Source organism: Exiguobacterium sp. UBA5002 (genome assembly GCF_002396765.1).
GTDB lineage: Bacteria > Bacillota > Bacilli > Exiguobacteriales > Exiguobacteriaceae > Exiguobacterium_A.
Map to the genome: position 1 here is coordinate 1 of NZ_DGYQ01000048.1, position 99,165 is coordinate 99,165.

A 99,165-nucleotide genomic window follows, 5' to 3' on the forward strand; every position below is an offset into this window, starting at 1 on the left:
TCTGAAACAAGAAGTCAACAATTTTTTTGAAATTGTTTTTCTCGTTTGTTTCAAGCGCTTGTCGTTGTTAAGGACATGTAATAATATATCATGCGTTTTATTATTGTGCAACACTTATTTTAAAATTGTTTTTAAAATCATGAACAAGCCTCTTGAACCTTGCGATTCCGGCTCAAGAGGCTGTTTATTCCCTATTAATCCATCAACTGAATAATACTATGTTGTCGTTCTTCCATTAAATCAATGATTGTCATCCGTCCTTGTTCTTCATAGGAAATGACAGGCCGATCAAAGACTGGATTCTTTCGCGTGATGGTTGCAATCTTTCCGTTACTCATCAGCACGCGATCACCAACCTCTATTGGTAGAAGTAATTGTCCGAGCAACAATACATACTTTGAGCAATATTGCATCGGTCTTGCTTTCAAATGACGATAGGCATCAAACGGCGTATAAGCTTCCCGATACGGACGCCAACTCGTCATTGCAGCAAAGACGTCCGCTACGATGAACAATCGTGTGTGATCTGCGATCTTATCTCCTTTTACCTTTAAAGGGTAACCTGTTCCGTCTAACCGTTCATGATGTTGAACAATTAAACGATTTACTGTATCAGAGATGATCGTCTCCTTTTGCAAGGCTTGATACGCCATAGCCGGGTGACGTTGAAAAATTTCTTGTTGCATCGCTTCATATCGTTTCGTGTGACGCCATTCCATGATTCGCGCTAGTCCATAGTCTGCAAAATAGGATGCGGTCCACAACTCATGAATCATTTTCCGTTCTTTTCCGACTGCTTCCGCCAGCATTTGCGCAATCGCCCCTCGATAAATGGCATGTCGCACTGTATAAGCTTCCGTTCCCCGCTCTAGGAAGAATGGTAAGACATCTTGTCTCGTAATCCGTTCTGGAACGGACTGTTTGACCCAACTCAATGCTTCGTATACATTCGGCTTCATTCCTTGTTCCCATGACGTGAAGACTTTATTGTAAAAGCGAATAAATTCTTCAAATGGATGTTCCACATGGGCTTCAACTGTTTCAGTCTGCACTTGTTCATCTTTACTGAAATCAGGTCGATCTTCAATGACGACTTCCTTAATTAAAAAACGCTGGATTCGTCGTAACTCATCGCTTCCTATTTTTTTCCCTGCTTCTACGATCGGATGATCCGTATGTAAATAGATGGATTCAGTCAAACGATCCCCGATGCGTAATTGGTCACTTGCCACTCGCATATCGCTTCGTTCCTTTCTCTTTTTTCTATATATGTAGATAAAAGCAGCAGAGTAGTATATCACTCTGCTGCTTTCTTGCTGACGTCTTGCTTATTCTTCCGCTTCTTCTAAAGCATCCGATTCGACTACATTCTCTTCAGACACGATATCAGTGTCTTCTTCCATTTCATCAGTCTCTTCGCGTTTCAGTTTCGCAACCGTTGCAACACGGTCACCTTCTTCAATTCGAATGACCTTCACCCCTTGGGTATTCCGGCCGACACGTGAAATGTATTGCGAGTCTGTCCGAATGACGATCCCGCTCTCTGTCATGATCATGATGTCATCGTCGACATCAACGATTCGCATGGCAACGATTTGACCGACGCGATCCGTCACCTTACTCGCGATCAATCCTTTACCACCACGAGACTGGCTACGGAACTCGGTCATCGGTGTTCGTTTACCGAATCCTTTTTCCGTAATGACAAGAACATCTTGTGCATCACGTGCAAGTTCCATCCCGACGACAAAATCGTCTGGGCGTAACGTCATCGCTTTGACCCCACGAGCACCACGTCCCATCGAGCGGACATTCGTGATTGGGAAACGAATCGCTTTCCCGCTTGTTGAAACAGCAAAGACTTCATCGTCCGTCGATGCGAGACGAACCGATGTCAACTCATCGTCTTCAAACAATCGAATCGCGATCAAACCGTTTTTGTTGATCCGTGCGTACGCAGACAACGGTGAACGTTTGACGCGTCCTTTACGTGTCATGAAGATCAATGATTTTTGCTCATCTTGAACGACTTCTTCCGTTTCGAGCGTTTCTTCCGTCTCTTCAATCTCTCCTTCAATCACCTCGACAGGTGCTTCAGTTGCTTGTTGCTCCTCGAGATAACGTTTGAAGTTGACTGGAATCATCGTCTCGACCTTTTCGTCGCGTTCGATTTGGATGAGGTTGATGATCGGCACACCTTTTGATGTCCGGCTCATCTCTGGTACTTCATATCCACGAATCCGGTAGACTTTCCCGCGATTCGTAAAGAATAGGATCGTATCGTGCGTCGAACAAGACAAGAGACGCGTGACGTAATCCTCGTCGTTCGTTCCGATTCCTTGAACCCCACGTCCGCCGCGGCGTTGTGTCCGGTACGAATCCGTCGTCATCCGTTTGATGTAGCCACTGCTTGTCAACGTGATGATGATATCCTGTTCCGGAATCAAATCTTCGTCTTCGAATTCGATGTGGTCCATGCGGATTTCCGTCCGACGTTCGTCGTTGAAACGTTCTTTCAACTCCTCAAGTTCTGTTCGGATCAAATCAAGCAAGACTTCCTCACTCGCAAGGATGCGGTTCAGTTCCGCGATCAATTGCATGATTTCGTCATACTCTGCTTCAATTTTCTCCCGCTCAAGACCTGTCAGGCGTTGCAAGCGCATATCAAGAATCGCTTGTGATTGTTTCTCGGATAACGCAAAACGCTCCATCAACTGTTCACGTGCTGCGTCCGCTGTCCGGTTCCCGCGGATGATTTGAATGACTTCATCCAAATGATCGAGTGCAATCCGTAGACCAGCGAGTAAGTGTTCACGTGCTTCTGCTTTTTCGAGATCGAACTGTGTCCGACGACGCACGATTTCTTTTTGATGCTCGAGGTAATGATAAAGCATTTCCTTGAGCGTCAATGTTTTCGGACGTCCGCCGACGATCGCTAGCATATTGACACCAAACGTCGTTTGCATCGACGTCTGTTTATACAAGTTATTTAAGATGACGCTCGCATTGGCGTCACGACGGACTTCCATGACGATGCGCATACCGCGGCGATCTGATTCATCTCGTAAATCGGTGATGCCTTCGATCTTTTTCTCGCGAACGAGATCGGCAATCTTTTCAACGAGGCGGGCTTTGTTGACCTGATAAGGAAGCTCCGTCACGATGATCCGTTCCCGGTCTTTTTTCGTCTGTTCGATTTCTGCTTTCGCACGGACGATGATTGAGCCACGTCCTGTCTCATAAGCGCGACGAATCCCGCTACGACCAAGAATTTCACCAGCTGTCGGGAAATCAGGTCCCGGAATGTGCTGCATCAGTTCTTGGATCGTGATTTCTGGATCGTGAGATAATGCTAAGACGCCGTCGATGACTTCGCCAAGCTGATGTGGTGGAATGTTGGTTGCCATCCCGACCGCGATCCCGCTCGAACCGTTGACGAGTAAGTTCGGGAAGCGTGACGGTAAGACTTCCGGTTCGCGTTCCGAACCATCGTAGTTATCTTTGAAATCGACTGTGTTTTTGTTGATATCGCGAACGATCTCCATCGCGATTTTTGACATACGAGCTTCCGTATATCGCATCGCTGCCGCCGAGTCTCCATCGACAGACCCGAAGTTTCCGTGTCCATCGACGAGTTCGTAACGGTAGCTGAAGTCTTGCGCCATGCGGACCATCGTGTCATAGACGGCAGAATCCCCGTGCGGGTGATACTTACCGATGACTTCCCCGACGATACGGGCAGACTTTTTATGTGGTTTATCGGCACGAATACCGAGGTCGTTCATCGCATAGAGAATCCGGCGGTGTCCGGGTTTTAAGCCGTCCCGTACGTCCGGAAGAGCACGTGCGACGATGACGCTCATCGCGTAGTCCATGAAGGACGTACGCATCTCTTGACTGATATTAATATCCTTGATGATTCCGTGATTTTGTTCGGACATGCTTCTGGCCACCCTCTCTGTTCAGCGTTAAATATCCAGGTTCTTGACGTAATGTGCGTGTGATTGAATGAAGTCGCGTCGTGGTTCGACTTGATCTCCCATCAAGATATCGAAGACTTCATCCGCTTCGATCGCATCTTGAAGCTCGACACGTAACATTTGACGACCACTTGGATCCATCGTCGTTTCCCAAAGTTGCTCTGGATCCATCTCCCCAAGACCTTTGTAGCGCTGAATGTCGTACCGTGCGTTTTCAGGAAGCGCTGCAAGCGCCTCTGTCAATTCACGTTCGTTATGCACGTACGTGATGTTCTTCCCTTGTTTGATCCCGTATAGCGGTGGCTGAGCGATATAGACATACCCATGCTCGACAAGCGGACGCATGTAACGGTAGAAGAACGTCAACAAGAGTGTCCGGATGTGGGCACCATCGACATCGGCATCGGTCATGATGATGACTTTGTGATAGCGTGCTTTTTCAATATTGAACTCAGAACCAATACTTGTTCCGAGTGCTGTGATGATCGTCCGAATCTCATTGCTTCCGAGAATCTTATCGAGACGTGCTTTCTCCACGTTCAAGATTTTACCGCGAATCGGTAAGATGGCTTGGAAATGACGATCACGTCCAGATTTCGCAGAACCACCCGCCGAATCACCCTCAACGATGTACAATTCGGAAATCGAGGCATCACGTGACGAACAGTCGGCCAGTTTACCTGGAAGCGAGCTCACTTCGAGAACACCTTTACGGCGTGTCAGTTCACGGGCGCGTTTCGCTGCCATCCGGGCGCGTGACGCCATCATCCCTTTTTCGACGATTGCGCGTGCATTCGTCGGGTTTTCGAGCATGAACTGCTCAAATGCACCAGAGAAGAGTGAATCCGTAACCGTACGCGCGTCGGAGTTCCCGAGTTTCGTTTTCGTCTGACCTTCGAACTGTGGGTTCGGGTGTTTGACGGAAACAATCGCTGTCATTCCTTCACGTACGTCCTCACCGGATAACGTACCGTCTGCATCCTTCATCAAACCGAACTTCTTCGCGTAGTCATTGATGACCCGTGTCAAAGCCGTCTTGAAGCCGGTCTCGTGCGTACCACCTTCATGCGTCGGGATGTTGTTCGTGAACGAGTAGATGTTTGACGCAAATCCATCGTTGTATTGAAGCGCGACTTCAACTTCGATGCCGTCTTTTGTTCCGTGTACATAGACGGGTTCCGCATGAACGACTTCTTTTGAACGATTCAAGTGTTCGACGTAGGATTTGATCCCACCTTCGTAGTGGAAGCTACGTGTCATCGGCTCATCCGCACGATCGTCCGTGATGATGATCTTCAAGCCTTTGTTCAAGAAAGCAAGTTCCCGCAGGCGTGTTGCTAACAAATCATAGTCGTACTCGAGCGTCTCTTGGAAAATCTCACCGTCTGGGAAGAAACGAATCGTCGTTCCTGTCTCTTCTGATGTTCCGATTACTTCTAGATCTTGCGCTGGTACACCGCGATGGTACGCTTGGTAATACAGCTTCTCGTTCCGTTTGACGAATACTTCAAGTTTCGTCGACAGGGCGTTAACGACCGAAGCCCCAACACCGTGTAGTCCACCCGATACTTTATATCCGCCGCCGCCGAACTTACCACCGGCGTGGAGGACTGTCAGGATGACCTCAACGGCAGGACGACCCATCTTCTCTTGAATGTCGACTGGAATACCGCGTCCATTATCCTCGACTAAGATCGAGTTCCCTGGTTCGATCGTCACCTTGATCGTGTCACAGTATCCTGCGAGCGCCTCATCAATCGAGTTATCGACGATCTCCCATACGAGGTGATGGAGACCCTTTGATGCCGTCGAGCCGATATACATCCCTGGACGTTTACGAACTGCTTCTAATCCTTCAAGTACTTGAATCTGATCGGCACCGTACCCTTGTTCCAATTCCATATCTTCATGATTACTCATCGGTTTTCTCACCTACTGTTTCTTTATATGATGTCTCTTCCAAATCGACCGTCCCTTGTTTCACGTGGAACAACTTCGCTTGGTTGATCGTTTCATGCGCAATCCCGTCGACGCTTGTCGTCGTCAGGATCGTCTGGACCTTTTGTTGCATCGTATCGAGCAAATGTGTTTGACGATGATCATCAAGTTCGGATAAGACATCGTCGAGCAGAAGAAGTGGATATTCCCCTACTTCCTCATGAATCAATTCGATCTCCGCAAGCTTTAACGAGAGGGCTGCTGTCCGTTGTTGTCCTTGTGAACCATACGTTTGGACGTTTCGTCCATTGACTTCCATCTCGAAGTCATCGCGATGTGGTCCAAACAACGTAACTCCTCTTCGGATTTCATTTTCTTTTATTTTACCAAACTTCCGCGTGTAGGACGCAGTCATTCCTTCGACATCGAGTAATTCGTCGCCGAATGTGTCCGAACGATAGATGAGCGCGAGTTCTTCCTGTCCACGACTGATTCCGTCATGAATCGGTCGTGCCCATTTTTCGAGCTGGGCCATGAAATGATGCCGGCGCTGAACGATTTTAACGGCTAGCGTAATCATTTGCTCCGTCAAGATATCAAGGAAGGTCTCGTCTCCTCCCTTCATGGACAGTTGTTTCAGCAATGCGTTCCGCTGCTTCAACACTTTCAGGTACTGGCTCAATTCATGCAGATAGACCGGACTGACTTGACCGATCTCCATATCGAGAAATCGCCGGCGGACTTGTGGACTGCCTTTGACGATATGCAAATCTTCCGGGGCGAATAAAACGATGTTCAGTGCCCCGACATAATCACTCAAGCGTCGTTGCTCTAGATGATTCAGCTTTGCTTTTTTCCCGCGACCCGAGATGACGATCTCTTGGACATGGGGGCCGGTCCGCTTGACGACACGTCCTTCGACGCGCGCTGTTTCTTGGTCCCAACCGATCAGTTCCTTGTCATGCGTCGTCCGGTGCGACTTCGCGAGAGCAAGAACATAGATCGCTTCCAGTAAGTTCGTCTTCCCTTGTGCATTTTCACCAATCAGGACATTCGTTTTTTCGGAGAATGACAGTTCGAGTGCGTCATAGTTGCGATAATGACTGAGTCGGACTGAATCCAGCCGCACGTTAGTTGCCCTCGTTCTTGATGATGAACTGACCGTAGTCTTCTACATCAATGATGTCTCCATCCCGTAATTTACGACCACGTCGCTGATCGACCTCGCCGTTGACTAGAATCGGTACCTCTGCTAAAAACGGTTTGGCTTGTCCTCCGCTTGAGATGATATCCGATAGCTTCAGGAACTGCCCTAATGTAACGTATTCCGTTGTAATTCTGATTTCTTGCATGGATTGACTCCTCCTACCTACATATTATAAATGACGTACTCTTTATTGTACTAAACATTGAGCGATTTAGCAAAATCCCCGAACGTATATACGGTATACGAAAAAGACGGGTCCGATGTCGAAACGATCGAACCCGTCTTATCACGTATTTTGTGTTTATGCTTACGCCGTCCGGACTGGAAGAATCAGTTGCAGGACGTTATCTTGATCGACTGGGTGCAAGATAAATGGACGAATCGAACCCGTGAACTGGATTTCGATATCTGTCGCGTCAAGTGCCTTCAAGGCGTCCATCATGTACTTCGAGTTGAACGAGATTTTCAGCTCTTCTCCTTCAAGCGAAAGAATGCTGACTTGCTCCGAGACTTTCCCGACTTCTGGTGAATGTGAAGAGATCTCGACCGCTGTCGTTCCTTCAGCTGCGAACTTGATGACGTTATTACGGTCCTCACGTGCAAGCAGTGACGCGCGATCGATCGCTTGGAGCAATTCTTTCGCGTTCATGCGGACAGCTGTCCGGTACTCTTCCGGAATCAAACGTGATGTATCCGGATAGTTTCCGTCGAGTAGACGCGAGAAGAAGAGGACGTGCTTCATCTTGAATAAGATTTGTTGGTTTGTGATCGTGATATCCACATGACCATCCCCAAGCAACTTCGATAATTCATTTAAGCTCTTCCCTGGAACGATGACGTTCTGGAACGAGATATCTGTATCTGTCTCGAACTGTGCACGACGAAGGGCTAGACGGTGACTATCCGTTGAGACACACGTCAAGATACCTTTGTCGGCTGAGAAGTTCACACCTGTCAGAACAGGACGTGTTTCTTGAACGGCGACAGCAAAGCTTGTTTGGCGAATCATCGAACGTAAGAGATCAGCCGGTAAACGGAAACGTTGTCCCCCATCGACTTGCGGAAGGCGTGGGAACTCATCTGGATCAAGACCGTTCAAATGGAATTCCGCTGTTCCTGACTGGATCCGTGTCATGAAGTTCGGTGAGACTTCAAGTGTGACTTCGTCTTTTGGCATCTTTTTGACGATATCGCCGAAGAAGCGGGCATTCAAGACGACACTACCAGCACGGTGAACCGTGACATAAGATGTTCCATTCTCTTCTGCATAGATCGTCCGTTCAATCGAGATTTCTGTATCGCTTCCTGTCAGCGTCATGCCATCTCCATGAGCTTCGAGTTTGATCCCTGTCAGAATCGGAATCGTCGTGCGGGATGAGACCGCTTTGGCTACATCTTGTACTGCTTGAATTAAAGCTTCGCGTTGAATGGTGATATGCATATCGTCGTTAGACTCCTCTCGAAAATAATGGGCATGCGCCCATCATAACATAATAATATATTATTTTTAATAATAGTCTTAGGGGCTGTGGATAGTGTGGATAAGTCGGTGGATAACTTGATATAAAGCCAAAAACGGTGTGGATAAGTTGTGGATAACTACCCTACTTTATCCACATGTTTATCCACAGTTTTATGAATGCTTCAATTCATGTTTGATTTGTTCGATGACTTTTCCCGTTTCCCCGTCCGATTTGATCAACATACTGATCTTTTCATGGGCATGGATGACGGTCGTATGGTCGCGTCCCCCGAATTCTTCTCCGATTTTCGGTAACGAACTCTCTGTCATCTCACGTGAGAGATACATCGCGATTTGACGTGGGAAGGCAATCGATTTCGTCCGTTTCTTCGCCTTCAGATCATCAAATGGCAAATTGAAGTGCTTACTGACCGACTCCTGGATGTCACGAATCGTGACTTTACGCGGTTCAGCGACCGGCATGATGTTATGCAAGGCTTCCGCAGCGACATTTGGATCGATTGGTCGTCCGACGAGATTCGCATAAGCGATAACGCGGGTTAACGCTCCTTCGAGCTCCCGAATATTCGTATCAATTTGACTTGCGATGTAGAGCATGACTTCGTTTGAGACATCAAGTTGCTCCGCATTCGCCTTTTTCCGTAAGATCGCAATCCGTGTCTCGAGATCCGGTGGCGTGATGTCGGTGATTAATCCCCATTCGAAACGAGAACGAAGCCGATCTTCAAGCGTTGGAATCTCTTTTGGTGGTCGGTCACTTGAGATGATGATTTGTTTTTGGTCGTTATGCAGGGCATTGAATGTGTGGAAAAACTCTTCTTGCGTCTGTTCTTTGCCCGCAAGGAACTGGATGTCATCAATTAAGAGGACATCGATGTTACGGTATTTATTTCTAAACTCAACCGTTTTATTATCGCGGATGGAGTTAATGAAGTCATTCGTAAAGCGTTCAGAAGAGACATAGGCAATCCGTGTCCCGAGATTTTGATCTTGAACGTACTGTCCGATGGCATGCATCAGATGGGTTTTGCCAAGACCAACGCCACCATAGATGAAAAGCGGATTGTATGCTTTAGCAGGCGCTTCCGCAACAGCGAGTGAAGCGGCATGCGCAAAACGGTTCCCCGATCCGATGACGAATGTATCGAACGTATACTTCTCATTCAATTGTCCGAGTTCACTCATCGTCAGTTCCTCTGTTGGTCTCCGCATGTTCGATGGACGCGATTTTGGAGTCGGTGTTGCCTCAACACGTTCCTCTTCTTGTCGATCGAGCATTTTCTTCGCTTGTCCCTCTTCAATGAACTGAATATCGAGTCGGCTTCCTGTTACTTCCTCAACTGTGTCTTCGAGTAAAGATAAGTACTGGCGCTCGAGCCATGTCACCGTAAATGCAGCTGGTGCTGAAACGAGTAGTGTCGTTCCATTTAGCGTGACGCCTTCTGTGGATTTCAACCACATATCATAACTAGCTTTCGGTGTTCGTTCCTCTTCCTCGATCACAGATAAGACATTATGCCAAAGTTCGGCAGCGTTTTTCATAAATACCCCCCTTTTTTTATCAAGATAGAAAATTTTTGTACACAGGCTTATACACAGACAAAGTTAATGAAGAAACTCGACTTATCCCCATAACGTAAAAACTGTGGATAACGTTATCCACAGGCAGTTGAATCTGTGTATAAAGTTATCCACAGGGTGTGTATAACTTGTTTTGTCCTGAACAATCAGGATCATGTTATGCACAATTAGTGTATCAAAAGAAATGAGCCCTGGCAATGGTTGGAATGATTTATCCACAAGTAAATTAAACCGTCCACAGGTAGTTACCCACAAGCTGTGGATAGTGTGGATAAATTGTGGATAAGAGGTGGATAACTTTTTAAAAGAGGAAGCGTTGAAAAAGAGTTATTCACAAAATACATAAGGAAGTGGAAAAAGGAAATCCAAAATCGAGGATTGACGTCGATTTTAAAAAATACTATTGTAGACAAAGTGAAGAGTTATCCACGGAAAGTGTGGATAATGTGGATAAGTCTGTGGATAGGTGGATAAGTCTACAAACATCCCCTCCATGATCGATATGTATTCTATCGCGTAATAGAGTTTGCGCAGTCGAATCCTATCGTCTGTTTTCGAACCAGAAATCCCTTAAGCAGGACAAGAAATCTTCTGAACTTTCATTGACAATGCCACAATCAGTTTATATAATGTACAAGACTGCCTTAAAGTAGAAAATAACAATTGGTTATAAAATCTTTTAAAGGAGGTGCAGACGAATGAAACCAACTTTCAACCCAAACAACCGTAAGCGTAAAAAAGTTCACGGATTCCGTGCGCGTATGGCTACGAAGAGTGGCCGCCGTATCTTGGCTGCTCGCCGTCTTAAGGGCCGCAAAGCCTTGACTGTCTAATGCATTGATGCATCCATCACTTCGGGCATGATCCGAGGTGATTTTTTTTTATGTTTTTTCGTGTGTTCGTGCTTTTGTCACATGCGCCCTATCGCGTCGCATGTTTATTCTATGATATGATGAGAGACGACGAATTTTCGTAGTGTCAGGATGGAGTGTGAATAAGGTGAAGAAGGAATACCGCGTCAAGAAAGACAAGGAGTTCCAAGCGGTGTTTACTAAAGGAGCCTCTGTCGCAAATCGGCAATTTGTCGTGTATGCCTTGAAAAAGGAGCAACAGACTCACTTTCGGGTTGGTTTATCCGTCAGTAAGAAAATCGGGAATGCCGTCGTCCGGAATCAGGTAAAACGGTATCTTCGGGAAGCATGCCAGCAGCATGAAGCCTCGATTGCCCCGAATTATGATTTGGTGATCATCGCGCGCAATCCGGCCGCGAAGATGACCGCGCAAGAAGTGGCTGACAGTCTCCGTCACGTGCTCAAACGTTCCGGTGTCTGGATGCGATCAAAAAAATGAATCGTAGCAATGCATCCTGTTGATTTGTACGGCGCTCCCTTTCCTTGCCTTACTATAGAAGAAGATGGCGTTCGACAAAGCGTAAACAATTTCTAGGAGGAATTATGAACAAGAGAACTAAGATTTGGTTAACTCTCGGACTCATGTCCGTGCTCGCGATCGTATTATCCGGCTGTACACCTAGTTCGTATGGTACTGGTGAACCGATCACAGCAGACACAGAAGGTTTTTGGAAACATTACTTCGTTTGGCCGATGGCGTGGTTGATTCGTGAGATTTCACAGTTCTTTAGCGGTGATTACGGTATCGGAATCATCATTACGACACTTCTCGTTCGTCTTGTCATCCTTCCATTGATGATTAAACAAACGAAGAGTATGGGTGGAATGCAAGTCATTCAACCAGAAATGATGAAGCTTCGTGAGAAATACAGCTCAAAAGACCAAGAGACACAACAGAAATTGCAACAGGAAATGATGAAGCTCTATCAAGAGCACAACGTCAATCCACTTGCAGGCTGTTTACCGATCTTGATCCAAATGCCGATTTTGATCGCGTTCTACAATGCCATCATTTATACACCAGCTATTTTCCAACACACGTTCCTCTGGTTCGACCTTGGGAAACCGGATCCATTCTTTATCTTGCCGATCATGTCTGCGGTACTAACATATCTGCAACAAAAGATCTCGATGGCAGGTCAAGAAGACAACCCACAAATGAAAATCATGCTTTACGTCTTCCCAATCATGATCTTCATCATGGGTGTTACACTCCCATCAGCCCTTTCGCTTTACTGGGTCGTCGGTTACATCTTCTCGATCATCGTCACGATCGTCATCATGAAGCCAATGCGTGAAAAGATTAAGTTGCAGACGGAAGCGACAATGGCTGCTAAACGTGAAAAAGAAGCGGCACAAGCAGCACCGGCTCCTAAAAAATCGAAAAAGAAACGCTAATACGTGAAGAGCGACGCTTTGTTTTGACAGAGTGTCGCTCTTTTTCTTTTGCGTCATTTCGTGTATAGTTGTTTCGTTATACCCATTGCAACGATTAAGGATTAAATACTCATAAAAAGACGGAAGAAAAACGAGGTGGAAGAACGGATGATGGAATTTGATACGATTGCCGCGATTTCGACGCCGATGGGAGAAGGGGCGATTGCGATCGTGCGCTTATCAGGTCCTGATGCAGTCGCTGTAGCCGACCGTGTTTACAAAGGGAGCAACCGCTTGACGGAAGTACCAACCCATACGATTCATTACGGGAAATTGGTCGACCATGAGGCGGACCGTGTCGTCGATGAAGTGATGGTGAGTGTCATGCGCGCACCAAAGACGTTTACACGTGAAGATGTCATCGAATTGAATTGTCATGGAGGAGTCGTCGCGGTCAATCGTGTCCTCGAACTCATCCTCGCCCAACCGGAAGTCCGGTTGGCGGAACCTGGTGAATTTACGAAACGCGCGTTCTTGAACGGACGCATCGATTTGTCACAGGCGGAAGCCGTCATGGATTTGATCCGGGCGAAGACGGACCGAGCGATGCATGTCGCCGTCAGTCAGATTGAAGGGCGTCTCTCGAAACTCGTCCAAGACTTACGTCAACAATTGTTGCAGACGATTGCTGCAATCGAAGTTAACATCGACTACCCAGAGTACGATGCAGAAGAGATGACGCAACAGATCGTCGAACGTGATGCTGGTGCTGTCCGCGCGATTTTAGCAGAGTTATTAACAACGGCACGCCAAGGAAAAATCCTTCGTGAAGGGTTATCCACAGCGATCATCGGTCGACCAAACGTCGGAAAGTCGTCTTTGCTCAACACATTGGTGCAAGAAGCAAAGGCCATCGTCACGGATATCGCGGGAACGACGCGCGATACGATCGAGGAATACGTCAATGTTCGCGGTGTACCGTTGAAGTTGATTGATACGGCAGGGATTCGCGAGACGGAAGATATCGTCGAACGGATGGGTGTTGAAAAGTCGCGTCAGGCTTTGAAGACGGCCGATTTAATCTTACTCGTCCTAAACGGGAATGATGTTCTGACGGATGAGGACGTCTTGCTGTTTGAAGCAATCAAAGGGATGAACGCAATCATCATCGTCAACAAGAGTGACTTGGCGCAACAGATTGACTTAGCGCGTGTCACGGAGCTTGCTGATGGTCGACCAATCGTCACGACATCCTTGCTCGAAGAAGCAGGCGTCAACGATCTCGAAGCAGCGATTGCGAGTCTGTTCTTTGAACAGGGTGTCGAAAGTCAGGATATGACGTACGTCTCAAATGCGCGTCACATCCAGCTCATCAAACGAGCGAGTCAAATGATTGAAGATGCTCTCGGTGCAGCAGAAGCAGCGATGCCGATCGACATGGTACAGATCGATTTACGACGAGCGTGGGATACGCTTGGCGAAATCAATGGTGATACAGCACAGGATAGTTTATTGGATCAGTTGTTTTCGCAGTTCTGTCTCGGGAAATAATTCGAGACGACTGCGTGTGGAATAAGAAGGAGGAACCAGTACTATGGCTTATCAAGCAGGTGAATTCGACGTCATCGTCGTCGGAGCCGGACATGCCGGCATCGAAGCCTCTCTTGCTGCGGCACGAATGGGCTCGAAAACGGTCATGTTGACAATGAATCCCGATATGGTCGGATTCATGTATTGCAACCCGTCGATCGGTGGTCCTGCAAAAGGGATCGTCGTTCGGGAAATCGATGCGCTCGGTGGCGAAATGGCACGCGCGATCGATGCAACGTATATTCAAATGAAAATGTTAAACACATCAAAAGGTCCTGCCGTGCGAGCACTACGGGCACAGGCGGATAAATTCGAATACCAAAACCGAATGAAAAAAGCGCTCGAGGATGAGCCGAATCTGCTCTTACGTCAAGCGCTCGTCGAACGGTTATTGATTAACGACGAAGGACGTTGCGTCGGTGTCGTCACGAATACAGGGGCGGAGTACCGGGCGAAAGCGGTCATCATCACGACAGGAACGTTCATGCGCGGAAAAATCATCATCGGTGAATTGTCGTACGAGAGTGGTCCGAACAATCAGATGCCATCGATCAATCTATCGAAACATCTTGAAGAACTCGGATTTGAGCTCGCACGTTTCAAGACAGGTACACCACCGCGAATCGACGGGAAAACGATCGATTACTCGAAGACGGAGATTCAACCAGGTGACGAAGTAGCACTTCCATTTAGTCATGAAACGACTCAGATGATCACGGAACAGATCCCATGCTGGTTGACGTATACGACGGAGTATACGCATCAGTTGATCGATGCGAACCTGCACCGCTCACCAATGTTCTCTGGGATGATCAAAGGAACAGGTCCACGTTATTGCCCATCGATCGAAGATAAGGTCGTCCGGTTCAACGATAAACCGCGTCACCAAATCTTCCTTGAGCCAGAAGGTCGCGATACGGAAGAAGTCTACGTGCAAGGATTATCGACAAGTTTACCGGAAGACGTTCAACACGATATTCTCCGTTCGATTCCTGGGCTTGAGAATTCAGAAATGATGCGTCCTGGTTATGCGATTGAGTACGATGCCGTTGTTCCGACACAACTATGGCCAACGCTCGAGACAAAACGTGTTCCTGGTTTATTCACAGCGGGTCAAATCAACGGAACAAGTGGTTATGAGGAAGCGGCAGGACAAGGGATCATGGCAGGGATCAATGCCGGACTACAAGTCCAAGGAAAAGAACCACTTATCTTGTCACGTTCACAAGGCTATATCGGTGTCATGATCGATGATCTCGTTACGAAAGGTACGAACGAACCGTACCGCCTCTTGACGTCACGTGCCGAGTATCGGTTGTTGCTCCGTCATGATAATGCGGACCTTCGTCTATCGGAAATCGGACATGAACTCGGATTGATTTCGGAAGAGCGCCAAGCGAAGTTGCTCGATAAACAAGAACAAATCCGTCTTGAGATGAAACGTCTTGAGAAGGTCGTCATCAAAGCGACAGCGGACGTGAATGCACAGCTAGAAGCAATTGGTGCATCACCACTCAAGGAAGCTCTGCATGCGATCACGTTGCTGAAACGCCCGGAAATCACGTATGCGATGATTGCGCAGATGACACCACCAGAAACACCACTGTCTGCAGAAGCAGCAGAACAAGTCGAAATCCAAGTCAAATATGCCGGCTACATCGATAAGCAACTTGATCAAGTCGAAAAAATGATGCGGATGGAGCAAAAACGGATTCCGGATCGTCTCGATTACGATGCGATCAGTGGATTAGCGATTGAAGCGAAACAAAAACTAAACCAAGTGCGTCCGCTCTCGATCGGACAAGCATCCCGGATCTCAGGGGTAAACCCGTCTGATATCTCGATTTTGCTTGTCTATATCGAACAAGGCCAATACGCATTGACTGCGGAGTGAACGAGATGAACCAACAGCAATTCGTAACAGCATTGGCAGCACAGGGACTTGAGGTCTCAGAACATCAGTTGCATCAATTCAAACGGTATTATGAACTGCTCGTCGAGTGGAATGAAAAGATGAACCTGACAGCGATCACGGACGAAGAAGATGTCTACCTCAAGCACTTCTATGATTCGATCACAGCAGCGTTCTATTTCGATTTCACGACAGTCACGACGGTTTGTGATGTCGGAGCGGGCGCTGGTTTCCCGAGTCTGCCGATCAAGATCATGTTCCCACATCTCCAAGTGACGATCGTCGATTCACTGAACAAACGAATCGGCTTCCTCAATCATTTGGCGACGGAACTCGGACTCGAAGATGTCGCGTTCCATCATGGACGCGCCGAAGAGTTCGGCAAAAATAAACAATTCCGCGAACGGTTCGACGTCGTGACAGCACGTGCGGTCGCCCGGATGTCCGTTCTCGCGGAATATTGCCTACCGCTTGCGAAAGTCGGGGGACAATTCGTTGCCTTGAAGGCAGCGAAAGTCAGTGAAGAGCTCGAGGATGGTGCGATTGCCTTAAAAGTACTCGGTGGGAATTTACGGGAAAGTTTCCAGTTCCAATTGCCAGGCGAGGAAAGTGAGCGTAATATCGTTATTGTAGATAAAAAACGAACAACACCCGGGAAATATCCGCGTAAAGCGGGTACGCCTGCGAAAGATCCATTAAGCTAAACACCGTTTCACGTGAAACGATGACTGATAAAGGTGAGGTGCGCCAACGTGAGAAATGCAATTGCCAAGCTGCTCGGTAAGGGAGGGCAACCTGCTACGATCGAGCTTGACCCACAAGAGACGGTTCAGGAATTACCATTGACAGAACTTGTCGCGAACCAGTTCCAACCACGGACAGTGTTTGATGGGGACCGAATTGAAGAGCTAGCCGTTACGATCGAAGAGCATGGATTACTCCAGCCGATCGTCGTTCGAAAACAAGGAACAGGATACGAAATCATTGCGGGAGAACGACGATACCGGGCAGTGCGCTCGCTTGGCTGGGAAACGATTCCTGCCATCGTCAAAGAGATGACGGACGAGACGACTGCTTCACTGGCATTGATTGAAAATCTGCAACGCGAAGATTTGACACCAATCGAAGAAGCAGAAGCCTATGAGCGCTTGCTTGCGTTACAAGACATCACGCAAGAAGTGTTAGCTCGTAAGCTCGGACGTAGTCAATCGACGATTGCTAACAAATTGCGTTTGCTTCGATTGCCAACGGATGTCCGGGAAGCGTTGAAGCAACGGACGATCACGGAGCGTCATGCCCGTGCGTTATTGCCGCTCAAGGATGAAGCGCTACAAGTAACGGTACTCGCTGAAATTCTGGAACGGGAATGGAACGTCAAGGAGACGGAGCGCCGGGTGGAACGATTGATGACACCACAGCCACCGAAGAAAAAACGTCATAAGAGCTTTGCTCGGGATACACGGATTGCGTTAAATACCCTTCGCGATTCCGTCGATATGATCGAGCAAACCGGATTGACGATTGAAAAAGAAGAAGTCGATTGTGAAGAATATGTAGAGGTGCGGATTCGCATCGTGAAGGCACGTCCGGAATAAGCGGTCGTGCCTTCCGCTACGTTTAGGAGAGAAGGCAAGTGAACGAATTACCTGTTCGGGCGATTCGCCCGAATCCGACTCAACCCCGGAAACGATTCAATGAAAAAGCATTAGAAGAACTCGCCCAATCACTCGTTCGGCACGGGATGATCCAACCGATCGTCGTCCGACCATGTGATGGCTATTATGAAATCATCGCCGGCGAACGACGGTATCAAGCAGCGAGTCGCGCAGGATTCGAACGTGTACCGGTCCTCGTGATCGAAGCAGACGAGACACGCGTGATGGAGCTCGCTTTGATCGAAAACATCCAACGGGCGGATTTATCCGCGATTGAAGAGGCGATGGCGTATGCGGAGATGATCGAGGAATTCGGTATCACGCAAGCAGAGCTTGCGCAGCGTGTCGGCAAAAGTCGTTCGCACATCACGAACAGTCTTCGGTTACTACAATTGCCGTTACTCGTTCAACAAGCGGTCATGGATGAGCGTCTATCGATGGGACATGCCCGCGCGCTCCTGTCGCTGAAACATCCAAAGAAGATCGAACAGATGGCAGAACGGGTCATGGCGGAGAACTGGAACGTCCGTCGGTTAGAGCAGGCGCTTCGGGAACGTAAGGAAGCCGCCCGTCCGCAACAAGCGACCGCTGTTCAATTCGTCGAGGAATCACTTCGCGAAAAATACGGGGCGACCGTTCGGATTAAACAAGGAAAACAAGCAGGGAAACTCGAGATCGATTTTATAGACGAAGACGACCTCAATCGGTTGCTCGACTTGTTATTACCTGAATCGGATCACTAAAAAGAAGCGATCCGGGCGACGGTTCGCTTCTTTTTGCTTACATCGAGCGTGGCGTGAAAGAAATCGTCGTCCGTGTGGATTCAGCGGAGAGTTTCGCATCAAGTAAGTGGAAGCTGTTCGCGACGAGTTCCGCTAGTTCATAAACAAGGTGTAACCGTGTGTTCTGGAGAATCATCATCTCCATGAATCCACTGACGTTGACGACAGCCTTAATGTTGAAGTCACCGACCGCAGGTAACTCTTTTTGGACGCCGGCGCCGGGTGCGAGTGGACCTTCCGAGAAAAAGGCATGTCCGACACTTGAAAGGCGACCGAGACACGCATCGATCGCGATGACGAGTGGACGGTAATGGGTCGTTTGGATCGAGTGAATGGTTTCTGCGAGATTCAGTGCATGGACGGGTTTAGCGAGTGTACCGTAGACGTGAAGATGAGCAGGCGCTTGTTTCTCGAGGAATGTCCCAACGAGTGGACCGAGTGAGTCACCTGTCGAACGATCAGAACCAATGCAGACGAGTACGATCGGACGTTTTTCTTGGACGGCAGAGACTTGTTCGAATAATTGTTCAGCTAAGCGTTCTTTCGCGAACGGTTCCGTATATTCTAAAAAGAAAGAATAGGGCTTGGGCTCGTGCGAATGAAAGCGGAAGTTCATCGAAATCATCCTTTCTTCTCTTGATGTCGGTGTCGTGGTGGATTGGCAAGAGTGAAGGGTTCTTAGATGATTTTCCTTTCCCGGTTTTTCCAGAAATCTAACGTCAAAATCGGCTCTTTGGTTGAAACTCGATTAAAATCACGTATACTGTCGTAATAGAGAGAATAAGAAAGGATGAGAGAATGGCTACCAATCAAGATGTACAAGAATCCGTCGCCCAAGTCGATAAATTGATCAACCAAGTAATGGATGCGGATATGTGGATTCGTTTTGGGATGAAACTACTGATTGCGCTCATCATCATCGCGGCGTTCTATGTGTTGACGCGCGTTTTGACTGGGGCAGTCTCACGTCTCTTTACGATCAGGAAAATCAATGAACAGGACTACTTGGCGCAACGACAGAACGAGACGCTGTTGAAGTTGCTCCAAAATGCGATTCGTTACGTACTTGGAATCATCATGTTGTTGACAGTGCTTAGTCAGTTCGGAATCAACATCACCGGTCTCGTTGCCAGTGCCGGAATCGCTGGTCTCGCGATTTCGTTTGGTGCGAAGAACTTGGTGCAAGATATCATTACAGGAGCGTTCATCATCTTCGAACGTCAGTTTAAAGTCGGAGATTATGTACGCGTCGGTGTAATCGAAGGCGTCGTGACGGAACTTGGTATCCGGACGACAAAACTCAAAGGACTCAACGGAGAAATCCACATCATCCCGAACGGTCAGATTTTACAAGTGACGAACTATTCGGTCGACAACAGTTTCGCACTCGTCGATGTCCAAGTCTCTTATGATGAGGATCTTGAACGTGTCGAACAAGTTTTGCGTGAGATTGCAGACCGGACGACGAAGAAGTATGTCGATATGTTCGTCGAGCCGATTCAGATGCTCGGTGTTCAGACACTTGGTCCTTCAGAAGTCGTCTATCGTTTGATGGCAGAAGTACCACCGATGCAACATTTCCAAGCTGGTCGTCTGATCCGGAAGGAATTGAAGCAAGGACTCGAAGAAGAAAACATCAAGATCCCGTATCCACGGATGGTCATGATGAATCCAGAACAAAAGAATGGTGGACAGACGGATGATTCCAAAAACGTATCAACTCCATGATTATGTTGAGATGAAGAAGCAGCATCCATGTGGAACGAACCGATGGCAGATCATTCGGGTCGGCATGGATATCCGAATCAAATGTCAAGGTTGCGGGGCGAGCATTTTAATGCCACGTCGTGATTTTGATAAACGATTGAAAAAAGTCTTACCAGAGTGACGAAAAAGCGGATGTGATTCTCGTAATCACATCCGCTTTTTCGTTGTCTTTCATAAGCGAAGTGATTGTGTTCGATTAGAGCGTGATTAAAAAAGACAGTCGAGCTCCTTGCTTAAAAAAAATGAACTATCTATAATTGTGAAAGATGTGCTGACGTGGTGTAATCATTCTACCCACTGCGGCCGCTAGCACGGATTTCCTAGGAAATACCGAAAAGGAGGAATTCCAAGTGGGATTAACAGCAGGAATCGTTGGCTTACCAAACGTAGGAAAATCAACACTTTTTAACGCCATCACACAAGCAGGTGTAGAGGCAGCGAACTATCCGTTCGCAACGATCGACCCGAACGTCGGTGTCGTTGAAGTACCAGATGCACGTCTTCGGAAATTGACAGAACTCGTCAACCCGAAAAAGACGATCCCGACAGCATTCGAATTCACGGATATCGCCGGTATCGTAAAAGGTGCGTCTAAAGGGGAAGGGCTCGGAAATAAATTCCTCGCGAACATTCGTGAAGTAGATGCGATCTGTCAGGTCGTACGTTGTTTCGTAGATGAAAACATCACACACGTGGCCGGAAAAGTCTCACCGATCGATGATATCGAGACGATCAACCTCGAATTGATCCTCGCAGATCTTGAGCAGGTCGAAAAACGGATTCAGCGTGTTCAAAAACAAGTCAAGTCGCGCGATAAAAACGCAGCGGCTGAGCTTGAAGCACTTGAAATCGTGCAAGCGTTGCTCGAAGATGAGAAACCAGCACGTCTCGCTGAATTGAATGAAGATCAAGCAGCCATCGTCAAACACTTCCAATTGTTGACGATGAAACCGATGCTCTACGTCGCAAACGTCGGCGAAGATGAAGTCGCAGATGCAGACAGCAATGAGAACGTTCGTCTCGTCCGTGAGTTCGCAGCAAAAGAAGGCGCAGAAGTCATCGTCATCTGTGCTCGCATCGAAGAAGAGATTGCGGAGCTTGAGCCAGAAGAACGTCAAGAGTTCCTCGTCGATCTCGGAATCGAAGAGTCGGGTCTTGATCAATTGATCCATGCGGCGTACAGCACACTTGGTCTTGCGACATACTTCACAGCAGGTGAAAAAGAAGTACGCGCTTGGACGTTTAAAAAAGGCATGAAAGCCCCACAATGTGCGGGTGTCATCCACTCGGACTTCGAACGCGGGTTCATCCGTGCAGAAGTCGTTGCGTATGAAGATTTAGCAGCTGCAGGTAACATGGCGACAGTTAAGGAACAAGGTCGTTACCGTTCTGAAGGTAAGGAATATGTCTTCCAAGACGGCGATGTCGTCACATTCCGCTTCAACGTCTAATCGAAAACGAATCGTTATTGCATAAAGCAAAATACTTTGGTAGTATTAACGAATGTGAGTAATGAATTATTGCTCCTTGCTCGAACATTCGAGCCGCCAGTCCAAGAGGAGGTGACAGATATGCGTAAATACGAAGTACTTTACATCATCCGTCCGGAACTTGATGAGGAAGCACGCAAAGCAACAGTGGAGCGTTTCAACAAAGTCCTCACTGATAACGGTGGTACAGTTGATAAAACAACTGAAATGGGTAAACGTCGTTTCGCTTACGAAATCAATGATATGCGTGAAGGGTTCTACGTTCTTCTTAACGTTTCTGCTGAACCAGCAGCTACAAAAGAACTTGACCGTCTCATGAAGATCAGTGACGATATCGTTCGCTTAATGATCACAAAAGACGAGAAATAAGCTGAAACAGGAGAGTGATTCTGATGATTAACCGCGTCGTTTTAGTCGGTCGGTTAACTCGTGACCCGGAAATGCGTTATACGCAGAGCGGGATTGCGGTAACGCGATTCACACTCGCATGTGACCGTCCTTTCACAGGGCAAGATGGGAAGCGAGAAGCTGATTTCATCGATTGCGTCGTTTGGCGCAAGCAAGCAGAGAACGTTGCTCAGTATTTGAAGAAGGGTAGTCTTGCTGGTGTAGAGGGTCGCCTCCAGATTAGCAGCTACGACGATAAAGAAGGGCAACGCCGTTATCGTGCGGAAGTCGTCGCTGATAGCGTCCGCTTCCTCGAGTCACGTAACGCGAGCCGTTCTTCGGATGGTAGCGAAGGCTACGCTTCATCTACTGGTGGAAACGGGAATGCTGCAGGATGGGGTTCACAGCAACAGCAGAACAACTCTTCCTCGCCAGCACCCGCTTCATCGAATTCGGGCTTCGGCGCTGATCCGTTCAGCGGCGGTAGTTCGATCGACCTTTCAGACGACGATCTCCCGTTCTAAGGAAATCGTCCTGAAAAATCCAAGTTAAAAAGGAGGTTAATCACATGGCACGTCGTCCAGGTGGAAAACGTCGTCGTAAAGTATGTTACTTCACGTCGAACCACATCACTCATATCGATTATAAAGACGTAGAACTTCTCAAACGTTTCATTTCGGAACGCGGTAAGATTCTTCCACGTCGTGTGACTGGTACTTCAGCGAAATACCAACGTCCACTTACAATCGCAATCAAACGCGCACGTCAAATGGCTTTAATCCCATACGTGGCTGACTGATTTCGTAGCACCATCCTCATACGTGAGGATGGTGCTTTTTTTCGCTTCCCTTTCATCCCCTCCTGCTTTTCGGTTATAATAAACAAGTTACTAAAAATTTAAATGAACCCTATAGAGCATATAAGGAGGACACGATGGAGTCAGGTCAACAAGTATCACCGGAACGAGAACGACGCATCGTTCGCTTCATTCCGTATCTATTAATCGTCGGTCTGCTTCTCGTCGTCGCTGTACGTGAACCGATCATCTCTGCTATCGGAGCCGTCGTGACTGCCCTCCTCTTCGGATTGCACCTATTCGAAGAACGTCGTGCACGCAGGGCATGGGAGGCGTACGTCGCCGGAATCTCGATGCAAGTCGAGGAGACGGGACAAGATGCGTTGACGAACATGCCAATCGGGATTTTGTTATACGATGAGGATACCCTCGTCACCTGGTTCAATGATCCGATGCGGGACATATTTGATGATGTAGCGATGGGACAGACGCTCAATGAGCTCGATCCCTTATTCATCGAGATGGTCGCGACGAATGAGGACCAAGCGACGCTTGAAATCGGTGATGCCGTATATCGCGTCTTTTCAAATCATGAGAACCGGACGTTCTATCTGTTCGATATGACAGAAGAGGCACAAGTCGAACAACAACTCGTCGACAATCAGACGGTCATCGGCGTCATCTATCTCGATAACTACGATGAGATGACACAAGGTATCGAAGATCAGTTGCGCAGTGAGTTGAACAGTCGTGTCACTCAACTATTGAATCACTGGGCAGCCGAACACGGAACGTATATCAAGCGGACCGCGTCCGATCGATATTTCATCGTCACGACAGAAGAGAATCTCCGGATTCTCGAACGATCGAAGTTCACGATTCTCGATACCGTTCGCGAAGAGACGAGTCAGCGTGGTGTCCAGTTGACGTTATCGATCGGAATTGGTTGCGGAAGTGACCCGATTCCGACGCTTGGTCTGATGGCTCAGTCGAGTCTCGATCTCGCATTAGGACGGGGAGGCGATCAAGTCGTCATCAAACGCGACGGGAAAGTCCGCTTTTATGGCGGCAAGACGAACCCGACAGAAAAACGGACACGTGTCCGGGCACGGGTCATTGCCAACTCGCTTCGTGATTTAATGCAGGAATCAAGCCGTGTCCTGATCATGGGGCATAAGAATCCGGATATGGATGCACTCGGATCAGCGATCGGCATTTTGAAGCTTGCGGAAATGAACGATAAGGAAGCGCATATCGTTTTACCGCCAGAAGAAATCGGACGCGGGATTCGCCGGATGATGGACGAGATCGCTGAAGTACCACAACTCGAGACACGGTTCGTCAATGCGTTTCAAGCCGATCAGTTGATTGACGATCAGACGTTACTCGTCGTCGTCGATACCCACAAACCGTCGCTCGTCGTCGTACCGACGTTACTCGATCGATTCGAGCATATGGTCGTGATTGATCATCACCGGCGTGGGGAGGATTTCATCGAAGATGCGGTCCTCGTTTATCTCGAGCCTTACGCATCGTCGACGTCAGAGCTCGTCACCGAGTTAATCGAGTACCAGCCGACGAATCAAAAGCTATCGATGCTTGAAGCGACGGCGTTACTTGCCGGAATCATCGTCGATACGAAAGGCTTTGCCCTTCGGACCGGATCGCGGACGTTCGATGCTGCCTCTTACTTGCGTTCACAAGGTGCTGACACGGTGCTCGTGCAAGAGTTCCTCAGTCAGGATCTTGAGACGTACGTCGAGCAGTCACATATCCTCGAGCGGTCCGAGGTCTATACGAAAGGGATGGCGATTGCGACAGCGGAACCTGGCGTCATTTACGATCAAGTCTTGATCGCACAAGCGGCCGATCAATTGTTGTCGCTTCAAGGCATTCGTGCTGCCTTCGTCATCGCGGAACTTCAAGACGGACGGACAGCGATCAGTGCCCGTTCCCTTGGAGAAGTCAACGTCCAATTGATCATGGAGACGCTCGGAGGCGGCGGTCACTTGACGAACGCGGCGACACAGATGTCAGAATCGGTCATCACGGTCGCGGATGCGTTGCGTAAAGCGATCGATCAATATCTAGAAGATGAGACAAAAGGAGAGGAATCAGAATGAAGGTTATTTTCTTACAAGATGTAAAAGGACAAGGTAAAGCAGGAGACGTCAAAGACGTGGCCGATGCTTATGCAAATAACGTACTCTTCAAGAAAAAGTTGGCGCGTCCTGCGACGACTGGCAACTTGAAGCAACATGAAGCACATGAACGTAAAGCAGCAGAAGAAGCGAAACAGAACTTGCTTGACGCGCAAGCGTTAAAAGAGAAAATCGAAAAAGAGACGATCATCGTCTCGACGAAAGCCGGTGAAGGCGGTCGTGTCTTCGGTTCTGTCACAAGCAAACAGATCGCGGAAGCACTCAAGAGCATGGGTTACAAAATCGACAAACGTAAAATCGAGCTCGAGCACCCAATCAAGGCACTCGGCTTTACGAAGGTACCATTGAAGCTACACAACGAAGTGACAGCGACGCTGAACGTTCAGGTCAAAGAGGCGTGAGTAGAAAAGGGGATCGGTGATGAGTGAAGTCATGCAAAATATGCCTCCCCAAAGCATCGAGGCAGAACAAGCCGTCCTAGGGGCGATCATGATTGATGCGGATCGTTTGATCAGTGCATCGGAACGTCTGTTACCGCAGGACTTTTACCGTGCCTCTCACCAACGGATCTTCGAAGCGATGCTCGTGCTGTCCGACCGAGGCGAAGCGATCGACCTCGTCACGGTCACAGCCGAGCTGAGTACGCTTGGCATCCTAGATGAGATCGGTGGTCTACCGTATCTAGCGGAACTAGCGGAAGGTGTACCAACCGCAGCCAACATCAATTACTACGTCAACGTCGTTGACCAGAAGTCGACGCTTCGGCGTCTCATTCGGACGGCGGGTGAAATCGTCACTGACGGATACGAGCGGCAAAACGAGGTCGATGTCCTGCTGAATGAGGCAGAACGGAAGATTCTCGAAGTATCACAAGGAAAAGGGAGCGCGAGCTTCATCCCGATCTCGGACGTCTTGACTAGTGCCTATGCAACGATTGATAAATTGCATAAGCAAAGCGGCGAGACGACGGGGATTCCGACGGGTTTCCAGGATCTCGATAAGATGACGGCCGGCTTCCAGCGTAACGATCTAATCATCGTCGCAGCACGTCCATCGGTCGGGAAGACGGCGTTCGCCTTGAACATCTCGCAAAACGTCGCGACACGCGCTGACGAGAACGTCGCCATCTTTAGTCTTGAGATGGGTGCCGAACAGCTCGTCATGCGGATGCTCTGTGCCGAAGGAAACGTCGATGCGCAGCGTCTGCGGACTGGTCAACTCGAGGAAGAGGACTGGGGCAAGTTATCGCTTGCGATGAGTAACCTGTCTCAAGCCGGCATCTACATCGACGATACACCAGGGATTCGGGTTAACGATATCCGGGCGAAGTGCCGTCGTTTGAAGCAGGAGCACGGTCTTGGGATGATCATGATCGATTACTTGCAGCTGATTCAAGGGAATGGTCGCTCCAGCGACAACCGTCAACAAGAGGTTTCGGAAATTTCCCGTTCCTTGAAATCACTCGCGCGTGAACTCGAAGTCCCCGTCATCGCCTTATCGCAGCTCTCCCGTGGGGTTGAGAGCCGTCAAGATAAGCGACCGATGATGTCGGATATCCGGGAATCGGGAGCAATCGAGCAAGATGCCGATATCGTCGCCTTCTTGTATCGTGACGATTACTACAATAAAGAAACGGAAGATGCGAATACGATTGAGATCATCATCGCAAAACAGCGGAATGGTCCAACCGGTACCGTCAAGCTCGCCTTCCGAAAAGAATTCAACAAGTTCGTGGATCTCGAGCCAAGCAACTCGTACGCGCCACCAGCTTAATCCAAGCTACGTTTTGTCTTCGATCAATCGGAGATAAAACGTAGCTTTTTTTATTTTCACCTAAAGATTCTCAGTTTGTTCACCAAAAACGATAATTAAACGAACGAAAGAGAATTGTAACAATTAATTGTTCGGTATTTGGTTGACTTCTCTTTTTTATCGCGTTACACTTAGTCGTGGTTTTGAATCGTACGTGGAGGTGGATGATAAGATGTCATCAGTAGTAGTAGTCGGAACACAGTGGGGCGACGAAGGAAAAGGGAAAATCACCGATTTTCTTTCGAAACAAGCCGACGTCGTAGCACGTTATCAAGGTGGAGACAATGCAGGACATACGATCGTATTCAATAACGAGACGTACAAATTGCACTTGATCCCATCAGGTATTTTTTACTCGGATAAGAAATGTGTCATCGGGAACGGTCTCGTCGTCAACCCGAAATCACTCGTCAAGGAATTGAAGTATCTGCACGATCGTGGTGTCTCAACGGATAACTTGTTAATTTCGAATCGGGCGCATGTCATCTTGCCGTATCATCAGTTGCAGGATCAGTTAGAAGAAGAAGCGAAGGGCGACGCAAAAGTCGGAACGACGCTAAAAGGAATCGGACCGTGCTACATGGATAAAGCCGCACGAATCGGAATCCGGATGGCAGACTTACTCGACAAAGAAACGTTCGCTGAGAAGTTGAAGATCGTTCTCGACCAAAAGAACCGGATGTTCACGAAGATGTATGACGCTGAACCAATCGCGTTCGACGATATCTTCGAAGAGTACTATGCGTATGGACAAGAGTTCGCGAAATACGTCTGCGATACATCCGTCGTCGTCAACGATAGCCTCGATCACGGCGAAAAAGTGTTGTTCGAAGGCGCACAAGGTGTCTTACTCGACCTTGACCACGGAACGTACCCGTTCGTTACATCATCGAACGCATCTGCCGGTGGTGTCGCATCGGGTGTCGGTGTCGGTCCAGCTCGGATTGATCACGTCGTCGGTGTCTGTAAAGCGTACACGTCACGTGTCGGTGACGGTCCGTTCCCAACGGAATTGTTCGATGACATCGGTCACCAAATCCGTGAAGTCGGTCGTGAATACGGGACGACGACAGGACGTCCGCGTCGTGTTGGTTGGTTCGACTCTGTCGTCGTTCGCCACTCGCGCCGTACAAGTGGGTTGACGGATCTTGCGCTCAACTCAATCGACGTTTTGACAGGACTCGACACGTTGAAGATCTGTACATCGTACGAATTCAACGGAAAACAGATCGATGAGTACCCAGCAAGCTTCCGTGATCTCGAAGCATGTGTTCCAGTTTACGAAGAACTTCCAGGCTGGAAAGAGGACATCACAGGTGTCCGTCGCTTTGAGGATCTACCGTTGAACGCACAGAACTACGTTAAGCGGATTGCGGATCTCACAGGTATCTCGCTCGTCACGTTCTCGGTCGGACCGGGTCGTGAACAGACAGTCGTCTTGCGTGATCTCTACGAAGAAGCATAAGTCTCAAAAGCCTCTTGCATCCTGCAAGAGGCTGTTTTTTGTGCGAAATGGTTCACAAACGGAAGCAAAAACAGGTATACTAAATACAGTGTTTCACGTGGAACCTCTCTCGTGAGACGACGAACAGCAGAGAGAGTGGCGCCGGGAGTTTCCGTCGCCACCTTTCTATATGCCGAAAAAACAGGTAAAATAGATTGAATAGAAATTTTTAAGGGGGCACACCCAGTGACGGAACGCAAAATTCTAGTCGTCGATGACGAGTTGCCGATTGCAGATATACTCAAGTTTAAATTAGAAAAAGAAGGCTACCAGGTCGCGATCGCAAATGACGGCGTGGAGGCATTAGAGAAATTCGAGGAGTTCAAACCGGATTTGATGTTACTCGACATCATGCTCCCGTTAATGGACGGGATGGAGGTCTGCCGGGAAGTCCGGAAGACGTCGAAGATTCCGATCATCATGTTGACAGCGAAGGATTCCGAGATCGATACGGTACTTGGTCTTGAGCTTGGCGCGAACGATTACGTGACGAAGCCATTCAGCTCGCGCGAGTTACTTGCCCGCGTGAAAGTCCACTTACGCAACACGAGTCCGGAAGCTACACCACAACCGGTTGGACCAGGTCCACTCAAAGTCGGAGAACTGTATATCGATACGAATTCGCATACGGTGACACGTAAGGATCAAAAGATCGAGCTGACGCAGCGTGAGTTCGAATTGTTGCACTACCTCGCGAAAAACATCGGTCAAGTCATGACACGTGAGCATTTGTTACAGACGGTCTGGGGCTATGACTACTTCGGTGACGTCCGGACAGTCGACGTAACGGTGCGTCGTCTCCGTGAGAAAGTCGAAGATAACCCAAGTACGCCAGTTTACATCATGACGCGTCGTGGTGTCGGCTATTATCTCCAAGACGGGGAGAATGAATAACGATGTTAAAAGGAACGAACTTCTTTAAATCCATCCAATGGAAACTCGTCGTCATCTATGCCTTATTGATCTTAGTGGCGATGCAGGTCATTGGCGTCTATTTCGTTCGTTCCCTTGAAAAGCAGTACATTACGAACTTCTCGAAGTCGGTCGAGGACCGGGCAGGTCTTGTCGCCTATAACGTCGGGAAGGAATTCGATAAAACAGGCGATGATGAAGCCTCCAAACGGCAGTTGTCCCAATCACTAGGGCAACTGCTGTCTGAGTTTAGTAATGGCTCCACCTCAAGGAACGACATCCTCGAAGTCCAGATCATCGACCAGGACTCAATCATCCAGGCAACGTCGGATAACGAGAACCAATCAGCAGTCGGACAACGGGCGACGAATTCATTGATTAAAAAAGCACAGGCAACGAGCTCGACCCGGACGGACACCGTGCTTGATCCGGAATCAGAGGATAAGATCCGAATCTTTGCCGTACCGGTCACTTCGGAACGAGATGGTGTCACGACCGGTATGATTTATGTCCGCGCCTCGATGGAGTCGATCTATTCGCAGATGCAACAGGTCACGCGGATTCTTGCGACCGGAACGGTCATCGCTCTCGTCATCACGTCGATTCTTGGTGTCTTGCTGTCGCGGACGATCACGCGCCCGATTTCCGATATGCGGCGTCAAGCGATCGAGATGCGACGCGGGAACTTCTCGCGGAAGGTTAAGGTCTATTCGGACGATGAGATCGGTCAGCTCGCTCGTTCGTTCAACGAATTGACGGATGAGCTACTCGAAGCGAACGCGACGACGGAAGCTGAACGGCGGAAGTTGACGAGTGTCCTAGAGAATATGACCGATGGCGTCATCGCGACGGACCGGACGCTGCGCGTCATCTTGATGAACGATCAAGCGAAGGATATCGTCGGTGCGGATGATGCGAGCGTCGTCGGCACGAACTTGAAGGACTTACTGGCACTTGGTGATGATTTCATGATTCCGGAAGACGGTACGATGCCACCGCGTCTACTTGATTTCAGTAGTGAGGATGAACTGTTCCTCGTCCGGGCATTCTTCTCGCCCGTCAAGAAACACAGTGGTCCAATAACCGGGATGATCGTCGTCCTGCATGACGTCACGGAACAGGAGCAAGTCGAACAGGATCGTCGCGAATTCGTCGCGAACGTCAGTCACGAGCTCCGGACACCGCTGACGACGATGCGCAGCTATCTTGAAGCCTTGGCAGAAGGCGCGTATCAGGACGAGGAACTCGCACCGCGTTTCCTTGAGACGACACAAAATGAGACGGAGCGGATGATCCGCCTCGTCACCGATCTCTTACAACTGTCGAAGATGGACAGTAAGGAATACAAAATGAACAAGGTCCGCTTCGATTACATTCAGTTCCTGAATGAGATTCTCGATCGACATGACATGACGAAGCCGGAACGGATTCGTTTCCGTCGTAAGATCATGAAGCGGAAAGTCTATATCCGTGGTGATCAGGATAAATTGATTCAGGTCGCAGATAACATCCTGACGAATGCAATCAAGTACTCACCGGAAGGCGGAACGATCACCGTCCGGACGATGCTCCGGGCAAAACGGATCGTCATCAGCATCAAGGATGAAGGTGTCGGAATCCCGAAAGCGAATCTCCAAAAAATCTTCGAACGCTTCTATCGTGTCGATAAAGCCCGCGCCCGTAAAATCGGCGGCACCGGTCTTGGTCTGTCGATCGCAAAAGACGTCGTTTCGGCACATGGTGGCGACATCTGGGCAGAAAGTGAATGGGGACGCGGCACGACGATTTACTTCACGCTTCCGTATGAGGTGATCGAAGAGGTGGATGCCGGATGAAGAAACAACACTGGAGTTCGCTGTTACTCGTCCTGCTCGTCGCCGGTTCGATCGCTCAGACAGCGATGCTCTGGACCTATCATCCAAGCAGTGAATCAATCGAGCGGGAACAGGTCTCGTTCAACGAGATCGATGCCTCAAAGACGATTGAAAGCAACCAACTGATCAACCCGGAACTACTCGTCTATTCGGATCAGGAAGGGATCTATCAGACACAAATCATCGGTCGGACCTTCCTTAACCGAATCGGTGCGTCGTTTAACATCGGTGTCCTCGTCTTGACGGATAAAGCGAACAACATCCCGGTCGGTGACCGGAGTGTCGAGATGATCTTCCCGACACCGATCAGTGCGACGATTCTTGAAGAGTTACTCGGAGAAAAACAGATCGCCTTCTCGGAACCGATCAAACGACTCTATTTACTCGATTATGATGGACCAATCCTCCGTCTCGAGTCGGCGACCGGTCGCCTGAAGGACTTCAAGCTCGTCGGCGATGAGACGGTTCTGAAGCGACTGTTCGCGCATGATAAGAAAAAACCGATGACACGCGTCGAACTCAAAGGTGGCGATTATACGTATGTCGCGAGCGGTACGACGCGACTAGAGCAAGTCTTCGTCTATGACGAGGTCGGGCAATCGCCGAAACCACTCGACCGCATTCGGAGTGCCTTTTTTGCCGAGAACTCGAACGTCCAGCAAATCAAGAGTCGGGATGATCTCGACGTCTTAACGGACGGCGTCAGCGTTTCGACGTATGACCGAAACTATAATGTGTATCGTTTCAATACATTATCGCCGAATACGCAAAGCTCGACGGTCGATTACAGCACGCTCGTCAGCTATGTCAACATTCATGGGGGCTGGCTCGATCAAGATACCCAACGCAGTGGTTTCCGGTATTACTTTGATCAGATGAGTAAAAAGAGTGAGGAACAGACGGCGACGTTCCGGTTGTACTTGAACCGGTATCCGGTATTTGGGGAGAGTGGTCCGCTACTCGAACAGACGAAGTTCGATCTTGCGACACTGAAGATCATGTATGAGGAAAATCAAGTCCGGTCGCTCAGTCGTAGCATGCTCCGAGCGAAGCGGAAGCTCATCCTTCGGGAAGAAACGGTGCCAGCTGTTGAAACGGTTCTCGAACGTCTGAGTCGTGCTGACCTCTTAAAAGAGATCAGTGGAATCCGGATTGGATATGAGATGACGTATAAGATTTCAACGAGCCGCTATGCCGTCTTTGAGCCGACGTGGTTCATCAAAATCGATGGCGTCTGGCAATCGATCAATCAAGCTGTCGGGAATGAGGGGTGAGGATGAATGGACTGGAGTAAAGCGAAGACCTTATTGATGCTGACCTTTTTGATCCTGAACGTCTACCTCGCCATTCAATTGATGGACCGGATGGTCGAGCCGCGGATCGTCGCGACGAGTGCGACCGGTAAATCGATCTTGAAGGATCGTCAAATCGATGAGAAAAAGCTACAACCGGTTACGCGAGACATCGGCTATTTAACAGCCGAAGTCGATGCGCGGACGCTAGCGCCACTCGCGAGTTCACCGATTCGTGACGCGGTCGCCTCCGTCAAGAACGATGTCGAGTGGTCGGTCCGGTTGACGAAACCGTATCGACTCGATGCGAAGACGATGCGGGATTCTGCTTCATCGTTCGTTCAAGCATCCGTTCGATATGGTGCCGAATATACATTTTGGAAGTATGATAGTAAGTATCAGGAGATGACATTCGTTCAGACGTATAAGGGACAACCACTCTATTCGACACCACAGCAGTCACGTGAGGACGATGCGATGATTGGACCGTCCCTGCTCGTCTTGCAGCTCAACGATGCGAAGGAAATCGTCAGCTACAAACAACGCCACTTGAACAAGGTCGTCCGGCAAGCACAGGACGTGACGTTGTTATCAGCAAGTGAAGCGATCGTCCAGTTGTCGGAGCAAGGTTTATTCCCGGCATCAAAACGGTTGACGAGTCACAAGCTCGGTTATTTCTGTCTCGTCACGGAAGGAACGGAATCCGTTCAAATCCTGCCGCCGACGTGGCAAATCGAGCTCGATAATGAAGAAGTCTACTTCGTCAATGCGATTGACGGCGGCGTCCAGACCGTCGAACGATTGGATACAGTCTCAGAGAAATGAGGAATGCACGATGAGCCTACACTACAGCGTCATGGCCAGTGGCTCGACGGGGAACGCCCTCTATATCGAAAGTGAACAGACCCGCTTGCTCGTCGACGCGGGACTGACCGGTAAGGCGATGCTCGCCTTATTCGACCAGATCGACCGGTCGCCGCATGGCATCGATGGTCTGTTCGTCACCCATGAACACTCCGACCATATCAAAGGCGTCGGCATCATGGCACGGAAGTACAATATCCCGCTTTATGCGAATGAAAAGACATGGGCAGCGATGGAAGCGAAGATCGGTAAGATTGATCCGGCGCTGAAGTTCCTCTGGGAAGTCGGAGAGGTCAAGCAGTTCGGTGACATCGAAGTCGAATCGTTCAACGTCAGTCACGATGCAGCCGATCCGATGTTTTTCCAGTTCGCCCATGAAGGAAAACGGTTGGCGCACATCACGGATACCGGATACGTCTCGGACCGGATGAAAGGTGTCATTCGGGGCGCTGATGCTTATATCTTCGAAGCGAACCATGATATCGGCATGCTCCAGATGGGACATTACCCGTGGAGCGTCAAACGACGGATCCTCGGGGATTACGGACACGTCTCGAACGAGGATGCCGCAATCGCGATGAGCGAGGTCCTTGATGATCGAACAAAACGGATCCATATGGCCCATTTGAGCAAGGACAACAACATGAAGGAACTCGCCCGGATGAGTGTCTCCCAGACGCTCGCGAGCCGTGACGTCGATCTGAGTAAGATTCAGCTTCTCGACACGGATCCGGTCATTCCGACGCCGCTCCTAAAGCTTTGATTATGGGAAATTACTGAATATGCTCAAAAGACCCCCACATTTGGTTCACTTGCCACGTGATGGGGGTATACTTGTGTAAAGAGAGTCATAAAGGAGGCGTATGTCGATGGATCGACCCGAAGAACCACGGAACGAATCCGAACGATACGAACAGTCATCCGATGAGAGCGGCTTCCCGCCCCGTCAACCGGCAACGAGCGAACCGATCAGCCCTTATCGTGAACCATATGAAGAACAACCAGAACCACCGCGTCGTCGCGGTGCCGGAAAAGCCTTTTTCGTCGGTCTGATCGGCGGAATCGTCGGAGCCTTGTTGATCGCCCTCGTCGCGTGGCCGTTCGTCCGCGATGAGATGACGAGTCCGACTCCGGTTTCGTCGACGACAGCGGAACAGACTGCGACACAGACGACAGAGGATGAAGCCGACATCGTCGGTGCGGTCGGTAAGACGAAGGAAGCCGTCGTGAGCGTGACGAACCTTCAGAGCTCGTTCCAAGGAACCGATCAGGAAACGGGTGCGGGGTCCGGCGTCATCTATAAAAAAGACGGCAATAAAGCCTACGTCGTCACGAACTACCACGTCGTCGAAGGCGCGAGCCGCCTGTCTGTGACGTTATCCGATGGAACAGCACTCGAGGCAAAAGTCCTCGGGGAAGATCCGACGTACGATTTAGCGGTCTTGTCGATTGATTCATCGAAAGTGACACAAGTCGCAAAACTGGGGGATTCGGATACGTTACGTGCCGGTGAAACGGTGCTTGCGATCGGAAACCCACTCGGAATCTTCGCGAACTCCGTCACACGCGGTGTCATCAGTGCGCAGGAACGGACAGTTCCAGTCGATACGAACAAGGATGGACAGCAAGACTTCAACACGGAAGTCATCCAAACCGATGCAGCGATCAACCCGGGGAACTCGGGTGGAGCGCTCATCAACACAGCCGGTCAATTGATCGGGATCAACTCGATGAAGATCGCGGAAGCAAGTGTCGAAGGAGTCGGGTTTGCGATTCCGATCAACGAAGCGTTACCAATCATGCGTGATCTCGAGCAAAATGGTGAAGTCGTTCGTCCACAGCTCGGGATTCAGATTCGTGACGTGCAGGAATTCCCAAGCGGATATCGCGAAGATCGTCTGAAATTACCGAATGATGTCACGAAAGGAATCGTCGTCGTCGGTCTGACACGTAACAGCGGAGCCGAAAAAGCGGGTATGAAGGCAAACGATGTCATCGTTGAGATCAACGGAAAAGCGATCGCATCGTTCGCTGATCTAAAAAGTGTTCTCTACCGGGATGCAAAAGTTGGCGAAACGGTCAAAGTCACGTTCTACCGTGGCGGTGAAAAACAGACAGCAGATGTGAAGTTGTCAGCTCAGTCACCAACTGTTCAGTAAAGCATAATCTGAAAAACCATCCACAGGTCCGACCTGTGGATGGTTTTTTTGAGTGAGGAAACCTGCGCCTTTTCCGGTCAGGAAGGTCGATATTTGTTATACTGGAAGCGGATAAATGTGGATAAGTGAAAGGAGGAGACCACCTGTGGATAAGTACGTCTGTTTAGAACATGTCGAGCTCGCGCTTGACGAAATCGTAGATGAAACAGAACAATACCCGATTCTCGATCAGCTAAATCCAGAAAAAAACATCACCTGTGAATACTGTGACGCATCGGCAACATATCTTGTGTCAAGCAAAAAATAAATATCAACATGTGGATTTGTGGATAACTCTGTGGATAACTCCTGAATTTTCTGTCAGAAAGCGAGAAATAAGATGCAAATTACCATCATTACGGTCGGAAAGCTAAAAGAGAAGTATTTGAAGCAAGGCATCGCTGAATATACGAAGCGTCTCGGCGCCTACTGTTCGATCCAAGAAATCGAGGTCGCGGACGAAAAGGCACCGGAGCAATTGAGTGAAGCGGAGATGGCGCAAGTGAAGAAAAAAGAGGGCGAACGGATTTTAGCGAAGATCGGACCTGACGTTCACGTCCTCGCACTTGCTATCGAAGGAAAACAACGGACGAGTGAACAGTTCGCAAAAGAACTCGATCAACTCGCGACATACGGCAAGAGTAAAATTGCTTTCGTCATCGGCGGATCACTTGGTCTTGCACCAGAAGTGATGCAGCGTGCAAATGATACGATCTCGTTTTCAAAGATGACATTCCCGCATCAGTTGATGAAGATGATCCTCTGTGAACAGATTTATCGAGCGTATCGGATTAATCGGAATGAGCCTTATCACAAATAAGCAGTATTTAGATGACCGCCTTAAGTGTATTAACTGATACTCTAGGTGGTCTTTTTTAGTTAGTAAGATTAACTCTTATATCATAATTAACAAAGACGACGAAATGTATATAAATGAAAGGAGGACATAATGGTTATTCAGGTCATTGAAGAGGAAACACGTAGTCAGGTTAAAGCCTTTTTTACCAAGCACTGGGGTAGTTCGCAAATGGTAACGTCGACAGGTGTTCATGATTGCAGTCTGTTAGATGGGTTTTATGCCAAGAACGATGATCATGAAATCATTGGACTGATTACCTATCATATGACTTCGCAGACGTGCGAAATCATTTCACTGGACAGTCTTGAAGAAGGTAAAGGAATCGGCTCACGATTGATGCAAGTGGTAGAGGAAAAGGCAACACAGCAACAATGCGACTTGCTGACACTCGTTACGACGAATGATAATGAGCATGCGATACGTTTCTATCAGCATCGGGGATATACAGTATCAAAAGTGATTCCGAATGCCGTGGAACTTGCACGCAAAATAAAACCGGAAATCCCGTTGTACAATGAAAAGGGAGTTCCGATTAAAGACGAAATCGTCTTGATAAAACATTTATGAGTTACTTATTCGTTGTTGATGATAGAACTTCTAAATAATCCTTCTCACTCTTGAATTGATCATTCACAATCAAATCTGGTGAAATCAAATAGGTTCCGCCATATTCACCGTGCTTAATTTTGAAATAGCATGTCTTAGGTGCAAGTAGACTTTTCGATCGATGAATCTGCTCTCGTGATAGTGGCGTCCAATCTGATTGATCTTGTGAATTAGCGAAAGAGACAATAATCGATTGGTCCGCTTGAATCAACAGTACAAGATCGTTGTCTTGTAAACGCGATGGATTGACGTGGGCGAGGATCGGATCGACAGACTTAGCGATAAAACCGCCAATAGTACGGTGCGACTGTTGTTCCTTGATGAATTGTTGAATCATAGTTATCCCCCTGACTAGACAAAAATTACTCCGACTTTTCTTTTGTGATGAGACCGATACCGCAACCAAACAACATGATGATACCGGTAACGAGTAACGAAGGCACGTGACTTTCTAGTGCCATATAGAGACCTGCACCACTTACGATGACACCAATTAAAATCAAAATATTTCGCATAAGCTATACCTCCTTGAAAGGATAGTGGCCTTGTCTACACTATACCGAATAAATAGTCAGATAAGCTCTTACAATTTGGTAAATAATAACAATTTGATTTTGAATACTCAAGAGTAAAACAGACGCCGTCCATTACTTGGACAGCGTCTGTTTTTCATTATGTTCGCTCTAGTATATTGACGAGCATCTGATGGATGACGTCATGATCCCGGACGTCATGGACACGATAACTGCCGGGTAACGTATAGACGTCTATCGCCCCGACGTAAGCAATCTTCAGTTCCAACCTTCCGTCCTCCTGACAGGTCGTCCGGAGTTCGAGTTCACCGCTGATGACACCGACTTCTTGCGTCATGACACCATGTGTGGCGGTAAAAGTAGAGGTTTTCGTTTCCATCGAATCGACTCCTTTTTAGTATGTACATGTGTTCAACATCGTCTGTAAGGCAGTTTTTTCACTTGATTGTAAGCTGAGGTTCCAACGACTCTTCGTATTGATCCACATCTTCGAGTAAGCGCAGCTCGCACCTGCCCGTGTTGGCTTCCATGTCGACGGATCCTGGTCCCCTTTTGAACGGTTCGAGCTTGCAGAGACAGCAATCAATTGCGGACCTGTCAAATCGTTTGCGAATGCTTGACGAGTCGTCGTCGTCCAGCTGCTTGCTCCTGAACGCCATGCTTCGGCAAGCGGTACGACGTGATCGATGTCGAGGTCAGACGGGTTCGTGAATGTCAGTCCGTCATAGTAACTATACCAAGAACCGGATGTAACGGGACACGATCCGCCATATGAATCAGCGTCACGTTTTAAGACGACTTGTCGTGTATCACAGCCGCTTCCTTGACTGCTCCAGTGCGGGAACAAATCACGCGAATAACCGGTCATGCTGCCTTCTGTTTTAACCGTTAAGGCATCGAGTTGAGACTGGGCCGTCGCTTTCGACGAGATGCCCGATGGTAATGCGGAAACAGACGTCGTATCGAATTGGAAAGCGGTCAGGCAGACGAGTGCAGTGATGACGATGGACTTGATGGCTTTGAACACGTGTCATTCCTCCTATGTATGAGACGAGATGATGTGAAGACACCCTTCACAATTTTTAGTATGTCATCACTTATTTAGGAGAAAATGAATATCGTGTAAATGTTATTAAAATTAAACTTTTGTCATTATATTGAAGGGTCTGATGTTAGGATTTAGGTGGAGAAGAAAGGAGACTACATAATGAACGAACGAATTAGAGAATGGTTGATCGTGTTCGGCGTATTTTTAGTCGTAAGTGGCACGTTGACGGAAGCGCAACGTTATTTCAACACAAAAGAACTAGATAATTGCATCGCGCAAGCTCGCGCTGCCCACCAAGAATATGAATATGAGATCGCTAATTCTGTCACACGCGCGTATTCATTCCGTGCGCATTGATTTTCTAAAAGATGTCGGGTCATCTCGCATATGGTACGCTTTTCAGGAAGCAGGATTTTAATGATTCGAGGAGCTGGTATGCATGAATAAAAAAGACATCGCCGACATCCGTCGTCACTTCAAGATGGATGCCGATTTACTAAAAATCCATGAAATCTACAACGTCTATATTCGAAAAGAGACGAGCGAAATCTATCATGAGGAAGCCCGACCATTTCTATTGCTTGATCCGGAGCAACAGGAGCTGTTCCTTGCGAACTTCAAGAAGGTACTAGGTGGAAAACTCGACGTCAAGCTGTTCGAGGTCAAGTTCACGCATCCGGAAGAAGGGGAGACGGGTCATACGCAACAGCTGCTCTACGAAGGACTGTATGCGGAAGAGCCTGAGGACTGGGTCGAACAGATGCAGACGATGGCGTTGAAGATGGTTCAGGACGTCCAGTACGAGAATGACCTCGTCGTCACGTTCATTCGCGGACAATACTATAAAACGACGAAGCGCCAAGCGGACGAGACGGAGATCGATCCGAATGACGACGTCTATACGACGCCGTTCATTCTCGGTAGTCTTAACTTAACGGAGTTACCGAAACAATCGCTCGTCTTTGATTTCGTTGAACGCGAATTCAAGTCGAACTTGTTCATCAATCCGGTCATCAAACTGGCGTCGCCGATTGGTGGATTTCTCTTCCCGACCTTCACCGACAATGCGGCAGACGTCAATCATGTCTTGTATGCGGCAGGTAAGCCGAATAAACCGGATTTCGGCTTCCTTGAAAATGTCTTGAACGGTCAACCGATCGTCACGGCAGATGAGGATAAAGCGATCTTCGAGGAAATCGTCAAATCAGTCGTCGGTGAATCGATGGATACGAAGACGTTAGCCGGTGTCTATGAAAACATCAACCAGTTGATCGTCGTCGAAGAGGATCAAGATGAGGAAGAAGTACCGATGCTCGACGTCCAAGAAGTCGAGCGTGTGCTCAAGGCAAGTGGTGTCGAAGACGTCAGCACGGAACAGGTCGAACGGGCGTTCAAGACGGTCGTTGACGATCCGACATACGAGATGAAAGCGAGTAACATCGTCCCGAACTATGAAGCGAAATCGATTAAAATCAATACGAAGGTCGCGAACATCGCGATCAGTCCGCAAGACTTGAAGTACGTCAAACAAGTCAACTATCAAGGGAAACGCTGCTTGTTGATCGAGGTCGAGGAAGACACGGTCATCGATGGCTTTACGATCGTTTCACAAGAACAATTACGATGAGGATCAGCGCAGGCGACTGCGCTGATTTTTTTAGGTGAAATATTTGCTTCTCCTGTCAAAGACAGGTATATTGTGATGTAAGCGGTATCTTTTTTGAAAAAGAGGCATTCGAAAATTTTTTAACGGTTATCGAAAGCGCTTTCGATAACCGTTTGATAAGAAAGGAAGCGATCCATTTGTCTACCGCATCGATGCAAGACTTACTGCGAACGTTACGAAATCGTTCATCCATCCATCAAGACGGACTCGAAATCGTCGATAAGCCGATTCCCGACGTCTCGACTCCAGGGACACTCGATCCGCGTGTCCGTGAGGTCGTCCTCACGCAGCGTCCATCGGTCTCGATTCCAGAAGGGGCGTCGCCAGTCGAACTGGCACGTGCCGGCATGGGGTGGGACAACGAAGACGTGACGACTCGGCAAATCTCAACGGATGTCCTCGCGATCCCAAGACCCGATACCACGATCGAAGCACGGCTGTATCGTCCGGAAGCGGCGCGTCCGCTCCCGCTCGTCGTCTATTTCCATGGCGGTGGTTTTTTCGGTGGCACGCTCGAGACGGTCGAGAATCCATGTAAGGCATTAGCCGATAAAGGGAACGTCGCCGTCTTGTCGGTCGGCTACCGATTGGCACCCGAGCATCCGTTTCCGACAGGACTTGAGGATTGTCATGCATCGATCGATTGGGCAGTCGAACACGCCGATCGACTTGGGATTGATCCAGGTGCGATCGCTGTCGCCGGTGATAGTGCGGGTGGGAACTTAGCGACGGTCTGTTGTCTGCTCGACCGCGAGCGTCCGACGCCGTATATCCGCTATCAAGTCTTGTATTATCCAGTCGTCAATGTCGGAGAACATCCGAATTCGGAATATGACTGGACGCTTGAAGCGTATGATCGACAAACGGAACCGCAGTTCCTCGAACGGATCATTCTCTTACTTCAAGATGAAGAAGGTATCCTCGAGCAATGGTACGTTCAAGCAAGTGATTCGACGGATCGACGGATCTCACCGTTGTTCGCGACGCTCGACGATCTACCAGAGGCACTCGTCATTACGGGAGAGTTTGATTACTTACGTCTCGAAGGAGAAGCGTACGCGAAAAAGCTCGCGCGCGCTGGCGTCAAGACCCGTTATCTCCACTACCGCGGGATGGAACATGCCTTTCTTGATAAACTAGGTCTGTATCCGCAAGCCGAAGACAGCTTAGACGAAATCGCGAAGGACTTAAAACGACTCTTTTCTCAAACTAACTAACAAAGGTGGATGACGCATGACATACACACTCGATTGGCAAGCCTATACAAAACTCGCACGACAAACCGTCGCGGAAGGGGCGGTCCTCTTACACAATGATGGTGTGCTCCCGTTGCAACCTGCATCGACGGTCGCTGTCTTCGGACGTAATCAGTTCAACTACTATAAAAGTGGTACAGGATCAGGCGGAATGGTCAACGTTACGAACGTCGTCAGTCCGCTCGATATGCTACGCGAAGACGTGACGCTGAATGCAGACGTCCTCAAGGCGTACGAGACATGGCTTGAAGACCATCCGTTTGAACAAGGTGAAGGCTGGGCAGCCGAACCGTGGTCGCAAGAAGAGATGCCGCTTGACGCGACACTCGTTCAGCAAGCAGCGCTTGACTCCGATGTTGCCTTGATCATGATTGGTCGTACGGCTGGGGAAGACCGCGACAATACAGCGGATCCAGGGAGTTATTTTTTAACGGAGACGGAACAGGAGATGCTCCGACTCGTGACGACACACTTCAAACAGACCGTCGTCGTCTTGAACGTCGGGAATATCATCGATATGCGCTGGGTCGAAGAGACGACGCCAAGTGCTGTCCTCTACGCGTGGCAAGGAGGAATGGAAGGCGGAACTGGACTGAGTGATCTTTTGCTCGGCCGCGTCTCGCCGTCTGGGAAACTACCGGATACGATCGTTCGTTCACTCGATGATTATCCGTCGACACCATACTTCGGTCATGCGGATCGCGCGTTGTATCAAGAAGACATCTATGTCGGGTACCGTTACTTCGAGACGTTCGCACCGGAAGTGGTCTTGTATCCGTTCGGGTACGGATTATCGTATACGTCGTTCAACCTTGCGACAGATGTGACGACGTCAGCTGATGCTTGGACGATTACAGCGACAGTGACGAATACCGGTCAGACGAGCGGGAAGGAAGTCGTACAAGGTTATCTCGAGAAACCACAAGGACAACTCGGTAACCCAACGCGTCAACTCGTGACGTTCGGCAAGACAAAAGAACTCGCACCGGGCGAGCAAGAATCTCTCACACTCGTCGTACCGTTCGCCTCGTTCGCGAGTTATGACGATAGTGGTGTCACCGGGCATAAATCGTCTTATGTCATCGAACCTGGCACGTATCAGCTTTATCTCGGAACGGACGTCCGGTCGGCGGTTCCAGTCGCAAGCCATTCCGTCGAGACGCTTGACGTCACGGACGTCTTAACGGAGAACATGGCACCGGTGACGGCGTTTGAACGCATCAAACCGCAAGCGACCGAAACGGGATATACGGTGACGTATGAAACAACACCACTACGGACAATTGATCCGGAACAACGCCGTCAACAGGAACGTCCCGTTGACCGGACGCAGACGGAAGATGCCGGTTGGAAGTTACGCGACGTCAAAGAAGAGCGTGTTACGCTCGAGACGTTCCTCGATCAATTGACGAATGCGGATCTCGCAGCAATCGTCCGGGGGGAAGGGATGAACTCACCGCGCGTTACACCGGGAACGGCGGGCGCCTTTGGTGGCGTGACGACAGAACTCGAAGCACTTGGCATTCCAGCAGGCTGTTGTGCAGATGGTCCGTCCGGGATCCGGATGGACATCGGAACGAAAGCCTTCTCGTTACCGAACGGGACGTTGCTTGCTTCGACGTTCAACACAACGTTGATTGCCGATCTATTTGAGATGACAGGTCTTGAGTTACGGAAGAACGAGATTGATACGTTGCTTGGACCCGGGATGAACCTCCACCGTCATCCACTCAACGGACGGAACTTCGAGTATTTCTCGGAAGATTCGTATCTGACTGGAAAAATGGCCGTGGCACAGCTCGACGGGATGCACCGGGTTGGTGTGACGGGAACGTTGAAGCACTTCAGTGCCAACAACCAAGAGTTCCACCGGCATGATCTGGATTCGATCGTATCAGAACGGGCGTTACGTGAGTTGTACTTGAAAGGGTTCGAGATGGCAGTTAAGGAAGGGAAAGCATACTCGATCATGACGACGTACGGTGCCGTCAATGGCATCTGGACTGCCGGCTTATACGATCAGAACACACGCATCTTGCGCGATGAATGGGGCTTTGACGGAATCGTCATGACGGACTGGTGGGCGAAGATCAACGCCGAAGGTTTGGAAGCAAACCGTCAACAAACGGCGACGATGGTCCGTTCGCAAAACGATCTCTACATGGTCGTCGGTGAACCAGGAACGAATCCATTCGAGGATGATACATTGACGGCTCTCGCAGACGGAACACTTCGACGCTCCGAGTTACTGCGGAGTGCCGCGAACATCTGTCAGTTCCTGTTGCGTTCACCAGTCATGGACCGCGTGATGGGAACAGCAACATCGATTGAGGTCCTCGGGGCACCGGTCGAAGAAGAGACGCTCGAAGATCAAACCGTCTCACACCAACGTCTCGTCAGTGGAGATGCCTTCCCGTTAACGGACGTCACGACGACGACAGGCAGCAGTCACGTCTTCGCTGTCACGGCGGAAGAGACAGGAATGTACCAGGTCACGTTGACGGCACGTTCGAATGCCGGTGAACTGGCGCAAATGCCGGTGACACTATTTGCGAACAACATGCCGGTTGCAACCTTCACCTTCAACGGAACGAACGGCGAGTGGGTCAGTCAGACGAAGGATGTCTTCGCCTTCAATCCGCATAACTATTTAAAACTCTACTTTGCACTCGGTGGTCTGGAGTTAAAAGAGTTGACGTTCACGCTTGCAGAATCGTTTAATATGAAGAACGGCTAATCACATTAGCCGGACGGAAAGGACGGATTGCGTGCAGTTTTCCATCATCAAAAAGCGGGTCGAGCAACTGCTTTCCCCGTCGTTACAGGGACGGATTGCTTTTCATGCAGCTGTCTACCGGATTCAAGACAGTCCTAGTCGTGTCTGGGTGACGTTTGACGGAGAAGAGATTCTTGGAGCAGACGATTTTCGCTTCGAACGGGAAGTCGGTCGGCGTTACGCGTTACGGGCTGCACAGTTACCGGAAAAACCTGACGGAGCGTTATGGCAGTCCGACTGGTTGGAACAGTCGCATGCGTTATCGGCTGAGATCGAACGACAAGTCAAACAAGACGGGTATCTAGAGAACTATGAGATGCAACAAGATTTGTTAGAGTATCCGAATCTTGCGTTTGAACAAGCACTCGTTCATCCACATCCTTTCATCCGTGGTATCGCACGGCTCGATCGGCGACTCGGCAAACGACGTTTCCTATCGCTGACGCATCAGTCTGATTTTGAACAATGGTGTGCAGATACACGTCAAACTATCGAACACTGGTGATACGAAAAAAGCACGCTTCCTCAAGTCGAGGAGGCGTGCTTTGCTGTTAGATTGAAAACGAGTTGACCTCGTGAATCCCTTCTTCTTCAACGAAGGCGTCGAGTAAGGCACGCACTTCGTCCGTTGAGTTCGTCTCCATCAATTTGACCCGCAGTTCACTCGCACCGCGGAAACCGCGGACGTAAATCTTGAAGAATCGGCGTAATGGTTTGAAGAGACGTGGCTCGAATTGAGCCGAGTAATGATCGTGCAGATCGAGCTGGAGACGTAACAAATCGAGGAGTTCTTGGCTCGAATGTTCTTTTTTCTCGACTTCGAACGCGAACGGGTTGTGGAAGATCCCGCGACCGATCATGACACCGTCGACACCGTATTTCTCGACGAGTTCAAGCCCGTGTTGGCGATCGTTGATATCCCCGTTGATCGTCAGTAACGTCTGTGGTGCGATCTCATCACGTAACTTCTTGATTTCCGGAATCAATTCGAAGTGCGCTGGAACGGCACTCATCTCTTTACGTGTCCGGAGGTGAATCGAGAGGTTCGCGATATCTTGTTCGAGGATGTGACGCAACCAATCGTGCCATTCTTCGACCTTCGTGTACCCGAGACGCGTTTTGACGCTGACTGGGAGACCGCCTGCTTTTGCCGCTTGGATCAGTTCAGCCGCGACTTCCGGACGATTGATCAAGCCAGAGCCTTTTCCGTTAACTGCAACGTTATGGACGGGGCAGCCCATGTTGATGTCGATCCCGCTAAAGCCCATCTCTGCCATACCGATACTCATTTCGCGGAAATATTCCGGTTTGTCGCCCCAAATGTGAGCGACCATGGGTTGTTCATCCTCCGTGAACTCGAGACGTCCGCGAACGCTCTGTTTGCCTTTCGGATGACAATAGCTTTCTGTATTCGTGAATTCCGTGAAGAACACGTCCGGACGCGCCGCTTTTGCGACGACGTGGCGGAAGACAACGTCAGTGACGTCTTCCATCGGTGCTAAGACGAAAAATGGTCGTGGTAAGTCCTGCCAAAAGTTCTTTTTCATAGTATATTAAACCCTTTCCTTAAGGTAATGCACATGTGTGGTTAAAGAATTTCATCAACTATACACTTTAAGCGCTCTGGCTAAAAAGTGCAAGTAAGGGATGCGATTCACTAGATGCAGGAGGGAATGAAGGAAATAAGAGAAAGTTGGACGGAGGTAGTTTCCAAATATTGAATCTTTTCCATCGGTGATCGCGTAAATGAGACTATACACTAAAGGAGGAGACCGGGATGCATACACTCTATATGAAAGAAAAAGCGTTTAGTTTACGTGGACGATTCTCGATTAAAGACGAGGCAGGGCACGACGCCTATCACATCGAGGGCAGTTTTATGAAACTTCCGAAGTCGTTCAGCGTGACGAACCGAGATGGAGAGGAAGTCGCGGAAATCACGAAGAAGACGTTCAGTTTCCGACCGGTCTTTTATGTCGAAGCAGCAGGGCAATCGTTTGAAATCATTAAAGAGTTCACGTTCTTCAAGGACCGCTATACAATCAACTCGGATCAATTCGAAGTGACGGGCGACTGGTGGGATGTTGATTTTGAGGTCTTACAACAAGGGCAACGGATTGGTCGCGTGCAGAAGAAATGGATCTCTTGGACCGATCAGTACATCATTGAAGTCGAAGATGAAGCAATGGAAGAATTGTTGATCGCCCTCGTCGTCGCGATCGATTGCGTCAAGGCGGAGGAAAGTTCGAACTCTACATCTTTCATTGATTAAAAGGGGCATGATTTAGGATGGAACAGTGGGACGTATACACAGCAGATCGCAAGAAAACAGGACGGCTCTGGACACGGGGAACGCCACATACAGCCGGCGATTATCACATGACGATTCACGTCTGTGTCTTTAACGCCAAAGGAGAGATGCTCGTCCAACAACGGCAACCGTTCAAATCTGGTTGGCCGAACATGTGGGATCTGACGGTCGGAGGCAGTGCAATTAGCGGGGATACGAGTCAGATGGCAGCGCAACGGGAACTGTCGGAAGAGCTTGGACTCGATATCGATTTCACAGGTGTCCGTCCCCATCTGACGATCCCGTTTGAGATCGGTTTTGATGATTATTATCTCGTCGAGCAGGAAGTGGATTTGACGACGCTGACGTTGCAGGAAGAAGAAGTCCAACGCGTTGCTTGGATGACAGAAGAAGCCATCGTTAACGGGATCAAAGAAGGATGGTTCATCGGTTATCATGAATCATTGATTCGACTGTTGTTTGCCCTTCGCCATAGTTACGGCGCGCATAACGAGACATAAAAACAAGCCCTTCCGGTAATTCGGAAGGGCTTGTTGCTTGATTAAGCGGATTTTTGAAGTGTATCCGTCCGTTTTGGTTTTGTTTCTGGTAAGAAGAACGTGAAGAACAGATACACAGAACAGCAGAGGAAGAAGACGATCATGAAGATCGGATACTGGATGTACATCGCAAATCCGGAAATGAACGCAAAGACATACGAAACGACTGGCGAGATGTTTCCGAACAAGACGGTGACGAGGAAACTCGCGATCATGACCGTCCCGCTGATCAACAGAATCGGTTTACGAGGTGTCCCTTTGTTACCGATCCGCAGACCGACGAACGTACCGACGATTCCGGCACCGGAGACCAACAGGTTGACGAGCGAACCGTTCAACTGCGTATACGTATCGAACACAGGTTTCAAGCCAACGAGCGATAAGATATAGAGCGTCAAGAAACCGCCGAAGGCAACCGCATATTTCCAGAGGAACGGATCGCGGACAGAATCTCCGTAACCGTAAGGCGTTTCGTCCGCGTCCGGAGCATCGTTCAACTCGAACGACTCACTACCGATCCACCATGCGAAGAAGAGAATCGCTGTCAGACTCGCGAAGATCGTCAACGTCAGTTTCCAGTCACTGACGAATTGATCAGCGAACAAGGTGAACAAGAGTGACACGACGAATGCACCGACGTTATAGGAGACGGTATTGAAGGCGTTGATCCGTAATTTTTCAGCCGGGTCTTGGACGTAACGTGTCACGACCGGGTTCATGTAGACGATGACCATTGAACCACCGAGTCCCATGACCATACGAGCGACCGTATACGCCCAGTAGTTCGGCAGGTAGATGGCAACGATCGACATCATCAGGAACAACAGTGCGAGCAACGGTGCTTTTTTCGGACCGAGCTTCATCAAGATGAGCGCGGCAAGAATGTTCGCGAAGACACGCGCCGTCGTAATCGAATAGTTGACGAGTTGTGAGATGAGAGGGTCAACGGTCTGATTACCGAAGAAATGCGCCGTGATTTGTGGCGTCAACGATGAACCCGCGACCCAGTTCATGGCGAAGGTCGCATAGGCGAACCAGAGGACGATCATCATGAAATAGCCTTTTTTTGTGGTAGACATAAAAATCCCTTCTTTTCTGAAGTTCCGCTTCATACATGAATCGAAAACTACTTAACTTTATTATCAATTCATTCAATATAAAGCCGTTCTGAAGGGAAGTAAAATAGATAGTTCTTATGCTTTTCATAAGTAAAAAGAATAGATTATATCAAGTCGTATGCCTAAAATGAATAGATTTTCAAAAAGCTTCCAAGTGTTTGATGATTGTTTGTTCTTGAATACGTGTCACCTTAAAAATATCCGGATTCTTCAGCTGTAAACTTTCTTCGAATCCAAAAGTAGGGTCAATCGAATGCAAGTATAAAGATAACAAATTCCCATGTGTCACGAGAATGGAACCATCATACTGTTACAATGCTTTTTCAACGACACGCGTGATGCGCTTAGTTGCTATCCGGCTAGATTCACCACCAGGACACGTATAGTCTGGATCGATGAACGTTCGACGAAGATGATCCTGCCAATCGTCAAGTGGAACGGCACTTAACCGTCGTTCTTTTAAGTCATCTTCTTGTGCAACGGGTAGTTTCAGAGCAGTCGCAAGTGGTTGAATCGAGTCGAGCGCTCGGCGATACGGACTCGAAATAAGATGTGTGATCGGAAGCTCAAATAACTGCGTATACAGTCGTTGCGCCTGTTCTTCTCCACGAGGTGTTAACGGGGCTTCCGGTGCTTGACCAGTCGTTTCACAGTGGCGAATCAAGTAAATCGTCGACATGAATGTTTCATCCTTTCGTGATCAAGTGGTGCTGTATGATTTCTGGAAAAGATGGTAAAGTCCTTTTCATAGATTGAAAAATCATTTTGAAAAAGGCGTTGACAAACGCTGTCGAGATTACTAGAATTAGAAACAATTCATCGATGCAGCGACGCATCGGATAATCAAATAAAGAGAAAGCTATGATTGTCATGGGTCACACTATGGCAGGAGCAGCTTCTGGAGAGACCGTGTCGACACGGCGCCGAAGGGTTCACAATCTCAGGCAAACGGACAGAAGAGTAATCACATGCAGCGACGGGCATTCATGGAATGTCGTAGTGGCGTGTATGGGTTATTCCTTTGATTTTGTTGAGATTGGACATTCGTCCAGTCTCTTTTTTTCTTTTTCAGGACCGACAGAACGGTCTGAAGCGTAGAGAAACCATCACAAGGAGGAGTTCAGGTTTGGAACAGCAAGGATTAAAGCGGGATTTATCGAATCGTCATGTACAGTTGATTGCTATTGGTGGAACAATCGGAACGGGTTTGTTTTTAGGATCAGGTAAAGCGATCCAACTCGCCGGACCATCGATCATTTTTGCCTACTTACTCGTCGGGATTGCAATCTTCTTCGTCATGCGTGCACTTGGGGAATTGTTATTGTCAAAAGCAGGTTATCAGTCACTCACGGATATCGCAGAAGATTATCTCGGACCACGTGCCGCATTCGTGACCGGTTGGACGTACTGGTTCTGTTGGATCATGACAGCGATGGCGGACATCATCGCCGTCGGTCTGTACGTCAAGTATTGGTTTGATATCCCGCAATGGATTCCAGCCGTTCTTGCTCTCTTGATTTTACTTGGTTTTAACTTATTAACGGTTAAATTGTTCGGTGAACTCGAGTTTTGGTTCGCCTTGATCAAGGTCGTGACGATCCTTGCCTTGATTGGTGTCGGAATCGTCTTGCTCGCAATCGGTTTTAAAACGGACGCCGGTCCCGTGACCGTGTCGAACCTCTGGTCACATGGCGGATGGATGCCAAACGGGATTTCTGGATTCCTGCTATCGTTCCAAATGGTCGTCTTCGCCTATGTCGGCGTCGAGCTCGTTGGGGTATCCGCAGCAGAAACAGCGGATCCGAAAAAGAACATTCCGTCCGCGATCAATAAGATTCCGCTTCGGATCTTATTCTTCTATGTCGGTGCCTTACTCGTCCTCTTGATGATCAACCCATGGACAGGATTAAGTGCGACAGAAAGTCCGTTCGTCAAGACATTTAGTCTGATCGGGATTCCACTCGCAGCAGGAATTATCAACTTCGTCGTACTGACATCTGCTGCTTCTGCGTGTAACAGCGGAATGTTCTCGACGAGCCGGATTCTGTATAACCTGGGAAATCAACAGCAAGCATCGAACAAGTTCTCGAAGTTGAACAAAAACCATGTTCCGGCAAACGCCTTGTTCGTCTCGACGATCGTCGTCTCAGTCGGTGCCTTGCTCAGTAAACTGTTACCAGGACAGGCGTTCAGTATCGTCACGACGATCAGTGCGATCTGTTTCATCTGGGTCTGGGGTGTCATCCTCGTCTGTCATCTCCGGTACAAGAAACAAAATCCGGAACTACATGCGGCGTCGACATTCAAAGCACCATTGACACCATTCGTCAATTACCTCGTGCTCGGATTGTTTGCAGTCATTCTCGTCGTCATGCTGTTTGCTGACGATACACGTCCAGCCTTATTGCTGACACCGGTCTGGTTCCTCGGACTATTCGGACTGTATCACCTCCGGAAAAAGAAACAACACGCAGTCGATCAAAAAAGTGCTTAAAATAAGCCGCTCGGATTTAATCCGAGCGGCTTGTTTTTATGGTGTATCGAAGGCGCCATCCTGTAGTTGTTTCCGAAGTGCTTTCGCTTTCTTTCGAATATCGCGTTTGCTGTCCGCATCGCGTTTTCCCCATTGCCGATACATCATCGACATCCGCGGATTATCAGAGAAGCGTTTTTCGTGCCGGTCGATGAAGTCCCAGTACAAGGCGTTAAACGGACAAGCGTCCTCTCCGAGCATGTCCTTTTGATGGAACGGACATCCCTTGCAATAATCACTCATCTTATGGATGTAATTCGCCGAAGTAATGTACGGTTTGGTCGATAACGTTCCCCCATCGGCATGAAGCGCCATCCCGAGGACGTTCGGTAAGACGACCCAATCGTAGGCATCGATGTACATCTCATTGAACCAGTCTGCTGTCTGTTGCGGCGAGATCGCAAACAGATTAGCGAAGTTTCCGAGCACCATCAAGCGTTGGATATGGTGATTATGCGCATGTTCGACGACGGGACGTAACGATTCAGCGACACAGTTCATGTTCGTTTTCCCGGTCCAAAAAAAGTCGGGTAGATCCGCTTCATGCCGTAGCGCATTGACGGAAGCATAGTCCGGCATCTCGGCTAGGTAGACGGCACGCATGTACTCGCGCCAGCCGAGGATTTGCCGAATGAAACCTTCGACCGCATTGAGCGGAGCATCTTGATCTTCAAGGGCTGCCTCGACTTGACGAATGACCTCTTCCGGTGTCAATAGACCGAGATTGATTGCTGCTGATAAGAGCGAATGCGATAACGTATCTTCGCCGGTCAGCATAGCGTCTTGATATGTCCCGAACGTCTCGAGTCGTTCTTCGATGAAGCGATGGAGAGCCCGCGTCGCTTCCTTTCGCGTGACCGGCCAATGAAAGGAATCAAGTGCTCCCGGATGATTGGAAAAATCACGTTCGACCTTGTCGATGACATCCTTTGTGATGCGATCAGGGCGAAACTGAACGGGATCGGGAAACGTCGTCCCGGACTTCGCCGGTTTCCGGTTCTCGGCGTCAAACGACCACTTTCCACCGATCGGTTTAGAGCCGTTCATGAGAACGTTTCGTTCCTTGCGCAGTTTGCGATAAAAACGGTCCATCTTGTAGGGCTTGTCGCCGATTGCTTCGACCGCTTCTTCCTGTGTCAGTAAAAATAACGGTACGTCGGAACAGACCTCGACCTTGATTTTCTTCGGTAAAGCGTCTTGCCACTTGTGCATCGCCTTTCGCATCGGTTCGTCCGTGATCGCCGTATAGAATACATGATCCGGATCATGATCTTTCCGGTGCGCCTGGAATGCCTGATCGAACGAATCAGCTTCCCGGTAATCGACGGTGAAGCCTTTTTCGCGCAGTTCTTCCGCAAAATGTCGCATCGCTGAGAAGACGAGGACAAGTTTTTGTTTATGGTACGTCTTCCACTTGGAGCGTGAGGTCGCTTCGACCATCAGGATGACGTCGTCTTGTTTGTTTGCTTCCTTCAATAAAGGGAGATCGTGATTCAATTGATTGCCGAATATCCAGCGTGTCGCCATGAGTGTTCCTCCTTTTACTTTCGTTATATGATTACCGTTTTTCGTCAAAGTCATGCCTGATTGTATGCCGGCTGACGAAAATCTTCTTACCTGAATCGTCGCGTTTACACATTTCTGAATGTAAAAGAAGTTCCTTTCTGTGCAAGCTATGATAGGGTTATAATGGAAAGGTAAGTTGTCGTCATGAGGGGGAAGTTTTTCATGACAGGTAGTCCATAATATCAACGGGGATAGGAAGGATATCATGAGCAGTATGCCTAAAAAAACAGACGTTATTTTAATTGGTGCCGGAGTCATGAGCGCGACGTTAGGGGTCTTATTAAAAGAACTCGCGCCTGAGATCAACATCAAGGTATTCGAGAAACTCGCGAGTGCCGGGGAAGAGAGCTCGAACGAGTGGAACAATGCTGGAACAGGTCACGCCGCACTATGCGAACTGAACTATACGACGGAAAATGCCGATGGTTCGATCGATATCAGTAAAGCGGTCAAAGTAAACGAACAGTTCCAACTGTCACGTCAATTCTGGTCGCATCTCGTCAAGGAAGGTGTCTTGCCGAATCCGAAAGAATTCATCATGCCGATTCCACATATGAGTATGGTTGAAGGAACGGAAAACGTCGAATTCCTGAAAAAACGATTGGAAGCGCTATCAGCGAATCCGTTGTTTGCGGGAATGGAATATTCAGAGGATCCAACGAAATTAGCCGAGTGGATTCCACTCATCATGAACGGTCGGACGTCACCAGAGCCGATCGCTGCGACAAAAATCGATTCAGGAACGGACGTCAACTTTGGTGCGTTGACACGAATCCTGTTTGAATATCTCGCACAACACGATGTAGCGATCAACTATCAGCATGGTGTCGAGGATTTGAAGCGTGTTGACGGGGGTTGGGAAGTCAAAGTGAAGAATGAGCGCGATCACCGGATCGAGCATCATACGGCGCAGTTCGTCTTCATCGGAGGTGGCGGCGGTAGTCTACCGTTGCTCCAAAAAACAGGCATCGAGGAATCGAAGCAAATCGGTGGTTTCCCGGTCAGTGGTTTATTCCTCGTTTGTAAAAATCCTGAGATCATCGAACAGCACCATGCGAAAGTCTACGGAAAAGCGAAAGTCGGAGCACCGCCGATGTCAGTACCACACTTGGATACACGATACATCGATGGGAAGAAATCACTTCTCTTCGGACCGTTTGCTGGTTTCTCACCGAAGTTCCTTAAGACAGGATCGAATCTTGATTTGATCGCGTCCGTTAAACCGAACAACGTCTTGACGATGCTTGCTGCGGGAGCCAAAGAGATGGGATTGACGAAGTATCTGATCGAACAAGTCCTCTTGTCGACGGAACAACGGATGAACGAATTACGAGAGTTCATCCCGAATGCGAAGACAGAAGACTGGGATGTCGTCGTCGCTGGTCAACGTGTCCAAGTCATCAAGGATACACCACAAGGAAAAGGGACACTCCAGTTCGGAACAGAAGTCGTCAGTGCAGCCGACGGATCTGTCGCTGCCTTACTCGGGGCGTCTCCAGGTGCCTCAACAGCGGTACCGGTCATGCTCGAAGTACTCGCGAAATGTTTTCCGTCCGAACTACCGACGTGGGAAGCAAAAATCAAGGAGATGATTCCGTCTTACGGGATCTCACTCGTTGAACATCCGGAATTGTTCGAACAGATCCATGCCGAAACAGCAAAAACGCTCGAACTCGAACAAGGTCAACCGATTCGCTAAACGAAAACCGTCCGACTCTACGAGGAGCCGGACGGTTTTTTGGATTTAGCGGAAGTTACGGAAGAAACGCGTTTTCTTCAGTGCAATCCCGACTGGAATCGCAACGAGGATTCCGACGACGTTTTGTGTGATGTTTCCTGGAATTGAAGCGACTGGTGCGACCCAGTTGCTGTAAAGAATACCTTCACAAACATAGTAAACAGCAAGCATGACAGGAGCAGAAACAATCATTGCAAAAATATTTAAGCCAGGGTTGTCTCCTTTGTATCGCGAAGACCAGGCGATACGCCCGACAATATATCCTTGGAGTCCTCGAGCTACGATTGTAAATGGAGCCCAGAGTGTCCATCCACTGATCAGATCAAATAATCCCATACCGATTGCTCCGGCAATCAGTGCTGTTCGTGGACCGAATAAAATCGCGATGAGAAAGAGCATCGCTGTTCCCATATGAACGAGACCGCCGCTTGAAGCGATCGGTAGTTTGATATTGATGAATAGTGTCGCAACAAGAACAAGTGCGATTGACATCGCAGTGATGACGAGCTGGCGGGTACGAGTGCTAGAATACGATGCTGCTTTTTGCATGTGGCTAACCTTCTTTATGATAGATTTTAAGATATCTTCAATCTATCAGATGACTGAACTAGTCAAAAGTGTCAACTTTGAATTATTTATAGGGGTCAGTTTTGAATACAAATCTTGATCTGTTCTTAATTCCATAAGAGTACGATCTATTGATACACTCTTGAATGAAAAAATCCATAAAACGGTTGTCGTTTTCGAATCTATTCCTCGTTTTTTTCGTACAATGAACAGCGAAAGGGAGGGGAAGTCAGTGAAATATCAGATTGCGACAGCTGTTTTTTTATTCGCTTCATTGTCATCAGTCACATCGGAGGCAAAGGACCAGACGACACAACACCAACGTTATTACGCAGCATATGAAAAAATCGTGGAAAACATAAATCGGACACATGAAAATGCGGACGTCACGTTGCTTGCAGCAAATCAATTCGCAGACGAGGACTGGGTTTCGCCGGAACGTTTTCAAGAACGGGCACTCGAACGGTTGAAGCCGCTACGTGTCCAAACGAGCTTAGAGTGGGATAGTGAACGAACGCTTGAACGTACGGAACGTGGAAACGATGTCCGGATCATCGGAAATTTCGAGACGGAACTCTTGGAACAGAGTAAACGCCAACGATTATCCGATGTCTTTTCGATGACGTCTCTTGCGATCGATGGTGGAAAGTGGACGCAAACCGGATTCTCCGGTACTCCAATCGATGCTTTGCAAACGATGGTCGTAACGGTCAGTGGTACATACGCGAAGCAAGGCATCTTAACAAGACATCACATCACGAAAGAATATCATTGTTCATGGTACGGTGAAATCTACTATTGAGGCAGAAAAAGAGCGAAACTCGTTTGAGTTCCGCTCTTTTTCATTAATTCCGGATCAAGTGATCGAAAGCACCGAGTGCAGCTGTTGCACCAGATCCCATCGAGATGATGATCTGTTTATACGCGCTATCTGTGCAGTCTCCTGCAGCGAAAACGCCTGGTACGTTCGTTGCGCCGTGGCGATCGACTTGGACTTCACCGAACTTGTTACGGTTCACTGTTTCACCGAGCCAGTCCGTGTTCGGTACGAGACCGATCTGGACGAAGACGCCTTCGAGCTCAATGTGACGCTCGACGTTCGTTTCGCGCTCCATGTACGTGATACCGTTTACTTTGTCCGTTCCTGTGATTTCCTTCGTCTGTGCGTTGACGACGACCGTGACGTTCGGAAGAGAAGCGAGGCGTTCTTGAAGAACAGCATCCGCTTTTAATTCCGGTGCGAATTCAAGGACCGTGACATGCTTAACGATTCCCGCGAGATCGATGGCTGCTTCGATCCCTGAGTTTCCGCCACCGATGACTGCGACACGTTTTCCTTCGAACAACGGACCATCACAGTGTGGGCAGTAGGCGACGCCTTTGTTCTTGAATTCGAGTTCGCCTGGGACACCAACGTTACGCCAGCGTGCACCTGTTGAAAGGATCAAACTCTTCGTTTTCAAGACAGCACCGTTCTCAAGCTCAAGCTCGAGGAGGTCCTTCTTCTCAAGACGAGTTGCCCGTTGCAGGTTCATGACGTCGATGCCATACTCCTTGACGTGCTCCTCAAGACTTGCGACGAGTTTTGGTCCTTCCGTGTACTTCATGCTGATGAAGTTTTCGATGCTCATCGTATCCATGACTTGTCCACCGAAGCGTTCTGCGACGATTCCTGTCCGGATGCCTTTACGGGCTGCATAGATGGCAGCACTCGATCCAGCTGGACCACCACCGACGACGAGGACATCGTATGGATCTTTATCAGCGAAATCAGAAGCATCGGCACCTGTGCCAAGCTTCGCCAAGATTTCTTCAAGTGACATCCGTCCGTTACCAAACGCTTCGCCGTTGACGAAGACCGTCGGAACAGCCATGATCTCTTTTTGTTCGACTTCTTCCTTAAATGCCGCGCCATCAATCATCGTGTGACTGATGTTCGGGTTGAGGACGCTCATGACGTTCAATGCTTGTACGACATCTGGGCAGTTGTGGCAGCTCAAGCTGATGTACGACTCGAAGTGGTACGTTTCTTGAATGCCTTGAATCTGCTTGATGACTTCCGCATCGACCTTCGGTGCTCGACCGCTGACTTGTAGCAGAGCGAGAACGAGGGACGTGAACTCATGACCGAGTGGGATTCCCGCGAACGTGATGCCGCTTGTCTCACCGACACGGTTGACTGTGAAACTTGGTGTCCGGGGAAGGCTTGCCTGCTCGACGGAGATGCGTGGTGTCATGCTTGCGATCTCTTCGACGAGTGCGCTCATCTCAAGCGAGACGGCGTCTGTCCCAGCGCTAACCGCTAGGACGAGATCGCCTTCGAGAAGCTCGAGGTATTGCGCGAGTTGTGCTTTAATGTCTGGTGCTAAAGCCATCGCGAATCCGCTCCTTAAATTTTTCCGACGAGGTCAAGGCTTGGTGTGAGTGTTGCAGAGCCTTCTTCCCATTTCGCTGGGCAGACTTCGCCTGGATTGTTACGTACGTATTGTGCTGCTTTGATTTTGTTGACGAGCGTGCTTGCATCACGACCGATACCGCCTGCGTTGATCTCAACTGTTTGGATGACGCCGTCTGGGTCGATGATGAACGTACCGCGGTCAGCAAGACCATCTTGTTCGTTCAAGACTTCGAAGTTACGTGAGATGACGTGTGATGGGTCGCCGATCATGACGTACTCGATTTTACCGATTGTTTCTGACGTTTCGTGCCATGCTTTATGTGTGAAATGCGTATCTGTTGAAACAGAGTAAACTTCAACGTCAAGCGCTTTGAGTGTTGCGTATTGGTTTTGGAGATCTTCGAGTTCTGTCGGGCAAACGAATGTAAAGTCTGCAGGGTAGAAACATACGACACTCCATTTACCGCGAAGGTTGGCATCCGTTAGGTCAACGAATTCTCCGTTGTGGAATGCTGATGCACTGAATGGTTTTACTTCACTTCCGATTAAAGACATGATAAAAATCCTCCTCAAGGGTTCTATTTTTAGAATCTGTTCTAGTGCATACAGATAATCTGTATTTATCACACTAGAATAATTCTAATCTAATACTAATTTCATATAGACCAACACTTTTGTCAAGGTATAATCGGCAATTTCTTATTTCAGGAAAAATTGTGTGAACAAAAAATGAAATCCCAACTCCTAAATGAAACAGGAGTCGGGAGCTGTATTCTTTATTGCCAGTCCGTGTGGAAGATCCCTTCGCGGTCTGTTCGAGCATACGTATGCGCACCGAAATAATCGCGTTGGGCTTGCAACATGTTGGCATTCGAGTTTGCTGTCCGGTAGCTATCATAATACGTCAACGACGTCGATAGACATGGGAGCGCAAAACCAGATAGCGCACCCTCGGCAACGACGTGACGTAACGATTCTTGATACGCCTGTACTTTCTCAGCGAAGAATGGGGCGAGCATTAAGTTCGAGAGGTTCGCGTCGTTTTTGAACGCTTCACTGATGACATTCAAGAAGTCGGCCCGGATGATACATCCACCACGGAAAATCAAGGCGATTTCTTCAAGGCGTAAGTTCCAGTCGTATAGTTCAGACGATGTCCGGTACTGGGTAAAGCCTTGCGCGTATGCGGCGACTTTCCCCATATAAAGCGCTTGACGAATCCGTTCGATCCACGCGTCCCGCTCAAGCGATGACAAGTCTTCAGGTCCCTTCAGAACAGCAGACGCTGCGACGCGTTCTTCTTTAACAGCTGAAAGGTAACGTGCGAACAAGGCTTCCGTGATGATCGAAGAGGCGATTCCATTATCAATTGCTTGCAGGCTCGTCCATTTTCCAGTTCCTTTTTGACCGGCTTGATCGAGAATGACATCAATCAACGGTTGCCCTGTCTCGTCATCGGTTTTTCGGAGAATGTCCGCTGTGATCTCAATCAGGTAACTTTTCAGTTCACCCGCGTTCCACTCAGCGAAGATGTCCGCGACTTCCGTGACGTCGAGTCCGAGACGGAAACGGAGGAAGCTATACGCTTCAGCGATCAGTTGCATGTCCGCATACTCGATCCCGTTATGGACCATCTTGACGAAGTGACCAGCGCCCTTCGGACCGATATAGACACAACATGGATCGCCTTCAACGTGAGCGGCGATCTTTGTCAAGATCGGTGCGACATGTTCGTAGGCTTCTTTCGATCCACCCGGCATGATCGCAGGACCGGTCCGCGCACCGACTTCACCACCCGATACACCGACGCCGATGTATTCGATGCCGTGTCGTTGGAGTTCGTCGAAGCGACGTTCCGTATCAAGGAAGTGGGAATTCCCACCATCCATGATGATGTCGCCTGTTTCGAGATGTGGAAGTAACGATTCGATGACTGAATCAATCGCGCTGCCGGCCGTGACCATCATGAAGATTTTACGCGGACGGGCGAGTGACTGTACGAATGCTTCGATATCGTAGTACGGATGAAGTGGTAATCCCTCATCGTGTGCGACGAGATCGTCCGTTAAATCACGTGTGTAGTTATAGATGGCGACTTCTTCTTGATGACTCGCCATATTCAGTGCTAAGTTGCGTCCCATGACGCCAAGCCCGATGACTCCGATAGAATGTTGCATAAGTAGAACGACTCCTTTTCTTAGACGACGAGGCTGAGGAGAAGAACGAACCCAAGTCCACAAACGGAAATGATCGTCTCAAGCACAGTCCATGTCGCAAACGTTTCTTTTAATGATAAACCGAAATATTCTTTAAACATCCAGAAGCCCGCATCATTGACGTGTGAAGCGATCAGACTACCCGCACCAGTCGCAAGGACGACGAGCGCTAAGTTGACGTCAGATTGCTCCAGTAACGGAATGACGAGACCTGCTGTCGAAAGGGCAGCGACTGTCGCAGAACCAAGTGAGATTCGCAGAATCGCAGCGATCAACCAAGCGAGCAGAATCGGAGATAACGCCGATCCTTCAAATAATTGTGCGACGAATGTACCGACGCCGCCGTCAATCAAGACTTGTTTGAAGGCACCGCCACCACCGATGATCAATAGCATCATCCCGATTTGGGCGATGGCCGTCGTACAAGATTCCATGACCGTTTGCATCGGAATCTTACGGGCGATCCCCATCGTGTAGACCGCGACGAGTAACGAAATCAACATCGCCGTCGAGGCGTTCCCGATGAACTCGATCGCCGAGATGACGTTACTCTCACCCAAGCCGAGTGTTTCTTGTAAAAGCGTGAAGATCGTTGCGACCGACATCAAGAGGACCGGTAGCATCGCAGTGAAGACACTAATACCGAAACCTGGCGTCTCGTCTAAATCAAATTCTTTTTGTTCCCCGAGTGACGCGATGTTTCCTGTGCGTGTAAACGATTCAGGTACGAGGCGTTTCGCGATCTTCGTAAAAACAGGACCAGCGATGATGACTGTCGGAACAGCAACGATGAAACCATACAATAAGACTTCCCCGATATTGGCTTTATACTCCCCAGCGATGACGGTCGGACCCGGGTGAGGTGGTAAGAAGCCGTGCGTGACGGATAGGGCAGCGACCATCGGGATCCCGAGATATAGAATCGAGACACGAAGTTGACGTGAAATCGCAAAGACAATTGGAATCAACAAAACGAGTCCGACTTCGAAGAAGAGGGCGATCCCGATGATGAACGAAGCGACGACGACTGCCCACTGGATGTTCTTTTCCCCGAATCGGGCGACAAGCGTCATGGCGATTCGCTGCGCCCCCCCGGCGTCAGCAATCAGCTTTCCAAGCATGGCACCGAGACCAAAGATCAGTGCTAGGTGACCGAGTGTTCCTCCGATACCGGCTTCGATCGTCTTGACGATTTGATCGAGCGGCATGCCGAGTAGTAGTGCAACGCCAAAGGAAACGATGATGAGTGAGACGAACGTATTTAATTTCAACCCCATGATGAGAACGAGCAACGCGACGATCCCAATTCCTACGATGACTAAAGGCATGATGACTTCCCCCAAAAGATTAAGTTAGTTTTCTTCTTGAATCAAGCTCCGTTGATACGTAGCGATTCGTTTGTGATCTTCAGACAATGTCCGCGCTAGACTAATGAAAATTGGTAAGAGCTGACGATATTCATGCATCGCTTCTTCATTTGGTACATGGCGATGCGTTTCCCCGATCATCTCAGAGACGACTTCGAACGAATCGACTTCCCCTGTCGCATACAGTCCGAGAATACAAGCACCAAGACATGAACTTTCAAAACTTTCCGGAATGACGACTTCTGATTCAAAGATGTCCGCCATCATTTGGCGCCAGACTTCGGACCGGGCAAACCCACCGGTTGCCTGAATCCGCGTCACAGGACCATCCATGCATTCGACGAGTGCGAGGAAGACGGTATACAGATTGTAGATGACGCCTTCTAGTGCCGCCCGGATCATATGCTCTTTTTTGTGTGAGAGCGTCAAACCGAAGAATGAACCGCTGACGTCCGGATTCCATAGCGGTGCTCGTTCACCGGACAAGTAAGGATGGAACAACAGACCGTCGGACCCCGGGCGGACGCGTTCGGCAATCTTCGTCAGGACAGCATACGGATCGATGCCGAGGCGTTTTGCTGTCTCGACTTCTGCTGAAGCGAGTTCGTCACGAATCCACCGTAAGACCATTCCTCCGTTATTGACGGGGCCGCCGATGACCCAGTGGTCCTCGGTCAGCGCGTAACAGAACGTTCGTCCTTTTTCATCCGTCTGTGGACGATTAATGATCGTTCGGATGGCACCGCTCGTTCCGATCGTGATCGCGATTTCCCCTTTGCGAATCGCGTTGACACCTAAATTGGAGAGGACACCATCACTGGCACCGACTAAGAACGGCGTATCGACGGAGAGTCCCATTTGTCGTGCGTAATCAGTATTAAGTCCGGTACATGACGTCGTTGTCGGTACGGGTTCCGATAAATAGCTTGCATCGATACCCGCGACATGCAGTGCGCCCGTATCCCAACCTAATTCATGAATATTAAAGAGACCAGTTGCTGAAGCGAGAGAGTGGTCGATGACATATGTTCCGAACAGTCTTTGGAACACGAACTCCTTGATCCCGACATACTTTTTCGTTTGAGCGTGGAGCTCCGGACGATCTTCGACGAGCCAACTGATTTTGCTAAGCGGTGACATCGGATGAATCGGTGTCCCGGTCCGGTGATAGATCGAGAGACCATATTGTTCCTTAATCTTGTTCGACCATGCTTCACTCCGACTGTCCGCCCATGTGATGCAGGCAGTCAACGGTTGATGTTGTGCGTCCATCGCAATCAAACTGTGCATGGCACTACTGAACGCGACGAACTTCGGTGGCATGCTCGGATGACGTTTTGTGATCAATCGGATGGATTCGAGTACGGCATCAAAAATTTCTTCCGGATCCTGTTCCGCCGTCGAACGGTTCGGTGTGTGGAGTGGGTAACCGACGTTCGTTTGTCCGATGACCTCTCCTTTTGTCGTAAATAAGACTGCTTTCGTACTCGTCGTTCCGATATCGACGCCTAACATGTATTTAGTCATGTGAATCGACTCCTTTCGACATCATTTGTTGCGTTTTCCAAAGATCTTCGACTTCCTGAACATCATCAAAGTTCTGATGTAAGGAAGCAACCATCCGTTCACGATCTCCTGTCTCGATCGCTTCGATATACAAGGCATGGTTCGCGAGGATGCGTTCAAAGTCTTCGATGTCTTCCTCGAATCGTACCCGCATTGATAGGAGGATGAAACTTTCCATGACTGGTTTGAGATTTTGCCAAATCATGCTGACATACCCATGATCGATCGAGCGGATGATCGTTTCATGAAACAGTACGTCTTGGAAAGAGAATTCATCAGCATCCTTATATTTGATGGCAACCTTCATCATTTCGAGAATTTTGCTGAGTTCACGGACGAGTTCTGCCCGTTCGACCTTAACAAGTCGCTCGAAGACGAACGTTTCGATGAGTAACCGGACATCATAGATTTCTTGAATGTCGCGCTCGGATAAACCGACGACGACCGCCCCCATTCGTTCGAGACGAATCAACTGTTCGGCTGCAAGGACCTTTAACGCGTCACGGACAGGTGAGCGACTGACTGAAAAATCAAAGGCTATTTTGTTTTCGGATAAAATGGTACCGCTTTCAATTTTTCCTGAAATGATCCGCATTCGTAGTTCGTGCGCGACACGATCTCCGGCAGAAGCTTTTGACAACCACTTCAAGGGGTATAACAGTTCTGACATAAAATCACCTGATTTCTACATTGAGTATACTTGTATACAAGTTAGTATATACGTTTTTTTCTAAAATGCAAACGCTTCACTTAAATCTTAACGATTCAACTGGCAATCAGGAAATCGATTCCAAATATGTTAGGGTGAAGGAGTAATCAATAATCAGAACGGGTAAGGAGGAGATAGTACATATGAATATTTTAGTTGTAGGTGCAGGAGCAGTCGGAGGTTATTTCGGGGGCCGTCTTGCTGAGCAAGGTGAACAGGTGACCTTTCTCGTCCGTCCGAAGCGATATGAACAATTACAAAAGACAGGGTTACAGATCACTAGTCCTCATGGTGATGTTATGATCACGCCTCAGTTAGTGACACGAGACATGCGACTGAATCACACATTTGATGTCGTCTTACTTTCGACGAAAGCCTATCACTTGGATGATGTCCTACAGGATCTTGCGCCATTTGTTTCGAGCGAGACGTACATCATTCCTTTGTTGAACGGCATGCAGCATATACGACGGTTAACAGAAGTCTTCGGAGAAGATCGAGTACTGGGCGGACTTTGCTTCATTGAATCGACGCTTGATGCAGAAGGGCGTATTGTACAGACAAGCCCGTCGCATCGGCTATTGTTTGGTTCACGAACCGGTAAACCAACAGCGCGTTTAGAGGAGATTGCAACACGTTTTGCGAAAGCGAAGGCACCGATGGCGTACTCGATGCATATCATGGATGACATGTGGCAAAAGTACCTCTTCATTTCGACATTTGCGGGCGTGACGACACTATTTCGCTCTGCCATCGGTCCAATTCGCAAGGACCCAATTGGTCATCAGATGATTCAAGACGTCATGAAGGAAGCGAAGCGAGCGATGGAAGAACAAGGCGCAGTCTTTAATGACGATGTAGAAGCGGTCTTGCTGAAGCAGATGCATGCAATGGAAGACACGATGAAATCATCGATGTTACGGGACATGGAAAAGGGTCAGCCCGTCGAAGTGAAACATTTCTTTAGTACTTTGCTCGAAACACGCTCTTCACGTCATCTTCAACTGATTGAATCTAATTTATGGATCTATCAAAAAAATCGGGAAATGCCTGTTGACTGAATTATCTGCATTCTGATATGGTTAGGAACAATTACATACTTATCCAGAGAGGTGGAGGGACTGGCCCTATGAAACCTCAGCAACAGGTCGAAAGATACTGTGCTAATTCCTGCGGGTGCTGCACCCGATCGATAAGATTTCCGAATTGTCGACCGACGCATCCGTGAGGATGCGTTTTTTGTTTGGAATAGGTGGAACGAGGAGGAAATGGATTCATGAAAACGAGCGGAGCGTTTCGACGCAAGATGGAATCACGTCATCTGATCATGCTGTCGTTAGGTGGTGTCATTGGAACAGGATTATTTTTAAGTACAGGTTATACGTTGGAACAAGCAGGACGCGTCGGAACGATTCTGTCTTACTTGATTGGGGCCGTCGTCGTTTACTTAGTCATGTTAAGTCTCGGTGAACTCGCCGTGCACATGCCGGAAACCGGATCATTCCATAAGTACGCAACGAAGTACATTGGACCCGGCACCGGTTATACAGTGGCCTGGCTCTACTGGCTGACGTGGACGGTCGCCCTTGGTTCAGAATTCACGGCAGCAGGCATTTTGATGCAACGTTGGTTCCCGTCGATTCCAGTCTGGGTGTTCAGTGCATTATTCGCTGCGATGATCCTTGGTATCAACGTCTTGAAGGTCCGCGTATTTGCTGAAGTCGAGTTTTGGTTCTCCGCCATTAAGGTCGTGACGATCATTGCTTTCATTTTACTTGGTGCGGGAGCCATCGTTGGCTTCATCCCATTACAAGATGGTAGCCCGGCACCATTCTTTTCTTCCTTAACGGAAGGAGGATTGTTTCCAAATGGGGCATTTGCGATCTTCATGACGATGCTTGCCGTGAACTTTGCTTACTCAGGAACGGAATTGATCGGCGTCGCAGCGGGTGAAGCGGTCGATCCGAAGCGGACGATTCCGCTTGCGATCCGAACAACGATTTTGCGACTCGTCCTCTTTTTCGTCGGTACGATCATCGTATTAGCCGTCTTATTGCCAACGGAAGGGAAGGGCGTGCTCGAAAGTCCATTCGTTGCCGTGTTTGAACGAATCGGGATTCCGTATGCGGCAGACGTGATGAACTTCGTCATTCTGACAGCGATCTTATCGGCAGCGAACTCTGGGCTTTACGCTGCCTCCCGGATGCTTTGGTCGCTTGCGAACGAACGCATGATTCCGCGCTTCTTCGCCCAGGTGACACCAAGTGGGGTTCCACTTCGAGCTGTATTGTTCAGCATGCTTGGCGGAGGACTTGCTTTGCTTTCTAGCATCTATGCAGCAGGAAGTGTCTATATCGCGCTCGTCTCGATTTCCGGTCTTGCTGTTGTCGTCGTCTGGATGAGTATCAGCGTTGCGCAGTATCGCTTCCGGAAACAATTCCTCCGCGAAGGGCATATGGTCGACGAATTGGTCTATCGTACACCACTCTTTCCATTGGTACCGATCGCCGCTTTCGTCGTCTGTTTGATTTCCCTGATTGGTATCGGATTTGATCCGACGCAACGAGTCGCCTTGTATTGCGGTATCCCATTCATCGTGATCTGTTATGTCGTTCATGCGTTCACGAATTCTTCTCAGAAACGGAGTGTTGAAGATGTCCCGAATCAAAAATCCAGTTGACCAACGATTACAGGAAGTTCCTTTTCTTATTTTAGATGGTGCCCTTGCGACCGAACTCGAACAAAAGGGATTCGACCTGAACGATCCACTTTGGTCGGCACGCCTCTTAATTGAAGCACCGGAACAGATTGAGCGTGTCCATCACGATTACTTTGAAGTGGGCGCCGATGTTGCGATCACCTCAAGCTATCAAGCAAGTATCGAAGGATTCAAGCAACGTCACATCACGACCGAGGAAGCACAAGCGTTAATTCGACAAACGGTTACCTTAGCGCAAGATGCACGGACGCGTAGCGGAAAGAGTGCCGCATTGATCGCGGGATCAGTTGGTCCTTATGGTGCCTACTTAGCAGATGGTTCTGAGTATCGCGGTCATTATGGTGTGTCAGCAGATGTGCTAGAAGCCTTCCACAGACCACGCATCGAAGCATTGATTGAAGCGGGGGCTGATCTGCTGGCATTCGAGACAATTCCGTCGCTTGAGGAAGCTGTCGTGTTGTTCGGGATTCTCGAAGCGTTCCCGGAAGTATCTGCTTGGCTGACGTTCTCGCTTCAAGATGCGACGCACATTAGTGAAGGAACGGCACTTGCGACGTGTATTGAAACGGTCGGACAACATCCACAGCTCGCAGCAATCGGTGCAAATTGTTTTCCAGCATCTTACGCGACCGATTTTATCCGTCACGTCAAGGCGTTGACGGATGTGCCAATCATCGTCTATCCGAACTCTGGTGAGGTCTATGATCCGGTCGCAAAAACATGGTCAGGTACGAATAATCAGTGTACGTCGTTCCAAGCCATCGCAAAGACATGGTATGAAGCTGGAGCACGATTGATTGGCGGTTGTTGTAGAACTTCACCGGAACACATCGCGCAAATTCGTTCGGTTTGTCAGGTTTCTCATACGTGATGAATGATGACGAAAAAACGGACACGAAATCAATCGATTTCGCGTCCGTTTTTTTTAATGGTGTGATTCCATTACCGTTCGCGCAAGGCGCGATTGAATTGTTGCAATAGGCGTCCGAAATCTTCTGCATCATCCGCTGGCCAGTCTGTCAGTAGACGTTCGATGCTCGCGAGACGTGCGGTTCGGTAGATGGTGAGTTCTTGTTGTCCTTTATCTGTAATATGATAGAAAAAGGCTCGCCCATCTGTCGGATCTTTTACTTTTTCAACGAGTTGCTTCTGATCGAGTGCCGCTGCTTGGCGACTGACGGTCGAGACATCGAGCTGAAGTTCACGGGCAAGTGTTTTAACACCGACTTTGCCGGAATCCGCTAATTGTCGCAGTAAGAGATAAGAAGCACGGTCCAAATTACGATTGTCTGCCGTCGCCGTCGTTAAGCGCCGGATCAGGATCGCTAACTCGAGTTCAATGGTTTCGAGTGATTGTTGAGACATCGGGTATCTCCCCTTTCAAAAAAGTCTCTCTGTTCCTCATGATTACCCAATGTGGATAAGCTGTCAATGCGAAAAGCAGGAGGCTTGACAGAGTTGTAGTTGTATGATACAATCATTTTTGTTCTTTTGATTGTATCATACAACTTTCGTAGATGAGAAACGAACGACAAAGGAGAATTCAGATGAAAGCTTATGAATCGATGAAACAAGAGGTCATTACGGTAAACGATACAGATCTGATTCGTACGGTCATCGAACGATTCATTCAATCTGGTATTAGCGGCGTACCCGTCATCAATGCCGAGCAAGAGGTCGTCGGTTATATCAGTGACGGAGATATCATGCGCGCGATCGGAAAACACAAGGACATCATCGTCGATACATTCTTATATGTAGATGTCATCAAAGGAGACGAAGAAGATTATGAAGATCGAATTCGTCATATCTTGAATCGACCTGTCATGGAACTTGCACGCCGGAAGGTCGTAACAGCGGACGCTGACACAGAAATGGAAGAGATTGCAGCGACACTCGGCGCAAAACGGATCAAAAAGCTTCCAATCCTCAAGGCAGGACGTCTTGTTGGGATCATTAGTCGAGGTGACGTCATCCGCCATTCGTTTAAACAGTTCATGTAACACATCCAATAGAAAGAAGGGACACTATGGCACTTGCTGAAAAAACAACGACGCTTGAGCCGGAAACGGTATTAGCGGAAAGCAAACATGGATTATTCCATCAACCGGTTGCTGTTTGGGCAGTCTTTTTCGCCAGTATCACAGCATTCATGGGAATGGGGCTCGTCAATCCCGTCTTACCGACGATTGCTGAGAATTTAGAAGCGTCCAAAAGTGAAGTAACGCTCTTATTTACAAGTTATAACGCCGTCATGGCATTCGCGATGTTAATTACAGGCGCGATCTCATCACGGATTGGTCAAAAAGGAACATTGATGCTCGGGATTGCCGTCATCGCAACTGTTGCTGGTTTTGCTTCACAAGCAGACAGCATTTGGACGCTCGTCGCGTTACGCGGTGGATGGGGACTTGGGAACGCCTTATTCGTCGCAACAGCACTTGCTGCGATTGTTTCGCTGTCATCAGGCGGAACAGCAAAAGCGATTATTTTATATGAAGCAGCCGTTGGTCTTGGGATTTCGATCGGACCGCTATTAGGCGGAACGCTCGGTTCGATCACATGGCGCGCCCCATTCATGGGTGTTGCGACGATCATGATCATCGCGTTTCTTGTCTTACTTTTCTTGATGCCAAAACAAGCAGCATCTGCTGCACCGAAACAGAAGTTATCATTAAAAGCACCGTTCCAAGCGATGAAACATCGTTCATTACTGACACTCGGAATCGTTGCAGCGCTTTATAACGTTGGTTTCTTTACGATCATGGCTTATGCACCATTCGTCATGAAACTACCAGCGAAAGGACTCGGATTCGTCTTCCTCGGTTGGGGGATGTTGCTTGCGATCACATCAGTCTTAACGGCTCCGAAACTGAAACAATGGTTCGGAACGATCAAAGCGATGATCATGATGTTGATCACATTCGCGATCTTGCTTCTGTTGATGGGGATCTTCACGGAAACTCCAGCCGTCGTCATCGTCTGTGTCATCTTGGCGGGAGCTGTGCTTGGGAATAACAACACGCTCATCACGACAGCTGTCATGGATGCAGCACCTGTCGAACGTTCGACAGCATCTGCGGCATACAGTTTCCTACGTTTTCTCGGGGCAGCCATTGCGCCATTCATGGCCGGTAAATTGGCTGAAATCTTCAACGCAAATCTACCGTTTTATGTCGGAAGTGGCTTCGTCCTCTTATCCGTCATCATCATCGGGGTCAATCTCAAACACATTCGCCATATCGATCGGACGGAAGGCGGACATTAATTCGATAACAAGACAGCCGAAGCGCATTCGCTTCGGCTGTTTTTGATTGAAATCAAGAGGGGTACATGGTTTTTAACGTGCGGATCGAGTGCTCGATCATTTCCCGAAGTATGCCTAAGTCGATGTCAGTCAGTCGTTTGACGTAGATGCAGGACTTACCGCGTCGATACGTACCGAGACTGGCAAGCAGTCGTTCTGAGACTGCGTCTTCACCAAGCGCGAGATAAAGGACGAGGTTCGTCTTCTGCGGAGAAAAGCCGACATAAAAGCTGTCGTCCTCGCGGCCGGAGGCGTAGCGGTAATGGTAGGAACCAAAACCAATCAAGGATGAACCCCAAAGGACGGCTTCATATCCCGTGACATCTTCGAAGAACTGACGTAGTGTGATACCATCTGCTTGACGTTGCGGCGGTTCGACTTGTGCCAGAAAGGCATCAACGGACTGTTCGGTAGGACCTGTCTTTGGCGTATCAGGCATAAGCAGACTCCTTTCGGATGAAGAAGATATGGGTTACTTTCGAGAAGTACTAGTAAATATCCTGTGGCTCAGAGGTGGAAATCGAATGAAGCATCGTATCGTGTTTCGAGGAGAAGAAAGCAGTGTACTATGGGAAATCTTACACGTACATCCAACGCAAGAAGAACTAACGATTCAGATGGTAGGGCGGAATAGTGAACACCAGTTTTCAGTTACATTCAATCAATATGATGCGTTCATCCGTAACTTTGCTCACGTCCATGAGTCGTTACACGGTGAAGTCGTATTCGAGCAGGGAGTAATTCGTCTCCACTTACGCTATGACCGACTTGGTCGTGTCTTCATCAGTTGGTCTGACGGACAAACGAGTCACCAGTTTCGCAGTGATCAAAGTTATTTAAGTGAGGCGTTAGCACAACTTGGCGTCTACTGAATCAGCTGATGAAAGGCGCTAACACAAAAAGAAGGGACGACATTCGGTTACAATATCGAATGTCGTTCCTTCTTTTTTTTATGTGATGGGGGCGATTGATGTAATGGTGTGTTGATCAAGTTGAAGCAAAACGCAATCGTTTTTTCATATTCGGATAACGGAATCGATTCATCCACTTGGTGTGCGAGACGGAAATCATGGAATGAAGCGATTGCGATTGGAAATGACTTTTTCGCTTGGCTGAACATCGCACCATCCGTTCCACCTGGAATAGCGATTTTTCGTGGTGTCACGCCGCTAACCTGCTCCATCGTATCCGCGACCTGTTGCAAGAAAGGCACCCGTTCATCGGTTTCACAAGAAGGAATATCCTTGATGACGGTCACGTTCATATCAAACTCGGAATCTTCTGCTACAAGACGACGCTCGATAGCTGTAAAGGCAGCAAGAACGTCCGCTCGATCGAACCCGGGAATCGTCCGAATATCCATATAAAACGAAGCCTGACTCGGAACGACGTTCGGTCCTTCGCCTCCTTTTATGGATGTGATTGACGCGACGACCGGACCAAGCGCCGGATGATGATTCGCCGTAATCGAGAAGCGTTCCGACTTCACTTCCTGGATGACGCGATAGACGTCATCGATCGCATTACGTCCGAGTTGAGGGGCAGAGCTGTGTGCACTTTTCCCACGACATGTCACTTCGATCCCAACGACACCTTTTTGTGCATAACCGATCATTCCGCTTGTTGGTTCTGTAATCAGTAAAGCGTCTAAATCATCCGCGTGTCCTTGTTCGGTCAAATGACGAGCACCCGTCATTCCATTCTCCTCATCGGATGTAATCAGAAGTTTGATAGTGTTTGGTCGGTCTTGACGTTCTCTATATTGAATCAGTGCTTGCACCATTGCCATGACACCTGATTTCATATCAGAAGCCCCACGACCATAGATGCGGCCGTTTTCGATTTCGCCGCCGTATGGATCTTTCGTCCAGCCGTCTCCTTGAACTGGAACCGTATCGAGATGACCAGATAGACCGAGGACGGCAGGACGTGAAACATCTTCGCTCGCAGGAACGGTCGCGACGAGACAAATTCGTTTTGGTGAAACTTCAATCCATTCTGTCGAGATCTGATGGTCGACCAGTACATCGTATACGTAACGTGCGACGGCTTCTTCTCCGTCCATCGGATTGACGCTTGGAATTTGAAGACACTGTTGTAAGTAAGCAATCGCTGTTTGCATGATTTTTCCCCCCTTTACCTGTCCTATACCCTGATAAAAATACTTCAGGGAGGTAAACTAATTCAGAAAATAATTTGCGGTACTGAACGTCTTGAGGTAAAAGAAAAGCGGTGCAACCAAAGGGTTACACCGCGCATTGCTCATTCACTTTTTTCTGCTTCGTCTTTCCACTTCGAATCGATTAACATCTCTCCCGGCCATGTATAAGCCATGATGCCGCCATCCGCCGTGATGTCCTCACCTGTGACATACGAGCTGTCGTCAGAAGCAAGGAAGAGGGCGACCGTTGCCATCTCGCGTGGTTTACCGAGTCGACCGAGTGGTGTGATCCAGGCGTTCGCATCGCGGAATTGTTTGCCTTGTTCTTTTTCTTTTTCACCGACGAGTGTATCGATGAGTGGTGTTTCAATCGTTCCTGGCGATAACGAATTGACACGAATGCCATGACGCGCGTAATCGATTGCCATCGCGCGAGTGAAGTTCGCGATCCCGCCTTTCGCCGCGTTATAACCAGACCGGTTCAAGTCAGCTGCGCGACCCGACATCGATGACGTATTGATGATCGAACCACCGTTATCCAGCATGAGTGGAATCAAGAATTTACTGACGAGGAATGTACCGCGTAAATCGACAGCGATGATCCGGTCGAAGAGATCGATTGGATACTCGTGGACTTTCCCACCTTGTTCATCGATTCCGGCATTGTTGAAGAGGACGTCGACCGTACCGTACGTCTCTTTGACATGCTTCGCAAGTTGCTCAACACTCTCGACGTCTGAGACGTCAACATGGACGGCTTCCGCTTTCCCGCCTTGTTGTGTAATCTGTTCTACTGTTTGTTGTGCTTTTTCAAGTGAGACATCGGCACAAACGACCGTTGCTCCTTGTTCTGCGAATACAAGCGCGGTCGCTTGTCCAATCCCTGTTGCCGAGCCGGTAATGACAGCTATTTTTTGATCCAGTCTACCCATTGCTAAACCCCTCCTAAGTCGTATCGTTCACCTTATGAAACATTCCCGGAGAAATGGAGATTAAACCCATCGACGCGTCTAGTAATAGAAGATAAGGGGTACATCTACAACAGCATAATCGCTGTAAAAAGGGAGATGAGAACGCTGACATCCGATCAATGGCAACTTGCCAAAAAATTATTACAGGAAGCTGTCGAGTATCAAATGACGCTCGAGAAAAGTGCGTTCGCAGATCAACTGATTGATCAAACGACACCTGTCCTTTGGTTTGGTGATGCGACGCGTAGCAGTTGGGTGACGATCGCGACGAACCCATCCCGAACGCAGTTTTTAGACCGGACGAGCGCATTACGATTCGACGAGACCGGTCCGCTCTTTATTCGTCCGAAGTCGATGTCATGGGAGGATTATCTCCAGGAGGAGACGCTGACAGATTCAATCCGGCGCTTCAATGATTATTTCAAACAACCGAACATTTACCGGACATGGTTCGGTCGACCGGGTGGCGGTAAGCTTGAAGGATTCTTGAACGGACTCGGTGCGTCGTTTTACGAAAAGACGCTTGATCCAGTCATTCATTTGGACTTTTTCCCGTTTCCGACACACCACTACATGGGAGCGATCAAAGAACGCAGCGTGTTGGAAGATAGTCCATTCGGTCAGACATTTTTGTTACGCCTGCTTGAACTGTTTTCGATAAAAGGGATCATCCTGCTCGGTAAGGAGCACACGGAACGATTTGCGAAGCTCGAACCAGATATCGATTGGACAACCTATCGACCAACGGATTATCCAGACGCGATTTTTCAAGTTGGCTTCTCGTCACGATTTCAGGTACCCGTCGTCGGACTCCACTTCAAACCGAGTGAGCAGTTCATCGGTCTCGGTAATCGAAAGGATGAAAACGGCGTTAGCCATGGCACCTACGGGTCAGCAGAACACTTACGTCAAATCGGAATGATTGTCCTTGAAAAAGTCACGACACACAGTGAAAAAGGAGATTGACAGATATTTCGAACTCCCTAATAATAGGAGATGAATTAGCACTCTATATGAATGAGTGCTAAAAAAGGGGAGGCAGAATGAGCATGGAAACGAAACAATTTAAGGCGGAATCAAAACGATTGCTGGAGATGATGATTCATTCCATCTATACGCATAAGGAGATTTTCCTGCGCGAATTGATCTCGAATGCAAGTGACGCCATGGATAAGATGTACTACAAAGCATTGACGGACGAGACGATTTCGTTCGAAAAGGAACACTACAAAATTACGATCGAACCAAATAAAGAAGCGCGTCAACTCATCATTCGTGATACGGGAATCGGAATGACGAAGGAAGAACTAGAAGAGAATCTCGGTACGATCGCAAAAAGTGGATCGCTTGCCTTCAAGGCAGAGAATGAAGCACAAGATGGTCATGATATCATCGGACAATTCGGTGTCGGATTCTATTCTGCCTTCATGGTCGCAGACGTCGTCACTGTCGTTACGAAACCGTTCGGCAGTGCAGTCGCTTATAAATGGGAATCGCGTGGTGTCGAAGGTTATACGATCGAGGAAGTCGACAAGGAAACCGTCGGAACGGAGATTACACTCCACATCAAGGCGAACGAGGAAGAAGAATCGTATGACGAATACCTCGAGACGTATCGTTTGCGCAGTATCATCAAAAAATATTCAGATTTCATTCGTTATCCGATCGAGATGAAGGAACTCGAACGTCAGCCGATCGAAGGCAGTGACGAGACGGAAGAGGTCGAAGTCGTCAAGACGATCAACAGCATGGTGCCGATCTGGCGGAAGAACAAACGGGAATTGACAGACGAGGACTATACGAACTTCTACCAAGAGAAGCGTTATGGTTTCGACACACCAGCGAAACACATTCATATCAGTGTCGACGGCGCTGTTCGTTATCAATCGATCTTATTCATTCCAGAGCAGGCACCGTACGATTATTATTCGAAGGAATTTGAAAAGGGTCTTGAACTCTATGCCAACGGTGTCTTGATCATGGAAAAATGCAGCGACTTGTTGCCGGATCACTTCAGTTTCGTCAAAGGGATGGTTGACTCGGAAGACTTATCGCTCAACATCTCGCGCGAGTTACTGCAACACGATCGTCAATTGAAATTGATCGCGAAAAATATCCAAAGTAAGATCAAGACACAACTCGAAGCCCTCCTGCGCGAGGATCGCACGAAGTACGAAACATTCTATCAAGCGTTCGGACGCCAGCTGAAGTTCGGTATGTATAATGATTATGGCATGCATAAAGAACAGGTGCAGGATCTGGTCCTCTTCTACTCGGCGAAGGAAAAGAAGTTGATCACACTCGCAGAATACGTCGCAGCGATGCCGGAAGATCAGGCACATATTTACTACGCCGCTGGTGAGAGTACGAATCGTCTGGATAAATTACCACAATCCGAGCTCGTCCGTGATAAAGGGTATGATATCTTGTACTTCACGGAAGAGATCGATGAGTTCGCGATCCAGATGCTCGTGACGTACAACGAGAAGACGTTCAAGTCGGTCACGAGTAGCGATTTAGGGATTGAAGCGGAGGAAGCGGAGACGACGGACGCACAAGCAGAGATGTTCCAAGCCATGCAGGAAGTGCTAAGTGGGCAAGTCAAGGAAGTCAAAGCCTCAACACGTCTAAAATCGCATCCTGTCTGCTTTGCGACGGACGGCGCTGTCTCGATCGAGATGGAGAAAATTCTGAAGGCGATGCCGAATAATGAAGGGGTAGAAGCGGTCAAGATTCTTGAATTGAATCCGTCACACGCAGTGTTCGAGTCTCTTGAAACGGCGTATCAAAACGATCGTTCAAAATTCGAGCGCTATACAAAACTAATGTATCAACAAGCATTGCTTGTCGAAGGACTCCCACTCGAGGATCCAGTAGCGTTCGCGAATGATGTGTGTTTATTGATGGTGTGAAACGAATAGATATAAAAAAGGCATTGGATGCGCGCATCCAATGCCTTTTTTCGTAAAGTGTTTCATCAATCCGTTTGTAAATCCGAAGCGGTTTCGCCTTTTTTCGAGAGAACGTTCAAGACGACGACAAAGAGTACGAATGTGACAAGAGCTCCGATGAAACCGAAGACCGAAGACTCCGTGAAACCGATGACTAAATAACCGACTGCCGCAGTGACGGCACCGACTAGCGCATACGGTAATTGTGTCGTAACGTGATCGATATGATGGGATCCAGCCCCTGTCGAACTGAGGATCGTCGTATCGGAAATCGGTGAACAATGGTCACCGAAGACAGATCCAGCAAGAACAGCAGCAAGCGTCGGTAACAAGAGTGAAGCATCGACAGCCATGACGAGATCCGCACCGATTGGCAACATGATCCCGAATGTGCCCCAACTTGTTCCTGTCGAGAATGCCATCAAGCCGGCAATCAAGAATAATAAGAACGGCAAGTACGAAGCAGAAATCGAGTTGCTGATGAAGCTTGCGAGATAATCGCCTGTTTTCATATCACCGATAACAGCAATGATCGTCCAAGCAAATAACAGAATCACGACTGCTGGCCACATCGAACGCATACCAGCAACGATGCTTGCACGGTAATCGCGGCCCGGAATTTTCCGTCCGATCAGCATCAGGAAAGCAACGATTAAACTGATGACGACACCTGCGACGAGTGAACGTGTGACGTCTGTTGCCTCAAATGCTCCAATTAAAGTAAACGGGCGATTGTCGGCTGCAAGTGCCTGAGCACCTGTTCCGAGCAACGCACTGATCGTAGCAATGACGAGAACGACGATCGGAACGACGAGATCCCGGACTTTTCCGTTCGTATGTTCGTTGACCTCTTTTGCCATCCCCATCGGTGTTCCTTTTGACGCATCAAAAAGTTCACCATTCGCGGCACGGCGTTCATGCTGTTTCATCGGTCCGACAGAGACGCCAGAGTAAGCGATGTAAAGTGTTAAAAGTAACGCGAAAATCGCATAGAAGTTCATTGGAACGATCATCATGAAAGCACTAAACGCTGAGTAATCCGTAATCGAGTGCGTCGTTAAGATACCGGCGATGATGGAGATGATGAATGCGCCCCAACTCGAAAGCGGACTGATGACACAAACAGGCGCAGCTGTTGAGTCAATTAAATAGGCAAGCTTCGCACGTGAGACACCACGGCGATCCGTTAACGGACGACTGACGTTGCCGACAGCGAGACTGTTGAAGTAATCATCGATGAAAATCAAGATACCGAGTCCGAAGGCAACTAAGCGTGCACCACGCGCTGTCTTGACGTGAGTAGAAGCCCATTCACCGAAGGCACGAGCGCCACCTGATGTCTGAATGAGCGTGGAAAGGACGCCGAGCAATAACAAGAAGACAAGCAATAAGACGTTCCACTCGTTCAAGGCACCGTCTGCCCAAAAGAGACTGAAGATGTTCTTGCCGAGATAGGTTACCGTATCGATCGGGTTAAAACGGTGGAGTAACAGGGCACCGACGAGAATGCCGACACCTAACGAAAGAACGACCTTTCGGGTAAAGATGGCTAATAAGATAGCTAGTAAAGCAGGTACAAGGGCAATAATGGAATCTGAATAGTTGACCATGAAAAATATCCTCCTCTTTAATAAATAGCTTAAAGATGAGACCCCGCGGCACAAAAAAAGCAAGGGCACCGGCAACAAAGCCGACACCCTCGCTGGATGCGTCTTTCTTAGCCGAATTGGAGCGCTCCATACAATTGTTATGTATGGCAATCGATCGGGTGTTTCCCGAATCGACCAACGACGATATGCTCGACACATACTGTCATTTCGGCGATGTCACCTTTCCTGTAGTCGTCTTCGTTGTCATCCTCGGACCAAGTACTGATTGAAATCGCGCCTCTACCTCATCGATAGAATAGTCATATTCTGTTCTTATGGACACTTTATCATGTATTTCAGAAGCGATTCAACCATATATTCTGATAATTTAAGATAAAGTTGTTTATTCAGCAAAATGTTGAATGAGCTGTTTCATCAAATAGGCTTGGTTTTCCTCGAATTGTTTTTTTCGATGACCGTTCGCGCCAGATGGGTGGGGGAATCCGGAAAGAAGCTGATGCTGTTCGATTCGTCCATCATGAATCAATCCACGGACTTGCGTCTCGACGACCCGACCGAGTGGAATTAATAACGCTGTTTTTTGTAACTGATTGATCTCAGCGACGAAGTGTTCTTCCGCGTAGTGCCTCAATAAAGGGCTACGATTGATCTTCGGTTGATGACCCGAGTAATTTTTTTCGCGATAAAAGACGGGTTGCTTTAACAGCGACGTCGGATGTAACAATTCCTGGTGTTGATGAAATAAGCTAGCCGTTGTCTCAATTCCTAGTAATGCTGGAAGTTCGAGTGTATCAAGCATCTGGACGAGATTACGTCGCATCGTTCCGGCAAAGCTTGCTGTATATTTGACGAGGCGTGCCGTCTCTTCTAATGAAACACCATGATGAAGGGCATCCGTCGCTTCTTCGAAAGCGATTCGCATCTGTTCAAAACCTGGTGTGATCCCGATGATGACGACTTTTGCTTCAGTATTGACATATTCGCCAATCGGAGAGTAATAGACGGTCAGCTCGTTCTCCTGTTGCAATAAAAAATCGTCCGTCCATAATTCATCACGTCGTAACGTACGATCGTCAGGTAAGCTACGAATGGCTTGTTCAAATATAGTTAATGAATTCATGAAGGACCCTCTCTCTGTAATGGCACTATGATAACAAATAATACCATTTATGACAATTCGACCCTTTCATTATTTGTATATAGGTATATAAAAAAGGACTCGATACGAGTCCTTTTCGTGCATCATGCGCGTTCTTTGACCGAAGCGACTTCATATGTCAGAATCTCGCTGCCGAGCATTGGCGATTCTCCTGCCTCACTACTCGCAGGTCGACTATGTGACGCTTTGAAATCGTCACTTTCCCGCCACGCTTGAAAACTCTTCATATCTTCCCAGTACATGTTGACGTTCATTTCATCGTGTTCTTCGATGTTTTGCGTCAATAAGACCTCAACACGGATGAATCCGTCCATCGTATCAAGTCCACTTGGACGCGTAAAACGAGGAGCGAGAGCTGCAGCCATCCCCTTTTTGACTTTAATCCGGTTCGTAACGACGATCATCATAAAATCCCCTTTCAAAAAACGAGTAACGTACTTCTTCAGTATAGTACGATGAGGGAAAGAATGCCGGAAAGAAGGAACAAAAGACGATGAATGAACAGGAATATGATCAACGATTACGAATTGAGACCATTGAGATGCAACACCTTTATGGTGTGTTTAGTCACTACAATCGCTATGAACCGACGCCTTATGCGGCACTCGGCGAATTATGCGAAACCTATCCGTTTCAAAAAGAGGATACTGTCATCGATTTCGGGTGTGGGAAAGGGCGTTTAAACTTTTACTTACATGACCGATTCGACTGTTCCGTCATCGGAATCGAGATGAATGGACAATTTTACGAGGACGCACTTCGGAATATGGCGAAATACCAAAGTCGAAGGAAGCGGCGTTCCGGAAGTTTGCGATTCGAACAGACGTATGCCGAGCAGTATACCATTCCGGATGAGGCGAATAAGTTTTATTTCTTTAATCCATTCTCTTCACAAATTTTCATGAAAGTGATCGATCACATTTTAAGTTCGGTCGAACGTTCCCCGCGTTCGGTTGATCTCATCTTGTATTACCCGACCGATGAATACCGGGAGTACCTGGAGCGCCATACCGTATTCGAGCAAATCGATGAGATTCGATTACGAGACCTCTATGAAAAAAATCATGACGAGCGATTCGTCATCTATCGTTTTGATCCGAACAAACTGCTTCAAAACGGGTATCAATACAGTGATGAGAAAAATAGGGGATGAGGAGGTCGGACGATGATCCGTTTGGAGCATGTCACGAAAGAGTTTGCACCGGGGCGTGGAATATTCGATGTCAGTTTTACAGTTGATCCGGGTACGATATTCGGTTTCATCGGACCAAACGGATCTGGAAAATCAACGACACTCCGACATTTGATGGGACTAATGGTTGCGGACGATGGAAGGGCGACGATCGGTGGTTTTGATTGCTGGAAGCAAAGTAAAGAGGTGAAGCAGTTGGTCGGTTATTTGCCGGGGGAGATTAGTTTACCTGGAGACATGACGGGAGCAGACATGCTGGATTTGATGCAACGACTACACGGTAGCAATCCGGCACGGCGACAACTGTTGTTGAAACGATTTCCTTTTGAGACGAAGACGAAAATCCGCAAGATGTCAAAAGGGATGAAACAAAAACTGGCACTTGTCGGTTGCTTCATGAAAGATGCACCGGTCTATCTACTTGATGAGCCAACCAGTGGACTTGATCCTTTGATGCAAGAGCGTTTTTTAGAGTGGATCGAACAGGAGAAGCATGCTGGAAAAGCGATTCTGATGAGTTCACACCACTTTCCGGAGATGGAAAAATCGTGCGATCGAGCGGCTTTAATCAAAGCAGGGCGCATCATCGTCGAATCGGATATTCATGAGTTGGTTCGATCGAGTCGAAAGACGTATACGATCGTCTTCCGAACGGAGGTGGAAGCAGCACAGTTCGCGATGCAAGTCGGTGTTGAACCGAAGCGGCTGGAAGTCAGTTTTCAAACGGACGAGACGCTGAGCTTGAATCAGGCGATCGCTTATTTAACTCAGTATGATGTGCGACTGATTCGTCCGTCAGCAGATGATTTAGAACAGGTCTTCTTGCATTATTATGGAGAGGAGGAATCGTCGTGATATTGCTGATCCGCTCTTTATTCAAGCAGGTCAGAAAGCCCGTGCTTGCTTATGCGATTGGAACGAGTCTCTACTTATTGATGCTTGAGTTGCTTTATCCATCGATGATGAAGACTGGTTTACTAGAAACAAAACTAGAAGCGTTACCTCCAGAAGTCTTAAAAGTATTTCAATACGATAAGGTGACGGGATTCGATAATGTACTGGATCTGCTCGGAGGGAACTATTATGGATTGATCTTTCAAGTCATTGCGAGTCTATTCTTGCTCTCATTAGCAGCGCACCTCGTTGCGCGACCGATCGACAACGGAGAGCTGATCGTCTATCTCGCAGCCCCGATCACCCGGAATGCGTATACGTTTGCTGTCGCGATCGTCATGGGTATCGCAAGTATGGTTCTCGTAGGACTGAATGGACTTGTCTTGATGGTATCCGACTGGTGGATGACAGATATTTCGATCAATGACGTCATCTTATGGCGGATTCAGCTCAATGCGCTATTGTTACTCTTGGCGATCGGCGCCTTTACGTTATTCGTTGCGACGTTATTTGACGAAGAACGTCGTGCTTTTTCGCTTGCCGGTAGTGTGCTGGTTCTATCGATCGTCTTGACGATTCTGTCGGAGCTAAGTGACAAGACGGAGTGGCTCCGTTATCTATCCGTCTTCTCCTTATTCAATACGACGCAATTACTAGAAGGAACGAATCATTTTCTTCTTCATTCCATTCTTTTACTTGTCCTCTGTCTCGTGTTCTTGACTGGAGCAGTCGTTCAATTCGGACGTCGGAGTCTGTCGATTTGATCGAAAGTGGCGCAAAAACTTTACAGAAAGTGAACATTTAGGATTTGAACGTTGCGTCACGCGCTGATTTTTACTAAGATAAAGGAATGTTGTAGTTCTGGAAAAAGAAATGAGGTCTTTCGAAATGAATAAACCATCCATTTATGGATTAACGCTTGAGCAGATGACAGAATGGTTATCGAATCAAGGGCACAAACCATTCCGTGCCAAACAAGTATGGGATTGGCTCTACCGTAAACGTGTCACGACTTTCGCGGAAATGACGAATGTCAACAAGGATTGCCTTGAGTTGTTAGATCAGAGTTTTACGATTGACTCGATGACAGAAGCGGTCAAGCAAGAATCAGCAGACGGAACAATCAAGTTCCTTTTCAAATTATATGATGGCAACTTGATTGAAACGGTTCTGATGCGTCATAAGTACGGTCTTTCTGTCTGTGTTACGACACAGGTCGGCTGTAACATCGGCTGTAGCTTCTGTGCAAGTGGTCTGATCAAGAAGAGCCGCGACTTGTCAGCAGGCGAAATCGTTGAGCAAATCATGAACGTCCAACATCACCTCGATGCAGTCGGTAACGAAGAACGTGTCAGCCACGTCGTCGTCATGGGTATCGGTGAACCGTTCGATAACTTCGACAACATGGTTGACTTCTTGAACGTCATCAAGGACCACAATGGTCTTGCGATCGGTGCACGTCACATCACGGTTTCAACAAGTGGTTTGGCAGACAAGATCTACAAGTTCGCTGACTTGAAACTCCAAGTCAACTTAGCCATCTCGCTTCACGCACCAAACAATGAATTGCGTACGCAAATCATGAAAATCAACCGGGCGATCCCGCTTGAGAAATTGATGCCAGCGATCGATTATTACGTTCAAACGACGAACCGTAAAATCACGATCGAGTACATCTTGCTTCGTGGCGTCAACGACCAAAAAGAACACGCAGTCGAACTAGCAAAACTGTTCGAAGACAAACGTCACCTGACGTATGTCAACTTGATTCCGTACAATCCAGTCGATGAGCACGGTCAATATCAGCGCAGTACGTCTGAAGATATCACGACGTTCTACGATACGTTGAAAAAGAACGGCTTGAACTGTGGTGTTCGTCTCGAGCACGGAACAGACATCGATGCGGCATGTGGTCAATTACGTAGTAAGCAAATCAAAAAAGATAAAGTAGCATCCAAATAATTCGTTGGGCTTCTCATCGTTTCGGTGGGAAGCTTTTTTTACGATAAGAAATGAGGACATTCTATGACACGTACACGATTCAATGATTTTAACTTAAGCACACCGATTCTCGATTCGATCGAGCAACTCGGTTACACGACACCAACCGAAGTCCAACAATCGGTCATCCCCGTCGTATTATCCGGAAAAGACGTCATCGTCAAATCACGGACGGGGAGCGGAAAGACGGCATCGTTTGCGATCCCACTGTGTGAACTCGTCGAGTGGGAAGAAAACAAACCACAAGTCTTAGTCTTGACGCCAACACGTGAGCTGGCCTTGCAGGTCAAAGAAGATATCATGAACATCGGACGTTATAAGCGGATCAAAGCGACAGCTGTCTTCGGCAAGCAACCGTTCCGCGGGCAAGTCACGGAGCTCAAGCAAAAGACACACGTCGTCGTCGGAACACCGGGACGCGTACGCGATCATATCGAGCGGGGCACGTTATCGCTTGAGAAAGTCCGTTACGTCGTTTTAGATGAAGCGGACGAAATGCTGAACATGGGCTTCCTCGATCAAGTCGATGCCATCTTGTCCGAGTTACCGAAGGAGCGGATGACACTGTTGTTCTCTGCGACCTTCCCAGAAGACATCGAACAGTTGAGTGACCGTTACATGGAGGCACCAAAACGAATCGAAGCGGGCGAGACCGTCGTCTCAACGATTACGCATAGTTACATTCCGGTGACGGACAAGACGAAGTTCGCCATTTTAAAAGATGTCCTGGTCGCTGAAAACCCGGATCGTTGCATGATCTTCTGTCGGACGAAAGAACACGTTGATTTCATCGCGAATGGTCTACGCGCCCATGACTATCCGGTTGAAGCGATCCATGGTGGGATGGAACAAGACGATCGACTCGATGCGATGAAAGCCTTCCGTGCCGGGAAGTTCCGAATTCTTGTCGCAACAGATGTCGCAGCACGCGGCATCGATATCGAGAACATCACGCACGTCATCCAGTATGATCTCCCTGTCGAACGAGAAAGCTACGTTCACCGGACCGGTCGGACGGGGCGGGCAGGAGCAGCCGGACAAGCAATCAGTCTCGTCACACCGGCAGACGAACGTCGCCTAAAGGAAATCGAGCAGTATCACGGGAAACTGACACGTCGCCAAGCACCAACGGAAAAGGACTTGATGCGAACAGCGGATGCGTTCGAAGAGAAAATGGCGACGGAAGATACGCGTTCTTCGAAAACGGAACAGCTTGATGCGGACATCATGAAATTGTTCTTTAACGGTGGGAAGAAGAAAAAACTCCGTGCCGTCGACTTCGTTGGAACGATTGCGAAGATTGAAGGCGTCACAGCAGACGACATCGGCATCATCTCGATTCAGGATACGTTGACGTATGTCGATATCCTCAACGGGAAAGGTCCGCTTGTCCTCCGGGCGATGAAGACGACGAAGGTCAAAGGGAAACAATTGAAAGTGTACGAAGCATTCAAGAAATAAGACAAGCCGGTCATTCTCCGCTTAAGCGAAGAGGGACCGGCTGTTTTGCGTCAAGGCATGTCCAAGATGGAGTCCGCTAGCAGCTGCTTGGGCAAGCGAGTGTGTGGCACCGGAACAATCCCCGATCGCATAGACACCGGGACATGTCGTCTCAAACGTCTCTGACGTCTCAAGCATCGGTGCGTAAAACTTGCCATCTAATCCGTAAAGCAACGTATCTCCCGGAAGTTCCACTTCAAGGAGTTGCTCAAGGCGCTCTAAAAACCCTTCTAAGACGAGCAGGTCTTCTGTAGGCACTTCTGCATGCAAATTACCGGGGGACGCGGTTAGGGAAGGGACAATGGTGTTACGACTCAGTTGATCGTTTGCCGTCGCTCGCGATGCTCGGAAATCACTGAGTCGCTGAACGAGGATGCGATCACCACCTTGGTTGATTCCGCCAATGATGCGTGCGGCATACGCATTCGCTTTCGCTAGCGTCGAAAAATAACGCGGGAGAAATAGTGTAAAGTTCAGATTCGTCGAGCCGTCTGCCGTCTCGTGGACGTTTTGGCCGTCCGGCATGACGAGTCCTTCTTGATATTTGCGGATGATCCGTCCGCGCGGATTCATGCAATAGGTGACGGCTTGACCGTAAGGCGAGTCGTAACCGAGCTTCGTCTCGAACGTCTCCTGTAACAATGTCCGAAATAGCGCCTCATCCGTCTCGATTCGCACCCCGAGATCAAGTCGAGTCCGCTGTGGGGTGACACCAAGCGTCGCTAACTTTTGCAACGTAAAGTCTGCACCTGAACGACCTGTCGCGAACACGATCCGTTGACTGACGAAGATCTCGTCCGCTGTTTTGATCGTAAACGGCTCTGATTTCGTGATCTGCTCGATTGTCGTTTCGAACCGGGCACCGAGACGTGGTAATAAGGCGTCCTCAAACGCCGTGAAGACAGCAGCTGTCCGTACTGTGCCTAAATGACGGACGGTCGTCTCGACCGAATGTAGACCGGCGCGACGGGCACGAGACGCTACAGTAGAGGAATGCGTCGAGTAGGTCTCAACTGTACCTCCACCATATGTACATAAAAGATCATCGACTTCTTGGAACAGTCGTCGTGTCGTCTCTTCACCGATTTTTGAGACGAGTTCCCCGCCGAATCCTGTCGCATAATTGAACTTTCCTTCTGATTTGCCAAGCCCTGCGAATCCAAGATACGCATCTTCTGTCGTTCGTTCACGGATTGGTTTTCCGGCATCGAGCAGTAAGACGTGTTGCCCGTCTTCAACAAGCTGATGGGCGAGGAAAATTCCTGCCACACCGGCTCCGATAATCGTCACATCATACATTACTGACGCCTCCTTTTCTTTGAGTATACAAAAAAGCCGGATTCCTATGAAAGAAATCCGGACTGAGTGAGATCGCTTATTTCCACTCTGCGATGTCAGCGATTGGTAGACGAACCGATGGGTATCCTGCGTCCACGGCTTTACCGATTGAAAGCAACATGACTGGGAGGTAACGCTCTTTTTCAAGACCGAATGCTTCTGCGATTTGGTCTTTTTCGTAACCACCGATTGGGTTTGTATCGTAACCGTGTGCACGAGCGACGAGCATCAATTGCATTGAAACGAGACCTGAGTCGATCAAGATGCTATCACGTAATGTTTCAACGTCTTCTGGACGGTAGAAACCTTTGATGGCTGGTACTTGGCGATCACGTACTTCTTGTGGCATAAGACCTTTTTCAACAGCCATGTCGTAGATTGTCTCGATGCTGTCGACCGCGTTCATGTCACCGAAGACAGCGATGACGGCAGAAGATGTCTCGACTTGAACTTGGTTGAATTTTGCGAGTGGTGCGAGTGTCGCTTTACCTTCTTCGCTATCGATGACGAGGAAACGCCATGGTTGCATATTGACAGAAGAAGGTGCAAGTGTTGCTTCTTCAAGGATTTGTGTCATTTCTTCTTTTGAAATTTTTACGTTCGTGTCGTAGTTACGAATCGAGCGACGTCCTTTAACGATTTCCATGAAGTCCGTTGTTGTTTGAGTAGTCATAATTATTCAATCTCCCTTGTGTGTTTTCTCTTTTTTATAGTGTGAAAAACTTATTTCCAGTCTGCGATGTCGTTGATCGGTAGGCGAACCGATGGGTATCCTGCGTCAACTGCTTTACCAATCGATAGCAACATGACTGGTACATAGCGCTCTTTTTCAAGACCGAATGCTTCCGCGATTTGATCTTTCTCGTAACCACCGATTGGGTTTGTATCATAACCGTGTGCACGAGCGACGAGCATCAATTGCATCGAGACGAGACCCGAGTCAATCAAGATGCTGTCTTTCAAGTCGTTTGCTGATACGCTGCTGTACATCCCTTGGATCGCTGGTACTTGGCGATCGCGTACTTCTTGTGGCATGAGCCCTTTTGCGACAGCTGTATCGTAGATGTTCTCGAGTTGATCAACAGCGTTCATGTCACCGAAGACGGCGATGACAGCAGAAGATGTTTCGACTTGGACTTGGTTGAATTTCGCGAGTGGTGCAAGTGTCGCTTTGCCTTCTTCGCTATCGATGACGAGGAAACGCCATGGTTGCATGTTGACAGAAGAAGGTGCGAGTGTTGCTTCTTCAAGAATTTGTGTCATTTCTTCTTTTGAGATCTTCACGTCTGTATCGTAGTTACGAATCGAACGGCGTCCTTTGACGATTTCCATGAAGTCTGTTTGAGTTTGCGTTGCCATATTAAAGCGACTCCTCTTTTAATTTAGGTAATGTTTCGGCGTTCGCTTCGATGCGTTGAATCATCTCAGCTAACGTCCGTTGTTCTTCAGCAGAGAATCCTTCGAGTAAGTTCTCGAGGAACTCCTCTTTTTGTTCGCGTAATCGTGCAATGCGCGTCGCCCCTTGTTCCGTTAAGGAAACAAGAATCACCCGATTGTCAGCGGCTGAACGCTCGCGAGCAATCATCCCTGTCGATTCCAGGTGTTTGAGGTGACGGGTCACCGCCGCGTGATCGACATTGACGCGTTTTTGCAATTCTTTTTGACTGATCGTTTGATCGACTTGTAGTTGAGCAAGTAGGTCCATTCGCGTCTGACTGAAACCATCCGTACAGAGATCGAATTTTTGAGCAATCGTCTTATTGACGGAGACGAGTGCATAGATCAAACGTCCTTTTTCGGTGCAGGAAATACTCAATCCATCACATCCTTCCCTTCGTTCGAAGAAACCTTTGACGTATCAAAGATTGATATGTAAACGAATATAACGTGTTTATTTTGATGACGCAACTTATCTGCTTCTGACATAAAAAAAGATATCATTCACGCGGAATGATATCGAGTCAGGCGACTTAGCTAATTTGGCGTTCAGACGCTGGAAGTCCTTTTGCATCAATTGCTGCAATGATCCGGCGGAAATAGAACAACCAAAATTGCAGGAACGGTCCGATCAGGAAAATCGAGAGGATCGTACCGAAGAAAACAGGTCCTCCAAGCAACCAACCGATGCCGCATGCCGTGACTTCCATGATCGTCCGCATCAGACGAATTGACGTTCCGAAGCGCTCTGCAAGTGTCAGCGTCAACCCATCACGTGGACCGGCCCCGTATCCAATAGCGACATACAGACCAGCGCCCATCCCAATGATGAAGATACCGAAAATCAGCCAGAGCGTATTCAACCAGATCGACTCAAAAGAAGGTAAGAGATGAGAACCAAGAACAAGATTCATGAAGACACCGACGAAAATCGCGTTGACGAGCGTTCCGATTTGCGGTGTGACGCGGTCTAACGCGTACTTCACGAAAACGAGTAATAGACCGACAAGCAAGATGATCGTTCCGACGGATAGCGGCGTCTTCTTTTGGAGACCAAGATGTAATACATCCCACGTCGAGACACCGAGTTCAGCCGTGATCATCATCGATGAGCCGAGAGCGAGTAAAAATAAACCGAGTAGGAAGAGTCCCCACTTTAACGTAGCGCGTAATAACCAGGAAGCACGATGACGCGTCATGTCTAACACCTCATTTCTTAAAAATAATTGATTCGTTAACTGTATCATGAGGAAAGTAGAAGAAGAAAGACGAAATTTTCCGTTTTTTCCATCTTAAGAAGGAGGGGAAGGTCGAAAGAGAAACGTATACTGAAGAAAAAAGGAGATGACAGGATGAAAGCGATCCGGCACCTGATTCGTTTTACATACATAGAAGCCGTCTGTTGCGTCTTTCCCGTTATGATTTTCGCAGCGCTTGCTCTTTCACGTTATCTTCCTGCTGAACCGATCGCGCGATACGATCTCCTGTTGCTATGGTGTCTTCTCGTCCAAATCGTCTTACTTGTCACGCGTTATGAAACGCTGGAAGAGTTCAAACTGATCTTACTCTTTCACGTGATTGGTCTAGCACTTGAACTGTTCAAAGTGAACGTTGGGTCTTGGAGTTATCCGGAACAGGCTCTAACGAAAGTGGCGGGTGTTCCCTTGTATGCAGGATTCATGTATGCAAGTGTCGCAAGTTATGTCTGTCAAGCGTTCCGAAGATTTCATTTACGCTTCACAGCATTTCCACCGCCTTGGCTTGCGATCAGCGTAGGCAGTCTCGTCTATCTCAACTTCTTCACCCACCATTGGATCTTCGATGCACGCTGGCTATTGATGGTCCTCGTCGTCCTTGTCTTCTATAAGTCATGGGTTCATTTTACGATCGAGCAGACGATCTACCGGATGCCGCTCGTCCTATCCTTTTTACTGATTGCCTTTTTCATTTGGATCGCGGAGAACATCGTGACGTTCTTTAAAGGCTGGGTCTATCCGCATCAGGAAGGAGGCTGGGCAGTCGTTGATCTTGGAAAATTGTCTTCTTGGTTCCTGCTTGTGATCATCACGGTTTTGATCGTCATCGTCGCGAAATACAAGCGTCAGGATCCGGCTGTGGAGATATATCAGCGTACATAGACGAAAAACATGACATTTCGTTTGCGATGAAGCGCTTCGATGTTCAACGTTCGTTCTAACATGTGGACGACAACTTGAGCGTGCTTGGCTCAACCAGCAACGAGACGGGAAATTATTGAAAAAAGAGTGAAACATTAGAAATTTTAAGCCGTAGAGTAAGGTGAGAACTTATTTTTCAAGGAGGACCTTACTCATGTCATCTCAATTAAAGAAAGCAGCGAAGGAGTCGCTCAGCGGTCGTTGGGGATTTGCAGTCCTAGCTTTTCTGCTGTTTAGTATTATTCAGGGTGTTCCTAATTTATTTGGATCGGATATCGATGAGCCGTCTAGTAGTATAGATCTCGTTGTATCATTGGTGTCGATTTTATTGATTCCAGTAGGAGTCGGTTGGACATGGATTGCCATGTCGATTGCTCGTGGCGAAGAAACGAAAGTGACGGATTTGTTTGAGCCATATGGTATGTTCCTGAAAGTGGTGGGGCTGGCCATTGTTCAGTTCATCTTTATCGCGCTCTGGACGTTACTCTTAATCATCCCTGGTATCATCAAGTCATTCTCTTACTTGTTGACGTTCTACATCCTTCGAGATGAACCATCGATCGGTATCCTCGAGGCCATCACGCGTTCACGCCAACTCATGGATGGTCACAAGATGGAAGCATTCTTACTCTTCCTATCATTCATTGGTTGGGCATTACTTGTAATCGTTACACTTGGTCTTGCTGTCTTATGGGTTGGACCATACTTCAGCGTCACGCTTGCCAAATTCTATGATCGTGTTCGTGGTGAACAAGCACCAGAGCCAACATCAGATTTCGTCGCACCATATTAATCCGGAATCCCGACACTACGTCGGGATTTTTCTTTGAAATAAATCCGATAGGAAAAGACGGTTTAATGGTTGCTTTAGTTCAATGAATTCTGTACGATGAATGCAACACATCTTATCTAGAGAAGTCGAGGGACTGGCCCGAAGACACTTCAGCAACCCCGCTATGGCGGAAGGTGCTACTTCCAGGAAGGAATACCTTCTGAAGATAAGAGCGGACAGGACAAGATACCGTCGCTCTTTTCGAACTTCGAAAAGAGCGTTTTTTTATGATAAGGGGGACGATGGAGTGGAGTATGGTTTTTGGTTACCGATTTTTGGGGGATGGTTACGTAACGTCGAGGATGAACAGATGCCAGCAACATTCGATTATGCGAAACAAGTCGCACAAACAGCTGAACGCATCGGCTTCTCGACGACGTTGATTGCGGAATTGAACTTGAACGATATCAAAGGCATCAAGGAACCGAGTCTTGAGGCATGGACAACGGCAGCGGCGATTGCTGCAACAACAGAACGCCTTGAGATCATGACAGCGGTTCGTCCCGGGTTCCATAATCCAGCGACGACGGCGAAGATGGCGGCAAACATCGATCAGTTGAGTGGTGGACGCTTTACCCTCAACGTCGTCTCAGCGTGGTGGGCAGAGGAAGCGAAACAATACAACGGTATCTTCACAGCGCACGATGAACGCTATGCTCGGACGGAAGAGTTCGTCACGGTCATGAAGGGACTATGGGCAGATGCGTCACCGTATAGCTTCTCCGGTCATCACTACACGATCGAACAGGCGGAACTCCATCCGAAGCCAGTCCAGCGTCCGGGGATCAAGCTCTACGCTGGTGGAGAGAGTGAAGCTGGAAAGCGAACGATCGTCGAACATTGTGATGCCTACGTCATGCACGGGGGCACGGTCGAAGAAGTGGCTCATAAAATCGATGACATGAAAGTACGCCGGGAAGCGACGGGACACGCACCGCTCGAGAGTTTCGGTCTTGCTGCCTACATCATTTGTCGGGATACGGAAGAAGAAGCGCTTCTTGAGTGGCAACGCATTACAGACGTCAAGGAAGACAGCGCCGGTTATGCCGGTTATCAGGATTTCATCAGTAAATCGCAACTGGAGCAACAGGTCGAGCGGAACGATTATTCCGTCTCGAACCGTGGTCTACGACCGAACTTGATCGGAACACCAGAACAAATCGCTGAACGGATTCTAGCGTTCGAAACCGTTGGTGTCACGTTACTTTTGTTACAATTCTCACCACAACTTGAAGAAATGGAACGCTTTGCTCGTGACGTAATGCCACTGGTCGAAGCGAAACGAAAGGTAGGTCAACAATCATGACAAAAATTCATATTCTCCACGAAAATCAAGAATGGACGGACCATCTCATCAAACGTCTCGAAGAACTCGAATTACCATATGAACAGTGGCACTTGAATGAAGGGATGGTTCCGCTGGACGAACTGCCACCAGAAGGCGTCTTTTACAGCCGGATGAGTGCCTCTTCGCATACGCGGGGGCATCGTTACGCGCCGGAATTGACGGAAGGGGTCCTCGCTTGGTTAGAAGAGCATGACCGGACCGTCTTTAACGGAACGCGTGCGCTTCGTCTTGAAGTCAGCAAAGTCAATCAATACACGGCGTTGCGGAAGGCTGGGATTCGTGTACCGAAGACGACGGCTGCCGTCGGACGCGATCAAATCGTACAAGCAGCAAAAGAGATCGGTGTTTCGTCATTCATCACGAAACACAACCGTGCCGGAAAAGGTCTCGGCGTCCAGCTGTTCCACTCGATTGAAGCACTTGAAGCTTATCTCGACGGTCCGACATTCGACGAACCAGTCGATGGCATCACGTTGATTCAAGAGTATATTCAAGCACCAGAACCGTACATCACACGTTGTGAGTTCGTAGGTGGAAAGTTCGTCTACGCGGTTCGAGTCGATACATCAGAAGGTTTTGAGCTTTGCCCAGCGGATGCATGCGTGATCGACGACTTGTTCTGCCCAGTCGGTGAAGAAGCACCGCAAACACCGATGAAGTTCCAAATCGTTGAAGGCTTCGATGACCCGATCATCCAAAAGTATGAAGCATTCCTTCAAGCGAACCAAATCGCGGTCGCAGGCATCGAGTTCATTAAGGATGCGTCAGGTACGATCTATACGTATGACGTCAATACGAATACGAACTATAATTCGGATGCCGAGGCAGCTGCAGGACGCTACGGTATGCTCGAACTAGCGAAGTTCCTCGGTGCAACCCTTGAAACAAGCACAGTAAAATAAGAATCTGCTCTCGCCCTGTCACCGGACGTTACAAGACCGGATGACAGGGTATTTCTATAGAAAAGGGGGCGGATCTATGATTACGTGGAGAGAAGAACGACAGCTCGATATTCCGATTGAGGAAGCATGGCACTTGTTTGATCACACGCGATTGCAGCGTTTGATTCCAAACGTCGTCCAGCACGAGGTGATTGAACGAAAACCGGGTGTCGTCGGTTCGACGTATCGTCAAACATACATGCAGGGTAATCGACTTGAAACCTATATCGTGACCGATTTAGCCTATACGAATGAGCCGGACTTTAAACAAAATACGATTGGATTCACGTTAGCTAAAATATTTAAGATTGAGATGACGTTTACGCTCAAACCACTTGGACACGCTCGTTGTCTGTTGATTTATACAGGAAAAAATGAAGGGGCAAACTTCGTTGGGAAAAGTCTCTTGTCACTCGGTGGCGAACGAGAAAACGAGAAAATTGTTCAGGCCTTGTTGCAACGTGTCGAAGAAGAGGCAGCGAAACAAAAGAAGAACAATGCATGAAAAAACGGATTCCCGCGCCTGAGAATCCGTTTTTTCATATCTTATCGATTCGTATACGATTTGTGACCACTCGGTAAAACGGATAGGCAGTCGACACCTTGATAACGTTCTCGTTTTCTATCGCTGGATCGAGCGATTTTGGATTATCAAAAAGCTTAGTTACCGACTACTATTTTTAAGTATAAATACGGTTATTAAATTTTCATTTAATCCAAAGATTATATCGTTACGATAGTCGACGCAAACGAGAAATCTGTGAATCATCTTGAAGCTCCTTTAATGGTCGAAACCGAACAGCTCGTAATTCTTGTTGATCAAGCGATAGTTCAGGATCGATCCCGAGTCGAGGTTCAGGACTATCTAAGACACGGCGAACGAGAAAACATGTCTCTGTTCCTTGATCCATTGAAATCTCGTAAAGTTTCCGTTCGACCGTGACGTGAAGATGCGTTTCTTCTAACACTTCTCGCACGACGGCATGCTCTTTAGTTTCACCGTTCTCGACACCTCCGCCGGGTAACGTCCAAAATGTCCGGGAAGGGGTATGTAACTCGACCATTAGAATCTGTTGCTCTTCAATCAACGCAGCGCATACGCGATGTCGCATATCGCATTCCTCCTTCAACGTGTTCAAAAAAGAGACCGAAACGACAGTTCCGGTCTCTTTTAAAATCATTGTGCGTATAACGCTGTTAATTGCTGTTGGATCGTATCGTTGTTCAAATACTCATCGTATGTCGTTTCTTTATCGACGATACCGTTTGGTGTCAACTCGATGATGCGGTTCGCGATCGTTTCGACGAACTGGTGGTCATGCGAGCTGAAGAGCATTGCGCCTTTATAAGCGATCAAACCATCGTTGAGTGCCGTGATCGATTCGAGATCCAAGTGGTTCGTTGGATCGTCGAGTACAAGGACGTTAGCACCACTGAGCATCGCTTTTGAAAGCATACAACGGACTTTTTCGCCCCCGGATAAGACAGATGCTTTTTTCATGACTTCTTCTCCTGAGAAGAGCATCCGACCGAGGAATCCACGGAGGAACGTATCGCTCTCATCTGCCGGTGAATACTGACGGAGCCAATCGAGGATCGTCTTATCCGAGCCTTCGAAGAATTCCGAGTTATCTTTCGGCAAGTATGATTGGGAAGTCGTGACGCCCCATTTGAATGTACCGCTGTCCGGTTCCATCTCACCCATAAGGATTTTGAATAGTGTCGTGATCGCGATATCGCTCTGGCTGATGAACGCGACTTTATCCGTCTTGTTCAACGAGAAGCGGACATTATCAAGGACTTTGACGCCATCGATCGTCTTCGAGAGACCATCGACCATCAAGAGATCATTTCCGATTTCGCGTTCTGGCGTAAAGCCAACGAACGGATAACGACGTGATGATGGACGAATGTCGTCGAGTGTGATTTTATCAAGCAATTTCTTCCGTGACGTCGCTTGTTTCGCTTTCGAAGCGTTTGAGCTGAAACGTGCGATGAAGGCTTGAAGTTCTTTAATCTTCTCTTCTTTTTTCTTGTTTTGGTCACTTGCCATACGCGAAGCAAGCTGACTTGATTCATACCAGAAATCATAGTTTCCGATATACAGTTGGATCTTACCGTAATCAAGATCCGCCATGTGCGTACAGACGTTGTTCAAGAAGTGACGGTCGTGGGAAATGACGATGACCGTGTTTTCGAATCCGATCAAGAATTCTTCAAGCCATTTGACAGCTTTCAGGTCGAGTCCGTTTGTCGGCTCATCGAGTAAAAGAATGTCAGGTTTACCGAACAATGCTTGGGCAAGCAAGACTTTAACTTTTTCAGATCCTGTCAGCTCAGCCATCGTTTTCGAGTGAAGGTCTTCCTTGATGCCAAGTCCTTGTAGAAGCATCGCTGCTTCCGACTCCGCTTCCCAACCGTTCATTTCAGCGAATTCACCTTCGAGTTCAGCAGCACGCATGCCGTCCTCATCTGAAAAATCTTCTTTCATATAAATCGCATCTTTTTCTTTCATGACTTCATAGAGACGTTTGTGTCCCATCATGACTGTTTCGATGACTTGGAATTCTTCGTATTCGTAATGGTTCTGGCGAAGGACGCCTAAGCGTTCGCCTGGTGTGATGATGACATCGCCTTGTTGTGCTTCAATGTCACCAGCGAGAATTTTCAAGAACGTTGATTTACCGGCACCGTTCGCACCGATCAGACCGTAACAGTTACCTGGCGTGAACTTGATGTTAACGTCTTCGAATAATTTTCGGTCCGCAAAGCGAAGACCGACGTTTTGTACTGTAATCATATAGAGATGAACCCTCGTTTCTAGTAAGTGATGTGCTCATTCGAGTGTACCACAAATCATGATCTGTCGTAGAGCAGGCAAAGTTCTTTCCATATTAGGACAGAAATTAAAAATAAGCAACCGGATATTTAAAATAATGAAACATTTTCCAGATGGATGCGTAGAAGAAAGTAAGGAATTCGCTAGAGGAGGGGTTAGATGGCCATCTTTTTCACGTTATTGTTTTTCGCCCTCATCGTTTTGCTTGGCATGGAACTCTATCGCTATATCCAAGAAAAGATTGATAAAGGAGATTCAGAATGAGAGAAATCAAACCGAAGAAAAAAATTCGTCCATCGATGATCATCGCCGGTGTACTTGTATTAGCCCTGCTGGCTACAACGCCGTTCGTCGTCGAACAAATCGAACCCGGACAAGTTGGTGTCGTTTATACCCCGTCAAGCGGTGTCAAAGATGAGACGTTATCACAAGGCTGGCATGTCGTTTCACCAATCACACGGGTGACGGAGTATCCGATCCGTACACAGACGAAATCGCTTGATAATATGACGCTTGCGACTAAAGACGGAAAGAACATCGTCGTCGACTTTACATACAGCTTCTCCGTTTCGCCGGATAAGGTGACAAAAGTCTTCAACAAGTTCGGACCGATCGAAATCGATGAGATTGCCAAAGGTTACTTGAAACAACGACTCTATGATGCGTCGCGTGAGCAAATCTCGAAAGTTACTGTCCTTGAACTGTTCGGTGAAAAATCAGGAAACGTCTCGACGAGCATTCAGACGCAGTTTGCAGAAGACGTCAAGGACATCGGTTTCATCATCGAGGATGTCGCACTCGGTGCACCAAAACCAGATGAAAAGACACAGGAAGCAATCGATGCGCGTGTCAAAGCGTCGCAGGAACTCGATAAAAAGAAAACGGATCTTGAAATCGCTAAAGCAGAGGCAGAACGTCTTCGCGTAGAAGCAAAAGGAGCAGCCGATGCGCGTTTGATCGAAGCTCAAGGGTTGGCAAAAGCACAAAAAGAATTACAGAAGACGTTGACGAAAGAAATGATTCAATACGAAGCTGTCAAGAAGTGGGACGGGAAATCACCACTTGTCAGTGGATCAGGGAGTATGGTTCAACTACCGATTCCTGACGGTACGACACAAGAAAAAAACTAATTGAAATATGTATAAGATAAACCGCTTAAAGACCACAACGGCAGACGTGAAAAAAGCAGATTCTCAGCGCTGAGAATCTGCTTTTTGATTAGTGCGAAGCTTGTTCAAAACCTTGAGCGATGGCAATGATGACTTGTGTTGCTTTCACCATGTTATCCACAGAGATGAACTCGAACTTGCCATGATAGTTCTCACCGCCGGTAAAAATGTTCGGTGTCGGAAGTCCCATGTATGAGAGTTGTGATCCATCTGTTCCACCACGAATCGGTTTAACGATTGGCGTAATATCAAGCGACTCCATCGCTGCATGAGCAATATCAACGATGTGCATGTGGGGCTCGATTTTTTCACGCATGTTGTAGTACTGATCGTGTAAGTCGATTTCCACACTACCAGCACCATACTTTTTGTTCCACTCATCGACAAGGGCAGACAAGAAGTGTTTCCGTCCCTCGAAGGCTTCACGATCAAAATCACGAATGATGTAGTCGAGCGTCGTTTTTTCGACCGAACCGTCAAATGAAATCAGATGGAAGAATCCTTCAAAACCATCCGTGAATTCAGGAGACTCTTCTCCGGGAAGACGATCGTGGAACGCCATCGCATGTTTCTGCGAATTGACCATCTTATCTTTTGCTGTTCCCGGATGGACATTTGTTCCGTGGAAGACGATTTTAGCCGCCGCCGCATTAAAGCTCTCGTATTCAAGCTCACCAAGCGGACCGCCGTCGACCGTATAAGCATACGTGGCATCGAACGCTTCGACATTAAAGTGATGTGGTCCACGACCAATCTCTTCGTCAGGTGTGAAGGCAACACGAATGCGACCATGCTTAATTTCCGGATGTGAAATCAAATGATGCATGGCTGTCATGATTTCTGCGATTCCGGCTTTATTATCGGCTCCGAGTAATGTCGTCCCATCTGTCGTCATCAAGGTGTGACCGACGTAGTTGTGCAGTGCAGGAAAATCAGTTGGCGATAGAATGACGGATGGCACTTCACTTAACGTGATGGGATGTCCGTCATATGCTTCCACGAGTTGTGGACGGACATTCGTACCTGTGAAGTCTGTCGCTGTATCGAGATGAGCGAGAAAACCGATTGTTGGAATGTCTGCGTCTGTATTGGCAGGTAATGTCGCCATGACATAACCATTATCATCAACGGTGACTTCTTCCATGCCAATTGTCTTTAATTCTTCTACGAGCAAACGAGCTAGTGTCCATTGCCCTTCTGTCGTTGGAACAGTCATACTCTCATAGTTCGACTGTGTATCGACTTTCACGTATGTAGTTAGACGATCAATCAATTCTTGTTTCAAATCAAAAACGTCCCTTCTCGTCATAAGATATCTTCATCATAGCATGAACGACTAATGTGAGAGAATTCTGAATCATGATAGAATAATATTGAAAAAGGGGGAATTCTTCATGAGAGCATTCGTAGTCGATCAGTACGGAAAAAATGCATCACTTACAGAAAAAGACGTCACACCCGAAAAAGCGGGGAAGTACGAATTACGGGTTCAAATCGAGGGGTCAAGCATCAATCCACTTGATACGAAGATGTTTTTCGGACATGTGGCGGCGGCTTCAACGACTGGAATTCTCCAGGGTGATGTAACGGGGAAAGTGATTGAAGTCGGGGAGGGTGTGACGTCTTTTTCTGTCGGCGATCGCATCGTCGCATTCGGCGGTGGACTTGGAAAACGCGCCGGTGCGTTAGCGGAAGAAATGCTTGTGCCTGAACAAATGGCAGTCTTACGACCGGAAGGGGTATCGGCTGAGGTTGCTGGTTGTTTACCGGTGATTGGATTGACAGCAATGGAAATTTTAAAAGAGCGAATCGCGATTACCCCAGGAATCCGCGTATATGTAGCAGGCGGAACGGGTGGAGTAGGACATCTTACCGTTCAACTGGCTCGTCATTATGGATGTGACGTTACAGCGAGCGCCTCTTCTGACGAGAAGGCAGCTTGGCTAGAAGCAAAAGGGATTCGCATTCACCGGTACAAGGAAGAATCAGCTGAAACATTGCTCAAACGACTCGATCTGGATGGATTCGACGTCATCATTGATACAGTGGGTGGTGACCATTTACAAGAATCGTTCATACTCGCAAAAGAGCGGGGACGCATCATTTCGATCGCGACACGGACGACACAAGATTTAACGATGATGCATAGTAAAGCCTTATCACTTGAAGCTGTGTTCGTCGCGCTCCCGTTGCTAAAAGGAAAAGTAGAGGAGATGAAGCAACAGCAACATCACTTAGCAGAACTCATTCGTTTAGTGGAAGAAGGAGTGATTGAAATACGGATTGAAGAGCAGATTCCCTATGAACGCGATGCGTTAAACGATCTCTATCAACGATTTGATCAAACATCACACTTTGGTAAAGTGAGTGTATATCCAACCCATTAAAAATGATTCTCCATTCATTTTACATTTCCTGTTAAAATATAAAAAATCCGTTACTGAAAAATTCAGTAGCGGATTTTTTAGATAACACGTCATTTACGGCGAACAAGAATACTTTTTGGATTGAGTTGTGGCATGGAAGGAGGAGTCGGGAAATCTTTCTGCTCCGGCTGCTCCCATACGACTTCAAATTTTTGACGCAACTTGTTGAACGCCTGCACCACAGCTTTTTTCAATTGTGACGCATCAAGAGCGGGACTATCTGTCGTAATCGCAAGCAGTCCTCCGCGATTCGTCAAATGAATGACTTTTTGGATCCAAAGAGCGAGATCCTGTTCGGTCCGAAACTGACGTGTTCGTGTATTGACTTGTACGGGCGGATGGAACAAGACGACGTCAAAACGAGTCTTCTTATCCGCTTGTTCGATGTAGTCGAACGCATCCTGAACTAAAATCTTCTGTTTCTCAGGAGTAAAACTGTTCAACACAAGATTATCTTTTGTCTTATTTCGACTACGTGTCGAGAAATCAACGCTTGTCGTTTGAGTAGCCTCACCATAAAGGGCAGCTACCGTTAATGTTCCTGTATCAGAAAAGAGATTAAGTACGGTTTTTCGTTCGACGGAATCGAGAAGGATTCGGCGAAGTTCACGTTGGGCAATGTCAAAACCAGTCCGCATACCAGCATCCAAGTCATACTCATACAACACACCGTATTCTTGTGCGACTTCAGGAAAATCGCCTCGTTCCCCTTTCAAAAAGTCGTCGCCTTTGACGGGTTGAAGATCGACGAGGAAATCTCGTTTTTCATAAATGCTTCTGTAATTCAGTAGTGATTCAAGAGCTTCAAGAATCAATGGACGGAATGTATAGATGCCTTCATTTTCGAATGTAATAAGGTAATGATGATCGTAACAATCAATTGTCAAACCACCGATACCATCTCCTGCACCGTTAAAAATACGGAAGGCTTCTGAATACTCTTCAAAAAATTCGTTTCGTTTGTCTAATGCTTGTTCAAAAAGTTGTTTGAAGAAGTCGACATCAATCGCTTTTTGCTCGTCCATGGAGAGAGTCCAACCGACACCTTTTTCTTGCTTGCCAAAATAACCAGTCGCGAGGTATTCTTTATGTTCTGTCATCAGATGGAGCAGTCCGCCTGCCTCTTTGACATGTTGTAAGGCTTCGAACATTTCCTTGCGTAACGCGGGATACCCGCTTCGAATCGATTCAATCCATTCTGGTTTGACAACGATCGGATAAAGTTCACGAGACATGTAAGTTTCCTCATTTCTACTTGTGGATAAGTGGCATAAGTATACCATAAATGGAGTTATCCACATGTGGATAACTGGTATATAAATAAAACTGAACTGCTCCCTGTCAAGT

At 48.3% G+C, this 99,165-nt stretch carries 96 protein-coding genes and 4 riboswitches; of the genes, 57 read left to right on the forward strand and 39 right to left on the reverse strand.

Going from position 1 to position 99,165, the window contains the following annotated elements; genetic code table 11:
• Window positions 1-194: 194 nt before the first annotated feature.
• The 7 genes from B4C70_RS14315 to dnaA form a co-directional block, all read right to left on the reverse strand.
• Window positions 195-1,238 carry an HD-GYP domain-containing protein gene (locus tag B4C70_RS14315; protein WP_290780541.1) on the reverse strand — a complete coding sequence of 348 codons (1,044 nt, stop codon included), beginning with the start codon at window positions 1,236-1,238 and terminating at the stop codon, window positions 195-197.
• Between the two features lie 90 nt (window positions 1,239-1,328).
• A complete protein-coding gene (gene gyrA, locus B4C70_RS14320; RefSeq protein ID WP_290780544.1) occupies window positions 1,329-3,941 on the reverse strand; it encodes a DNA gyrase subunit A in 2,613 nt (870 codons plus the stop codon).
• A 27-nt stretch (window positions 3,942-3,968) separates the two neighbouring features.
• Window positions 3,969-5,882 carry a DNA topoisomerase (ATP-hydrolyzing) subunit B gene (gyrB, locus tag B4C70_RS14325; protein WP_200864062.1) on the reverse strand — a complete coding sequence of 638 codons (1,914 nt, stop codon included), beginning with the start codon at window positions 5,880-5,882 and terminating at the stop codon, window positions 3,969-3,971.
• A gap of 10 nt (window positions 5,883-5,892) precedes the next feature.
• A complete protein-coding gene (gene recF / locus B4C70_RS14330) occupies window positions 5,893-7,047 on the reverse strand; it encodes a DNA replication/repair protein RecF (RefSeq protein WP_290780547.1) in 1,155 nt (384 codons plus the stop codon).
• A 1-nt stretch (window position 7,048) separates the two neighbouring features.
• Entirely contained in the window at window positions 7,049-7,270 is a 222-nt protein-coding gene (gene yaaA, locus B4C70_RS14335) for a S4 domain-containing protein YaaA (RefSeq protein WP_023469865.1), read from the reverse strand.
• Between the two features lie 162 nt (window positions 7,271-7,432).
• Window positions 7,433-8,566 (reverse strand): DNA polymerase III subunit beta, encoded by a 1,134-nt coding sequence (dnaN, locus tag B4C70_RS14340; RefSeq protein WP_023469864.1) that lies wholly within the window; start codon window positions 8,564-8,566, stop codon window positions 7,433-7,435.
• 192 nt (window positions 8,567-8,758) lie between these two features.
• Window positions 8,759-10,150, reverse strand: coding sequence for a chromosomal replication initiator protein DnaA (gene dnaA / locus B4C70_RS14345; RefSeq protein WP_023469863.1), 1,392 nt, complete (start codon window positions 10,148-10,150; stop codon window positions 8,759-8,761).
• A gap of 737 nt (window positions 10,151-10,887) precedes the next feature.
• Between dnaA and rpmH the strand changes: the two genes are divergently transcribed.
• The 8 genes from rpmH (at window position 10,888) to B4C70_RS14385 (ending at window position 18,377) form a co-directional block, all read left to right on the forward strand.
• Window positions 10,888-11,022 carry a 50S ribosomal protein L34 gene (gene rpmH / locus B4C70_RS14350; protein ID WP_012371910.1) on the forward strand — a complete coding sequence of 45 codons (135 nt, stop codon included), beginning with the start codon at window positions 10,888-10,890 and terminating at the stop codon, window positions 11,020-11,022.
• A 166-nt stretch (window positions 11,023-11,188) separates the two neighbouring features.
• On the forward strand, window positions 11,189-11,539 hold the full coding sequence (rnpA, locus tag B4C70_RS14355) for a ribonuclease P protein component (RefSeq protein ID WP_023469862.1): 351 nt from the start codon (window positions 11,189-11,191) through the stop codon (window positions 11,537-11,539).
• 104 nt (window positions 11,540-11,643) lie between these two features.
• Window positions 11,644-12,498, forward strand: coding sequence for a membrane protein insertase YidC (gene yidC, locus B4C70_RS14360; protein ID WP_023469861.1), 855 nt, complete (start codon window positions 11,644-11,646; stop codon window positions 12,496-12,498).
• Between the two features lie 147 nt (window positions 12,499-12,645).
• Window positions 12,646-14,028, forward strand: a complete 1,383-nt coding sequence (gene mnmE / locus B4C70_RS14365; RefSeq protein ID WP_023469860.1) for a tRNA uridine-5-carboxymethylaminomethyl(34) synthesis GTPase MnmE — start codon at window positions 12,646-12,648, stop codon at window positions 14,026-14,028.
• A 43-nt stretch (window positions 14,029-14,071) separates the two neighbouring features.
• Window positions 14,072-15,961 (forward strand): tRNA uridine-5-carboxymethylaminomethyl(34) synthesis enzyme MnmG, encoded by a 1,890-nt coding sequence (gene mnmG / locus B4C70_RS14370; RefSeq protein WP_174316735.1) that lies wholly within the window; start codon window positions 14,072-14,074, stop codon window positions 15,959-15,961.
• Window positions 15,962-15,966: 5 nt separating this feature from the next.
• Window positions 15,967-16,683 (forward strand): 16S rRNA (guanine(527)-N(7))-methyltransferase RsmG, encoded by a 717-nt coding sequence (gene rsmG, locus B4C70_RS14375; RefSeq protein WP_290780552.1) that lies wholly within the window; start codon window positions 15,967-15,969, stop codon window positions 16,681-16,683.
• Window positions 16,684-16,731: 48 nt separating this feature from the next.
• Complete coding sequence (noc, locus tag B4C70_RS14380) at window positions 16,732-17,574, forward strand: nucleoid occlusion protein (protein ID WP_023469857.1); 843 nt, start codon at window positions 16,732-16,734, stop codon at window positions 17,572-17,574.
• 38 nt (window positions 17,575-17,612) lie between these two features.
• Window positions 17,613-18,377: a ParB/RepB/Spo0J family partition protein gene (locus B4C70_RS14385; protein WP_290780555.1), complete on the forward strand. Its 765-nt coding sequence runs from the start codon at window positions 17,613-17,615 to the stop codon at window positions 18,375-18,377.
• A 37-nt stretch (window positions 18,378-18,414) separates the two neighbouring features.
• On the opposite strand, the gene yyaC is transcribed toward B4C70_RS14385, so the two are convergent.
• Window positions 18,415-19,032, reverse strand: coding sequence for a spore protease YyaC (gene yyaC / locus B4C70_RS14390; RefSeq protein WP_290780557.1), 618 nt, complete (start codon window positions 19,030-19,032; stop codon window positions 18,415-18,417).
• A 182-nt stretch (window positions 19,033-19,214) separates the two neighbouring features.
• Here yyaC and B4C70_RS14395 point away from each other — a divergent pair, with 182 nt between their 5' ends.
• The 19 genes from B4C70_RS14395 to B4C70_RS14485 all read left to right on the forward strand — a co-directional run bounded on the left by B4C70_RS14395 (window position 19,215) and on the right by B4C70_RS14485 (window position 36,900).
• A complete protein-coding gene (locus B4C70_RS14395; protein WP_290774220.1) occupies window positions 19,215-20,144 on the forward strand; it encodes a mechanosensitive ion channel family protein in 930 nt (309 codons plus the stop codon).
• Window positions 20,116-20,304, forward strand: coding sequence for a DUF951 domain-containing protein (locus B4C70_RS14400; RefSeq protein ID WP_023469853.1), 189 nt, complete (start codon window positions 20,116-20,118; stop codon window positions 20,302-20,304). Before B4C70_RS14395 ends, B4C70_RS14400 begins: the two co-directional genes overlap by 29 nt.
• Before the next feature lie 229 nt (window positions 20,305-20,533).
• Window positions 20,534-21,634 (forward strand): redox-regulated ATPase YchF, encoded by a 1,101-nt coding sequence (gene ychF / locus B4C70_RS14405; protein WP_214856537.1) that lies wholly within the window; start codon window positions 20,534-20,536, stop codon window positions 21,632-21,634.
• Window positions 21,635-21,754: 120 nt separating this feature from the next.
• Complete coding sequence (gene rpsF, locus B4C70_RS14410; protein ID WP_023469851.1) at window positions 21,755-22,042, forward strand: 30S ribosomal protein S6; 288 nt, start codon at window positions 21,755-21,757, stop codon at window positions 22,040-22,042.
• Window positions 22,043-22,065: 23 nt separating this feature from the next.
• The gene (gene ssb, locus B4C70_RS14415) at window positions 22,066-22,584 is read left to right on the forward strand and encodes a single-stranded DNA-binding protein (RefSeq protein WP_023469850.1); all 519 of its coding nucleotides are present in this window, start codon (window positions 22,066-22,068) and stop codon (window positions 22,582-22,584) included.
• A 44-nt stretch (window positions 22,585-22,628) separates the two neighbouring features.
• Window positions 22,629-22,859, forward strand: a complete 231-nt coding sequence (gene rpsR / locus B4C70_RS14420; protein ID WP_023469849.1) for a 30S ribosomal protein S18 — start codon at window positions 22,629-22,631, stop codon at window positions 22,857-22,859.
• 134 nt (window positions 22,860-22,993) lie between these two features.
• Window positions 22,994-24,979: a DHH family phosphoesterase gene (locus B4C70_RS14425; RefSeq protein ID WP_290780560.1), complete on the forward strand. Its 1,986-nt coding sequence runs from the start codon at window positions 22,994-22,996 to the stop codon at window positions 24,977-24,979.
• Window positions 24,976-25,419 carry a 50S ribosomal protein L9 gene (rplI, locus tag B4C70_RS14430; RefSeq protein ID WP_055969789.1) on the forward strand — a complete coding sequence of 148 codons (444 nt, stop codon included), beginning with the start codon at window positions 24,976-24,978 and terminating at the stop codon, window positions 25,417-25,419. Before B4C70_RS14425 ends, rplI begins: the two co-directional genes overlap by 4 nt.
• 19 nt (window positions 25,420-25,438) lie before the next feature.
• On the forward strand, window positions 25,439-26,791 hold the full coding sequence (dnaB, locus tag B4C70_RS14435; RefSeq protein WP_023469846.1) for a replicative DNA helicase: 1,353 nt from the start codon (window positions 25,439-25,441) through the stop codon (window positions 26,789-26,791).
• 211 nt (window positions 26,792-27,002) lie between these two features.
• Entirely contained in the window at window positions 27,003-28,295 is a 1,293-nt protein-coding gene (locus B4C70_RS14440; RefSeq protein WP_023469845.1) for an adenylosuccinate synthase, read from the forward strand.
• 225 nt (window positions 28,296-28,520) lie between these two features.
• The gene (gene yycF, locus B4C70_RS14445) at window positions 28,521-29,228 is read left to right on the forward strand and encodes a response regulator YycF (protein WP_023469844.1); all 708 of its coding nucleotides are present in this window, start codon (window positions 28,521-28,523) and stop codon (window positions 29,226-29,228) included.
• Between the two features lie 2 nt (window positions 29,229-29,230).
• Window positions 29,231-31,081 carry a cell wall metabolism sensor histidine kinase WalK gene (gene walK, locus B4C70_RS14450; protein ID WP_055969786.1) on the forward strand — a complete coding sequence of 617 codons (1,851 nt, stop codon included), beginning with the start codon at window positions 29,231-29,233 and terminating at the stop codon, window positions 31,079-31,081.
• Window positions 31,078-32,394 carry a two-component system activity regulator YycH gene (gene yycH, locus B4C70_RS14455; RefSeq protein ID WP_023469842.1) on the forward strand — a complete coding sequence of 439 codons (1,317 nt, stop codon included), beginning with the start codon at window positions 31,078-31,080 and terminating at the stop codon, window positions 32,392-32,394. Before walK ends, yycH begins: the two co-directional genes overlap by 4 nt.
• 6 nt (window positions 32,395-32,400) lie before the next feature.
• A complete protein-coding gene (locus B4C70_RS14460; protein ID WP_023469841.1) occupies window positions 32,401-33,237 on the forward strand; it encodes a two-component system regulatory protein YycI in 837 nt (278 codons plus the stop codon).
• A 10-nt stretch (window positions 33,238-33,247) separates the two neighbouring features.
• The gene (locus B4C70_RS14465; RefSeq protein ID WP_023469840.1) at window positions 33,248-34,039 is read left to right on the forward strand and encodes an MBL fold metallo-hydrolase; all 792 of its coding nucleotides are present in this window, start codon (window positions 33,248-33,250) and stop codon (window positions 34,037-34,039) included.
• A 106-nt stretch (window positions 34,040-34,145) separates the two neighbouring features.
• Complete coding sequence (locus B4C70_RS14470; protein ID WP_290780569.1) at window positions 34,146-35,435, forward strand: S1C family serine protease; 1,290 nt, start codon at window positions 34,146-34,148, stop codon at window positions 35,433-35,435.
• A 145-nt stretch (window positions 35,436-35,580) separates the two neighbouring features.
• Window positions 35,581-35,742, forward strand: a complete 162-nt coding sequence (locus B4C70_RS14475; protein WP_290780574.1) for a CxxH/CxxC protein — start codon at window positions 35,581-35,583, stop codon at window positions 35,740-35,742.
• Between the two features lie 72 nt (window positions 35,743-35,814).
• Window positions 35,815-36,294 carry a 23S rRNA (pseudouridine(1915)-N(3))-methyltransferase RlmH gene (rlmH, locus tag B4C70_RS14480; protein ID WP_023469837.1) on the forward strand — a complete coding sequence of 160 codons (480 nt, stop codon included), beginning with the start codon at window positions 35,815-35,817 and terminating at the stop codon, window positions 36,292-36,294.
• A 129-nt stretch (window positions 36,295-36,423) separates the two neighbouring features.
• Window positions 36,424-36,900, forward strand: coding sequence for a GNAT family N-acetyltransferase (locus tag B4C70_RS14485; RefSeq protein ID WP_290780577.1), 477 nt, complete (start codon window positions 36,424-36,426; stop codon window positions 36,898-36,900).
• A 1-nt stretch (window position 36,901) separates the two neighbouring features.
• On the opposite strand, the gene B4C70_RS14490 is transcribed toward B4C70_RS14485, so the two are convergent.
• The 4 genes from B4C70_RS14490 to B4C70_RS14505 all read right to left on the reverse strand — a co-directional run bounded on the left by B4C70_RS14490 (window position 36,902) and on the right by B4C70_RS14505 (window position 38,487).
• Window positions 36,902-37,276, reverse strand: coding sequence for a hypothetical protein (locus tag B4C70_RS14490; RefSeq protein ID WP_290780580.1), 375 nt, complete (start codon window positions 37,274-37,276; stop codon window positions 36,902-36,904).
• A gap of 25 nt (window positions 37,277-37,301) precedes the next feature.
• Window positions 37,302-37,454 (reverse strand): hypothetical protein, encoded by a 153-nt coding sequence (locus tag B4C70_RS14495; protein WP_290780584.1) that lies wholly within the window; start codon window positions 37,452-37,454, stop codon window positions 37,302-37,304.
• Window positions 37,455-37,611: 157 nt separating this feature from the next.
• Window positions 37,612-37,851: a hypothetical protein gene (locus tag B4C70_RS14500; protein ID WP_290753775.1), complete on the reverse strand. Its 240-nt coding sequence runs from the start codon at window positions 37,849-37,851 to the stop codon at window positions 37,612-37,614.
• Between the two features lie 15 nt (window positions 37,852-37,866).
• Window positions 37,867-38,487, reverse strand: coding sequence for an HNH endonuclease family protein (locus tag B4C70_RS14505; RefSeq protein WP_414654498.1), 621 nt, complete (start codon window positions 38,485-38,487; stop codon window positions 37,867-37,869).
• Window positions 38,488-38,679: 192 nt separating this feature from the next.
• Between B4C70_RS14505 and B4C70_RS14510 the strand changes: the two genes are divergently transcribed.
• The 5 genes from B4C70_RS14510 (at window position 38,680) to B4C70_RS14530 (ending at window position 44,723) form a co-directional block, all read left to right on the forward strand.
• On the forward strand, window positions 38,680-38,877 hold the full coding sequence (locus B4C70_RS14510; protein ID WP_290780589.1) for a hypothetical protein: 198 nt from the start codon (window positions 38,680-38,682) through the stop codon (window positions 38,875-38,877).
• Window positions 38,878-38,959: 82 nt separating this feature from the next.
• Window positions 38,960-40,147: a DUF4317 domain-containing protein gene (locus B4C70_RS14515; protein ID WP_290780592.1), complete on the forward strand. Its 1,188-nt coding sequence runs from the start codon at window positions 38,960-38,962 to the stop codon at window positions 40,145-40,147.
• A 176-nt stretch (window positions 40,148-40,323) separates the two neighbouring features.
• The gene (locus B4C70_RS14520) at window positions 40,324-41,403 is read left to right on the forward strand and encodes an alpha/beta hydrolase (protein ID WP_290780595.1); all 1,080 of its coding nucleotides are present in this window, start codon (window positions 40,324-40,326) and stop codon (window positions 41,401-41,403) included.
• A 16-nt stretch (window positions 41,404-41,419) separates the two neighbouring features.
• The gene (locus B4C70_RS14525) at window positions 41,420-44,179 is read left to right on the forward strand and encodes a glycoside hydrolase family 3 protein (protein WP_290780598.1); all 2,760 of its coding nucleotides are present in this window, start codon (window positions 41,420-41,422) and stop codon (window positions 44,177-44,179) included.
• 31 nt (window positions 44,180-44,210) lie between these two features.
• Complete coding sequence (locus B4C70_RS14530) at window positions 44,211-44,723, forward strand: SF0329 family protein (protein ID WP_290780601.1); 513 nt, start codon at window positions 44,211-44,213, stop codon at window positions 44,721-44,723.
• Window positions 44,724-44,769: 46 nt separating this feature from the next.
• Here B4C70_RS14530 and B4C70_RS14535 read toward each other — a convergent pair whose 3' ends face one another.
• Window positions 44,770-45,765, reverse strand: coding sequence for a tRNA dihydrouridine synthase (locus tag B4C70_RS14535; protein WP_029343007.1), 996 nt, complete (start codon window positions 45,763-45,765; stop codon window positions 44,770-44,772).
• A 230-nt stretch (window positions 45,766-45,995) separates the two neighbouring features.
• On the opposite strand from B4C70_RS14535, the gene B4C70_RS14540 reads away from it, so the two are divergent.
• Entirely contained in the window at window positions 45,996-46,490 is a 495-nt protein-coding gene (locus B4C70_RS14540) for an LURP-one-related/scramblase family protein (RefSeq protein ID WP_290780604.1), read from the forward strand.
• 17 nt (window positions 46,491-46,507) lie between these two features.
• A complete protein-coding gene (locus B4C70_RS14545) occupies window positions 46,508-47,029 on the forward strand; it encodes an NUDIX hydrolase (RefSeq protein WP_290780607.1) in 522 nt (173 codons plus the stop codon).
• A gap of 41 nt (window positions 47,030-47,070) precedes the next feature.
• Here B4C70_RS14545 and B4C70_RS14550 read toward each other — a convergent pair whose 3' ends face one another.
• Together B4C70_RS14550 and B4C70_RS14555 are read right to left on the reverse strand one after the other, a co-directional pair.
• Entirely contained in the window at window positions 47,071-48,147 is a 1,077-nt protein-coding gene (locus tag B4C70_RS14550) for an MFS transporter (RefSeq protein ID WP_290780610.1), read from the reverse strand.
• A gap of 349 nt (window positions 48,148-48,496) precedes the next feature.
• Entirely contained in the window at window positions 48,497-48,865 is a 369-nt protein-coding gene (locus B4C70_RS14555) for a histidine phosphatase family protein (RefSeq protein ID WP_290780613.1), read from the reverse strand.
• Window positions 48,866-49,074: 209 nt separating this feature from the next.
• Window positions 49,075-49,152, forward strand: a riboswitch (glycine riboswitch).
• Between the two features lie 160 nt (window positions 49,153-49,312).
• Between B4C70_RS14555 and B4C70_RS14560 the strand changes: the two genes are divergently transcribed.
• A complete protein-coding gene (locus tag B4C70_RS14560) occupies window positions 49,313-50,680 on the forward strand; it encodes an amino acid permease (RefSeq protein WP_290780616.1) in 1,368 nt (455 codons plus the stop codon).
• 36 nt (window positions 50,681-50,716) lie between these two features.
• Here B4C70_RS14560 and B4C70_RS14565 read toward each other — a convergent pair whose 3' ends face one another.
• Window positions 50,717-52,246 carry a cryptochrome/photolyase family protein gene (locus tag B4C70_RS14565; protein ID WP_290780619.1) on the reverse strand — a complete coding sequence of 510 codons (1,530 nt, stop codon included), beginning with the start codon at window positions 52,244-52,246 and terminating at the stop codon, window positions 50,717-50,719.
• Between the two features lie 244 nt (window positions 52,247-52,490).
• Here B4C70_RS14565 and B4C70_RS14570 point away from each other — a divergent pair, with 244 nt between their 5' ends.
• Complete coding sequence (locus B4C70_RS14570) at window positions 52,491-53,984, forward strand: malate:quinone oxidoreductase (RefSeq protein WP_290780621.1); 1,494 nt, start codon at window positions 52,491-52,493, stop codon at window positions 53,982-53,984.
• A 45-nt stretch (window positions 53,985-54,029) separates the two neighbouring features.
• Here the strand turns inward: B4C70_RS14570 and B4C70_RS14575 are convergent, their stop codons facing one another.
• Window positions 54,030-54,572 (reverse strand): ECF transporter S component, encoded by a 543-nt coding sequence (locus tag B4C70_RS14575; protein WP_290780623.1) that lies wholly within the window; start codon window positions 54,570-54,572, stop codon window positions 54,030-54,032.
• Window positions 54,573-54,822: 250 nt separating this feature from the next.
• On the opposite strand from B4C70_RS14575, the gene B4C70_RS14580 reads away from it, so the two are divergent.
• The gene (locus B4C70_RS14580) at window positions 54,823-55,392 is read left to right on the forward strand and encodes a hypothetical protein (RefSeq protein ID WP_023469817.1); all 570 of its coding nucleotides are present in this window, start codon (window positions 54,823-54,825) and stop codon (window positions 55,390-55,392) included.
• Window positions 55,393-55,435: 43 nt separating this feature from the next.
• Here the strand turns inward: B4C70_RS14580 and ahpF are convergent, their stop codons facing one another.
• The 6 genes from ahpF to B4C70_RS14610 form a co-directional block, all read right to left on the reverse strand.
• On the reverse strand, window positions 55,436-56,965 hold the full coding sequence (ahpF, locus tag B4C70_RS14585) for an alkyl hydroperoxide reductase subunit F (RefSeq protein WP_290780627.1): 1,530 nt from the start codon (window positions 56,963-56,965) through the stop codon (window positions 55,436-55,438).
• 14 nt (window positions 56,966-56,979) lie between these two features.
• Window positions 56,980-57,543, reverse strand: a complete 564-nt coding sequence (gene ahpC / locus B4C70_RS14590) for an alkyl hydroperoxide reductase subunit C (RefSeq protein ID WP_012371860.1) — start codon at window positions 57,541-57,543, stop codon at window positions 56,980-56,982.
• A gap of 221 nt (window positions 57,544-57,764) precedes the next feature.
• Window positions 57,765-59,165: a decarboxylating NADP(+)-dependent phosphogluconate dehydrogenase gene (gene gnd / locus B4C70_RS14595; RefSeq protein ID WP_290753718.1), complete on the reverse strand. Its 1,401-nt coding sequence runs from the start codon at window positions 59,163-59,165 to the stop codon at window positions 57,765-57,767.
• A gap of 20 nt (window positions 59,166-59,185) precedes the next feature.
• Window positions 59,186-60,532, reverse strand: coding sequence for a GntP family permease (locus tag B4C70_RS14600; RefSeq protein WP_290780630.1), 1,347 nt, complete (start codon window positions 60,530-60,532; stop codon window positions 59,186-59,188).
• 24 nt (window positions 60,533-60,556) lie between these two features.
• Complete coding sequence (gntK, locus tag B4C70_RS14605) at window positions 60,557-62,098, reverse strand: gluconokinase (protein WP_290780633.1); 1,542 nt, start codon at window positions 62,096-62,098, stop codon at window positions 60,557-60,559.
• Window positions 62,091-62,807: a GntR family transcriptional regulator gene (locus tag B4C70_RS14610; RefSeq protein WP_290756003.1), complete on the reverse strand. Its 717-nt coding sequence runs from the start codon at window positions 62,805-62,807 to the stop codon at window positions 62,091-62,093. Before B4C70_RS14610 ends, gntK begins: the two co-directional genes overlap by 8 nt.
• A gap of 182 nt (window positions 62,808-62,989) precedes the next feature.
• Here B4C70_RS14610 and B4C70_RS14615 point away from each other — a divergent pair, with 182 nt between their 5' ends.
• The 3 genes from B4C70_RS14615 to mmuM all read left to right on the forward strand — a co-directional run bounded on the left by B4C70_RS14615 (window position 62,990) and on the right by mmuM (window position 66,436).
• Window positions 62,990-63,907, forward strand: coding sequence for a ketopantoate reductase family protein (locus tag B4C70_RS14615; protein WP_290780636.1), 918 nt, complete (start codon window positions 62,990-62,992; stop codon window positions 63,905-63,907).
• Between the two features lie 36 nt (window positions 63,908-63,943).
• A riboswitch (SAM riboswitch) is annotated at window positions 63,944-64,045 on the forward strand.
• 77 nt (window positions 64,046-64,122) lie between these two features.
• Window positions 64,123-65,526: an amino acid permease gene (locus B4C70_RS14620; RefSeq protein ID WP_290780639.1), complete on the forward strand. Its 1,404-nt coding sequence runs from the start codon at window positions 64,123-64,125 to the stop codon at window positions 65,524-65,526.
• Window positions 65,501-66,436, forward strand: coding sequence for a homocysteine S-methyltransferase (gene mmuM / locus B4C70_RS14625; protein ID WP_290756009.1), 936 nt, complete (start codon window positions 65,501-65,503; stop codon window positions 66,434-66,436). The genes B4C70_RS14620 and mmuM overlap by 26 nt, the downstream gene beginning before the upstream one ends.
• 71 nt (window positions 66,437-66,507) lie before the next feature.
• On the opposite strand, the gene B4C70_RS14630 is transcribed toward mmuM, so the two are convergent.
• The gene (locus B4C70_RS14630; RefSeq protein ID WP_290780642.1) at window positions 66,508-66,930 is read right to left on the reverse strand and encodes a MarR family winged helix-turn-helix transcriptional regulator; all 423 of its coding nucleotides are present in this window, start codon (window positions 66,928-66,930) and stop codon (window positions 66,508-66,510) included.
• A gap of 182 nt (window positions 66,931-67,112) precedes the next feature.
• On the opposite strand from B4C70_RS14630, the gene B4C70_RS14635 reads away from it, so the two are divergent.
• A complete protein-coding gene (locus B4C70_RS14635; RefSeq protein ID WP_035395501.1) occupies window positions 67,113-67,568 on the forward strand; it encodes a CBS domain-containing protein in 456 nt (151 codons plus the stop codon).
• A gap of 26 nt (window positions 67,569-67,594) precedes the next feature.
• Window positions 67,595-68,833 (forward strand): MFS transporter, encoded by a 1,239-nt coding sequence (locus tag B4C70_RS14640; protein WP_290780645.1) that lies wholly within the window; start codon window positions 67,595-67,597, stop codon window positions 68,831-68,833.
• A 52-nt stretch (window positions 68,834-68,885) separates the two neighbouring features.
• Here the strand turns inward: B4C70_RS14640 and B4C70_RS14645 are convergent, their stop codons facing one another.
• Window positions 68,886-69,311 carry a DUF1801 domain-containing protein gene (locus B4C70_RS14645; protein WP_290780648.1) on the reverse strand — a complete coding sequence of 142 codons (426 nt, stop codon included), beginning with the start codon at window positions 69,309-69,311 and terminating at the stop codon, window positions 68,886-68,888.
• Between the two features lie 85 nt (window positions 69,312-69,396).
• Between B4C70_RS14645 and B4C70_RS14650 the strand changes: the two genes are divergently transcribed.
• Window positions 69,397-69,744, forward strand: a complete 348-nt coding sequence (locus B4C70_RS14650) for a hypothetical protein (protein ID WP_290756017.1) — start codon at window positions 69,397-69,399, stop codon at window positions 69,742-69,744.
• A 47-nt stretch (window positions 69,745-69,791) separates the two neighbouring features.
• Here B4C70_RS14650 and B4C70_RS14655 read toward each other — a convergent pair whose 3' ends face one another.
• Together B4C70_RS14655 and B4C70_RS14660 are read right to left on the reverse strand one after the other, a co-directional pair.
• Window positions 69,792-70,994, reverse strand: coding sequence for a M20 family metallopeptidase (locus B4C70_RS14655; protein ID WP_290780651.1), 1,203 nt, complete (start codon window positions 70,992-70,994; stop codon window positions 69,792-69,794).
• Between the two features lie 140 nt (window positions 70,995-71,134).
• Entirely contained in the window at window positions 71,135-71,965 is an 831-nt protein-coding gene (locus B4C70_RS14660) for an SDR family oxidoreductase (RefSeq protein ID WP_056064722.1), read from the reverse strand.
• A 135-nt stretch (window positions 71,966-72,100) separates the two neighbouring features.
• Here B4C70_RS14660 and B4C70_RS14665 point away from each other — a divergent pair, with 135 nt between their 5' ends.
• A complete protein-coding gene (locus B4C70_RS14665; RefSeq protein ID WP_290780654.1) occupies window positions 72,101-72,970 on the forward strand; it encodes a hypothetical protein in 870 nt (289 codons plus the stop codon).
• A gap of 83 nt (window positions 72,971-73,053) precedes the next feature.
• On the forward strand, window positions 73,054-74,916 hold the full coding sequence (gene htpG / locus B4C70_RS14670; RefSeq protein WP_133208455.1) for a molecular chaperone HtpG: 1,863 nt from the start codon (window positions 73,054-73,056) through the stop codon (window positions 74,914-74,916).
• A gap of 65 nt (window positions 74,917-74,981) precedes the next feature.
• Here htpG and B4C70_RS14675 read toward each other — a convergent pair whose 3' ends face one another.
• From B4C70_RS14675 to B4C70_RS14685, 3 genes are all read right to left on the reverse strand, one after another.
• A complete protein-coding gene (locus tag B4C70_RS14675) occupies window positions 74,982-76,565 on the reverse strand; it encodes a Na+/H+ antiporter NhaC family protein (protein ID WP_035395513.1) in 1,584 nt (527 codons plus the stop codon).
• A 111-nt stretch (window positions 76,566-76,676) separates the two neighbouring features.
• Window positions 76,677-76,855, reverse strand: a riboswitch (Lysine riboswitch).
• Between the two features lie 92 nt (window positions 76,856-76,947).
• Window positions 76,948-77,685 carry a hypothetical protein gene (locus tag B4C70_RS14680; protein ID WP_214856578.1) on the reverse strand — a complete coding sequence of 246 codons (738 nt, stop codon included), beginning with the start codon at window positions 77,683-77,685 and terminating at the stop codon, window positions 76,948-76,950.
• A gap of 122 nt (window positions 77,686-77,807) precedes the next feature.
• On the reverse strand, window positions 77,808-78,128 hold the full coding sequence (locus B4C70_RS14685; protein WP_023469797.1) for a heme oxygenase: 321 nt from the start codon (window positions 78,126-78,128) through the stop codon (window positions 77,808-77,810).
• 89 nt (window positions 78,129-78,217) lie between these two features.
• On the opposite strand from B4C70_RS14685, the gene B4C70_RS14690 reads away from it, so the two are divergent.
• The 5 genes from B4C70_RS14690 (at window position 78,218) to B4C70_RS14710 (ending at window position 83,272) form a co-directional block, all read left to right on the forward strand.
• Window positions 78,218-78,877, forward strand: a complete 660-nt coding sequence (locus B4C70_RS14690; protein WP_290780657.1) for a methyltransferase — start codon at window positions 78,218-78,220, stop codon at window positions 78,875-78,877.
• A 12-nt stretch (window positions 78,878-78,889) separates the two neighbouring features.
• Entirely contained in the window at window positions 78,890-79,771 is an 882-nt protein-coding gene (locus B4C70_RS14695) for an ABC transporter ATP-binding protein (RefSeq protein WP_290780660.1), read from the forward strand.
• Complete coding sequence (locus B4C70_RS14700; protein ID WP_290780662.1) at window positions 79,768-80,574, forward strand: ABC transporter permease subunit; 807 nt, start codon at window positions 79,768-79,770, stop codon at window positions 80,572-80,574. The genes B4C70_RS14695 and B4C70_RS14700 overlap by 4 nt, the downstream gene beginning before the upstream one ends.
• 124 nt (window positions 80,575-80,698) lie before the next feature.
• On the forward strand, window positions 80,699-81,772 hold the full coding sequence (gene rlmN / locus B4C70_RS14705) for a 23S rRNA (adenine(2503)-C(2))-methyltransferase RlmN (protein ID WP_023469793.1): 1,074 nt from the start codon (window positions 80,699-80,701) through the stop codon (window positions 81,770-81,772).
• A 63-nt stretch (window positions 81,773-81,835) separates the two neighbouring features.
• Window positions 81,836-83,272, forward strand: a complete 1,437-nt coding sequence (locus tag B4C70_RS14710; protein ID WP_290780665.1) for a DEAD/DEAH box helicase — start codon at window positions 81,836-81,838, stop codon at window positions 83,270-83,272.
• Between the two features lie 21 nt (window positions 83,273-83,293).
• Here B4C70_RS14710 and B4C70_RS14715 read toward each other — a convergent pair whose 3' ends face one another.
• The 5 genes from B4C70_RS14715 to B4C70_RS14735 form a co-directional block, all read right to left on the reverse strand.
• Window positions 83,294-84,610, reverse strand: coding sequence for an NAD(P)/FAD-dependent oxidoreductase (locus tag B4C70_RS14715; protein ID WP_290780668.1), 1,317 nt, complete (start codon window positions 84,608-84,610; stop codon window positions 83,294-83,296).
• A 76-nt stretch (window positions 84,611-84,686) separates the two neighbouring features.
• Window positions 84,687-85,322: a nitroreductase family protein gene (locus tag B4C70_RS14720; RefSeq protein WP_023469790.1), complete on the reverse strand. Its 636-nt coding sequence runs from the start codon at window positions 85,320-85,322 to the stop codon at window positions 84,687-84,689.
• Between the two features lie 50 nt (window positions 85,323-85,372).
• A complete protein-coding gene (locus B4C70_RS14725; protein WP_029342971.1) occupies window positions 85,373-86,008 on the reverse strand; it encodes a nitroreductase family protein in 636 nt (211 codons plus the stop codon).
• Window position 86,009: 1 nt separating this feature from the next.
• On the reverse strand, window positions 86,010-86,465 hold the full coding sequence (locus B4C70_RS14730) for a MarR family winged helix-turn-helix transcriptional regulator (RefSeq protein WP_214856583.1): 456 nt from the start codon (window positions 86,463-86,465) through the stop codon (window positions 86,010-86,012).
• A 154-nt stretch (window positions 86,466-86,619) separates the two neighbouring features.
• On the reverse strand, window positions 86,620-87,285 hold the full coding sequence (locus B4C70_RS14735; protein ID WP_290780672.1) for a YczE/YyaS/YitT family protein: 666 nt from the start codon (window positions 87,283-87,285) through the stop codon (window positions 86,620-86,622).
• Window positions 87,286-87,438: 153 nt separating this feature from the next.
• Between B4C70_RS14735 and B4C70_RS14740 the strand changes: the two genes are divergently transcribed.
• The 5 genes from B4C70_RS14740 to B4C70_RS14760 all read left to right on the forward strand — a co-directional run bounded on the left by B4C70_RS14740 (window position 87,439) and on the right by B4C70_RS14760 (window position 91,889).
• Complete coding sequence (locus B4C70_RS14740) at window positions 87,439-88,224, forward strand: DUF817 domain-containing protein (RefSeq protein ID WP_214856585.1); 786 nt, start codon at window positions 87,439-87,441, stop codon at window positions 88,222-88,224.
• 193 nt (window positions 88,225-88,417) lie between these two features.
• The gene (locus B4C70_RS14745) at window positions 88,418-89,056 is read left to right on the forward strand and encodes a DUF975 family protein (protein WP_214748846.1); all 639 of its coding nucleotides are present in this window, start codon (window positions 88,418-88,420) and stop codon (window positions 89,054-89,056) included.
• Between the two features lie 109 nt (window positions 89,057-89,165).
• Window positions 89,166-89,268, forward strand: a riboswitch (SAM riboswitch).
• 74 nt (window positions 89,269-89,342) lie between these two features.
• Window positions 89,343-90,401, forward strand: coding sequence for an LLM class flavin-dependent oxidoreductase (locus B4C70_RS14750; protein WP_290780677.1), 1,059 nt, complete (start codon window positions 89,343-89,345; stop codon window positions 90,399-90,401).
• Window positions 90,398-91,345 carry an ATP-grasp domain-containing protein gene (locus B4C70_RS14755; protein WP_290780680.1) on the forward strand — a complete coding sequence of 316 codons (948 nt, stop codon included), beginning with the start codon at window positions 90,398-90,400 and terminating at the stop codon, window positions 91,343-91,345. The genes B4C70_RS14750 and B4C70_RS14755 overlap by 4 nt, the downstream gene beginning before the upstream one ends.
• A gap of 76 nt (window positions 91,346-91,421) precedes the next feature.
• Window positions 91,422-91,889 carry a hypothetical protein gene (locus tag B4C70_RS14760; protein ID WP_035411867.1) on the forward strand — a complete coding sequence of 156 codons (468 nt, stop codon included), beginning with the start codon at window positions 91,422-91,424 and terminating at the stop codon, window positions 91,887-91,889.
• A gap of 226 nt (window positions 91,890-92,115) precedes the next feature.
• Here B4C70_RS14760 and B4C70_RS14765 read toward each other — a convergent pair whose 3' ends face one another.
• Both B4C70_RS14765 and B4C70_RS14770 read right to left on the reverse strand, forming a co-directional pair.
• Window positions 92,116-92,496: an NUDIX domain-containing protein gene (locus B4C70_RS14765; RefSeq protein WP_052019147.1), complete on the reverse strand. Its 381-nt coding sequence runs from the start codon at window positions 92,494-92,496 to the stop codon at window positions 92,116-92,118.
• Window positions 92,497-92,561: 65 nt separating this feature from the next.
• Window positions 92,562-94,184 (reverse strand): ABC-F family ATP-binding cassette domain-containing protein, encoded by a 1,623-nt coding sequence (locus tag B4C70_RS14770; RefSeq protein WP_035411871.1) that lies wholly within the window; start codon window positions 94,182-94,184, stop codon window positions 92,562-92,564.
• 299 nt (window positions 94,185-94,483) lie between these two features.
• On the opposite strand from B4C70_RS14770, the gene B4C70_RS14775 reads away from it, so the two are divergent.
• Window positions 94,484-95,353 carry a prohibitin family protein gene (locus B4C70_RS14775; protein ID WP_058713675.1) on the forward strand — a complete coding sequence of 290 codons (870 nt, stop codon included), beginning with the start codon at window positions 94,484-94,486 and terminating at the stop codon, window positions 95,351-95,353.
• Window positions 95,354-95,441: 88 nt separating this feature from the next.
• Here B4C70_RS14775 and pepT read toward each other — a convergent pair whose 3' ends face one another.
• Complete coding sequence (gene pepT / locus B4C70_RS14780; protein WP_290780683.1) at window positions 95,442-96,677, reverse strand: peptidase T; 1,236 nt, start codon at window positions 96,675-96,677, stop codon at window positions 95,442-95,444.
• Between the two features lie 109 nt (window positions 96,678-96,786).
• Between pepT and B4C70_RS14785 the strand changes: the two genes are divergently transcribed.
• Window positions 96,787-97,779 (forward strand): zinc-binding dehydrogenase, encoded by a 993-nt coding sequence (locus tag B4C70_RS14785; RefSeq protein WP_290780686.1) that lies wholly within the window; start codon window positions 96,787-96,789, stop codon window positions 97,777-97,779.
• An 89-nt stretch (window positions 97,780-97,868) separates the two neighbouring features.
• Here B4C70_RS14785 and B4C70_RS14790 read toward each other — a convergent pair whose 3' ends face one another.
• Entirely contained in the window at window positions 97,869-99,053 is a 1,185-nt protein-coding gene (locus B4C70_RS14790; RefSeq protein WP_290780689.1) for a class I SAM-dependent rRNA methyltransferase, read from the reverse strand.
• Between the last annotated feature and the right edge of the window lie 112 nt (window positions 99,054-99,165).

Bases quoted from the DNA above. Each gene is read 5' to 3' on its own strand.
- B4C70_RS14315 (WP_290780541.1), bottom strand. From the start codon at position 1,238: ATGCGAGTGGCAAGTGACCAATTACGCATCGGGGATCGTTTGACTGAA.
- gyrA (WP_290780544.1), bottom strand. From the start codon at position 3,941: ATGTCCGAACAAAATCACGGAATCATCAAGGATATTAATATCAGTCAA.
- gyrB (WP_200864062.1), bottom strand. From the start codon at position 5,882: ATGGAATTGGAACAAGGGTACGGTGCCGATCAGATTCAAGTACTTGAA.
- yaaA (WP_023469865.1), bottom strand. From the start codon at position 7,270: ATGCAAGAAATCAGAATTACAACGGAATACGTTACATTAGGGCAGTTC.
- dnaN (WP_023469864.1), bottom strand. From the start codon at position 8,566: ATGCATATCACCATTCAACGCGAAGCTTTAATTCAAGCAGTACAAGAT.
- dnaA (WP_023469863.1), bottom strand. From the start codon at position 10,150: ATGAAAAACGCTGCCGAACTTTGGCATAATGTCTTATCTGTGATCGAG.
- rpmH (WP_012371910.1), top strand. From the start codon at position 10,888: ATGAAACCAACTTTCAACCCAAACAACCGTAAGCGTAAAAAAGTTCAC.
- yidC (WP_023469861.1), top strand. From the start codon at position 11,644: ATGAACAAGAGAACTAAGATTTGGTTAACTCTCGGACTCATGTCCGTG.
- mnmE (WP_023469860.1), top strand. From the start codon at position 12,646: ATGATGGAATTTGATACGATTGCCGCGATTTCGACGCCGATGGGAGAA.
- mnmG (WP_174316735.1), top strand. From the start codon at position 14,072: ATGGCTTATCAAGCAGGTGAATTCGACGTCATCGTCGTCGGAGCCGGA.
- rsmG (WP_290780552.1), top strand. From the start codon at position 15,967: ATGAACCAACAGCAATTCGTAACAGCATTGGCAGCACAGGGACTTGAG.
- yyaC (WP_290780557.1), bottom strand. From the start codon at position 19,032: ATGAACTTCCGCTTTCATTCGCACGAGCCCAAGCCCTATTCTTTCTTT.
- B4C70_RS14395 (WP_290774220.1), top strand. From the start codon at position 19,215: ATGGCTACCAATCAAGATGTACAAGAATCCGTCGCCCAAGTCGATAAA.
- B4C70_RS14400 (WP_023469853.1), top strand. From the start codon at position 20,116: ATGATTCCAAAAACGTATCAACTCCATGATTATGTTGAGATGAAGAAG.
- rpsF (WP_023469851.1), top strand. From the start codon at position 21,755: ATGCGTAAATACGAAGTACTTTACATCATCCGTCCGGAACTTGATGAG.
- ssb (WP_023469850.1), top strand. From the start codon at position 22,066: ATGATTAACCGCGTCGTTTTAGTCGGTCGGTTAACTCGTGACCCGGAA.
- rpsR (WP_023469849.1), top strand. From the start codon at position 22,629: ATGGCACGTCGTCCAGGTGGAAAACGTCGTCGTAAAGTATGTTACTTC.
- B4C70_RS14425 (WP_290780560.1), top strand. From the start codon at position 22,994: ATGGAGTCAGGTCAACAAGTATCACCGGAACGAGAACGACGCATCGTT.
- rplI (WP_055969789.1), top strand. From the start codon at position 24,976: ATGAAGGTTATTTTCTTACAAGATGTAAAAGGACAAGGTAAAGCAGGA.
- dnaB (WP_023469846.1), top strand. From the start codon at position 25,439: ATGAGTGAAGTCATGCAAAATATGCCTCCCCAAAGCATCGAGGCAGAA.
- B4C70_RS14440 (WP_023469845.1), top strand. From the start codon at position 27,003: ATGTCATCAGTAGTAGTAGTCGGAACACAGTGGGGCGACGAAGGAAAA.
- walK (WP_055969786.1), top strand. From the start codon at position 29,231: ATGTTAAAAGGAACGAACTTCTTTAAATCCATCCAATGGAAACTCGTC.
- yycH (WP_023469842.1), top strand. From the start codon at position 31,078: ATGAAGAAACAACACTGGAGTTCGCTGTTACTCGTCCTGCTCGTCGCC.
- B4C70_RS14460 (WP_023469841.1), top strand. From the start codon at position 32,401: ATGGACTGGAGTAAAGCGAAGACCTTATTGATGCTGACCTTTTTGATC.
- B4C70_RS14465 (WP_023469840.1), top strand. From the start codon at position 33,248: ATGAGCCTACACTACAGCGTCATGGCCAGTGGCTCGACGGGGAACGCC.
- B4C70_RS14470 (WP_290780569.1), top strand. From the start codon at position 34,146: ATGGATCGACCCGAAGAACCACGGAACGAATCCGAACGATACGAACAG.
- rlmH (WP_023469837.1), top strand. From the start codon at position 35,815: ATGCAAATTACCATCATTACGGTCGGAAAGCTAAAAGAGAAGTATTTG.
- B4C70_RS14485 (WP_290780577.1), top strand. From the start codon at position 36,424: ATGGTTATTCAGGTCATTGAAGAGGAAACACGTAGTCAGGTTAAAGCC.
- B4C70_RS14490 (WP_290780580.1), bottom strand. From the start codon at position 37,276: ATGATTCAACAATTCATCAAGGAACAACAGTCGCACCGTACTATTGGC.
- B4C70_RS14495 (WP_290780584.1), bottom strand. From the start codon at position 37,454: ATGCGAAATATTTTGATTTTAATTGGTGTCATCGTAAGTGGTGCAGGT.
- B4C70_RS14500 (WP_290753775.1), bottom strand. From the start codon at position 37,851: ATGGAAACGAAAACCTCTACTTTTACCGCCACACATGGTGTCATGACG.
- B4C70_RS14510 (WP_290780589.1), top strand. From the start codon at position 38,680: ATGAACGAACGAATTAGAGAATGGTTGATCGTGTTCGGCGTATTTTTA.
- B4C70_RS14515 (WP_290780592.1), top strand. From the start codon at position 38,960: ATGAATAAAAAAGACATCGCCGACATCCGTCGTCACTTCAAGATGGAT.
- B4C70_RS14525 (WP_290780598.1), top strand. From the start codon at position 41,420: ATGACATACACACTCGATTGGCAAGCCTATACAAAACTCGCACGACAA.
- B4C70_RS14535 (WP_029343007.1), bottom strand. From the start codon at position 45,765: ATGAAAAAGAACTTTTGGCAGGACTTACCACGACCATTTTTCGTCTTA.
- B4C70_RS14540 (WP_290780604.1), top strand. From the start codon at position 45,996: ATGCATACACTCTATATGAAAGAAAAAGCGTTTAGTTTACGTGGACGA.
- B4C70_RS14545 (WP_290780607.1), top strand. From the start codon at position 46,508: ATGGAACAGTGGGACGTATACACAGCAGATCGCAAGAAAACAGGACGG.
- B4C70_RS14550 (WP_290780610.1), bottom strand. From the start codon at position 48,147: ATGTCTACCACAAAAAAAGGCTATTTCATGATGATCGTCCTCTGGTTC.
- B4C70_RS14555 (WP_290780613.1), bottom strand. From the start codon at position 48,865: ATGTCGACGATTTACTTGATTCGCCACTGTGAAACGACTGGTCAAGCA.
- B4C70_RS14565 (WP_290780619.1), bottom strand. From the start codon at position 52,246: ATGGCGACACGCTGGATATTCGGCAATCAATTGAATCACGATCTCCCT.
- B4C70_RS14570 (WP_290780621.1), top strand. From the start codon at position 52,491: ATGAGCAGTATGCCTAAAAAAACAGACGTTATTTTAATTGGTGCCGGA.
- B4C70_RS14575 (WP_290780623.1), bottom strand. From the start codon at position 54,572: ATGCAAAAAGCAGCATCGTATTCTAGCACTCGTACCCGCCAGCTCGTC.
- ahpF (WP_290780627.1), bottom strand. From the start codon at position 56,965: ATGGCTTTAGCACCAGACATTAAAGCACAACTCGCGCAATACCTCGAG.
- ahpC (WP_012371860.1), bottom strand. From the start codon at position 57,543: ATGTCTTTAATCGGAAGTGAAGTAAAACCATTCAGTGCATCAGCATTC.
- gnd (WP_290753718.1), bottom strand. From the start codon at position 59,165: ATGCAACATTCTATCGGAGTCATCGGGCTTGGCGTCATGGGACGCAAC.
- B4C70_RS14600 (WP_290780630.1), bottom strand. From the start codon at position 60,532: ATGCCTTTAGTCATCGTAGGAATTGGGATCGTCGCGTTGCTCGTTCTC.
- gntK (WP_290780633.1), bottom strand. From the start codon at position 62,098: ATGACTAAATACATGTTAGGCGTCGATATCGGAACGACGAGTACGAAA.
- B4C70_RS14610 (WP_290756003.1), bottom strand. From the start codon at position 62,807: ATGTCAGAACTGTTATACCCCTTGAAGTGGTTGTCAAAAGCTTCTGCC.
- B4C70_RS14615 (WP_290780636.1), top strand. From the start codon at position 62,990: ATGAATATTTTAGTTGTAGGTGCAGGAGCAGTCGGAGGTTATTTCGGG.
- B4C70_RS14620 (WP_290780639.1), top strand. From the start codon at position 64,123: ATGAAAACGAGCGGAGCGTTTCGACGCAAGATGGAATCACGTCATCTG.
- mmuM (WP_290756009.1), top strand. From the start codon at position 65,501: ATGTCCCGAATCAAAAATCCAGTTGACCAACGATTACAGGAAGTTCCT.
- B4C70_RS14630 (WP_290780642.1), bottom strand. From the start codon at position 66,930: ATGTCTCAACAATCACTCGAAACCATTGAACTCGAGTTAGCGATCCTG.
- B4C70_RS14635 (WP_035395501.1), top strand. From the start codon at position 67,113: ATGAAAGCTTATGAATCGATGAAACAAGAGGTCATTACGGTAAACGAT.
- B4C70_RS14640 (WP_290780645.1), top strand. From the start codon at position 67,595: ATGGCACTTGCTGAAAAAACAACGACGCTTGAGCCGGAAACGGTATTA.
- B4C70_RS14645 (WP_290780648.1), bottom strand. From the start codon at position 69,311: ATGCCTGATACGCCAAAGACAGGTCCTACCGAACAGTCCGTTGATGCC.
- B4C70_RS14650 (WP_290756017.1), top strand. From the start codon at position 69,397: ATGAAGCATCGTATCGTGTTTCGAGGAGAAGAAAGCAGTGTACTATGG.
- B4C70_RS14655 (WP_290780651.1), bottom strand. From the start codon at position 70,994: ATGCAAACAGCGATTGCTTACTTACAACAGTGTCTTCAAATTCCAAGC.
- B4C70_RS14660 (WP_056064722.1), bottom strand. From the start codon at position 71,965: ATGGGTAGACTGGATCAAAAAATAGCTGTCATTACCGGCTCGGCAACA.
- B4C70_RS14665 (WP_290780654.1), top strand. From the start codon at position 72,101: ATGAGAACGCTGACATCCGATCAATGGCAACTTGCCAAAAAATTATTA.
- htpG (WP_133208455.1), top strand. From the start codon at position 73,054: ATGGAAACGAAACAATTTAAGGCGGAATCAAAACGATTGCTGGAGATG.
- B4C70_RS14675 (WP_035395513.1), bottom strand. From the start codon at position 76,565: ATGGTCAACTATTCAGATTCCATTATTGCCCTTGTACCTGCTTTACTA.
- B4C70_RS14680 (WP_214856578.1), bottom strand. From the start codon at position 77,685: ATGAATTCATTAACTATATTTGAACAAGCCATTCGTAGCTTACCTGAC.
- B4C70_RS14685 (WP_023469797.1), bottom strand. From the start codon at position 78,128: ATGATCGTCGTTACGAACCGGATTAAAGTCAAAAAGGGGATGGCTGCA.
- B4C70_RS14690 (WP_290780657.1), top strand. From the start codon at position 78,218: ATGAATGAACAGGAATATGATCAACGATTACGAATTGAGACCATTGAG.
- B4C70_RS14695 (WP_290780660.1), top strand. From the start codon at position 78,890: ATGATCCGTTTGGAGCATGTCACGAAAGAGTTTGCACCGGGGCGTGGA.
- rlmN (WP_023469793.1), top strand. From the start codon at position 80,699: ATGAATAAACCATCCATTTATGGATTAACGCTTGAGCAGATGACAGAA.
- B4C70_RS14710 (WP_290780665.1), top strand. From the start codon at position 81,836: ATGACACGTACACGATTCAATGATTTTAACTTAAGCACACCGATTCTC.
- B4C70_RS14715 (WP_290780668.1), bottom strand. From the start codon at position 84,610: ATGTATGATGTGACGATTATCGGAGCCGGTGTGGCAGGAATTTTCCTC.
- B4C70_RS14720 (WP_023469790.1), bottom strand. From the start codon at position 85,322: ATGACTACTCAAACAACAACGGACTTCATGGAAATCGTTAAAGGACGT.
- B4C70_RS14725 (WP_029342971.1), bottom strand. From the start codon at position 86,008: ATGGCAACGCAAACTCAAACAGACTTCATGGAAATCGTCAAAGGACGC.
- B4C70_RS14735 (WP_290780672.1), bottom strand. From the start codon at position 87,285: ATGACGCGTCATCGTGCTTCCTGGTTATTACGCGCTACGTTAAAGTGG.
- B4C70_RS14740 (WP_214856585.1), top strand. From the start codon at position 87,439: ATGAAAGCGATCCGGCACCTGATTCGTTTTACATACATAGAAGCCGTC.
- B4C70_RS14745 (WP_214748846.1), top strand. From the start codon at position 88,418: ATGTCATCTCAATTAAAGAAAGCAGCGAAGGAGTCGCTCAGCGGTCGT.
- B4C70_RS14755 (WP_290780680.1), top strand. From the start codon at position 90,398: ATGACAAAAATTCATATTCTCCACGAAAATCAAGAATGGACGGACCAT.
- B4C70_RS14760 (WP_035411867.1), top strand. From the start codon at position 91,422: ATGATTACGTGGAGAGAAGAACGACAGCTCGATATTCCGATTGAGGAA.
- B4C70_RS14765 (WP_052019147.1), bottom strand. From the start codon at position 92,496: ATGCGACATCGCGTATGCGCTGCGTTGATTGAAGAGCAACAGATTCTA.
- B4C70_RS14770 (WP_035411871.1), bottom strand. From the start codon at position 94,184: ATGATTACAGTACAAAACGTCGGTCTTCGCTTTGCGGACCGAAAATTA.
- B4C70_RS14775 (WP_058713675.1), top strand. From the start codon at position 94,484: ATGAGAGAAATCAAACCGAAGAAAAAAATTCGTCCATCGATGATCATC.
- B4C70_RS14785 (WP_290780686.1), top strand. From the start codon at position 96,787: ATGAGAGCATTCGTAGTCGATCAGTACGGAAAAAATGCATCACTTACA.
- B4C70_RS14790 (WP_290780689.1), bottom strand. From the start codon at position 99,053: ATGTCTCGTGAACTTTATCCGATCGTTGTCAAACCAGAATGGATTGAA.